We start from the raw sequence: 115,343 nt of genomic DNA, 5'->3' as shown, positions 1-115,343 counted from the left end.
TATAAAGTATCGCGACGTGAATGGCGACAACATCATCGATACCAACGATGAAGTGGCTATCGGCTACAGCACCACTTGCCCGGAAATATACTACAGCCTGCATTTGGGTGCGGAGTGGAAAGGACTCGGATTCTATGCCATGTTCCAGGGGACAGGCAATTACAGTGCCGTTCTCAACACCAAGAGCATGTATTGGCCGTTGATAAACAACACCAATATCTCGCAATATGCTTACGACAATCGTTGGACACCACAGAATCAGAATGCCAAGTTCCCGCGTCTGAGCAGCCAAAGCAATGCCAACAACTACCAGACATCTACTCTGTGGTTGGCCGACCGCTCATTTATCAAGTTGCGCAATCTGGAAGTGTACTACAAGTTGCCCGCTTCTTGGCTGAAAAAGACGAAAATTGTAAACGCCGCTAAATTGTATGTACGTGGCATTGACCTCCTCAGTTTCGACCATATAGATGAGAACGACGCCGAAGCGTATGGAATCAATCCTATGACGAAAAGCGTTGCGTTGGGGCTGAGTGTTACGTTTTAATTTTATGAACGAATTAATACATTAGAATTATGAGCAATAAAATATGGAAATCTGTCTTTGTCGTGTGTGCAGCCGGATGCTTGGCTTCATGTTCTGATCAGATGGACTACAATGAGTACAACATCTTCGACAAGGACTATATAACACAGAACTTCGGTAATGTAGGTGGATTCATGACCGACATCTATAACACCGTGGACTATGACTTCGGTAACTACTCATCGGGCGCCATGCAGGCATCTGCTACAGACGAAAGTGAGTACAGTCTTTTGGGTAATGGTATCGAGCACTTCTACAATGGAGCTTGGAGCCCTACCAATGCAAAGGCGTCAGTCTGGAGTAGCATGTATAAAGGCATCAGTACTTGCAACCACGTGATTTACGAATTGCAGGGCTTGTCATTCGATGAACTGAAGCTGAACAACGACTATGCCGCCCAACTTCACCGTTATGAGAACTACAAGTATGAAAGCCGTTTTATGCGTGCTTACTTCTACTTCTGCTTGGTTCGCCAATATGGTGATGTACCTTTGGTGACCAAACAAATCACGGCAGAAGAAGTCAATTCGTTAGAACGGACTTCGGCAGATAAAATCTTTAAGTTCATCATAGATGAATGTGCGGAAATCCAATCATTGATTATCGAAGATTACAGTAATCTGGGAGAATTTTCTACAGGTACGGAAGAGACCGGTCGCGCGGACCGACTTGCCGTGCTCGCATTGAAAGCCCGTGCTGCCTTGTATTGGGCCAGCCCGCTGTTCAATCCAAGTGGTGACAAGGAACGCTATCATATGGCAGCTTTGTATGCCAAAGAGTTGCTCGATGCTGCCGATAAACGTGGCAAAGGCCTTACTGCCAATTATGCGGATTTGTGGGATGCCGGAAGTTTCAATACGCCCGGCATTATGAAGGAAATCCTCTACGGTCGCCGTTATTATAAAAATTCATCCGGCGATAACTTAGTGGAAACCAACAATTACCCTGTGGGCATTGAAGGTGGTAAGGGAGGAAACTGTCCTACTCAGAATTTAGTCGATGCTTACGATATGCTCAACGGTAAATCGATCGGTGAAGACGGCTCGGGGTATGATGAGAAGAATCCTTATCAGGATCGCGATCCGCGCCTGGAGGCTACGGTAGCTGTAAACGGTGCACAATGGCCTACTTATTCCGGTGCCGCCAAGATTGAAACATTCCAGGGGGGCATCAATGGTGAGCCTTTGACTGGAGCCACACCGACAGGCTATTACCTCAAAAAACTTTGTAACGGTGCCATCTCATTGGCCAGCAATAGCAAGTTTAAGGAGTCTCGTCATACTTGGTTGACTTTCCGTCTGGGCGAAGTTTATTTGAATTATGCAGAAGCTGTATTCAAGTATCTGGGTGGCGCAGATATTACCAGCATGGAATTCCCGATGTCGGCCCGTGCTGCTGCCAGCAAGACACGCCAACGTGCTGGTATGCCGGACTTTGAACAAGGAATGGATGCCAATACATTCTGGACTAAGTTGTGTAACGAACGCTTTGTTGAACTGGCTTTCGAAGGCCATCGTTTCTGGGATGTTCGTCGTTGGAAAGAGGCTGACAAATATTTCAGGAATATTGTGGAAATGAAGCTGATAAAGGAAGCCGATGGAAACATTACTTACATGCGCAAGAATGTATCACGCCAATGGGATGACAAGATGTATTTGTTTCCGATTCCTCAGTCAGAAAGATCGAAAAATCCAAATCTGACACAGAATCCGGGTTGGGAATAAAAGATATATTTTAAACAAAAGTTATGTAAGGTAGAGATTGAATTCAATCAAGAAAGAAGAGCGACTGTGAAGCCGCTCTCTTTTCGTATAAATAATAACATACTAATTATGAGAAAAATACTATTAATTATGCTGTCGCTTCTATCCGTTCTTCAGATGGGAGCGCAGAAGACAATTGATTTATCCGGAGACTGGAATTTTGAAATAGACAGGCAGGATATAGGAGAGAAAGAAAAGTGGTTTAACCAAGCACTGAAAGATATGATTGAGTTGCCCGGTTCAATGCCCGAAAGATTAAAGGGAGATGATGTAACGGTTTGCACCCGGTGGACCGGAAGTCTTTATGACAGTTCCTATTATTACAATCCGTATATGGAGAAGTATCGCAGAGAAGGAAATGTGAAGCTACCCTTCTTCTTAACTCCTGATAAACATTATGTAGGAGTAGCGTGGTACCAAAAAGAAATTAATCTCCCTAAAGATTGGAAGAAAGACCGTATTGTGCTGTTTCTGGAACGTCCGCATATTGAGTCTACTGTTTGGGTGAATGGTCATAAAGTAGGAATGCAGAATAGTTTATGTGTGGCGCATGTATATGATGTTACACAGTTTATGAGCCCTGGTAAATGCAGGATAGCTATCCGGATAGATAATCGTATCAAAGATATAAATGTAGGACCTGATTCACACAGTATCACCGACCAGACGCAGGGAAACTGGAATGGAATAGTTGGGCGTATCTGTTTACAGACTACTCCAAAGGTTTATTTAGAAGATATTCAGGTATATTCGGAACCGGAGCAAAAGGTGGCAAGAGTGAAACTTCTGATAAAATCCTCGGATAAAAGTACTGCAATTGCTCAGGTGAAGTTGTCAGCAAGGAGCTTTAATACGGAACAGCGTCATGTACTTCCGACTGTTACCCACGATGTAAAAGTGATGAATGGCATCGCGGAGCAAGAGATTGTTTTACCTATGGGAGATGATATGTTGCTTTGGGATGAATTTAATCCGGCATTGTATAAACTGACGGCTGAAATCAGTACCGGCAAAGGGAAAGAGGTAAAAGAAATTCAGTTTGGTATGCGCCGTTTTGAGATTAAAGGTAAATGGTTCTATGTGAACGGTCGTAAAACGATGTTACGCGGAACAGTAGAGAATTGCGATTTCCCTTTAACAGGTTATGCACCTATGGATGTGGAAAGTTGGGAAAGGGTTTTTCGCATTTGTCGTAGTTATGGATTGAATCATATGCGGTTTCATTCTTTCTGTCCTCCTGAAGCAGCTTTCATAGCTGCCGACCTTGTGGGATTCTATTTGCAGCCTGAAGGTCCGAGTTGGCCTAACCATGGTCCGAAACTGGGATTAGGTCAACCAATCGATAAATATTTAATGGACGAAACCATAGCACTGACCAAAGCTTATGGTAATTATGCTTCTTATTGTATGTTGGCATGTGGAAATGAGCCGAGCGGACGTTGGGTGGACTGGGTTACCAAATTTGTAGATTATTGGGAGAATACAGATCCGCGTAGAGTATATACAGGAGCATCAGTTGGTGGCGGATGGCAATGGCAACCTCGTAATCAATATCATGTGAAGGCTGGTGCTCGTGGACTTACCTGGAGGCAGAAGCGTCCGCAAACTAACGATGACTATCACATGCAGAGTCGCATTGATACAGTGAGTCAGCCGTATGTATCACATGAGACAGGGCAGTGGTGTGTATTCCCTAACTTTAACGAGATACGGAAATATACCGGAGTGAACAAAGCCAGGAATTTTGAAATATTCCGTGATATTCTGAACGATAACCAGATGGGAGAACAAGCGCATTGTTTTATGATGGCATCGGGTAAATTGCAAACGTTATGTTATAAGTATGAGATAGAAAAGACACTGCGTACTCCTGATTATGCAGGATTCCAATTGCTGGCCTTGAATGATTATTCAGGACAGGGGACGGCACTTGTAGGAGTACTTGATGTTTTCTTTGAAGAGAAAGGATATATTAATGCACAAGAATGGAGGCGGTTCTGTTCACCCACTGTACCATTGATGCGTACGGACAAGTTTGTATATACGAATGATGAGGCATTCGTTGCTGATATTGAAATTGCTCATTTCGGTGAGAAAGCCTTAAAACATGCTCCAGTGACGTATACCATAAAGGATGTGTACGGTAAAGTTTATACTCGCAATACGTTAGGGAATAAGGACATTCCTATCGGTAATCTTCACGTTTTGGGACATATCGAATTTCCTCTTGGGGAGATAAAGAAACCGACGGAATTAAATCTGGAAGTTCGTATTGAGGGTACTGAAGCTGTAAATGATTGGAACTTCTGGGTATACCCCAAAAAGGTGGAATTGGTACAGAATGATGTTTATACTACGGACACGTTAGATACTAAGGCTTTAGATATCTTGCAAAGTGGTGGAAAAGTTTTAATTCTTGCTGCCGGTAAAGTCAGTTATGGGAAAGAGGTGTCTCAGATGTTCACACCTGTTTTTTGGAATACATCTTGGTTTAAAATGCGTCCTCCGCATACTACAGGCATTCTGGTAAATCCCAAGCACCCTTTGTTCCGTGAGTTTCCAACGGAATATCATAGTAATTTGCAGTGGTGGGAACTTTTGAATCGTGCCCAAGTGATGCAGTTCACTGACTTTCCTGCCGATTTTCAACCTACAATCCAGAGCATAGACACTTGGTTTCTGAGCCGGAAGATTGGTATGTTGTTTGAAGCTAAAGTGCTCAATGGTAAATTGATAATGTCTACCATGGACCTTACTACAAATACTGACGAACGTATTGTTGCCAGACAGATGCATAAAGCGATTCTGGATTATATGAATTCTGATCATTTCCGTCCGATGTATACAATAGAGCCGGAACGGATCAGTGATTTATTTAAAAAAGTGGCAGGTGATGTGAAATCATATACAAAAGGATCTCCGGATGAATTGAAGCCGAAAATAAACTAATGAAAATGGTCTCGTGATATAAAAATATCCATCTCACGAGACCATTCTTTTTATCTCATAAGATGGATAGTCCCGAAATTTATTGCAAATTTTTCTTTTTATGTGCCTTTTAATTTTTGTCTGAAATATATTCAAACCAATCATTGAGAGCTTTATTTCTAGATTGTTTCCCATTGCTCGTAGCATATACTCCAACACCGGTACCGTTGAATTTATTGAATTTGTTATCCGATAAAGGTGCTACATTCTGAATACTGCCAATATTTGTCATATGCTGCTGAGTCTCTCCAAAGCTGAACTGTATTTCTGTACTATTAACTGCTACAGATAAAAACACCTCTTGTTTGTTATATGGGATATGTTCGATAATCTCTTTTTTTCCAAGGTGTTTCTTTATTAAAACAATGCCGGACTTATCTTTCAGCAGACTGTAATATCCGTTGGCAGTTCGGTAAAGAATCAATCCAGCCTGTTCATTATCTTTCTTTGTCTGAAAATTCAACAGGGTAGTTGCCTTGAATTGATGATGCTTGGTTTTCTGTATAATCATAGCTGAATTTACTAGGCTGTCTACTATTTCTGGTTGTAATGTCAAAGCCAGTTGACCGTTTGCCAGATTATGGAATGCCTTTTGAGGTATCCTTACGAAGTACCACTCTGAACCAAGAGTGGGAGAATCAAAATTGTCCCGCGTCGGTTTAGCTTTAACAGGTGTTCACGGAAGGTCCGGCCTTTCCTGTTTAGGCAATATCATGCCCATCCCCGGATTGAAAATCGGAGTGGAATCTTCGAACTCTACTTTACACATAAAGGTTTCCCTTGCAAGGGGATTATACTCATTTAGCATTTTTTTCCCAGAAAAGCCGAATACCATTCTCCTTTTTGAGTTTGCACAAGGTCGGCATGGCCCAAAGCTTGCAGAGGGTACTTGCTGCCCAAGTGTCGGTGAGTGAGTACCAGATTGACTTTAGCTGCTACATAAGGTCCCCATAATGATTTGCTATGGTGTGCGGTTATGGCATGATGACAACTTGAACCTCCCTCTGCCATCAATAAGAGATACTTTCCGTCAATTTTATAAATATGGGGCCCTCGGCATACGTTGCATTATTGGCATGTCCGTAAGTTAATATTTTCCGTTCACCGACGAGTTTTCCTTGGGAAAGATCTAATTCCTGCATCCATACAGCACATTGTGCAGGTCATGATTTTTTGAAATCCCAGAAATTACCTGTATAGTAACATCTGCCATCATCATCCCAGAATAAGGAAGGATCAATTCCTGCTGTATCTTTCAGCCATACAGGGGCAGACCATGGTTCTTTGGGATCAGTGGCAGTTATGTAGAAATGTTCTCCGTTTTTATGAGCAGTGGTAATCAGATAGAAAATTCCGTTATGATAACGTATAGTAACTGCCCAGATGCCATCGTTATCATTCAATCCATTCATGTCTATCATGTCGGGACGATCAATAGCATGTCCTATAACTTCCCAATTTACAAGGTCTTTGCTATGATAAATGGGGATTCCGGGGTACCAGATGAAGGAAGAAGTGACCATGTAATAGTCATCATTAACCCTACAAATTGAAGGGTCAGGATTGAATCCCGACAGTACCGGGTTGTCGTAATACTTAGGAATCTCCTGCCCTTTTAGAGCAAAGGGCATGGAAATGAAAAATAGGCCGAAATCCATATTGTTTTCCAGTAAAATAATACGGATATATGTAATATTGTAATTTATTCCGGTTCTTCCCGAGTCTTTTCACCTCCCTTTTGATATACAGAAGGTGATATGCCAAACTGACCTTTAAAGCATTTACTAAAATAGAACGGATCGTTTATGCCGACTTTGTAAGCCACTTCTGCTACCGTAAGGTGCTCTTCCGATAACAATAATTCCGCTGCTTTTTTCATACGCATGATACGTAAATATTCGTTGGGTGAGTATCCGGTTATACCTCGTATCTTTTTATAGAATACCGTACGTCCCAGTTTCATAAGTTGGGCAAACTCTTCTACTGAGAAATCAGAACGCGAAATGTTGGCTTTTAATATGATGTCCAGACGGTCGGTAAATTCTTTATCACGATCGGTGGAATACATGGCTGCATGTATAATACCCGGTTCGTTGGAGAACTTCTCGCGGAGTTTTTCCCGTTGTTCTATAAGGCGGAATGCCCGTGCCAGCAGGAATTTAATGCTGAATGGTTTGGATATATAAGCATCTGCACCGGATTCAATTCCTTCCAATTGTTTTTCCGGAGAACTGAGTGCAGTTAATAAAATGATAGGAATATGACTGGTTGCAAAGTCTGATTTCAATCTTTTAGTAACTTCAAACCCACTCATTCCAGGCATCAGAACATCACAAATGATTAAGTCGGCATCATAAGTACGGGCTTTTTCAAAGCCGGATGTTCCATCTACTGCCACCTCTACTTCAAAGTAAGTGCCAATTTCTTCTTTCAACAGTTCACGAATGTCATTATCATCTTCAATAATCAGCACCTTTCGTTTATTCAGAGGAATTGCTGGTTGAGGAGATTCTAAAGTGGCTGGAGCACGTTCACTCAAAGCGGGTGCTTGTTCATTTATTTCTTTTAATAACACATTGCCGGGAATAAGGAAATCTTTCTCTGTATAAACTGTCTTGTCGGTAGGAAGACAAACTGTGAAAATAGAGCCTCCCCCTTCATTATCATTATATTCGATGGTGCCTTTATGCACTTGTACCAATTCATGCGTAAGATGTAATCCAACTCCGATGCTATCACCTGAGAAACTGCTTTGCATAAAGCGTTTGAATAGCTCATGTTGTTTTTCTTTAGGAATGCCTACTCCTGTATCAGAGACTTGAATGTGTATAGTTTTCTTTGCCTCATCTACCTGTATAGAAAAAATGATGGTACCATTGGCAGGGGTGTATTTGAAAGCATTCGATAATAAATTGTAAGTCACTTTATCCAGGTTTCCTTTATCGATGAACATCTTATAAGATGGCAGGGATGGTTTGAAAAGGAATTTCATATTTTTCTGTTCTGCTACATCACCGAAACTGAGGAATATCTCATAAAGGAAGCCGATAACATCTGTTTCTTCCAGTGACAATGCTAACTTATTATTTTGCATTTTTCGGAATTCCAGTAACTGGTTGATAAGTCTCAGCATACGCTGGGTGTTTTTATTCATTATATGCAATGGAGAGGTCAGCTCATTCGGAATATTGCTAATGCGCTGTATCTTCTCCAATGCGCCTTGAATCAATGTGAGAGGAGTACGGAATTCGTGGGAAATATTAGTGAAGAATACTAACTTGTATTCTGTCAATTGCTCCTCTACATGGATGCGGTTGCGTAATTGATTGAAATTGCTGGCAATGCGATAGGCAAAAAACAAGACTACTATGATTAGAATGACATATCCTAACATGGCCCAGCTACTTTTCCAGAATGGAGGGACAATAACTATCTTTAAAATAGTTTCGTCGTTATTCCAGATACCGGCTCCATTGCAAGATTTCACATGGAGAGTATAAGTGCCGGGATTGAGATATTTGAAAGCCGCAGAACTTGATGAAGAAGGGTCACTCCATCCTTTATCGTAGTTCTCTAACCAATATCGATATTTAGTCTGTCCATTGTCCGAATAATCGAAAGTGGAGAAGTCTAGAATAAAGGAGTTTTGAAAATATTTTAAAGTGATTTTATCGGAATACGCCAAAGATTGTTCTGCCAAGGGAGAATCTTTCATTTCGGGATTCATTTGGATTCCATTGATTTTTAAATTGGTAAAGACAATGGGGGAGAAAGCTTCATTTCCCAGCATCTTCTTCGGGTCGATAACTGTTAAGCCATAATTTGTTCCGAAAAGAAGTTTCCCATCTGCTCCTTTACATGAACAATTATCCGTATAAACATTTCCCAGTGTATAGGAGGAGAAGAAGTAATTCTCAAACGAATGGTTTTCGGGAGTGAATTTGGAAATACCATATTCTGTTGCTATCCATAGTTTTCCCTGGTTGTCTTCTTCGATAGACATTACCACATTATTTACCAGCCCTTCCGGTATTCCGTAGTGTTCATATTCCAGAGAGTTATAGTTATCTGTAGGAGTACATTGATTGATTCCAGCCCCGGAAGTTCCTACCCACATCCTTCCTTTACTATCACGGAACAGACATCTGATTTCATTAGAACAGAATTTACCATTTACGTTATTGAATAAATGATAATTGTCACTATTGGCAATCAGTGAGTCTGGATGGAAAATGCAAAATCCTTCGCTGGTACCCATCCATATCATACCGTTTTCATCTTCTAACAGGTCTCTTACCATTTTTAATCCATACTTTTGCTGGAAAAAATGGCGGAATTTATACTTGCCATCGGCTGTCGGTTCGGCCAGATCCAAGCCTCCTCCAAATGTACCTATCCACATACGGTCCTTTTTATCACGATAAATAGAGAAAATATGATCGTTTGCTAATGATGATGGATCGGAAGGAATATTTTTATACCATGTATCTCCTATTTTTAATCCTTCTCCTCGGGTTCCCATCCAAAGTTTTCCACGATCATCCTCAGTAATAAAATAAACATTGGAATGGAGGTACTGATTATTATATTGAGGTTTTAAATGAATATCATAATTATATAATCCTCCTCTTCGAGTTCCTATCCATATATTTCCATCGTCCGTCCGACTCAACATTCGAATGGTATTCGAACGGTCGAAGAGATCCGGAGACTCCGGATAGATGCGGGTTATCCCTTCATTGGATATTGTGATGCGTGATAATCCGGAATGTTCGGAACTTACCCAAATAGCTCCCGCCTTGTCCTCCATAATGGCCAATAGGAAGTCCGAACCGATGGGAGAATCTTTTGTATTAGAAACGAAGTGTTCTAATTTATCTTCAGATGGCTTGTAGGCGAATAAACCATTGCCGTAAGTTGAAATCCAAATTATTCCTCGGGAGTCATGTACTATATGATAACGTTCATTATCAATATAGCTTAATTTATCTTTGGGTATTAGTTGTAGTTCTTTTGTTTCTCCTGTTTCTGAAAGAATATAGTAGATTTTCCCTGTATGATTGAATACCCAATAGTTATCACGGTTATCACTGAGTACAATACCTTCTTTGATGTTCAGTTTGGGATCAGTTGTCACCTTATGAGAGTTGAAATCATAATTGTATGTACCCGTGGAAGTGAAAATAATCCATTGATTTTTAAATGCAAATTTACAGTTGGAACGTATTTTTCCGGCAGGAAGTTCTGCCGATTTGGATAGTTTTCCAGAGGTGGTATTATACCAATATACATAGCCATCATCCGTTAGGAAGAACATATCCCGTTCGTGTGTGATGGAAGCTATAAAATTGTTCTTCCTGTCTATAATATTAAAATCTCCTTTAGAAATGAATGCAAGCCCGCGCATCGTACCAATCCAAATACGACCGGCTTCATCTTCCTCTATAAATTGGACTCTATTATCCGGCAGATTTCCACGTTCGGTTTTAAATTCTACGGAGGTCATGGTCCGGTCACTTTTAGTTATAATGTGTCGTGCACCATTTGTTCTGTGGTATAACCATATATCTCCGTTAGAGGCAAATAATGAATAGGCATAATTTTGCTCATATTCTCCACTTCCGGTGAAATCCACAAAACGGCTTTTCTGCAAGTCATAACAACTATATAATTCAGGTCCTGTACCTATCCAGAGGAAGCCGTTCTGATCCTCTATTACTTTATTGATTCGGTTATCTATCAACGAAATACGTCCGTTGGCATTAATTTCCGGTTGGAAGTTAAGAAAAGAATTACCATCGTAGCGACTAAGCCCGTTTAGGGTACCTAACCATAGGAATCCTTTACTGTCTTGGTATATATTACGAATAGAGTTACTGGGAAGTCCATCGGTGGTTCTCATTTGCTTGGCCCGAAGCTCTATTTCACCATAGGCGTTGGGAGTAAGAGTAATCAGGGATATGAGGGCTAATAAAATTATGTGTTTCATATAGATTTCAAGATTATTAATAAATGGCAAACAAAAGTAATTAGAATTTTAGAATAAAAAAATGAATTGATTTATATGAATTCACTTTTATTGGGTAGCAAAAGTAGCCAACAAGAAGTAAAGTACCATGAATAACTGTACATATACCTGTAAAATCTGTCATTTATAGCTGTAGAAGAGCATTCAGAAGGGGGGTATCCTGTACAATGAACTATTTCAATAACATCTCTTTTAGCCTGCTCGTTGCCTTCTGCAATTGTGCATCCACCGTTTTTGTACTGATGTCGAGCTTCTCTGCAACCTGTGCGTATGTCTGTTTTTCTTCGCGAATCAGGATAAAAACTTCCCGGCAACGCTCCGGTAATCGGTCGAGGGCTTTTACGTAACGGGCAAACAGCTCTTCGCTGATAAGAGTATCTTCGGGAGATACATCCTGGTCTGCAGGTTCTTGTAAAACTTCAGCTGATAGGGTAGGGCGGCGTTCCTCTTTTTCTATATAGTTGAGAGAAGCATTTTTCACGAGTATGAAACAGTAATCTTCGATATTAGCTATATCTAATAGCTGTTTACGATGTTCCCAAAGTTTCATGAAAACATCGAGTACGATCTCTTGTGACCATTCTTCGTGATGGGTATAGTAGTAAGCAATGCGGAACAGGCGGTCGTACGTCATATCATAAAATTCCCGGAAAGCAGACTGGGAGTCCTGCTCGCTCATTTTCCGTAGATATCTTCTGACTTCCTGTTCTGTCATATTGTCTTTTCATGTAATTGTGGGACAAAGGTAAGGGATTCAATTCAAATATCCATCATTTTCTTGAAATCCTAACTTCACTTCCTTGTAGTATAGTTGAAATCTACACCTCCCATCTTTGCATCCCGAAAGGATCCTTGATTTATTTTATCAATTGAATAGTATGAAAGTAAAAAGATGTTTTTTAGAATGGAGTTTGGTAAGCAAACGTTTTGCCGTTGCCCTCACCTTTGTTTTAGGGGGAGGAATGTTGCTTGCTGCTAATCTTGTTCCACTGAAAGGTGTCGTAAAAGATGTCTCAGGAGAACCGTTGGCCGGCGTTACAGTGAGAATTAAAGACGGAAAGTCGGGAACAATCACTGATGTGAACGGACATTTTGTCTTGGATGTAGAGAAAGGGCAAAAACTGTTGCTGAGTTATATCGGATACTCAGAGACAGAAGTGTTGGTAAAAGATGACCAGCAAATGCAGATCGTGCTTAAGGAAGATGCACAACAGCTGCAGGAAGTGGTGGTTGTAGGTTACGGTACGGCGAAGAAAGTAAATCTGGTGGGTGCTGTGGACCAGATTGATAGCAAACAGATTGCAGAGCGCAGCAACAGTAATATTTCCCGTTCGCTGCAAGGCATGGTGCCGGGACTGAACATTACATTCAGTGATGGTAAACCTTCGCGTACGCCATCCATCAATCTTCGTGGAACAGGAAGTATTGGTGCGGGCGGTAGTGCCCTTGTGTTAATAAACGGGGTGGAAGGCGATCTCAACTCGGTGAATCCTGCGGATGTGGAAAGTGTATCTGTACTGAAGGATGCTTCTTCGGCTGCTATTTATGGTGCGCGTGGTGCTTTCGGGGTGATATTGGTAACTACCAAGAATGCTACTGCCGGAAAGACGAAAATTAATTATAACGGAAGTTTCTCCATGCATCAGCGTACGGTGAAGACAGAAGATGGCATCGTTAGTAATGGTTTGCAGTGGACTGATGGCTGGTATACGGCTTATCTGGAAGGTCAGGAGGCGCCTCCGGGAGGTATCAATAATGTATTTAAGTACTCTACAGACTGGTATAATGAATTGGTAAGACGCGATGCCGATCCTTCACTGGATAAAGTTCGTGTCAATGATAAGGGGGAATATGAATACTTTGGTAATACCAACTGGCTGGATATTATTTATAAAGATCAGAACTATTCCACTGAACATAATGTCAGCATTAGTGGGGGAAATGAGCGTGCCCGGTATTATGTGTCAGGACGTTACTATAATCAGGATGGCATTTACAATGCCGGAGACGAAAAGTATACGCAGTATAATATCCGTTCAAAAGGAGAAATACAAATCAATAAATCTCTTTTGTTGGAGAATAATACGGATGTCATGATTTTCCGTTCCCACCAGCCTATGGTGATGTACGACCGTCAGAATATAACCCGCCAGGCACAACATCAGGGATATCCGGTGACTATGGAGAAGAACCCCGATGGCACTTGGACCGAGGCAGCCGTATATATTGGATGGGCAGGTTTTGTAGAAGGGACTTCCTGGCAAAAGGACAATAAACTGGATGTACGCAATACGACGACCTTAACGTATACACCTATAAAACAGCAATTGATCTTCAAAGGTGACTTTACTTATTACAGCAGCAAGTCTACCCGTTTAAGAGCCGAGAACCAGTACAATTACTATACGGGACCGGAAATAATGGGAACTCGTAACACATTCAGTTCTCTGGAAAATATGGATTATAACAGGGAATATCTCTCAAGCAATATTACCGGTAACTATATTCCTAAATTTTCTAATTCCGATCATTACCTGAATGTACTGTTGGGCTGGAATCTTGAGCACCAAGATTATAAAACGATACAAACTTATCGCCGTGGTCTGATTAGTGCCACTAAACCGAGTTTTGCTCTTATGGATGGTGATTATTATACTACGGGACAAGGAGGAAATGAGTGGGCTTATGTAGGTTTCCTCTATCGTCTGAACTACAATTATAAGAGTCGTTACCTGGCAGAAGTAAGTGGGCGTTATGATGCCTCTTCCAAGTTTCCCGAGAACCAACAGTGGGGGTTCTTTCCTTCCGGATCACTGGGCTGGCGTATTTCTGAGGAAGCTTTTATGAAATTTACCCGCAATTGGCTGGATAACCTGAAAGTCCGTGCTTCCATCGGTAGCCTGGGCAACGGTAATGTAAGCCCTTACCTCTATCTTTCTACAATTCCCATTAAGAAAACATCTGTTATTCTGGGGGATGCATTGCAGACGTATGCCACTACTCCGAATATCGTTCCCAACAGTCTGACTTGGGAAAAATCAACAACTTATGATATTGGGCTGGATGTCGATATGCTATCTAACCGTTTGTCGATAGTGTTCGACTACTATCAACGCTATACAACGGATATGTATACAGTAGGTCCTACTTTACCTGCCGTACTGGGGGCCGCTACACCTAAAGGCAACAATGCGGAGATGGAAACCAAGGGTTGGGAACTTTCGATTATGTGGCGTGACAATTTTACACTGGCTAATAAGCCATTTAATTACAGCGTAAAAGCAATGTTATGGGATAGCCGTACCTGGGTTACTAAATTCAATAATCCTACGAAACTACTCTCCACTTATTATGAGGGACAGGAGATCGGTACTATCTGGGGATATCATATCGAAGGATTATTTAAAGATCAGGCTGAAATTGATGCTCATGCAGACCAGTCCAAACTAAAAGTATCCGCTACGAATATTCTGAAACCGGGTGATCTGAAATTTGCCGATCTCGATAAAAGCGGTACGGTAGATAATGGTCAGAATACATTGGATGATCATGGTGACTTGAAGGTTATCGGAAATACTACGCCTCGCTATCAATTCGGTTTTAATTTGAGTGCCAATTGGAATGGCATTGGCATCAGTGCTTTCTTTCAAGGTGTAGGCAAGCGAAACTGGTATCCGCATCGTGAGTCAGCTTTCTTCTGGGGGCAGTATGACCGGCCTTACAGCTATATGCTGAAGGAGCATACTGGAAATAATGTATGGACAGAAGAAAACCAGAACACTGATGCTTATTGGCCCCGTTACCGTGGCTATCTGGCAAATGGTTCTACAAAGGCGTTGGGTATCCAGGCTAATGATCGCTATTTACAGAATGTAGCTTATGTCCGTCTGAAAAATCTTCAAATAGATTATGCTTTTAATAAGAAATTTTGCGATAAACTGCACTTGCAGGATTTGAAGATTTACCTTGCCGGTGAAAACCTGCTGACATGGACACCACTGGCTAAACATACAAAAATGTATGATCCCGAAGGTATCAGTGCCGGTGATGCAGACTTCCGTTCTACTGCCAATACTGATGGAGACGGATATGGTTATCCTATTTTAAGCAGTTATACAATCGGTATTAATGTAACCTTTTAACACAGAAGATGAGTATGAAAAAATATTGGTTGATAGGTTTGTATGCTTTGGCTCTGACCTCTTGTGATAGTTTTCTGAATTGTGAGCCTGAGAACAATTTTTCTTCCGAAGGCTTTCTGGAGTCGGAGTCGGACTTACGACTTTATACAAATGGTTTTCTGCAAAGTTTCCTACCCAGTGAAGAAACAATAGCCTGGGGGGGAGACCAGTATGCAGACTTTTGTGCAACCCGTTCGTCCACTACTTTTTTGATCGGTGACACGTGGGATGATACCCAACAAGGCGGTTGGGGAACCGGCGACTGGGGAAATCTACGACAGATTAATTACTTTCTCGATAATCTGCCTAATGCTAAAGGCAAAGTAACGGATGCCGTTTATTTACATAATGAAGGTGTAGGACGTTTCTGGCGTGCTTATTTCTATTATGGTATGGTTAGAACGTTCGGTGATGTACCTTGGTATGAAACGACATTGGATGTGGATAATAGAGATGAACTATACAAACCACGCGATAAGCGTGAGGTTGTTATGGATAAGATATTGGAAGATCTCGATTTTGCCTGTACCAATTGTTCCACAGATAAGACCTTGACAGAAAGTAGTACGTTGATAACGAAATGGGTGGCATTAGCACTCAAATCCCGTATCTGTCTGTTCGAAGGTACCTACCGTAAATATCATGCGGAGTTAGGATTGCAAAGCTCGGTTGAAAAATTCTTGCGTGCTTCTATTGCCGCATCCGAAGAACTGATGACGAAAGGTCCTTATAAATTACTGAATACGGGAGAGGTGGAGACACAGTATCGTTCGTTGTTTACTTCGGAAGAACTGAACGCAACGGAGGTAATCTGGGGTATCGCCTTCAAAAAAGATTTGCGTATGCACTCCATTACTTGGAAACTATTCTCAGCCTCATTTGGGGCAAACTGGTCGTTGGTACGGCCTTTTGTAAATATGTATCTGATGCGCGATGGTAGTCGTTTCACCGACCGTACGGATTATGCTACCATGCAGTATATGGATGAGTTTCAGAATCGTGATTGCCGTCTGATGCAAACAGTTATATCACCGTCTTACCAACGAAAAATCAGTGGTACGGTGAAACCAGATGCACCTAATTTCTCTATGACATCCACCGGTTATCAGCTTATCAAATGGGCTATAGATGATGATGTGCATGTAGGAAAGGCTACGGCTAATAATTCTATTCCTATTTTTCGTTATGCGGAAATATTGCTGAATTATGCAGAAGCAAAAGCAGAATTAGGTGAATGCGATGAAACGGTATGGAATGCTACGGTCAAACCATTACGCGAACGTGCTGGAGTAGAAGGGAAGGTTCCTGCAACTTATGACCCGTATGTAGCTGCTTACTTTAAAAATCAAACAACGGATAAATGGGTTCTGGAAGTACGTCGTGAACGTGGTGTAGAGTTGGCTTTTGAAGGAGTTCGCTATGATGATGTTATGCGTTGGAAACAAGGAGACCTGATTGAAAATGTATGGCAAGGTATTTACATTCCCCAGAAAGGTGAAGCGTATGACCTGAACGGCGATGGTGTAAAAGATGTAGCTGTGGTAGATAAAGAACCGGCAGCCGGTGATAAGATTAAGGGTGTACAATATGTGGTAATTGGCAAAACCAATCGTTTGTCCGAAGGTGACCACGGATATATTGAATTTGGCTTTAGCCAGGGACGTAAATGGGATGATAAGAAATACTTGCGTCCGATACCGTTGACGGCTACTCAGATAAATCCGGCTTTATTGCCTCAAAACCCAGGTTGGTGATAGTAACTTTAATGATAAAAATAAATAGATAACATGAAAGTAAATAAAGTATTAGTAAGTACGTTCCTTTTGGCAACCTGCCTGATGAATGTACAGGCGCAACGCCGGAATGAAATTCAAGTTCCCGATTTAGATGGATACACTACTTTGAAGTGCGATTTTCATATGCACACAGTCTTCTCTGACGGTCTGGTTTGGCCTACGGTGCGTGTAGATGAAGCTTATCGCGAAGGATTGGATGCAATTTCTCTGACAGAACACATCGAATATCGTCCTCATAAAAAAGATATTGTGGCAGATCATAACCGTTCGTTTGATCTTTGTCAGAAACAGGCTGAAAAGCTGGGGATACTTTTAATCAGAGGCAGTGAGATTACTCGTCCAATGGCTCCCGGACACTTTAATGCCATTTTTCTGGCTGACTCCAATCCATTGGAACAAAAAGAGTATAAAGACGCTTTCAATGAAGCCAAAAAGCAGGGAGCATTTATCTTCTGGAATCATCCCGGATGGGCTGCCCAACAACCGGATACTACTAAGTGGTGGCCCCAGCACACAGAACTTTATGATGAAGGTTGTATGCATGGCATTGAAGTAGCAAATGGTCCTCTATATATGCCCGAAGCCATTCAATGGTGTTTGGATAAGAATCTGACAATGATCGGTACTTCCGATATCCATCAACCTATTCAGACTGATTATGATTTCTCCAAAGATGAACATCGTACCATGACATTCGTCTTTGCGAAGGAACGTTCTTTGAAGGGTATCCGTGAGGCATTGGACAATCGCCGCACTGCTGCTTATTATCGAGAGTTGGTGATTGGACGTGAAGACTTGCTCCGTCCATTCTTTGAAAAATGTGTAAAAATAGAAGAAATCAGTCGTAATGAGAAAGGAGTGATGCTCTCTGTAACCAATATTACAGATTTAGTTCTGAAACTGAAAAAGACGACACATGATACTTCTCTGGTCTATTTTCGGGATATGACGCTGAAGCCGCATACGCGTTATAGCGTCCGTATCGGATTTGATAATGGTATCAAAGGTGGAGATATGAATTTCGAAGTGACGAATTTTATAGTGGCTCCTGATAAAGGATTGGAGTATACTATTTCTCTGTGAGAAAGATCTTTCTAGTTAAGTTGCCCGGTCTTGAAATATATCAGGATCGGGCATGTTGTATATGTAATTATTCTATTTCCAAGAGATCACTCATGATACCGTCTGAGACGAAAATGCCTTCCTTGGTTAGCTTTAACCGATCGTTATGCAACTTTAATTTCCCATTTTCCAGATAAGGTTTGGCTTGTTCCGAACAATATTCCCAAAGTCGGTCGCCGAACTTACTTTTCAGCTCTTCAGTGGATATTCCCCACATTGTGCGCAGACCTGTGATGATGTATTCATTGTAGCGGGTTCGTGTATCCAGTTGTTCTGTTTCGTGTAGACGTTGCCCCTGTTCTACAGATGAAAGATACTGATTTAGTGAAGCTACATTCCATTCGCGCGAGTCTCCATCAAAGGAATGTGCGGACGGACCGCATCCCAGATAAGGGATACCTTGCCAATAAGAAGTATTGTGTCGGGAATACATTCCAGGTTTGCAGAAGTTAGAAATCTCATAATGCTCGTATCCGGCAGCAGAAAGAGTATCTATCAATGTGGAGAAGAAGTTCAGACTACTGTCCTCGTCCACTTGAGATACAGAGTGTTGTTGCAGCATTTTGTAAAGAGGGGTACCTTCTTCGTAAATCAGATGATAAGCGGAAATATGCTCCACGTTAAGACTGACTGCTTGCTGTAAATCCTGTGCCCAGCGTTGGCCAGTTTCTCCGGGCAAACCATAAATCAGATCAATGCTGATATTTTGAAAACCTGCTTGCCGACAGCGTTGTACTGCTTCTATTGCTTGTGCGGCGTTATGCCGCCTGTTCAATAATCGTAGTGTTGCATCATCAAAAGTTTGTATTCCCATACTGATGCGGTTGAACGGTAGAGTACGTAGCATTTGGGTATATTCTTCCGTAAGGTCATCGGGATTTGCTTCAAGAGTTACTTCTGTTGCTTTCCTCGTTCCGTAAACCTGTTCAATCGTCTTGAAAACCTCTTTAAAGTCTTCCTCCGATAATTGTGACGGCGTACCTCCGCCGAAATAAATGGTTTCAACAGCTTCCCCTTTCAGATATTCCTTGCGTTCCGTCAACTCCCGACAAAGGGCACGGATATATTGCGATTTCAATTCCGAACGTGTGGTGGAATAGAAATCGCAATAAATGCAACGTGTCTTGCAGAAGGGGATATGTATGTAGATGCCTGCCATAACTATATTGTTTCTGTAGAAGAACTTCTGTAGTTCTTACTTTGGCGGCAAAGATAACTATTCCTTCCGAAACTTACATCAGGAGAGAGAAACCGTCTTCACCGTTCCGTCAGAGAAATAAATGGTTATAGTGTCTCCGGTCTGTTTGAAGGACTTTACAGGTGCCAATTCTTTTTTAGTAAATGGCTTGCCACTCTTTTTCCATAATTGTAGTGTGATAAAGACTTTATCACCGGAATGAGTGGTGGCTACATTGATTACGGAACATTTATTACTTACCGGATGTAGTCCTTCAGTCTGTACAAATTCCACTTCCGACCAGCCCTGAAGATTGATAAGCGCTGTCTGATAGGCTCCATTATCCATGCAGTAGGCAGTGTATCCTCCGGCCTTTTGTTCCTTTGTAACAATGGGACTTTCTAATTCCGGTAACGAATAGTGTCCATAATGTAATTCTGTTGTAATCGGGAAAGATACTTTGTCTACACGCAGTATGCCGTTAGGAAGTGGAATATCTGCCAGGCGGAATTTGATTTCCGGGTTTGTTTCAAGTTCTGCATCCCGGTAGTAAATTCCATCTTCAAACTTCTTGAAGGTGTAGAGGCGTAGTACTTCCCATTCTTGTTTGGCATTCAGTACAGCATAGTTCATAGATACCTTGCCATCCGGACTGTCTGCCATCCAGGGAAATGCCGTGTTGTAAGACAGTTTATTATAATTCTCGGTAGAACGGAATTTCTGCCAGTCTTTAGCTACTGCTTCATGACACCATGCACGTATTTCCGAAGTGCCGCTATTGGGATAGTTAGTCACCAAGGTATTAGAGCCTTCCATGAACTTATTGTATACCTTGCCGGGTTGAAACTCTTTTTCCCAAGCTCCGTTATTCTCGACAGCTGTCCAAAACGGATTATCAGCAGGCAATAATAATCCAAGGAACGCTTTTCCCATCCAGTAAACGCTGCCACGGCAACTATAAATCTGTACGGCAGGCTCAAAAGCTCCGTAGAATCCCAGTGTGGGTACCCGGTCTTCCATCAATGCTGGATTCTCAAGGAATTGAAGCAGGGTGGAAGAAGCAATACGGCGCATCCATCCATAGTTGATAGACGGATCATTGAGCCACCCCATCAGTGGGAAAGGTACAGCGGCAGCTATACGGTACGTAATACTGCGTCCATACATATTCATTTTACCATCTTCAGCAAACATATAAGGATAGTTAGGAACCAAATCACGGAAATTGCTAACAAACTGGCGTCCGGCTTCAGGATTAAATTTCTCACCGTAATAATGTGCCCAAATCATGCCATACATCTGGAAAGCCCACATACTATAATAGTCATAGGCCGGGCTATCATTATACCATCCGTATCCACGATATTGTGCCAGTGATTTTTGTAGCAATTCATCTATATAACCATCTTTGACTTCATAACCCTGGTTTTTGAAGAAAGACATGACGAATATATTGAAGAAGCGCCAGTTAGAACCGATTGTAGGTCCGTTGCCATAACTAAGCATCAATGCAGCAAGATCGTCTTTCTCCTTTTGAGTCAATGGTTCCCAGATAATTTCGGGCATCACGGTAAGCGATAGGGCAAGTGCTCCGAATTCTACAAGTGTCTGGCTTGGCCCACCTTTGAGATGTTGAATATATCCGGATTTCGACGGATCACTCATATTGCGCAACTGTTGCCGGTAATAATCTCCGACCTTGATTCCATTCAATACCAAATCCGGATTTTCTTTTAATAGAGGAATTGCTACAAACATAGTGCGGCAAAGTCCTTCCAGATTTTCTGTCTTGTTGAACTTTCCATCCGTTGGATAGCTCTTTCCCGGTTGTTTGGGGAAACGCATCGGATCATCCAATGTGTGGATGTAGCTGAATGCTCCGTCCAATAAATTGGTTGCTGCATCCATCCAATGTTGGCGAGTCATGCCCGTCAGTGGACTCAGCTGATAATCCGGTTTAACTAAATGAAATACGGAATCATTTTTGGCTTGTGATAAGGATGCGTTTGCGTTTAGAGATACTAAAAAAACAAACAGTAATAATCCCTTGGTCATTTTAGAAAAGGCAATTTTCATCATAGCGTGTGTATTATATGGTAAGAATATTCTTATTTATTTCTCTCTGCAAAGAAAATACTTTCCATGCTATTTTAATGACCATTTTGAGGTCAAAAAGGGTGAATTTTAGACCAAACCTATTTCTTTTGTTCCTATCCACTCCTTACTTGAGCCTTATCCGAAGCGTACTTGCTCCGTACATTCTCCACTCAGAAGTACCTCTGGACGAAGAAAGTACGGGGTTGGTGCGGAGCAAGTATATCTTAGGTATGGCTCATTATGGAATGATTGAAATAAAAAATTACCAATGGATAAGATATTTTTATATATATTTACGTATATTTGCCTGCGGTTATTAATTATATTGAAAACTAATGCTAACTATGAAAGATAAAATCTGGAGTTTCATTTTTTGCTTTGGAATATTTTTCCCTTTGATGTGTCAGGCAGTGATAATGCCCCAATATAATTCGTTGGCATTTAGGTCTTCATCTATATTGAATACCTTGTCCAGTAAAGATGTGCAATCGGTCTATCAAGACCGGGACGGCTATATCTGGATATCTACCCGTAACGGACTTTTTCAGTATGATGGTTATTCTATCACTACTTATAAATCGAATCTTTATTGTCCGGATCTGTTGTCCAGTAACAACATATTTTGTGTAGCGGAGGATTCTTGCCATAGATTATGGATTGGAACTTATAGTGGATTGAATGTATTGGATAAACGCACTGGAGAAGTTCGTAAGATAGAAAATGCAGAATTGTCAAGTACAGGTATATCACAAATATTGGTAACGAGTGATCAACGTATTCTGTTTGCCACGGAAATAGGACTTTATGAGTATAAGGAAATTGATAACAGCTTTTTAGCTTATGACACAAGTAATACCGGAGGGGGATTCCCAAGGGCCACTATAAAGTCTTTATTTGAGGATGATAGAGGAGATATTTGGATTGGCACCTGGAATAGTGGTCTGTATCGTTATGAGAAGAAAACCGGTAAATATTGGAAGTATCCGAAGATGAACTCTGGAAATTCCGCTCATGTAGTGTTTCAGGATAGTTACAAGAATATATGGGTCGGTACATGGGGATCGGGTTTGCATTTACTACACAATGCTTATGATCCGGAGAGAACTACTTGGACTACATTTACCCATAATGAAAAGCAGCCTTATACAATTTCAGATAATCTTATCTATGCCATTTCAGAAGATGTGAATACCCATTCTTTATGGGTAGGAACGCGTAGTGGTTTGAGTATTCTTCCTCTACAGAATGGGCCGATTGTTTTTTCGGGATTTGAGAATTGTTATTCCGGTGAATCGGAAAATACGATAACCAGCAGTGAAGTTGCTTCGTTGTTGCGTGACCGACAAGGTATCATGTGGGTTGGCATGATTGGAGGTGGGGTGAATATGGTGAATACCCGTAGAGCAAAATTTAGTCTGGACCGTCTAACTGAAACCAAACGGATGTTGAAAAGCAATTCGGTACGTAGTCTTTTGTTGGATGATGATGGACAGCTTTGGATGGGGATCAGTACTTACGGTTTTGGGGTAAAGGACCGCCAGACTGGAAAATTTATTCACTATAATCAGATGCCTGATTTTATGTCATATGAGGGAATTTCAACGGTAATGTCTATTATGCAATCTCCTACTACCAGTCATATTTGGATTGGTGTGTACAATGGAGGAGCCTACGAACTTGATAAGCAAGCCCCTGTCGGCAAGCGTGTGAAGGCACATAATTCGGGAAATGCTCCGTGGATGTGTAATTCTTGTATTTATGATATTTATGAAGACTCTAAGCAAAACCTTTGGTTTGCTACGAGGGGAGGAGTGTCGATGCGTGCAGCGGATGGTACCCCGGTACGGATTGATTCTTTGAAAGTAGGAGGAGTTGCCATACAGGATATGGTTGCTATGCAACTAACCGAGGGGGGTAATGGTGAAATGTGGATGGCGTCTAATACGCATGGAGTGGTTCGTATTCAGGGTAGTGGACACTCGTTAAATGGATATACGCTTTCGGCTTATTCTGTAGTTAATGGGAAACTGAACAGTAATTATGCAGATTGCATATATAAGGATATTGAGGGGCGTATCTGGGTTGGAACCGGGGGAAGTGGCTTAAGTTTGTATGACGCCGTAGAAGATCGATTCTTACCAGTACATCAGTTGTGGAATCTGCCGGGAGATGCAGTAACCAGTATTCAGAGTGATAAGAAAGGGGATCTTTGGTTGGGAACAAATGCAGGATTATTGAAGCTTACTGTGCCAAAGGATTTGCAGAATGTAACATACCGTCTTTATACCACTTCAGATGGTTTGCAGGATAATCTGTTTAATAGAGGGGCGTCATGTGAAGCTCCGGATGGTGAATTATTTTTTGGCGGACATCGGGGATACAATAGCTTTTATCCGGATGAACAGGATGAACAGGTCTTTTCTTCTCCGGTCGTGATTACTAATATTAAAGTGTTTAATCAGTCGTGGACTTCCTTGTCTGATGAAGAGCGTGCGGAAATCTCTGATTTATCGCCCGGGTTTACAGATGAGATTGTTTTGGATTACAAACAAAATAACTTTAGCTTTGAGTTCTCTGCCATGGAGTATGCCAATCCGGAAAGAAACCAGTATGCCTATAGACTGGACGGATTCGATGTGGGATGGCAGTACACGGATGCTTCCAAACGTTTTGCTTATTATAATAACCTGATGCCCGGTACTTACACTTTCCATGTAAAGTCTTCAAATTCCAATGGTATCTGGGACGAGAATGTACAAACAGTGAAAGTTACCATTCTTCCTCCACCTTGGAAAACCTGGTGGGCTTATACCTTATATATATTAGTATTTATTGGTATTTCCTGTTATATTTTCCGGATTGTTCGCAACCGTATCCGTTTACGTAATGCACTTCATTTGCGTGAGATGGAACAAGCGAAGGCTGAGGAAATCAATCATGCTAAATTACAGTTCTTTACGAATATCACCCATGAGCTTTTGACTCCGTTAACCATTATTTCTGCTTCTGTTGATGAATTGAAGCAAACAGCTCCGGTTTATAAGGAACAGTATACTGTGATGACGCATAATATAAATCGTTTGATACGCTTGCTGCAGCAAATTCTGGAATTCAGGAAAGCGGAGACAGGTAACCTGAAGTTGAAAGTATCTCAGGGAGATCTGGTACAGTTTGTACGCCGGAGCCTTGACAGTTTCCGCCCTTTAATGAAGAAAAAAGACATTCATTTTACGATTCAGAATGATTCGGAACGGTATCTGGCTTTCTTCGATTCGGATAAACTGGATAAGATTCTGTATAATTTGTTTTCTAATGCTTCTAAATACAATAAACCCGGTGGAAAAGTGGCGATTGAATTAAGTCATGATAGTACGAACGGGTTGGCTTGTCTGGTAGTTAAAGATAATGGACCCGGCATTCCGGAAGAGTCACAGAAAAACTTATTCAAGCGTTTTTATGAAGGAGATTACCGGAAATTCAATACAATAGGGACAGGAATAGGTTTGTCGCTGGTACGCGACTTGGTTGCTCTCCATCATGGTACGGTTACTGTAGAAAGTGAAGAAGGTAAAGGGACAGCTTTCAAAGTAGAGTTCCCTATTCAGCGTTCGGCTTATTCTGAAGAAGAAATAGATGAAACGAGTGTTACTGTTTCAACGTTGGATGAAGTTATATCTACTCAGAGAGAAGCTGTAATTTTGGAAACTGCATCAGAAGAAAATATATCAGGCAAGGACAATATGCCGGAGAAAAAGCATACTTTATTATTAGTAGAAGATAATGAAGATCTATTGGCATTGATGGTGAAATTGCTCGGTGCTGAATATGATATCTGTACCGCAACTGATGGCAAAGAAGCTCTTGAAGTGGTAGAATCTGCTGATATTGACTTGATCGTTTCGGATGTAATGATGCCGGTAATGGACGGCATTGAGTTTTGTAAAGCAGTAAAAGGTAATTTTGATACTTCCCATATACCTTTAATTTTACTCACTGCGAAGAGTAAAGAAGAAGATCGTGTAGAAGCCTATGAATCGGGTGCGGACGCATTTATTGCAAAGCCGTTTAACCTGAGCATACTACATGCACGTATTGGTAACTTACTCAAATCTCGTGAGCGTGTGATGAAAGACTTCAAGAAGCAGCTGGTGTTCGAAGCAAAAGAATTGAATTATACCAGCATTGACGAAGATTTCCTGCAACGTGCCATTGACTGTGTGAATCGCCATCTGGATGATCCGAACTTTGATCAGACCCGTTTTTTGGAAGAGATGCATACCACCAAATCCACCTTCTTCCGCAAGTTGAAGTCGCTAACCGGGCTGACTTATGTTTCATTCATCCGTAATATACGTATGAAAGCAGCTTGCCGGATCATGGAAGAAAAGAAACACATCCGTATTTCAGAATTGGCGTATGCAGTGGGATATAATGACCCGCGTTACTTCAGTAGTAGTTTCAAAAAAGAAATCGGTATGCAGCCCTCCGAGTATATGGAACGTTTCACTTCGGGTGGAACTATTGAGGGAGAATAAGATTTATCCTGTTAATGTTTTTTATATCCTACATAATATGTTGAAGAATGTTTCAACTTATGTAGGATTTTGTTTCATGCACCAAAACTAAACATGAATGGAACATTTGTAAGGGCTTTGCTCTGTGAATGTCCATAGATTTGCAATGTGATCCTGGAGCTAAGCATGCAGCTCTATTATCACATAGTGTGTTAAGTTATTTTTTAATCTTAAAATTCATACGATGGAAAAACTAAAGATTTCCTCTGGGGCAAGGTTGAATAAGGTACTCTCTACCTTAATGATCTGTATGGCTCTTATGATGAACGTCTCGTATCTGAGCGCTCAAAATCCTAATGTTACGGTAACTGGTACAGTGGAGGACACAATGGGCCCTGTAATTGGTGCCAGTGTGGTTGAAAAAGGCGTACCTTCCAATGGATGTATTACCGATATTGATGGTAATTTCTCTTTGAAAGTAAAACAGAATGCTACGCTGGTAATAAGTTTTGTGGGCTACAAAACAGTAGAAATTCCTTTGAAGGGACAGAGAACAGTGAAAGTGACGTTGCAAGAGGACACTGAGATGCTGGATGAGGTAGTGGTAGTAGGTTACGGTACGATGCGTAAGAAAGACCTTACAGGATCGGTTGTACAGATCAATCCCAGTAAAATAGCTGACTCGAATCCTGCATCTGTACAAGATGTGTTACGTGGTACTCCTGGTTTGCAGATTGGTTACGATGCTTCTGCAAAAGGTAGCGATGCATCTATTTCATTGCGTGGTAAGAACTCATTGGGTACGGATGCCAAACCGATGATTGTACTGGATGGTATGGCTTTCTATGGTGAACTTTCAGAAATCAATCCGGATGATATCGGTCAGATTGACGTATTGAAAGATGCTTCTTCTGCTGCTATTTATGGTGCCAAAGCTGCTGCCGGTGTTATTATCATTACTACTAAGAAAGGTAAACAAGGCAAGCCGGTCATCAACGTAAGTGCTAACTTGGCTGTTAATAAGAAGTCGGCTTATCGTGATTATTACAGTGCTAGCGGTTACCTGCGTTATCGTCAGGACTGGTATAAGATGGTGAATACTTATGGACAAGGTGAAAACGGACTTTATGGCTACTACAATGTGATGGCAAAAGATGGAAGTGGCAATATGAGTGCTGCTTATCCGCAAGGTTATTATGACAATCCCGCGAATATGACAACTGCAGAGCAAGATGCTTGGGCATCCGCTGCTGGTGTAAGTGGTTTCGGACCTTCTGATGGTGAATCCGCACTTAGTTTATTTGCACGTCGTTTGACGTTGGATGTTTCTCCGCTGGTATTCAATAATTTCTTGTCCGGCAAAACTTTTGACTGGTATGATGCTACTTTCCGTACTGGTATCAATCAAGATTACAACGCCAGTATTTCAGGTGCTACTGATAGGGTTAACTACTATTTGTCTGTTGGTTACATGGATAATGAAGGTGCCGTACAAGGTAATGAATATCATGCATTCCGTTCGAATATGAAGATTAGTGCTAAGATTACTGACTGGTTGGAGATTGGTGCGAATGTGAACTTCCAGGATCGCTCTGACGGTGATATCCAAGTTTCATTGGGTAGTAACTATTGGGATGCTAATATGTTGCGTAACTCTCCTTATGCTTCTATGTATGACGAAAAAGGTGGTTATCAGCAATATCCTATGAGTGGATTGCCCACTAACGGTGGTTACAACTACTACTTCGACCGTCAATACTATGATTTGGAAAAAGGATATACAGTGTTAAACACTATTTTCAATGCCAAGATTACATTGCCTCTGGGTTTCACTTATCAGTTTAACATTGCTCCGCGTTATCAGTGGTTCTACGATCGTTATTTTATGTCGGCCGACCTACCTGATGCTTCGGCATCCAGCCGTGGTGTGAACCGTGAATGGTCCAAAAACTTTGACTGGAACTTGAATAATACTATTACTTGGGACCGTACTTTTGCTGATACCCATCATTTTACAGTGACTTTGGTACAAGAAGCCGAAGAACATCGTACTTGGAATGACAAAATCAATGCCCGTAACATTACACCGAGTGATGCACTGGGTTTCCATTATACTGGTGGTGCTAATAAGGAGCAGAGTTCTTTCTCTACTAATGATACGCACTATACAGCTGCTTCTTATCTGGGTCGTTTGTTCTATAGCTACAATGATCGCTATATGTTTACCGGTACGTTCCGTCGCGATGGTTATGCAGGCTTCGGAGCCAAGAATCCTTGGGGTAACTTTGGTTCGGTAGGTTTAGGTTGGACTGTTTCGAACGAAAAATTTATGAAAGGTACTGAGAAGTGGCTGGATATGCTAAAGTTACGTTTGTCTTGGGGTACCAATGGTAACCGTGATTTTGGTGACGTATACAAAACGTTGGCCAACCTGAATTTGGGAGGTACTGGTATGGTTTATGTTAACAACGGAACTTCAACAGTAATTAATCCTTTGTATATGGACCGTCTGGCTGCTCCTAATCTGCAATGGGAAACGACGAAAGCTTGGAATGCCGGAGTAGATTTCTCTGTACTGGGTGGCCGCTTGACCGGTAGCCTTGACTACTATTTCAAGAAGACTACTGATATGATTATGGGGCAACGTCTGCCGAGTTTCTCCGGTTTCAGTACTATCACCACTAACTTGGGTGAAGTGCAGAACCAGGGTTTTGAAATAGCCTTGAACTCTACTAATATCGAGACTAAAGACTTTACATGGAATACTTCTGCTGGTTTCTCTATTAACAAGAATCGTATCAACCACATCTATTACGACTATGACGAAAACGGTGTGGAACGGGACGATACTTCTAACAATTGGTACATCGGACAGCCTATTGGCACCATCTGGTATTACGAAACTGATGGTGTTTGGCAGAATAATCCTGAGGACATTGCTGCTGCAGCTTTGGTAGGTCAGAAACCGGGTGATCCTAAAGTAGTGAATCGCTATACGGAAGACGATAAGATTCTGGAAGACGGCACACGTGTGCCTGTTTACAACGATAACGACAAAACTTATCTTGGAACCACGACTCCCCCCATTTATTGGAATATACGTAATGAATTCACTTTGTGGAAGGATTTGACTTTCTCATTCTCACTCTATTCTTATATGGGGCATAAGAGTACAAATGGTTACTGGCTGAATCAGGATAACGGTGGATCACAGGTACTTAACGGCTTCAATATGCCAACGAAAGAATATTGGACGCCCGACAACCCTACTAATGATTACTGCCGTCTGAATGCTGTAGGTCCTAATACAGGTTTGGCTTCCGGGGTGGACAAACTTTACAACCGTAACTTTGTTCGTTTGGATGATATTACCGTTGGCTACACGTTGCCTCAGAGATGGACGAAGAAATATATGATTGATAAGGTTCGTGTGACTGCAAGCGTTAAAAATGTGTGTACTATCTCCGGTTGGGAATATGGTGATCCTGAAACAGGTGGCTTGGCTACTCGTACCTTTAATTTTGGTTTGAATATAACACTCTAATAACTGAAAGACAATATGAAAAAGATGAATAAATTAGTAAGGGGATGTATGGTTTTAGCTTCGGCCGCCATGCTGGCAAGCTGTTCGGACAGCTTCCTAGAACAAGATCCCTTATCATTCTATAATCCGGGAAATACGTATACTACAGAATCAGGTCTGCGTTCGGCAATGGCTATGTGCGATTTGGGACTTAAGGAAATGTTGATGGATGGTAACGGAAACGTACTTCCGATTGCTTCACTCTATTTTATGACTGATATAGGTTTGTATGCAAAGACGGATGCAGGCTTTTTTATGGACGATTTCGCCAATAAGATTACACCGACCAGCGGTATGAAAGGTGGTGGTGACGAGAATGCAATGAGCCGTTTTTGGGACCGCGGGTGGACCAGTATTAAATTTGCCAATACTGTGCTTTCATATGTAGACCAAGTGCAGAGCTTGGATGAAAAAGTACGTAACGAATACAAAGGACGTGCTTATTTTCACCGCGCTTATGGCTACTATCATCAGGCATTATTATTCGGTGACATTCCCTTGGTGACGAAGATTATCGAGGTACCTAAGCAAAACTATAAATCTACAAGCAAGGAGGCGATTTTCCAGATGTTGGTACACGATTTGGAGTTTGCCGTTCAAAATGTGCCGGCTCAAAAAGATATGTCTTATATGGGTACGGTGAATCAGGAAGCTTGTATGCAACTACTTATCAAATGTTATCTTGTAACGGGTGAGTATAAGAAGGCGGAAGATATGGCTACTGACTTGATCAATAATCATGGTTTGAAGTTGATGGATGCTCCGTTTGGTTCGCTGGTTACTGGTAATAGTACTACTTGGCCTGTAGAACGTAATGTGGTTTGGGACCTTCATCGTGGTGAAAATGTGTCTATTGCTGAAAACAAGGAGACCATTATGCCTATCTTGAACTTTCATAGTCAGAGCTGGATAAATTATCCGCTAATGCGCGCTATGTGTGTACACTGGTCCAATAGTGTTATCATGGATCCGCATAAGCTAAGTGCCCCTACATACAACTATTCACGTACTGATGGCAAGTATAATGAAGAGTTAGATTGGGTACGTGCATTGGGACGTGGTATCGGTTGTTTCCGTACTTCCCGCCACTACAACCAGACTATTTGGCGCTATGACGGAGAGGAAGATACGCAAGACTTGCGCCACAATCGTGCTGTGGGTAACTGGGTGGAAATGGAAGACCTTAAGTATAATAATCCATCATCAGCATTCTATGGTCAGAACATGACGCTTTATGCGCCGGAAGACTGGACGAGTGAAGATGGTAAAAGTAGTGTGAAAAAAGGAGAGTTACTCTGTCTTGATACGATTCGCAGTTGGTATCCTACTCCTTTGTATAAGGTTTACATTAAAGATGCTGCTGCTGAAGAAAATATGGGTGCCAATCAGTTCAATGGCGCAACAAAAGGTAATGCTTGTTCTAACGGTGATCTCTATTTATTCCGTCTTGCAGAGACTTATCTACTTCGTGCGGAGGCTAAATTCTATCAAGGCAATACAACAGGTGCAGCCGATGATGTAAATGCTGTTCGTCGTCGCGCTAATGCCAAGAAGATGTTTACTACGGTTACCATCGGTGATATTACTGACGAACGTGCTCGTGAACTCTATCTGGAAGAATGGCGTCAACCTGAATTGACCCGTATTTCCTGGTGTTTGGCTCGTAGTGGCCAGCCTGATGAGTGGGGTGAAACTTACGATTTGTCCACTTGGGATAAACAAACTGGTACTGATTTGAGTGGTGGTAGTTATTGGTACAAACGTTGTACGCGTTACAGCCTTTTCAATAATGGTCCGATATTCTCTGGAAAACAGTTTAATTATCAGGTTAGTAAGCATAATATGTTCTGGCCTGTACCTAATTCGGCTATTACAGCTAATATCGGCGCTACACTTCGTCAGAACTATGGATATGACGGTTACGATGATTCTGTTCCAATGTTTACTAATTGGGAGGAAGCTGTTGCTGATGAAGAGAAGACAAATTAATTTATGAAAACATCCTATTTCTACGTTGTTATAGAACTAATTCCTATAACAACGTAGATTAGTAAAGATATTGTTAAATCATTCGTTTACAATAGGTTTTGGGAGAGCCTGCTTTTCAATTGAAGAAGGGTGGGCTTTTTGCTATTAAAAAGGAGGATTGGTTGAGGGATATTATAGGATGATTTAGAGTAAGGATCAAGTTAAATCTAATATCAATAGGTCATGAAAGATGTGAACTATTTTTTTCTGGTATTATGTAGTGTATTATATATAGGCATCTTAAGCGCTTGCGATGATAAAGAAACGCCAGCGATTATGAATATTGAAAGCGTTTGTGGAAATTATGCTGTGGAGCAGGTGAAAATGACTTTCAACGGTGTGGACATGCCTGCTTTAGGAAATATTTCTCTGACACTAGATGCTTCTTATGATGATAATGTAGGTGAGGTTGATGGCAGTAGGAAGATGACATTGGAAATGCCTCCTCTTTGGCCGAACTTACCTGTAGAAGGCATCTATCCGGCATTTGAAAATATTATCGTAAAAGTGGATGCTGTTGCTTCTTCGGAGTTGGTTACTTTTGAAGGAAGCATAAAGAAAGCTGAATACGATTTGATTGTAAAAGGAACTTGCCGGGAGGGTATTATTGTACTGGAATGGACCTATACTGCCTTTTCAAAATTTATAGGAAAGAGGTATCTCTTTGAATTCAATAAGCAATCTCTGAATATGGGCATGCTTAACCCTTCGGTGGAAACAGTGGAATGGGAAGGTAGTCAGGTGCCGGTTGGAGAGTTCGTGACTGATGCTATTGAACCTGTTTTGGAAGCTATAGGAAGACGGTTGGGAGGCTCTTTTTATCTTGAAGTGTTGTCAGATGCTTCAGTTCAGGCAGGTGTGAAGTCTTACGAAACGAATGATTTTGTGCCTATTCCGGGCAAACTGGGTTTCCGTAATTTGAATGGTGGATTCGGCTATCTGGTAGCGGATTATGATGGTGCATTGTGCTTGTCCCAAGTGGTGTTGGGTGATTTCTCTGTCAGTTCTACCATGTTTGCCTCAATTGGCGGTAATCTCCATTTTGTTCCTGTTTTCTTTGTAGATGGAAGGTCGGCAAATGAACTCAGAATAGCCTTTGATACTCCTCTTGGAACTAGTTTTTGCAGATTTTTGTTTCAGTGGCTAGAAAATTTGGGAGAAATAGAACTTTCTGTAGAAGAAATAGAGAAAGCTCATAGGCTTGCTTTATTACTTCAAGATAAGAAAATCAAATATATTCATCTGCTTGGAGCAGTTATTGAGTAAACCACATAAGATTACGTGTATGAGAAAAATGAAATTACTTTTCGTATTGCTTTTTACAGTGGGCAATGCATTCTGTTTTTTCGGACAAAATACGGAATTTGCGCATAATGCAATGGATGTCACTCATGAAGTAAGCACTCATAAGCAGGTGGATAATTCTCCGCAAGTGAAGGCTGTGTGGAATGATACGGATGGAAATTATATTAACGCCCACGGTGGTGGCATTTTGTTTCACAACGGACTATATTACTGGTTCGGTGAACATCGTCCCAAAGAGGGGTTCACTACCGAAGTGGGAGTGAACTGTTATACATCTTCCGATTTGCATAATTGGACTTACAAGGGCGTAGCACTCGCTGTCTCCGAAGAACCCGGCAATGATATTGAACGTGGTTGCATCATGGAGCGCCCCAAAGTGATATATAATGAGAGGACCGGGAAATTTGTAATGTGGTTCCATTTGGAACTGAAAGGTCAAGGCTATGGACCTGCCCGTGCAGCTGTAGCCATCAGTGATAAACCGGAGGGTCCTTATCGTTTTGTTCGTTCCGGACGAGTGAACCCCGACATCTATCCTGAAAATATGCCTGAAGCAGACCGTAAGCTGGCATGGAATATGGAGAAGTATCAAAAATGGTGGACTCCGGAATGGTATGAAGCTGTTAACCGGGGATTATTTGTGAAACGCGATTTAAAAGGAGGGCAAATGTCTCGTGATATGACTTTATTTGTGGATGACGATGGTAAAGCTTATCACATTTATTCTTCGGAAGAGAATTTGACTTTGCATATTGCGGAATTAACTGATGATTATTTGGGGCATTCAGGACGTTATATTCGTATTTTTCCCGGTGGACATAATGAGGCACCGGCCATATTCAAGAAAGGCAATATGTATTGGATGATAACTTCCGGATGTACTGGGTGGATTCCTAATGAAGCTCGTATGTTTTCGGCTTCTTCCATTTGGGGACCATGGGAGCAATATCCTAATCCGTGCCGCGGGCAGAACAGTGAAAAAACTTTTGGTGGACAAAGTACGTTCGTATTGGAGCTACCGGAGAACCGCTTTATATTTATGGCTGATGTTTGGAAACCGAAGAGTCTGATGTATTCCGGACACATTTGGCTACCTATACAGTTTAGTGAAAAAGGAATTCCGTTTATTGAATGGTTGGATAAGTGGTGAATTTCTTATATTCGTATTTCTTATAAGAATCGGTAGTATAAATCTGTAAAATGTGAACTTGAATGAAAATAGTAACAAGAAGTCTGTTCCTGCTATTTTTGCTTATTCCGGTAGGGCTGTCCGGCCAAACGGAGTGGCAATTAGTGTGGAGTGATGAGTTCAACGCAGACGGTCTTCCGGATACGGCTGTGTGGAGTTATGATAATGGTTTTGCACGTAATGAAGAAGCCCAGTGGTATCAGGAAGGCAACGCTTACTGCAAAGATGGAAAGTTGATTATTGAAGCGCGAAAAGAGGAAGGGCGTAGAAATCCCTGGTATGAGGCCGGAAGTAACGATTGGCGGAAGAAGCGGGAGTTTATCGAGTACACTTCCTCGTGCATCACAACGTCCGGTAAAAAAGAATTTCTTTATGGCAGATTCGAGGTTCGCGCCAAGATTCCTGTGAGCGGAGGGGCATGGCCTGCTATCTGGACATTGGGCAGCGGTATGGAATGGCCTTCGTGTGGCGAAATCGACATCATGGAATATTATCGCATCAAAGGCGTACCGCATATTCTGGCAAATGCCGCTTGGGGAACTGACCGACAGTGGAATGCCAAATGGAATAGTAAAGCGATTCCTTTTACTCATTTTACAGATAAAGATCCGGCGTGGGCGGATAAGTTTCACATCTGGCGTATGGATTGGGATGAAACGGCCATTAAAATCTATCTGGATGATGAATTGCTGAATGAAATTCCTTTGAGCGAAACTGTGAATGGCACCATCGGAAAAGGGACGAACCCTTTCCGCAAGCCTCAATATCTTTTGTTGAACTTAGCTCTTGGTGGCATAAACGGTGGAGAGATTGATGATAAAGGAATCCCCATGCGCTATGAAATAGACTATGTACGGGTATATCAGAAGCAGTAGAAAAGATGGAAAAGACCAGATTTTCCTGAAAATTATGCATTTTATAGCGGAAATGACCGATAAATATCCTCTTTTGCAATATTTGTAGTAGTTCGTTTTCTTATGAAACGGATATATTTGCAACAATGAAAAACAACTTATATAGAATATCATGAAAACAAGAAAATATCTTTGGCTACTATTGACCGTAGCATTGCTGATACCTCTTAATGTATCGGCCAAAAAGAAACCTGAAAAAGTAAAGACTGATCGTGAATTATGGACAGGCATTCTCTATCAGATGGCTGCACCTGTACTGAGCAATATGAGCGAAGGTAAATTGCAGGAAAATATGATGGTAGAGTTAAGTCCTACATGGGATGGCCGTGATAAACGAGTGACTTATATGGAATGCTTCGGCAGGTTGATGGCCGGACTGGCTCCGTGGTTGTCATTGCCTGATGATGACACGGCAGAAGGTCAGCAGCGCAAACAATTGCGTGAGTGGGCATTGAAGAGTTATGCCCAATCAGTGGACCCGGAAAGTAAAGATTACCTGTTATGGCGCAAGGAAGGACAACCTCTCGTAGATGCTGCCTATATAGCTGAAAGCTTTTTGCGTGGATATGATGCCTTATGGGTTCCATTGGATGATTTGACAAAACAGCGATATATTGCTGAGTTCCAACAATTGCGCCGGGTAGATCCCCCTTATACGAATTGGTTGTTATTCTCTTCAACCGTTGAATGCTTCCTGAAAAAGGCAGGTGCCCAAACCGATTACTATCGTATAACTTCTGCTTTACGTAAAGTAGACGAGTGGTATGTGGGCGATGGTTGGTACAGTGACGGAGAAGATTTTGCATTTGACTATTATAACAGTTTTGTGCTTCACCCCATGTATGTGGAATGCCTTGACGTGATGACGGATGGAGGAAAAAGAAACATCTGGAATGTGAAAGGCGGAAACTTCCCGAAAGCTTTGAAGCGTATGCAGCGTTTCGGTATGATATTGGAACGCTTTGTTTCTCCTGAAGGTGCTTTCCCCGTATTTGGCCGTTCAATTACTTATCGTACCGGTGTGTTACAGCCTCTTGCCTTGTTGTCATTACGTGGCTGGCTACCGAAAGAATTGCCTGCCGGACAGGTGCGTGCGGCAATGACAGCTGTTATTCAACGCATGTTCGGTGATAACCGCAATTTCAATGCGGAAGGTTATCTGACATTAGGCTTTAATGGTTCTCAACCCAATATTTCAGACTGGTATACCAATAATGGTAGTCTTTATTTGGCTTCGCTTGCTTTCTTGCCATTAGGTTTGGCTGCTGATGATCCTTTCTGGACAGATGCGCCACAGCCCTGGACATCAAAGAAAGCATGGGGAGGAGAAGATTTCCCGAAAGATCACGCATATTACGAATAATAATTATGAATAAACGCATTCTTTTTTTCTTTCTGATTCTCCTGGTATTTTCCACTCTCCGGGCGCAACAGTCCCGTCTTGTGGAAGTGGGGAACGGATATAGCCAAACGTCAGTCAATACGACTGTATTCAGGAACAACTCGCTTGTGACACAAGGAGATGAACAGTATATAAGTTATTATGACGGGGACGGTTATCTGGTGCTCGGCAAACGGAAGTTGAATTCTGACCAATGGACGTTACAACGGACACAATACAAGGGAAATGTAAAGGATGCCCATAATATAATCAGCATGATGCTGGACGGAGATGGTTATTTGCATCTGTCATTTGACCATCACGGACATAAACTGAATTATTGTCGCAGCACTGCTCCATATACTCTGGAACTGGGTGATAAAGAGCCTATGACCGGAGTGGATGAGGGAAATGTGACTTATCCGGAGTTCTATCCGTTGAATGGAGGCGATCTGTTGTTTGTTTATCGTTCCGGTTCTTCCGGCAGGGGAAATCTGGTGATGAACCGCTATTCTGTGAAAGAGAAAAAATGGTATCGCGTACAAGATGTCCTGATAGATGGTGAAGATCAGCGGAATGCCTACTGGCAGCTTTATGTAGATGAGCAGGGAACCATACACCTGTCGTGGGTATGGCGCGAAACATGGCATGTGGAGACTAATCATGATCTTTGTTATGCCCGCTCCTATGATAACGGTGTCACGTGGTATAAGGCGAATGGCAAGAAATATGATTTGCCTATTCGTTACAATAATGCAGAGTATGCCTGCCGTATTCCACAAAACTCAGAACTCATCAACCAGACCAGTATGAGTGCAGATGCAAGTGGTAATCCTTATATTGCCACGTATTGGCGCGATCCTGATAGTGATGTTCCGCAATACCGTATTGTGTGGCACGATGGACAAATGTGGCAGAATCGCCAGGTTTCCGATCGTCATACTCCTTTTTCTCTGAAAGGTGGTGGTACAAAGATGATTCCAATTGCCCGCCCGCGTATCGTGGTGGATGGTGGCGAGATATTCTACATCTTCCGTGATGAAGAACGGGGAAGTAGAGTGTCGATGGCACATGCTCAGGCTGTGGGAACTGGAAAATGGACTATTACAGACCTGACAGACTTTGCGGTAGACGCCTGGGAACCCTCGCATGACACGGAACTATGGAAGCAGAAACGCCGGCTCCATCTTTTTGTGCAGCATACTAAACAAGGTGATGGTGAACGTATGGTTGAATTTGCTCCTCAACCGGTATATGTGCTGGAAGTGAATAATTAATTTTTGTGCATATATAATTTACTATAGTGGCAGGCTCCCTTTAATCCTTACTCAGAATGCCTTCTGGGAGGGGGATAATGAGGTTACGACTGAATAGGGTTAAGTATACGACTGAATGGCATTCAGTATACGACTGAATAGGGTTCACTCCGGGACACAATTTCAAGGAGGTACTCAGTAGATCTGAATTTGTCTTCCTTTATGAATAATAACGAGTGGTATAGTAATTAAGTAAAAAAAGAAAAATATATGAAAACATTTTTGGGAAATGTGATACTTTTAGCTTTTTGTCTGAGTGGGCTGTTGGCTTGTGCGGCTCCAAAAGATGAGGCTAAAGAAGTTGTGGATATTATTTATAAAGTGAATAACTATTGGCAGGAACAGAATCCGAAGCATGGGCGTTCATTCTGGGACAATGCCGCCTATCATACAGGTAATATGGAAGCGTTCTTCCTGACTGGAGATACTGCTTTCATGGATTATTCCAAGGCTTGGGCAGAGCACAATGAATGGAAAGGCGCCAAATCGGACAATAAAGCCGAGTGGAAATACAGCTACGGTGAAAGTAATGAGTATGTGCTTTTCGGTGATTACCAGATTTGCTTCCAGACGTATGCAGATTTATATAACATAGAGCCGGATACTCAGAAAATAGCCCGTGCCCGCGAAGTGATGGAATATCAGATGAGTACGGATAAGAACGATTATTGGTGGTGGGCCGATGGACTCTATATGGTGATGCCCGTTATGACTAAACTATATAAGATAACCGGTAATCCGCTTTATCTGGACAAACTGCATGAATATTGGGTATTTGCCGATAGCTTGATGTATGATCCCGAAGATGCCCTGTATTACCGTGACGGGAAATATATCTATCCCAAACATAAAAGTGCGAACGGTAAGAAAGACTTTTGGGCACGCGGAGACGGCTGGGTGCTTGCGGCACTGGCTAAAGTATTAAAGGATTTACCTGAAACAGATAAATACCGTCAGGAATATATAGATCGTTTTCAGACAATGGCAAAAGCTGTGGCTGCCTGTCAACAACCGGAAGGATACTGGACACGGAGTTTGCTTGATCCGGAACATGCACCCGGACCGGAAACCAGTGGCACTGCTTTCTTTACCTATGGTCTGCTGTGGGGTATGAATAACGGCCTTTTGGATAAGGCTACTTATCAGCCTGTAGTAGAAAAAGCCTGGAAATATCTAACGACTGTTGCTTTACAGCCGGATGGACGTATCGGTTATGTGCAGCCTATCGGAGAAAAGGCAATTCCGGGGCAGGTGGTAGATGCCAATTCAACAGCTAACTTTGGAGTGGGAGCATTCTTATTGGCTGCTTGTGAAATGGTACGTTTCTTGGATTGAACATTCGTTTTTAATTGAAATACGAAATGGAGTTTGTTTTGCCGACAAACTCCATTTTTTTATAGATAAGTGGGTAAATCTTTGTTTTTTAATGAAATGACACAAAATTATTCCCTTTTTGCATGATTCGTAGTAGTATATTTCCTTTTTTATGTGTATTTTTGACACCCAATAACTAACGTGAATTTTATGAGGAATACTATGAGACATTTTGCAGTTGCTATTAGTTTAATGTTGGCAATGACATTGCCTTCTTTTTCCCAACAACATCCTATCGTTGAAAAAGATTATGTGGCTTATTTGTTTACCTACTTTACAGGTAACCACATCAGTGAAGAAGCTGTATGTTATGCCGTAAGTATGGATGGATATACATATTGGGCGCTGAATGACGGTAAGCCCGTTCTTGATTCGAAAGTGATCAGTTCGACCGGTGGTGTGCGCGATCCGCATATTCTGAGAAGTCAGGATGGTCATACCTTTTATATGGTGGTGACAGATATGGTATCTGACAATGGTTGGGATTCAAACCGTGCGATGGTGCTGCTGAAGTCCAATGACCTTGTAAACTGGACGCATTCCATCATCAACATGCAGAAACGCTATAAAGGACAGGAAAAGCTGAAACGTGTTTGGGCACCGCAGACGGTTTTCGACCCTGAAGCCGGAAAATATATGGTGTACTGGTCTATGCAGTATGCCGGTGGAGCCGATATCATCTACTATGCGTATGCCAATGACGACTTTACAGATCTGATTGGTGAACCGAAGCCACTCTTCATTCCGGAGAATAAGAAATCATGTATCGACGGGGATATTGTCTATAAAGACGGTGTTTTCCACCTGTTCTATAAGACAGAAGGACATGGAAACGGCATTAAAGTGGCAACCACCCGTTCACTGACTTCCGGCCAGTGGAAAGAAGAACCGGATTACAAGCAGCAAACAAAGGATGCTGTGGAAGGTGCCGGCACATTTAAACTGATAAATCAGGATAAGTATATATTAATGTATGATGTATACATGAAAGGCAAATATCAGTTTACGGAAACTACCGACCTGAAGAACTTCAAAGTGATAGACAGTGAGGTGAAGATGAACTTCCATCCCCGCCACGGAACGATTATTCCTATCACACGCGATGAATTGATCCGTATCACGGATAAATGGGGCAAGCCTGTCGAATTGGGGGCAATACCGAACAATCCTGTATTGCCCGGATTTCATGCCGACCCTGAAATCTTATACTCAAACAAGACAAAGAAATATTATATCTATTCCACAACAGACGGACAACCCGGTTGGGGTGGATGGTATTTCACTGTTTTTTCTTCAACCGACCTGAAGAACTGGAACTATGAAGGCGTTATGCTGGATTTGAAATCCGAACAGGTACCTTGGGCGAATGGAAATGCCTGGGCACCGTGTATTGAGGAAAAACTCATCAAGGGAGAATACAAGTACTTCTTTTATTATAGCGGCAATCCCGCCAAAGGCGGAGGAAAGCAAATCGGCGTAGCAATGGCCGACTCACCTGTCGGACCGTTTACCGATCTGGGACAGCCCATCATTACAGACTCTCCCGTAGGACACGGACAGCAGATAGACGTGGATGTCTTCACCGATCCTGTATCCGGTAAACCTTATCTGTATTGGGGAAATGGCTACATGGCCGGCGCCGAACTGAACAAAGACATGATTTCCATCAAGAAGAAAACACTTACGGTAATGACTCCCGAAGGAGGAACCTTGCAGGATTATGCATTCCGTGAAGCTCCTTATGTATTTTACCGTAACGGACTTTATTATTTTATGTGGTCGGTAGATGACACTGGCTCACCCAACTACCACGTGGCTTACGGCACATCTAAATCGCCGCTTGGACCTATTGAGGTAGCTAAAGATCCGATTGTACTGATTCAGAATCCGGAGAAACAAATCTACGGTCCTGCACACAATGCAGTGTTACAAATTCCGGGTACGGATGAGTGGTATATCGTTTATCATCGTATTAATAAGAACTTCCTGAAAGATGGTCCGGGTACGCATCGGGAAGTATGCATTGACCGTATGGAATTCAATGAAGACGGAACGATTAAACGGGTAATAACAAACAATTGACAGTTGACAATTGAAATAATTATTTGATCATGAGAAACAAACTGAAGGGATTAGCTTTTTTATGTATGGTGGTAGCCTTACCGCTGACAGCACAAAATGTTACCGTCAACGGACCTGACGGTAAATTGCAACTAACCGTTTCGTGCCCGGAAGGGAAGGAAGCATTGTATTCTCTCGCCTATAACGGGAAACAGATGCTGGAATCATCTCCGTTGGGTCTGGAGACCAATGTGGGAGACTTTGCGAAAGCAATGAAACTGACCGGGCATGAAGAAAGGAAAATTGATACCGTTTACACGCAATCGCGTATCAAAGCTTCCAAGATACATTATCAGGCCAATGAACTGGTATGTGCCTTTGTCAATGCAAAAGGGCAGAAGATGGACGTAATCTTCCGTGTGAGCAATAATGACGTTGCTTTCCGCTATACGTTGCCCCGCCAGGGCGAACGGGGAAGCCTTGTTGTGAACAGCGAAGCAACCGGTTTTCGTTTTCCTGAACAGACTACTACCTTCATGTGTCCGCAAAGTGACGCCATGATAGGCTGGAAGCGGACAAAACCGAGTTATGAAGAAGAATATAAGGCGGATGCCCCGATGGATGTCCGTTCGCAATACGGACACGGATATACTTTCCCCTGCCTGTTCCGCGTAGGAGATAATGGCTGGGTGCTTGTCAGTGAGACAGGAGTAGACAGTCGCTATTGCGGTTCGCGCCTGAGCGATGTAACAGAAGGAAATCTGTATACGGTAGCTTTTCCGATGGCTGAAGAGAATAATGGTAACGGAACAGTTGCCCCCGCTTTCGCTTTACCGGGTTCTACCCCTTGGCGTACGATTACGGTAGGTGAGACATTGAAGTCTATTGTAGAAACCACTGTTATCTGGGATGTAGTGGAACCGCTGTATGAGACGGAACATGATTATCAGATGGGGCGTGGTACCTGGAGCTGGATACTTTGGCAGGACGGTAGTATTAATTATGATGACCAGGTGCGTTATGTTGATCTGGCTGCTGCAATGGGGTATGAATACGTGTTGATTGACAACTGGTGGGATACGAAAATCGGCCATAAGCGTATGGAATCCCTCATCGACTATGCACAAGGCAAGGGAGTAGATGTATTCCTGTGGTACAGTTCAAGCGGTTATTGGAATGATATCGAGCAAGGTCCCGTCAATATGATGGATGATCCGATTATCCGCAAGCGTGAAATGAAATGGCTTCAGGAGCAGGGTGTGAAAGGTATCAAGGTAGATTTCTTCGGTGGAGACAAACAGGAAACCATGCGTTTGTACGAAGGTATTCTGAGTGATGCTGACGATCATGGTCTGATGGTAATCTTCCACGGCTGTACAGTGCCTCGCGGATGGGAGCGGATGTATCCCAACTATGTAGGCAGCGAAGCGGTACTGGCTTCCGAGAATCTGATTTTCAATCAACATTTCTGTGATGAAGAAGCTTTCAATGCCTGCCTGCATCCCTTTATCCGTAATGCGGTAGGCTGCATGGAATTTGGCGGTACTTTCCTGAACAAGCGTTTGAACCGGGGAAACAATGGCGGAACTACCCGTCGCACGACGGATGTATTCCAGTTAGCAACAGCTGTATTGTTCCAGAACCCTATTCAGAATTATGCTTTGGCACCCAACAATCTGACAGATGCCCCGCAAGTTTGCCTGGACTTTATGAAACAGGTGCCTACTACATGGGATGAAACACGCTTTATTGATGGTTATCCTGGAAAATATGCAGTCGTTGCACGTCGTCACGGTAAGCAATGGTATGTAGCGGCTGTTAACGGTACAAAAGAAGTGCTGAAACTGAAACTCGAATTGCCTATGCTGGCAGGACAGACTCTTTCATTCTATAATGATGATAAAGAACTGCAACCTCAGTTGCAAACTCTGAAACTGAAAGCTGACGGCAAATTCCAACTGACCCTCCAACCGCAAGGTGGTGCCGTACTGGTTCAGGATTGGAAAACGAATGAAAAGGAAATGGGAGCCTATCTGTTTACCTATTTCAAAGATGATACACATAGTTTATATTTCGCAGTCAGTGATGACGGATATACATTTACGGATGTAAATAACGGTCAGCCCATTATTGCCGGTGATACGATTGCCGAACAGAAAGGTATCCGTGATCCGCATATCTATCGTGCACCGGATGGTACTTTCTACATTGCCATGACCGACCTGCACATCTTTGCCCAGCAGAAAGGTCTGCGCAACACCGAGTGGGAGCGTGATGGAGCCAAATACGGCTGGGGCAACAACCGTGGTTTTGTCCTGATGAAATCAAAAGACCTTGTAAACTGGACACACCATGTGGTCCGTATTGACAAGACTTTCCCCGGATATGATGAGATCGGTTGTGCTTGGGCACCTGAACTGGTCTACGATGAACATGCAGGCAGAATAATGATCTACTTCACCATGCGCATGGGCAATGCACGGAATATGCTGTACTATGCTTATGTAAACGAAGACTTCGACGGTCTGGAAACAGAACCCCGCTTGTTGTTCCAATATCCCGATGCTACCAAATCAGCTATCGATGCTGATATCACGAAAGTAGGTGATAAGTATCACATGTTCTACGTCGCTCACGACGGAACACCGGGCATCAAACAAGCCGTTTCGAAATATATCAACCGTGGATATACTTACCTGCCGGAATGGGTAGATCCGGAGCCGAAAGCCTGCGAAGCTCCTAACATGTGGAAGCGCATTGGCGAAGACAAATGGGTGGTAATGTATGACATCTATGGTATCAATCCTCATAATTTCGGTTTCAGTGAAACCACTGATTTTGTGAACTTCAAAGATCTGGGACACTTCAATGAAGGTGTGATGAAGGCGACTAACTTCTCGTCACCGAAACATGGAGCAGTAATCCACATCACTAAGAAAGAGGCTGAGAAGCTGAGAAAGTACTGGAAAAACAAATAACCCGATAAATAATACCATGAACAGATTGATTAGATTTTTAAGTGTATGTTTACTTCTGTCTTTTGTCTTCCCTGTGCAGGCAAAGGTGGAGGGCGTGACGAATGAACCGAATCAGGTGTACCTTTTTTCCTATTCGAACCGTGATGGACGCAGCGGCCTGAAGTTTGCTTGGAGTCCCGACGGAGAGAAGTGGTTTAGCGTAGCTAATGGATTTGCCTATGTGAATTCCGACTTTGGTCCGTGGGGACGGGCAAAGACTATGTTCAAGCCCCATTTGATGCAAACCCGTGCTGATGGCAAGTGGCATTGCATCTGGGAAACTACGAATACCGGTAAGGCACTTGCCTATGTAACCTCTCCCGACTTGCAGAAGTGGGAAGCACAGAGTTATTTCTCTCCCGAAGAACGTAGCAAGTATGAACCCAAAGATGTGTATCCCACCACTCAGAAGAAGGTATTGGTGAATGGTTCTGAAGAAGAAGGCTGGGTGCAGGAAGTTCCTTATACTACCGTGCAGCAGATCATCCGCTATGCCGAACATAAGAAATACCGCCAGTCACTGAACGCTGAACGTACCGAGCAAGACCCTGTACGTTTTGCCAACCTCAAGCCTGTAGAGGCTACTATCCAGGTGAATGCAGGTCAGGCGAAAGAGATCAGCAAGCATCTGATTGGTATCTTTTTTGAGGATATCAACTATGGAGCGGACGGCGGCTTGTATGCCGAACTGGTTCAGAACCGCGACTTTGAGTATACCCCGACGGATCGTGGTAACGATCAGAACTGGAATACTACTCACTCCTGGAGTGTTCAGGGCAGTGATGCTACATTGAGCATTGCAACGGAAAATCCTATTCATCCTAATAACTCCCATTATGCTGTTTTCGATGTGAATGCAGCTGAACAAACAGCATTGGTGAATGCTGGTTTCGACGGCATAGCCTTGAAGAAAGGCGAGAAATATGACTTCTCACTCTTTGGTAAAGTACTTGAGGGTAAAGGAGGCAAAGTACTTGTGAACTTGGTTGATAAAGATGGAACAATTATAGCACAAACTGTCGTAAACATAACATCTAAAGATTGGAAACAACAGAAAGCAGTCTTGACAGCCACAAGTGATGCGGCTGCTGCATCTCTGTCTATTGTTCCCCAGGCTGTCAGCAAGTATGCGCTGGATATGATTTCCCTCTTTCCGCAAAAGACCTTCAAAGGCCGTAAAAACGGACTTCGTGCCGATCTGGCACAAACGCTTGCCGACCTGCATCCCCGTTTCGTACGTTTCCCCGGTGGTTGTGTGGCTCATGGCGATGGAATAGATAATATTTATGATTGGAAAGGCTCTATCGGTCCGTTGGAAGCCCGTAAGCCGCTCCGCAATCTTTGGGGATACCATCAGACACGCGGTCTGGGATACCACGAATACTTCTTGTTCTGTGAAGATATGGGTGCGGAGCCCGTACCTGTGCTTGCAGCCGGTGTACCTTGTCAGAACTCCGGTACCTGCGCCCACCATTCCAAGGATGAACTGACTTGCATGGGACAGCAGGGTGGTATTCCGATGGAAGAAATGGATCAGTACATCCAAGATGTTCTCGACCTGATAGAATATGCCAACGGAGATGCCCGCAAAACCGTGTGGGGTAAGAAGCGTGCGGAAGCCGGACATCCGAAACCATTCAACCTGAAGTTCATCGGTATTGGTAATGAGGACATGATTACACCTGTCTTCGTGGAACGCTTTAAGATGATATTTGATGCCGTAAAAGCAAAATATCCTGAAGTTACCGTGATTGGTACTACCGGTCCGTTCTATGAAGGTACGGATTATGAAGTAGGTTGGGATCTTGCTACTGAACTGGGGGTACCGATGGTAGATGAACACTACTATGTAGAACCGGGTTGGATGATCCACAATCAGGAATATTACGATTATTATGACCGTAGCAAAGCGAAAGTTTACTTGGGCGAATACGCCGCTCACCTGCCGGGACGCCCCAATAATGTAGAAACTGCACTTGCCGAAGCTCTCTACCTGACTGCCGTAGAACGTAACGGTGATGTGGTAGAAATGACTTCCTATGCTCCTCTATTGGCTAAAGAAGGCCATAGACAATGGAATCCGGATTTAATCTACTTTAATAATGCGGAAGTAAAACCCACAGTAGGCTACTATACCCAACAGATGTATGGTCAGAATGCCGGTACCGAATACTTGTCTTCTACGGTAAAACTGAATAATGGTTGGGATGCCGTGAAGAAACGTGTCGGAGTATCAGTTGTGAAAGACGCTAATACCGGAGATTATATCGTGAAGTTAGTGAATATGCTTCCGGTAGAAGTTTCTTCCCAGGTGAAGTTGGACGGGGTTACTTTGGTAAATCCTTCGGCTACAAAAACGATATTGACAGGTGATCCGAAAGACAGAGGAGCTAAACCTGCTTCTTCTGATTTCAAGGTAGAAGGAAATGACTTTTCTTACTCTATGCCTGCTTATTCGTTTACAGTGATACGTATCCATCAGAATATTGAAAAGAAAAAATAAGATATAATAATGAGAAAGTTAACTGCCCTTTTTGCTTTGTCTCTTGCTTTGAGCATGCAGGCACAACAACATGTAATGACCGTCGACGTTTCCAAACCGACGGCAAAGATACAACCTGAAATGTATGGCATCTTTTTCGAAGATATCAACTTCGGTGCCGATGGCGGTCTGTATGCCGAACTGGTAAAGAACCGTTCGTTTGAATTCCCACAACCTTTCGTGGGTTGGGTGCCTTTCGGTAATGTAACCGTTCAGGATGCAAATCCTTGTTTTGACCGCAATCCTCACTATGTACGCGTAGTGAACGATGGTCGTCTGCTGCGCGCCGGACTGGATAATGAAGGTTACCGCGGCATCGGTGTGAAGCAAGGTGAAGAATATCGTTTCTCCGTTTATGCCCGCACGCCGGATGCGAAGCCGATGAAGCTCTCCATCGAGCTTGTCAACTCCAATGCACAGAATCTGTTGAAGAAAGAAATCGAAGTCAGCGGCAATAACTGGCAAAAGCTGACGGCGGTGCTGAAATCTCCTTTCACAGATGCTCATGCCCGCCTGCGTATCGTCCTCGAAACACGTGGTACGGTGGATATGGATCATATCTCCCTGTTCCCTGTGAATACTTGGAAAGGACGTGAGAATGGTCTGCGTGCCGACCTCGCACAAGCCCTTTATGACCTTAACCCGGGCGTATTCCGTTTCCCCGGTGGTTGTATCATCGAGGGTAACAGTCTTGAAACCCGTTACCAGTGGAAGAATTCCGTAGGCCCTGTTGAAAACCGCCCTCTGAATGAAAACCGCTGGAACTACACCTTCAAACATAAAGCCTTCCCTGACTATTTCCAGACTTTGGGACTTGGTTACTTCGAATACTTCCTGTTGAGCGAGGACCTCGGTGCAGAACCTCTTCCGGTAATCAGCTGCGGGCTCTCCTGCCAGTACGAAAGCAACGAAGTGGTTCCGATGGATGCACTCGATCCGTACATACAGGATGCACTCGACCTGATTGAATTTGCCAACGGCCCTGTTACTTCCAAGTGGGGAAAAGTGCGTGCCGATATGGGACATCCCGAACCCTTCAATCTGAAGATGATCGGTATCGGTAATGAACAGTGGGACAAGGTTTATGTAGAACGTTTGGAAGCTTTCACAAAAGCTATCCGTGCGAAATATCCTGATGTGAAGGTTGTAGGTAGCTCCGGCCCGAGTGCCAGCGGTGATAAATTCGATTATCTATGGCCCGAAATGAAGCGTATCGGTGTAGACCTGGTGGACGAACACTACTACATGAATCCTGATTGGTTCTTTGGCAATGCGTCACGCTATGACAATTACGACCGTAAAGGTCCGAAGGTTTTCGCCGGGGAATATGCTTCACACGATCATTCCACGAAGAAGGATAACAACTTCCTCGCCGCCCTTTCCGAAGCTGCCTTTATGACGGGACTGGAGCGGAATGCGGATGTTGTTCATCTGGCTACTTATGCGCCGTTGTTTGCTCACGTAGACGCTTGGCAGTGGAATCCGGACCTGATCTGGTTCGATAACCTGCGCATGATGCGCACACCGAACTATTACGTTCAGCAGATGTACGGCATGAATGCCGGTACCGATGTACTCAGCCTGAAGATGGATGGCAAAGCAGTAGTGGGGCAGGACAGCCTCTATGCAACAGCTGCACTGAATGCACCTACCGGAGAAATCATCCTGAAACTGGTGAATGCAAGCAGTAAGCCTGCCGATGTTCAGATCGATTTCAATGGTTTGAAGAAACGTCAGTTGGTTGCCGGTTCCTGCACTTACTTACAGAATGACAATTGGCGCACAGTAAATACGCTGGATCAGGAAGCGATTGTTCCCCGTGTACGTCCGGTACAGGTAGAAGGGCAATCTCTGAAACTGAAACTTGAACCACGTTCGTTCGGAGTGTACCGGATACAGTAGCTCTTTGAACTCTATTCCCCCTTTTTTGAACTATTATTCCCCCTAAAAAAAGTTCATTCACCCTATCTTTGTAGCGGTATGCAGAAAATATTCTTCGTACCGCTACAAACATACTAATTTTATATCCATGAAGAAACATCTTATTACCGGACTCTTTGCAGCCCTGGCTCTGACTGCAAATGCACAGTCCTTTAAAGAGTGGCTTGATCCGGAGATCAATGCCGTGAACCGTGCTCCCATGCACACTAATTACTTTGCCTATGAATCGGCAGATGCCGCCATGCAAGGCAAGAAAGACCAATCTACTAATTACATGACTTTGAACGGTACCTGGAAATTCTCTTGGGTACGCAATGCAGACCAGCGTCCTACCGACTTCTGGAAAGTAGGTTTCAATGACAAAGGCTGGAATAATCTGCAAGTTCCCGCTGTGTGGGAATTGAATGGTTATGGCGATCCTATTTATGTAAACACTGGCTATGCTTGGCGTAATCAGTTCCAGAACAACCCTCCTGAAGTTCCTACAGAGAACAATCATGTAGGTTCTTACCGTCGTGAGATCATTGTTCCCGCCGACTGGAAAGGGAAAGACATTATCGCTCATTTCGGTTCTGTAACCTCCAACATGTATCTCTGGGTAAATGGCCGTTATGTAGGTTATAGCGAAGACAGCAAGCTCGAAGCTGAATTCGATCTGACTCCTTATTTGAAACCCGGACAAACGAATCTTATCGCTTTCCAGGTATTTCGCTGGTGTGATGGAACCTACCTGGAAGACCAGGACTTCTTCCGTTACAGTGGCGTGGGACGTGATTGCTACCTCTATGCCCGCAACAAGAAACGTATTCAGGACATCCGTATTACTCCCGATCTGGACGAGGCATACAAAAATGGTTCTCTGCGTGTGACGCTCGACCTGAAAGGCAGCGGTAACGTAAATCTGGAATTACTGGATGCTACCGGCAAGGCAGTAGCTACGGAAACAGCCAAAGGTAGCGGTACCATTCTGATGAATGTGGAAAATCCTCATAAATGGACAGCCGAAACTCCTTACCTCTATACACTGCGTGCCACTTTGCAAGGCAGCAACGAAGTAATCCCCGTAAAGGTAGGCTTCCGTAAGATTGAATTGAAAGGTGACCAGATATTAGTAAACGGTCAGGCCGTTCTCTTCAAAGGTGCCGACCGTCATGAAATTGATCCGGATGGTGGTTATGTCGTATCTCCCGAACGCATGATCCAGGATATCCAGGTCATGAAGAAATTTAATATCAACGCTGTGCGTACCTGTCACTATCCTGATGACAATCTGTGGTACGACCTTTGCGACCAATACGGTTTGTATGTAGTGGCTGAGGCTAATGTCGAATCACACGGTATGGGTTATCGTGAAAAGACACTGGCTAAACGCACCGACTATGCCAAAGCTCACATGGAACGTAACCAGCGCAACGTACAACGCGGCTTCAATCATCCCAGCATTATTTTCTGGTCATTGGGTAACGAAGCCGGTTTCGGACCTAATTTTGAAGCTTGCTACCGTTGGATCAAGAATGAAGATTCCAGCCGTGCCGTACAATACGAACAGGCGCACGGAAACGAATTTACCGACATCGACTGCCCCATGTATGCCGATTACAAGCACATGGAAAGATATGGCCAGCGTACAGATGCCAAGAAGCCTCTTATCCAGTGTGAATATGCCCACGCTATGGGTAACTCACAGGGCGGTTTCAAAGAATATTGGGATCTGATCCGTAAATATCCTAACCTGCAAGGCGGTTTCATCTGGGACTTCGTAGACCAGTCCGTTCGTTGGAAAGGCAAAGACGGTGTAACTATCTACGCTTATGGCGGTGACTTCAACCGTTACGACGGTTCCGACAAGAACTTCTGCGATAATGGTCTGATCAGTCCCGACCGTGTTCCCAATCCGCACATGTACGAAGTGGGTTACTATTATCAGAACATCTGGACAACTCCTGCTGACCTGAAGAACGGCGAAGTGAATGTGTACAACGAAAACTTCTTCCGTGACCTTTCCGCTTACTATCTGGATTGGCAATTGCTTGCTAACGGTAAAGTAATTCGTACCGGTCGTGTAGAAGACCTCAACGTAGCTCCGCAGCAGACTGCCAAAGTGAAATTGAACATCGGCAAAACCTGCGAATGCAAAGAATGGTTGTTGAATGTAACTTATCGCCTGAAGAACCGCGAAGGTCTGCTTCCCGCCGGATATGCCGTAGCCAAAGACCAGCTTGTACTGAACCCCTACAAGGCTCCTGCTATGGACCTGAAGAATGTGGAAGTTGTGAATACTCCTACCGTTGCTCCTCAAATCCAGGAAAACGACTGGCGTTATCTGATCATCAACGGTGATAACTTCCGTCTGGAATTCAACAAACATACCGGTTACCTGAATCGCTACAACGTAGCAGGCACGGAATTGATGAACGAAGATGCCGAACTGGCACCTAACTTCTGGCGTGCACCTACGGACAATGATTTCGGTGCAGGTTTGCAACAGAAATTCGCTGCCTGGAAGAACCCGGGTCTGAAGCTGACTTCCTTCAAATGGGAGACAGTAGACAATCAGACAGTGGTACGTGCAGAATACGAAATGAAGAATGTTTCTGCCAAACTGGATCTTACTTATGTAATCAACAACAAGGGTGCTGTAAAGGTGACTCAGAAGATGACTGCCGATCCGCAGGCTAAAGTTTCTCATATGTTCCGTTTCGGTATGCAGATGCAGATGCCTAAGACTTTTGAAACTGTAGAATACTATGGCCGTGGCCCGGTAGAGAACTACAGTGACCGTAATCATTGTACAGATCTGGGATTGTATCGCCAAAGTGTAGATGAACAATTCTATTCTTATATCCGTCCGCAGGAAACAGGTACGAAGACCGATATCCGCTGGTGGAAGCAACTGAACGATGCCGGACGCGGTTTGCAGATTGTAGCTGACGCTCCGTTCTCCGCATCAGCCCTGCACTATACTATCGAGTCTTTAGACGATGGTTGGGATAAAGGTCAGAGCCACTCTCCCGAAGTGAAAGAGGCTAACCTGACAAATCTCTGCATCGACAAGGCTCAGATGGGCTTAGGATGTGTGAACAGTTGGGGTGCATGGCCGTTGCCACAATATCAGTTGCCTTATGGTGACTATGAATTTACATTCATTCTTACTCCGGTACAACACGGTATAGAAATTGAATAAGTTATAGATACGCGGACGACGCGGATGAAGCGGACAAACGCGGATTTATGATTATTCCGCGTTGATCCGCCTTATCCGCGTCGTCTGCGTATCTGTCCTCATTATATTAAAAGAACTAATATGAGAAAAGAATTATTGGTGTTTATATTTACCTTGTGTTCTGTCCTAGCATCTGCCCAGCAGAAGGTCCCAAACCGCTTCCGTTCCAACATCCCTCTCGATTCTATCCACCTGAGTGACCCCTGCATACTGGCTGATAAGAAAACTTCTACTTATTATATGACCGGTACCGGCGGCCTCCTTTGGAAAAGCAAAGACCTTGCCCGTTGGGAAGGTCCTTATCGTGTAGCAGAAACTGATCCTGACTCCTGGATGGGCTCTAAACCCGAAATTTGGGCAGCCGAACTGCACGAATACAACGGAAAATATTACTATTTCGCCACTTTTACGAACAACGCCATCAAGATTGATACTGTAAAAGGAAACGTCATCCCCCGTCGTGCCAGCCACATCCTGGTCAGTGATAAACCGGATGGCCCTTATAAACCTATGAAAGACCCCACTTACCTACCCGAGAATATGCCTACCCTTGATGGGACATTCTGGGTGGACAGTGACGGCAAACCTTATATGATCTATTGCCACGAATGGCTGCAAAACTGGAACGGTACGATGGAAAAGATCGAATTAAAGCCCGATTTAAGCGGTTCCATCGGCAAAGGAAAGATTCTTTTCCGTGCCAGTGATTCTCCTTGGAGCCGAGAGAAGATAGGGGACAAGGTATTGCCCAACCGTGTAACCGACGGACCATGGCTTTTCCGCACAGGTACGGGCCGGTTAGGCATGATATGGACAAGCTGGGTATTCCAGGATTATACACAGGGCGTTGCCTATTCCGAAAGCGGAACTCTGGATGGACCCTGGATACAAGAGAAAGAACCGATCACTCCGCCTAACTTCGGACATGGAATGTTGTTCTGTACTTTGGATGGTGAGTGGATGATGTCTGTTCATAGTCATAAAGATGTGAACGGGCGGTATATTCGTATTCCGCACCTGTTTAAAGTCGATTTATCGGGGGATAAACTGAAAATTGACTGATTTATCACCTTTTATGAAACAATTGTGCTACTACTGAATAAAAATTTCACTCTATCTTTGCAACATCAACAATAGGTTATAGATTAACATAAGATTGGTATTAATAAACAAAGGGTAGTTTTTAAGTTCACAGTTTTCAGTAGGTAGTTGTTATAAGAGGCGGACATTCTTTCAGGTAGAAAAGATGTCCGCTTTATTTTTTTATTGCTTCGCTTTTTCTTTTAAAAGGATTCATGAAATCGTGGAAATAGCAGATTTATTCTTAATTTTGCCATGAAGAATCTAAGTGACCTGAAAATATGAAGATACATAAAAGAGGAGAAACGCAAATCGCAGAATTTATAGTTTTTGTGATACTTTTGGTATGTCATGTTTTTCCTTTACAGGCAAATGTAGCAGTTGTGCGGAATCTGGATAATGGAAGTGGGTTGCAGGACCCGCAAGTAAATTGTATTACGAAGGATTCAAAAGGATTTATCTGGTTTGGTACTCTAAATACAATTCAACGTTTTGATGGTGTGCGATTTAAATGTTTTAACTTTCCGGAATGGGTAGAAAAAGTCTTTGTAATAAAAGAAATAGAAAATAATGATTTTTGGGTAGGAACGAATAAAGGACTATGGAAGTACGAAGTTAGATCAGGAACTTTTCTTCGCATATATGCTGAAATTAATTTTCCGGTTCGTTCTTTGTGTTATATAAATGGTAAGGTTTATGTGGGAACTTCCAACGGCATATACATTATTGATACAAAACAAAAGATGGAACATCTTCGGGTTACCGATGAAGTTTCGGCGTATAATCAAATTATAGGTGCGTATGCTACTGCTAAAGATATTTGGTTTCTTTCCCCTGAGGGAGTTATTGCTTACACATTATCTACTGGAAGTATTCGTGTTTATGGCAAGGAAGCTAAGCTCACATCAAAATTCTCATGTATAGTTGGCGACGATAAACAGCTTTATATAGGTACCACTACTCACGGAGTAGTAGCGTTTGATATGCTTTCGGGAAAATATTCATCTTTTCTCCCTATGGTAGGGAATAATCGTATTTCAGCTCTTTCTTTGCATGATGGAATATTATGCTGCGGAACTTTAGGCAGTGGCGTTTCTTTTATTTCTCTTCCCGAACAGGAAATTGTTCATTCTATATCTACCATGCCTAATGATAATGATGAATATCTGACTTCAGATATGGTATCTTGCCTGTTGTTGGATGATTTGAATGTATTGTGGATAGGAGGTACTCGCTATACGGGAATAGATTATCTGCAATTTCGTAATAAAGCTTTTCATTCTTATAGGATTAGAAACCAGGAACTACGTAATATAACATTTGATTGCCTGTATTTGGTTGATGATGTAAAACTTTTAGGAACTCCCAATGGCTTCTATTATATTTGCAATTCAAAGTCGCAGATTGAGTACTTCCCTTCTTCTCCGGAAAGATTTAGTTTCGGAGCGATTTCGACTTTCATTAAGTTTAATGATGATATTTTGATTGGAACAAAAGGAGGAGGAGCTTATAAACTGAATAGACAAACCTTGCAGATTTCAAGGTTCACTGATATTAATCTGACTGTGAATTCTTTTACAATAGACAATCAAGGACGTTTATGGATGACGACATTAGATGGACTTCATTGTTATAATGAACAGTTGAAGGTTGAAAAAGTATACACAAGCCTGAATTCAACGCTGGTCGATGATAAAGTTAATTACTTGTATATAGATGCTAAGAAGAGATATTGGGTAGCTACTGATAAGGGATTGCAATTTCTAAATATTAAAGATGACTCTTTTTCAAGCGAGAGCTTGCCAGCCGGACTTCGTGAATTGCCACCGGTGACTTATATGACGGAAAATCGTCAAGGTAACTTCTTATTCTGCTTTAATAAAAACAAGGCGTTTATCTGTGATAGTATTTTTAGTCATCTACGCTATGTGTGTACTCCCGAAGATGCTGGTTATCTGGGATATTCCATACGAAAGGTTTTACAAGATAAGAATGATAACTATTGGTTTGTCGGGTCGCGTGGTGTTGTAAGGGGAGATAGCTCTCTCAGTCACTTCACTCTATTTTCTTCTACTGAAGGGTTACCGGAACCCTATTCTAATGATGGTCAATTATGTGGAGATACAATTTGGCTGGCTACTGCCAAAGGTATTGTATTTGCTGATATCCACTCTATTCCCCAGTCTGCTCCTACTGTTATTTCTGACTTTTTGGTAAATGGTGTGTCTATGCTGGGTAAATATGAGGAACTGATAGAAGAAAGAGGTATTATAGTCTTGCCTGAAGATCAAAATACTTTAGACATCACTTTTGCTACACTTACTTATGATGCTCCGGAGCTGATGATATACGAATATCAATTAGAAGGATATGATAAAGAGTGGAAAATACTGAGAGGTATAAACTCAATCAAATTCTCTAATTTACCTTCCGGAGAGTATACCTTTAAAGTGCGTAAGCAAATGGATGAGAACTGTATGCAGAGTTTCCGGATAAGAATCCGTTCTTCTTTATCTGCATGGTTGTGGCTGGGAGTTCTTCTCAGTGTGGTTATGGCAACTGGTGTCATTTATGTTATTTGGAAAAAGCATTCCGGGAAAAGTACTGTTCAGATGAAACCGCTCCATAATGAGGAAGAAAAATACCGTTTTAATAAAAAGATAAGTGAAGAAGAAGCTCAAGCCTTAATTAGTAAGTTGAAAAATTATATGGAACAAGAACGGGCTTTCCTGAATCCGGAACTAAAACTAGCCCATGTAGCGGAAGCAGTAGGCACTTCTGCTCAAACACTTTCGCAAATTTTCAATGTAAATCTTAAGATACGCTATTATGATTTTATCAATGAGTATCGTATTGATGAGTTTAAGCGATTAGTCAATTCTAATGAAAAAGATCGTTATACTCTGAAAGCATTGGCGGGACTGTGTGGTTTTAGTTCGTATACTACTTTTTTCCGCGCATTTAAAGATACTACCGGTATTACTCCCAATGAATATATGCAGCAGGTTGAACCTGCTGGAAAATAATTGTGATGTATTCTCTTTTGGGGCTTTGCAATATCGTATTTGTATTGCATACGATTATTTGCAATCGTAGGAATTAATTGCCAATTCATTGTAATATAGAACTTTAAATTTAATTGTGTTTCATACGAATGAAAGGAATATAAGAACCCGTATTTTATATGGTTCTAAGTCTTTTCATGCTTAATTTTGTTGTCGGTAGTTGATATAAGCCGGCATATCAGCTCCTCTTTTTTAGGTACAATTTAAATTAATATTTATGAAACGACACAGTCAAATGTTATGTTTACTCAGAAGGCTTTGGGTAGCTTGTATGATGTTATGTATTGCCACTCTCTGCGCACATGCCCAGCATGTTGTCACAGGTACGGTAAAGGATGTAGCGGGTGAACCGGTTATAGGTGCCAATATATTGGTGAAAGGCACCACTAATAATGGTACGATTACTGATATAGATGGCAATTTTTCTTTGGAAGCACCGGCCGGAGGAGTTTTGGAGGTTTCTTTTATCGGTTATGTAAAACAAGAAGTTTCAATAGGTGGGAACAAACATATAAATATTATATTAGTAGAAGATGCCACAACGCTTGATGATGTGGTGGTGATAGGTTATGGTACGACAAAGAAAAGTGACCTGACAGCTTCCGTAGCTTCTGTAAAAGGAGATGTAATTGCTGCTTCGGCATCTACCAGCATTACCGATGCTTTGCAAGGTAAGGTGCCGGGCATGGATATTCAGGCATCACGTTATGAAGGTGATGATCGCGGTATCCGCATTCGTGGTTCACGTTCATTGAATGCCAGCAACACTCCATTGATAATAGTGGACGGAGTACCAGCCTCACTGGATGTGGTGAACATGAATGAGGTTGCATCTATCGAAGTCTTGAAGGATGCATCAAGTGCGGCAATTTACGGTTCCCGTGGTGCCAACGGTGTGATTATAATTACAACTAAACGTGGAAAGACGGGTAAAACAACCGTTAGCTATGACGCTTTCTATGGAATCAGCAAACCGCATTTTATGGATATGATGCAAGGAGAGAAGTTCGTGCAAATGCGCAGGGATTCGTATAAAATTGCTAATGACTTATGGGGGCAGGAAGTGAGCGATGAAAAAATCTTTTCGAACGAGGAACTTCAGATGATTCGTAATGGAGAATATTATGATTGGCAGGATTTGGTATTCCGTGATGGTTCCACACAAAAGCATAACCTGTCTGTATCTTCAGGTAACGAGAAAACGAAATTCAGTTTGAGTTTTGCGTACGAAAAGGATAAAGGTTACAATCAGAACAGCGAAGCAAAGAAGTTCTATTTCACATCTACTGTTGATCATAAACTTACTTCTTGGCTTGATTTGGGAGCAACGATGCGTTTGCGGAAACGTAACAGCAGCGGATTTGCTACCTATGGGCAGGCACTGTTTTATGGAACACCTTTATCAAAGCCCTATGATGAGAATGGAGATCTGAACATGTATCCTAATCCGCAGGAGTCCAGCGTAAATATCCTTGCAGACTATGTGGATGGGCAGTATGCCAATGATACGGAGAATACAAGTGTGAATATGGTTTTCTCTGCAAATGTACATCCGTTGCGTAACTTGTCTTTACATAGTAATTTCGGCTATACATATAGTGATACGAAAAAAGGGTTCTTTTATGGAAGTGAGTCTTTTCAGGCAAACGGCGGGTTAAATCGTTCAGGTAAGAGCGGCCAGAATTCATATATGATGACCTGGAATAACACGTTGACCTATGATAATACTTTTAATGAGCATCATATCATGTTGGATGCTATCACTGAAATACAGAATTACCAGTATGACGATATGTCGGCCGAAGGCAAGAATCTGGATGTAGAGCAGTTACTTTATCATAATCTGGGTACTAATACTGAGAATCAGAAAATAGGAAGCGGTTACAGCAACTGGGCATTAGCTTCATTTATGGGACGTGTGCGCTACGACTATCAGGGAAAGTATCTGGCCAATATCTCGGTACGTTCGGACGGTTCATCTCGTTTGGCCAAAGGTAACCAGTGGGCTACGTTCTTCTCAGGAGGTTTGGCATGGAGAATTTCAGAAGAACCGTTCATGAAAGATATAAGGTGGATTTCTAATCTGAAGTTGCGTTATGCCTATGGAACAGTAGGTAATCAGGCTATCGATCCGTATTCTACCTTGGCAGGTTTGGGAAGTTATGGTTATCAGTTTGGAGAAGGTGGAAAAGGTATTTATGCTTACCGACCCGATAAATTGGTAAACAAAAAGTTGAGTTGGGAAATAACCCACACCAATAATATTGGTTTGGACTTTGGATTGTTCAATAACCGTCTTTCCGGTTATATTGAATTCTATGATACCCGAACAAAAGACCTTCTGATGCAGCGTAGTATACCTTTAACTACCGGTTTTTCGCGTATTTGGCAAAATATTGGTAAAACACAGAACAGGGGTATTGAGCTTTCTTTAAACGGTATATTAGTAGATACAAAAGATATACAGTGGGATATGAACCTGAATATGTCTGTCAATGAAAATAAAATCATAAGCCTGACAAATGATCAGGATGATATCTCAAATAAATGGTTCATTGGCAAGCCCATTAATGTGATTTATGATTATGAGAAAGCCGGTATCTGGCAGATCAATGAAGTAGAAGAAGCAGCTAAATATGGTTGCAAACCGGGAGATGTGAAAATCAGAGACTTGAAACCGGATGGACAGATTACGGCTGATGATAAAAAGATCCTTGGCTCTACTGATCCGAAGTATATTGTTTCATTAGGTAGCTCATTCAAGTGGAAGAATTTGGATTTCTCCTTTAATATTTCAAGTAGATGGGATTATGTCTTCTATGATGATGCTTACGGCTGGCACGTGATTCTGACCGGTACCCGATGGGTGCCCGATGTAAATTACTGGACACCGGATAATCCTTCAAACGATTATCCGAGAGCGGATGCAACCTGGGCCGATCATCGTGAGTTGTGCGGATATATGAAAGGCGATTATATCAAAATGCAGGATATGACATTGGGATATGATTTTCATTCATTACTTAAACGATATATTCCGGTGAGCAAAGCACGTTTTTATGTTCAGTTGCGCAATGCCTTCTATTTGTATAGGGCAGCTAAAGAAGATGTGATTCCCGAATCTCCTTCTATAGAACTGACAGTACCGAAGAGTATTAATTTTGGTGTAAATCTAACTTTTTAAAATAGAACGATATGAAACTCAATTATAAATTATATTCAGTTTGTCTGTCCTTATTGATGACATTCTGTGGTTGTGACAGTTTTCTGGAAGAAACTCCGAAAGGGTCTATTAATGATACGTATGCACAGACGGAAAAAGGTGCTGAAGCTGAGTTGCTGTCATTGTATCAGATCAATACCGAACTTCTGGAACAGTGGTTTATGGTAGGGGAATTAGGAAATGACCTGATGGCTTATGGAGGTAATGTACGTGACTACTGGAAAGGACTGATTACCTATACCGATACATACATGATTGATAATAGCAGCAACGAAGGCCTCTGGAAATGGTTGTATGTAGCACTTTCCACTATCAATACAAGTATCAACTCGATTAATGCCGCAGATTTTCATTCGGAAAGCAAGCGTAGTGAACTTCTTTCGGAAGCTCACGCTTTGCGTGCCTTTTATTTACATCAGATTATTGAAATCTATGGACCTGCCGCATATTATGCTGAGATGCCTATTACCAGTCCGGAAGAGATAGGAGGAACCCAACCGGGGATTGCTGTTTTTTATAAGCGTATTCTTGCAGACCTGGAGATTGCAGACCAAAGCCTGAAAAAACCTTCCGAAGTACGTTCATCAAGTTTCGGACGTATGGATCAGGGTATTGCCAAGGCCATTCGGATGCGTGTCTTAATGTCTCTGGCAGCTTATGATGAAACATTGATCGGTGAGGTTGGGATGCAGAACAAAAAGCACTGTTATGAAGAAGCGGTGAGAGTGGCTACCGAATTAAAGAATGACTATGGATATAAATTAGAAAGTGATTTCAGTCGCATCTTTTCACCGGATAATACTGAAAATAGTGAGATTATCTGGTCCATACAATATGGCAACACAACATTTGATGCTCAGAATAATTTCATTCATCGTTATTGGGTTTCACAGGTAAACCGTTCGGTGCGTTCTTATTCTAAGACAATTAATGGTCTGCAAGCGCATAGTGTCTTCTATGGCCGTGAATATCGTGCTGTGATGCCTACTTATTATTTTATTCATGTATTTAACAAGTATGATAAACGTCGTGATGCAACTTTTATATCAGGTTACTGCCGTACTGACGATTGGAATGAACTACCTGATTTTTCGGACACTTTATTGATCCGTGCACTCGATGTTCTGCCTCAAGAAGTTAAGTCGGCTTATGAGAATAGAGGTATTATCTGTGATGATGTAGCTGATATTTACGATATAGAAACGGGAGCAGTCCTTAATAATTCCAATGTTCGCAGTTGTGCCAATAATGTGACTAAATGGCTGGATAGCAGTCGATCAACTGCAAAACAGGAATATGCCTATAAGGATGCAATCTTGATTCGGTTGGGAGAAGTCTATGTGACGTTGGCAGAAGCGTATACCCGTCTGGGTAGGAAAGATGAGGCGGCACAAGTGATAACGGAACTTCGCCAACGGGCTTTGATACCAGGGCACGAAGAAGCATTGACTGTAAATCCGGAAGATATTGATATTTCATTTATTCTGGATGAAGGAGCCCGTGAACTGGGTGGGGAACTCTTCAGATGGCAAATGCTGAAACGTGCGTTAGACAAAGATGCATTCTGCCAATGGATTAAAGAGAAAAATCCCGATACGAATCCGGAAAATGGTGTAAATGGAATAGGTATTAAACCCTACCACATTAATCGTCCGGTGCCCTTGTCTACTATTAATAGTTACAAGGTGCTGAATATAGAGTTTAAGCAAAACGAAGGTTATGCACAATAATTAGAAAACAAAACAATATGAAGAAGCTTTTATTACTTACAATTTCAATTCTGATATGTGTGTCCATGAGTGCCCAAAATTCACCGATTACTCCGGCGTGGGCTTTTGAACATGTAGCGTGGGAAGATAGTATTAATACGGCGGATGGGGCAAAAGCACTCGTCGACGGGTATTTAGAGCGTAATATTCCGGTAGGTGCTGTTATCATTGATAGTCCTTGGAGTACGACCTATAATGACTTTAACTGGGACACGCAACGCTATTCGGACCCGAAGGATATGATTAATTATTTTAAGAGTAAAGATGTGAAGGTGCTTCTATGGCTTACAGGAGCAGTCAATATAAGGTGCAAGGATACCCGTTTTCAAAAAAGCGATACGTATGATGAAGTTGTTTCTAAAGGGTATGGCATAAATCAGAGTAAGCCGCATGCCTGGTGGAAAGGAGAAGGGGTACATATCGACTTTACAAATAAAGAAGCAGTAGCCTGGTGGTATAAGCAACTGGATAAAGTCTTTATCGATGGTGTCTATGGTTGGAAGGTCGATCAGGGAGAATTCTGGTTTGGAGATATTTTAGATACGTCTATTGGTCAGATGAGTAATGAGCAATTCCGCCCTTATTACTACGATGCTATGTACGATTATACGGTAAAAAAGAATCCGCAAGGCATTATTATCGCTCGTCCCTATTCACATCAGGGAGGTTATGCAGCCAGTGTGGAAAAGATGAACATGGGATGGTGTGGAGACTTTTCCGGTGACTGGAAGGGCTTGAAACTGCAAATTCAGAATATTTATCAGTCGGCAAAACGTGGCTATGGTTCACCGGGATGCGAAGTTGCTGGTTTTTTCATGAAGCGTTCCAATAAAGAGCAGTTTGTGCGCTATGCACAATTTGGCTGTATGACCGCCTGTATGATTAATGGCGGTGAGAATGGCGCTTTCAGTAATCATCTGCCTTGGTGGCATGGCACAGATGTAGAGGAAATTTATCGTTATTGTGTTGTTTTGCACGATGAATTGATTCCCTATTTATTCTCAACAGTTGTGGATGCACATTTGCATGGTGGGTCTTTAATAAAAAATGCATCTTATGAGGAAGAAAGTCACCAGGTGGGAGATTATTTATTTACCAAAGCTATCACGTCGGCTGATAACCGTGTATCGTTTCATCTTCCTTCCGAAGGAGAATGGATTAATTTCTATGATGGGACAAAGTATGCTCCAGGCAGTTTGATAGAGGAAGTGTATACGTTAGAGCGTTTCCCCTTATTTGTAAAGGCGGGAGCCATTCTACCGTTGAATGTGTCCAGTGAAGTAACCGGACTGGGGGATGCTTCAATGGCAGGAGGCAAAACTATCTTGATTTATCCTAATGGAACTGCTACCCGTCTGCTACATCTCCCGTGTGGAGATGGCATTGAGTATGAAGATTGCTTGGTGACTTATGATGAGAAGACGGGTAAACTGAAGGTTAGCAGTGGTACATCGCAGAAATATACTTTTATATTAAAAAATATGCCATCTGTGAAGAAGGTGAAGAATGCTGCTTCTTGGAAGTATAATGCTGAAAAACAAGAACTCCGTATTGATGCCGAAGGTAATGCTTTGAACATAGAAATACGTTGATAGATGTAGGAGGGTGGACGTGCTCTATGCTTAAGAAACGCTTACTGAATATCCTGCATTAATCTCCATTTAGCTTTTCCAAATGATAAAGCGTTCCCTTCATGGATTTCCGGCAAGGTATATTCAATTTCTGTAGTGCACGTCCAAACTGCGCCACCTTATTGATGGCCAGTTTGTTTCTCGTCTTTGTTTGCAGATAATTCAGTATCTGCATGGCAGTGAGCCATTCTCCTTCTTCTTCCGCATCTGCCGGACGAAAATAACAATGAAACAATTGCTCCAAGGGGCTGGCTTGCTCGAACTCACGATTCGTTTGCTTCAGGATGGCCTCGTCCTCATCGTTCAGCCAGTAGCGTTCGCCCTTATAGATGGCGTGTATGGCCTGTGCATAGAGTTGCTTATAGTTGATGGTGACATTCGTTTCGATGGGAGCCGTCACTTCGATGCAAATGAAACGGCGGCTACCGCTGGGGTCGGTGAGCAAATCTTTCTGGTTGCTGGTACCTATGAAAGAGGCGTAACGGCGTATCTCCTGGATGGTGTTTCCGTAAGGTTTCCGCAGGTTGGCAACAGGTTTCTGCAACAAATGTTTCAGGAAACCTTGTTGGTTGACATTGATCTGGTCAAATTCGTCAATGTTAATCAGGAAGAAACGCCCCAAGTAACGCTCTGCCTCCTGTTTGCTCTTGAAGTCGATGCTGTCCGTATAGCCGAAACGAAGTTCGGGTGCCAGCAAAATGCGACAAAAGGTTGATTTGCGGAACCCTTGGGCACCTACCAGCAAGGGCGAAGTGCTGTTTCCATGCTGTTTGTCAAGCCCCATCCAATGAGCCACCATGCTGAGGAACCAACGGTAGAACAGTTCCTTCCAGTGCGGATTGCTGCACGGCACCAGTGCGGCGAGTGCCCGGATACGGTCTTTCCCGTCCCACTGACCTGTGTCGTAAAGGTATTCTTCGACGGGATTGTAGAACGGAATATATTCCGAAGTCAGGAAACGGTCCACGTCACGGTCCCATGCACGGATACCCTCTTTCAGGGCGCTGATGGAGATGCTGTTGCGCACGCGCTTGTCCACAGGTTTGAAATAGAAGTGGATAGAGTCTCGCTGGCGGTATTCCAGAGCATCGAGCACGGTGTTGTAACGGAATTCATAACGTCGTTCCATGAATTCTTCCAACAAGAAAGCGGTCTCTTGCTCCTTGTTGAGACTGTTTCTTGTACCGAATCCTTTACATTCCTGATAGAGGTTGTGCAAAGTCAGCCGTATCTGTTGTTCGTCCGCCTCGCGGTAATAGTGAATGAGCGTTTGCCGCACGGCTTCTTCTTCGGGGATACCCGCCTTGTAGCAATGTTCGGCCAGATGGATGAGCAGCGGTTGCAGGTCGTCGCCTCGCTTCCAGTTGCTTATTTCTTGAAAGGCGCGATTCAGGGCTGCTTCGTAAATTATCGTGAAGGTTCCGGCTGTTTCATGTCCCGGTTGCAGCCGTGCCAGCGGATTCTTTTCCTGCTGCTTCCGTTGCCGGAAAGTCTCTTCGCCGGGCATGGAGAGCGGCTGTTCCAGGCAGAAAGCTACGGCATCGGGGTTGTAATAGGGACGCTTGTCCAATGTCATGCGGCAATTCTGTGTCAGTGAGGGTTCTTTCAGGGCGATGTCGAACGGAAAGATGGGCTGGTAGCACTTCACAGCCAGACGGTAGGCATGGGCATGAAACAGGGCGGCTTCTTTTTCTTTCGCGGGCAATCTGCCGCCGTCGGGCAATACGAAGCGCACCCATATCTTTACGCTCCGGCCACTGGAACCGCAAAAGGCGGCGAAAGTCTGGGGTAGGAGTGCTGCCTGTTGCTTCACGTACTCCACTTCCGCCATTCCTGCCAACTTGTTCACTTCCAGTTGCACCAGTCCGTTGTACTGTTTCATCCGCCGTTCACCTTCTTTGGTGCGGGTGTATTCTACGGCCGGATAAATGCGGGGCAATTTATCAATGTGCTCGTACTGTGAATGTGTACCTTCCAGTGCCGGCAGAATGTTTCGTAGGGCTGTGATATGTCCGGATTTCGTTTCTGTCTTTATTTTTTCGAATAATGCGCCTGTCTCGCAGGTGCTGAGAGCTTCTTTGCCGTGCTCTTTATCGGTTCTTATCAGGGTGACTTTCATGTTTTAATTTGATGCTTTACTCTTGCAAAGGTAGAGAATTTAATCAGGATAAAGAAGGTAATGCCTGTGTTTCTTCTGATTATTGTCCTTACTTTGTTTGCTTTTCCCTATGAATTGTTTATCTTTGTCCTTAACATTATGAAAGGCTCACATCTGTGGATAAATTTATTCATGGCTATAAATAAATTTGTTCATAACTGTGAACTAATTTGTCTACAGATGTGAGCCTATGAAGAATGTGAAGCCTAAATATAAGAAACATTAGGCATTTACCCATATTATGTGGGGCATAAATAGAACAGAAACAGTTACTTTGAAACATAGAACAATGGCGATATTATTTGATTGGTATGAAGTTCCGAAGCCTTCGGACAAACAAGAGGGAGAGAAAACATTGCATCCGCGCATCAAGTTGAATGGCTCTACGGGTACCGACGTGTTGCGTCGCCGCATTCAGAGTCGCTGCTCGCTAACGGAGACTGACGTCTCGGCTGTGCTCGATGCCCTGTCGCACGTCATGGGTGAGGAACTTGCCGAAGGTCGGCAGGTGCATCTGGATGGCATCGGCTACTTCTATCCCTGCCTCACTTGCACGGAGCCGGTGACGGTGGACACTAAACGAAAGTCAACCAAGGTAAAGCTGAAAAGCATCAAGTTTCGTGCCGACCAGGCATTGAAGACTGAATTCGGTGTCCTCAAAGTGCAGTGCTTGAAGGGGGATTTGAGTTTTAAGAAAATCACCAACGAAGAGATTGACCGTCGATTGGAGAATTACTTCCGCACGCACCAATTCCTGAGAAGAACCGATTTCCAGAGTTTGTGCGGAATGGTGAGAAGTACTGCAATGCGCCATATCCGCCGCCTGCGCGATGAAGGAAAGCTGGAAAATATGGGTGGACTGATGCAACCGATTTATGTGCCGGGAAAAGGATATTACGGTAATAATTAATATATTAAGGAGAAAATATTGCGGGATGACTATGAGAGTGAACGGTTGCTCTCATACCACTCTCTTGGTTTGCTCTCATGGCTATATATCCGATGAATAAAGGGATATGGATGGTTTATGAGAGTATGGGAGTAAAATCGGATTATAACTTCTGTTGTTTGATATACTCTGACGGAACCATTCCATATTCCTCCTTGAAGCATGTCCGAAAATAACCTAAGTCATTGAAGCCGCTTGCGTAAGCCGCTTCGGAAACATTGAGGCTTTCTTCCATCAATAGGCGTAAACTGTTTTTCAGTCTTATTTTCCGAATGAATTCATTGCAGGATATGCCCGTTAATCCTTTTATTTTCCGGTAAAGGGTGGAGTGGCTCATGTTCATTTTGTCCATCATGAAAGACATGTCGAGCTTGTCCATGTCGATATTCTCTTCTACTATTGCAGTAAATCTATTAAGAAACTCCTCATCCAGTCTGCTCAATTTTATGGCTTCCTGAGATTGTTCCGCTTTCAACCCTTTGGTGCGGTTGGTTATCAGCGAGGCTAATTTTTTGCGTGATTCTAATAAATTATGAACACGGCTATGCAGTAACTTGGCACTGAATGGTTTTGTCAGATAAGAATCGGCACCGCTTTCATAACCTTCTTCCTTGTCTTGGATGGAATCTTTGGCTGTCAGCAAAATTACAGGTATGTGGCTGGTGCGAACATCTTCTTTTATCAGTTTACATAATTCGATGCCGTCCATTACGGGCATCATAATGTCGCTGATAATAATATCAGGTATATACTTTAGCGCTTGTTCTATTCCTTCTTTTCCATTCGTTGCAGTCATGATGTGGTAGTTGTTGCTGAAAGAAGTAGCGATGTATTCGCGAATATCATCGTTATCTTCCACAATCAATATCACCGGAAGAATATCATTATCTTCTTCTTTCAAATTCTCTGGTCTTTCTGGAATGCTTTCTGCTTTTTCTTCTTTATGTAAGGCATCGGGATAGGTGTTTTCAGTGAAAATCCGGAAGGTAAAAGTAGTTCCTTTACCCGTTTCACTTTCTACACGCAGACTGCCCTCGTGCAGGTCGGCCAATGATTTGACCAATGCAAGCCCGATACCTGTGCCTGATGCCTGATGTTTTCCTTTCACCTGATAATAGCGGTCGAAGATATGAGGGAGAGCCTCGGCATCTATTCCGTATCCGGTGTCGCTTACTACTATCTCTGTATATTTGTTTTCTTCTTCAACGATTGGACGCATTATGAGTCTGATTTCTCCTTCAGGTGTATACTTTATTGCATTGCTGAGTAGATTATTCAATATTGTAGAGATGATGTCAGTATCAAAATAAAGCTTGTGATTTAAGGGTTGGACGTGAATATGGAATTTTACTTTCTCATTCCGGTTCAATTCTTTGTAACGCAAACCTATTTCTGTAATCAGATTACTTAAATCACCTTTCACTACTGTCAGTTTTCGGTTTTGAGTTTCCGTTTTACGAAATTCCAGTATTTGGTTGATAAGATTCAATAGTCGGATAGCACTGCTGTGAATCATCTTTATCTTATTATTATAAAAAACAGGCATGTTAGCATCATTGACTAAATCCTCCAGAGGACCGAGTATCAACGTTAGTGGTGTGCGCAGTTCGTGTGTAATGTTGGTGTAGAAGCGCAGACGTTCGTTATTAAGTTCCAGTTCGTTCTGGCTTCTCTTTTTTTCCAGTTCAAGGGAGTTTTCCAGCATAAGTTTACGTTTATAAAAACGGAACCAGATAAATAGACCAAGTAATGCCAGCAGAATATACAAGACTTTTGCATACCACGTCAACCATAGAGGTGGATGGATATGTACTTGCAATGTAGCTATATGACTATCGTCCCACTCCTGGTTTCTCAATCTTGCTTTTACTTTGAATGTATATTCTCCCGGAGAAATGTTTCGGAAAGTAATCAGGTTTTCTCCTAAAGTATTGGTCCATGTATTTTCTAATCCTTCAATCATGTATGCGTATTCCACTTGTCCGCTTTGGGAATAGTCGGGTACGGTGAATGAGATGCGGAAGGAATTCTGGTTATAGGGCAGGTTGATGCTTCCCGCAAAGGTTGGAATGATAGTTCCTTCACTGCGGCTCTCTATTAGGTTATCAAGACTTTTGCATTCTATAATTTGTATCGGTGCTACTTGCTGCTGCATCATGATATTCTTAGGGTTGAAGTAACAGGCTCCACTTAAGGTACCGAAATATAGAGTGTTATCTTTGGTACAACAAACCGAACCTTCAATAAAATTTCCCGTTGGGATGCCATCACGATAATCATAGTTTTTAAACTTTTGTTTTTCTTTGTTCCATAAAGAAATTCCGTTATTGGTGCTGAGCCAGATGTTGCCGGATTCGTCTTCTTGGATGGCGCGTATAAAGGTGTCTTCCAAGCCGTGTTCATAATTATAGGATTCAAACTTTTCGGGATGCTTGGTATCTTTGATGTATCCTACGCCGTTGCGTGTAGCAATCCAAATACCACCAGCTGTATCTTTGCATATTTGGGTGATTGAGTTGGAACAAAATCCAGACTCCATATTCAGTGTGGCAGTGGCTTTCTTGTTCTTGTCGAAGACAATTACTCCTGCGCCACTGCTTCCTATCCATAATTTGCCTTGATTGTCTTGTACTATGCTGTAAATGCTTTTATCGGGCAATTGGCGATATAATTCTTCCTCCTTACAGACTTTTTCGTTTTGATAGCTGTATATTCCATATTCTGCACCAATCCATATTTTTCCGTCTGTATCTTTAGATAGAGTAAGTATGTCCATGCTGGGTATATCTAACTGAATACGTTCAATGTTTCCGCTCCGTGTGTTATACTTCAGTAGACCGTCATCATAGATACCAAGTAATAAATTATCGCGTCCGTCACTAATTATAGAAAGAACTTGGCCGTAAGGTCTTGTTAGATATTGGGAAATATCAACGACCTTCAATAGTTTATTGTCTCGGAATAGAACGATTTCATTTTTTCCACCTATCCAGACTTGTTCTTTTTCGTCTTTGCAGACTCCACTGACGGGCTTGTATATAAAGCGATTCCCTTTTTCAATCGTATATGGAAGTGTGCGAAATGTAGGTGGTAAATGACTGATGAAATCAATTCCGCTACTATAATTTCCTATCCATATATTACCGAAAGAATCTTGCAACAGATCGCGTATATTACCTGAAGATATTCCGTTCTCACTGTTATCAGCTTTGATATTATAGAATTTGATTTTCTCGGGAGACTGAAAGGCTATACTGTGAAGATCCAATATGCTGATGCCACCGATATCGCTGGCTATCCAGAGTGTATGGTCGTTCATCTCTTTTATGCAATAGATATGGTCGGCAATGAGTGAATTCGGATTAGTATTGTCGTGGCGGAATACGTTGAATTGCTTTGTTTTGGGATTAAATAAGCCAAGTCCGTTATTGGTTCCCACCCAGATGTTTTCTAAATGATCTTTATAAATGGAGTACACACTATTTCCGGGCAGACTATGCTCATCTCCGGTTATAGGGGTGAAGTGGCATATCGTATTTTCTTTTAAGTTTACGATACTCATGCCTCCTTGTGCATGCCCTATATAGAGATTCCCTTCTCCATCATCGAAAATGCACCATACTTTGTGTTGAATATGGATGCCTCTATCTTCGAGTGAGGTGAAAATATGCGTCTTTGTATCGTAATGCAATATGTTTTTATGATATGCAGCAATCCATATTCCACCATCCGAAGCATGTGTAAGATGCACAACGTGATTAATATTTATACCTTCTTCTGTCCCATAACTCTTGAATTGGTAGGTAGAACAGTCTAATGTATATATACCCTTGAAATAACCTCCTATCCATAGCTTGTTAGCCGTTTTATCATATAATAATGTATTTATTGTATTGTTGCTCAATCCTGAATTGTTACTTTTATAAGTGGTGAACTTGCATCCATCGAATCTGTTTAAACCGGCTTCTGTAGCTATCCATACAAATCCTTGCTCATCTTGTACTATGTCGCGTACATAGTTATTGGATAAGCCGTCTTCAACACCGAGGTGTTGCAATGTATAGGATTGGGCATTACTGTACGTGGCAGCCATTAGTGTACTGCATAATAGGAACAGGAGGAGTGTATGTTTTGGCATAATCTATTTTTGCTATGAATTTGTCTTGAAAACAAATATACGATAATTTTCTATTGTGTAATCGTAGGCATTCGTTTTTGCCTGATTTGCCCTTGTTGTTTGGCAGATTTGCCTATGTATATATGCTACTAATAGAGTCATGCTTGGTTTCATGAATGAAAGAGAGACAAAACGGGCAATATGAAGGGTACATTGTGCATGACTAATATGTCTGTGGTGTTTAGTCTACTTGTCCTCTGTTACCGAATAGTTCGGGTTGTATATTTGCATCGTTATTCGGAAACGGATACAAATGAATGTTATTAACCAAATTCTAATTAAAAGAAAAACAATGAAATCAGATTTATCAAGAAACAAATGGAAGGCATATGCAGCCTTATTGTTATGTGCTGGTCTTATTGCCGGACATCCTCTTGTAATGAGAGCCGAAAGCAATGGACAAAGTGTGCAAACTGTTCAGCAACAGCAGATCAGGGTAAAAGGTACGGTTAATGATACAATGGGACCCATTATCGGTGCTAGTGTTGTGGAGAAAGGAAATATTTCTAATGGTACCATTACTGACATTGATGGCAACTTTGTACTATCGGTAAAACCTGATGCGATACTTGTAATTTCTTATATCGGATATCAGTCGCAAGAGATACAGGCTGTGCCCGGAAAAGTTATTAGTATTGTTTTAAAGGAAGATAGTGAGATGTTGGATGAAGTGGTGGTGGTAGGCTATGGTACAGCAAAAAAGAGTGATTTAACGGGGTCTGTAGTCCGGGCGGATATCAAAGCATTGGAAAATTCTCCAAGCGTGAATATTTTTCAAGGATTGAAGGGGGTTGTACCGGGATTGAACATTGGAACATCGACTACTGCTGGTGGAAATCCTGAAATATCTATTCGTGGTAGAAATTCAATCTCTGGTACAACTGGGCCGTTGATTGTTCTTGATGGAATCATTTATAGAGGAGAGATAACTGATATAAACCCGAGTGACATTGAATCTATCGATGTGCTGAAAGATGCAAGTAGTGCTGCCATCTACGGTTCTCAGGCTGCCAATGGGGTGCTGATGATTACAACGAAGAATGCGAAAGGCATGTCAAAGCCTATCATCGAGTATTCTGGTTCTTTCTCTTTTCAAAGTTTGATTAATCATGATTTAAAGAGGCTGGATAAAGATGGGTTTCTTAACCAGCTTGCTGATTTAAAGATAGGTGAAAGTAGGATGGGAGATGATTTGCTTCAAAGAAATCCAAATTTTGATCCGACATTGAGCTTCCGCGATGAAAATATAGCCGGTGGATATCTGAATGGAACGAATGTGGACTGGGAGGGGCTCTTGACAGAATCTGTTCCATATATTCAGAATCATAGTTTAAGTGTTCGTGGCAAAGGTGACCTTTCCAGTTATTTCCTTTCCTTCGGATTTACCGATCAGAAGAATTTGGTGGTGAATGACACTTATAAGCGCTATAACATACGTGTCAATTTGGATACTGAAATCACAAAATGGCTTAAAGTTGGAACTCAATCTTTTTTCACTCTTAGTGACTTTTCAGGTGTTGCGCCCAGTTTTTCAAACGTAATAGGAATGCCGGTATTTGTTAGCCCCTACAAAGAAGACGGCAAGACATTGAAGGAACAGAATTATATGGGAAATGTGAATCCTCTTTTGGCTATTCAAAATCCGAATACAGACAAACGTTATTTGTTGAATGGGACCTTTTATGCAGATGTAAAACTACCGGTTAAGGGATTAAGCTATCGGGTAAATTATTCGAATGCCATGACCTTTTATAGGAATTACAAATTTGAACCTTATGCCAATAGTCAGTTGGGACAAGGGTACAAGAAGAATTCTCACCAAAGCGAATGGACTCTTGACCATATCCTTACCTATAAAAATGATTTTGGTAAACATTCGGTGAATGCCACATTTGTGTATGGAGTGGAAAAACGATCTTATGAAACAACTACTGCCACAGGGTATAATTTTACAAACAAGTCGTTGGGGTATGATTATATGGAAGCAGCACAAAGTGATTTAAACAAAATCACTTCTGAGGCTTGGGAAGAAGCAAGCCTTTACAATATGCTTAGGCTGGGATATACATTTGATGGAAAATATATGTTTACTGGTACAATACGTCGTGATGGTTTCTCCGGCTTTGGAAAAAATAATAAGTTTGGATATTTTCCTACTGCAGCTATAGCATGGCGAATCAATGAAGAATCGTTTCTAAAGGATAAGCAAAACTGGATCGATAACCTTAAACTCCGTTTGTCTTATGGTATGAGTGGCAATCGCACTACAGGACGCTATTCTACTATGGCACACATGTCCACCAAATTGCCTTTTTCTACATCTGGCAGTGAAAGCCCTGGAGGTTATGTGTTTGGTGATGGCGCTACTGGGCAGTTAACTCAGGTGGTCAGTAAAATGTCTAATCTGGATTTAAGTTGGGAGACAACAACAGCCTTTAATGTAGGGGTTGACTTCAGTGTGTTGAATGCTCGTCTATTTGGAAACTTTGAATTTTATGTGTCAAATACAAAGGATTTACTATATGATATTAATATCCCTAATATGAATGGTATGTTTTCAAGTACAGTTCCTACCAATATAGGAAAACTGAAGAATGTAGGGTATGAATTCAGCATAACAGGTGTGCCTGTAAGAACTAAAGATTTTGAATGGTCGGTTACAGGAAACTTTTCTTTAAATAAGAATAAAGTGGTCAGTATCTTGGGAATTGATGCCGATGGAGATGGACGTGAAGATGATTTGGTATCAAGCAAAATTTTTATGAATAAGCCCTACGGAGTAGTCTATGATTATAATATTATTGGCATGTGGCAAGTGGAAGATTATAATAAGGGGATTATTCCAAGTGGATTTACTTATGGAACCTATAAAATTGAAGATATCGACAAAGATGGTAAATATACGGCAGATATGGATAGAAAAATCTTAGGTTATACAGACCCCTTATACCGGTTTAGTATTCAGAATGATTTTAAGTATAAGAATTTCAATCTAAAAGTATTCATTAATGCTGTTCAGGGAGGCTCTGACCATTATTTGGGGCAACCAGCAAGCGGTATACCTACTCCGGATAATTTAAGTACGTGGAGTTTTTATAAGTTCGATTATTGGACTCCTGAAAATCCAGATGCTAAATATCGTCAGCTTGGTACCTATACAGAAGCATTGGGGGCTGGTTTCTCGCCGTATGTGTCTCGTAGCTTCATACGTTTACAGGAACTGTCACTTTCTTACAATTTGCCACAAGATTGGTTGAAAAAGATATTTATAAGCCGGGCAAAAGTATATATCAGCGCAACCAATCTATTTACCATAACTTCTTGGGATGGATGGGACCCGGAGATTGGTATGGGACTTACTTATAATACAAATTATCCAACGCAAAAGAATTATACTATTGGTGTTAATTTTGAATTTTGATACTTATATATTATGAAAAAGTTAAGAATTTACATTATAGCTTCGGCTTTGTTGGCCGTACTTATTTCTTGTAATGAAAACAATTGGTTGGAAGAGACTCCCAAGTCTTTTTACACTCCTGATAACTCGTATGAGACTTCAACGCAATTCAGGCAGTCTCTTAATTACCAATACGATTTGCTGCGGTCGTTCCAGTGGACATTAGGTGGTTTGAAGGGTGGAAGTGCCGAAGGAGTAATTGCATTAGCTCTTGGAGATATAGCTTTTGGTGGTACTGATTATCCGGATGGAAAGTATAATAATTTTAAGGCTTACTTTACGCCTACGAGTGCTCCTACATTACTTTTCTGGCAAGTGGCTTATAATGCTATTGCGAATGCAAATATTGTGATAAACAGATTGGAACTGAATGACAAAATAGGTATTGAGGATAAAAAGGGGTTTAAGGGCGAAGCTTTATTTTTCAGGGCATACTGGTACAACTTTCTGGCCAATCTTTATGGTGGAGTACCACTAGTATTGGAAGAATCGAGTTCTCCGCGCAGGGATTATGTTCGTGCAACCCGTAATGAAACTTATGATCAGGCACGCTTAGACTTGGAAGAAGCTATTACCCTACTAAAGGATATAGATGGTGTGGAAGATGGTATGATAAGCAAACAGGCTGCCTTGCATGTTATTACTGAAGTCTATATCTCGCTTGGCAGATATCAGGATGCTATTAATGCGGCCTCAGCTGTTATCGATAACCCCAATATGGGTTTGATGACTGAACGTTTTGGATCGAGAGCCAGTGAATCGGGTGGCGACCCTTACTGGGACTTGTTTCAACTGAATAACCAAAATAGATCGAGTGGTAATAGAGAAAGTATTTTGGTACTTCAATATGAATATCAGAATTCAGGTTCAAGTTATGGAAACTTTTATTCACGCTGCACTTTACCACAATATTTTAATGCTAAGGTGGAAGGTAAGGATGGGAAATCCGTATTAGCTTTTACTGGATTTACTGCAGAAAAAGGCGGACGTGGAATTGGAGTTATTCATCCGACGGATTATTTCTTTAATGATGTATGGGGAGAGGATTTTGATACTGATTTGAGAAATTCGTCAAATATGATTGTCCGTGATTTCAAGATAGACAATCCTGAAGCAAAAGGTTTTGGAGAATGGATGGTCAAAGACGGTTGGGTACAAGAAGGGGATTTGCTTAGAAACTGGTATCCTTTTGTCATGAAATTCAGCCGGCGTGGTGGATTCCCTGATGAACTCTATGAAAAGAATACTGATGGCACTATTAAGACAACTGCGCTTGGAGAACATATTTTGGCTTATACTTCTTGGACAGGATCTCCTGCAAATATCTCATATAAAGATGAATATTTGTTTCGGTTAGCGGGTACATATCTATTACGTGCTGAAGCCTATTTGAAGAATAACCAGTCTGATAAGGCTGCTGATGACATTAATGAACTCAGAAAAAGAGCACATGCAAGTGAAGTTAAAGCTTCGAATATGAATATAGATTTGATTCTTGATGAACAAATGCGTGAACTTTATTTTGAGGATTTCAGAGTGGTTACTTTAATGCGGTTAGGGAAATTGGTAGAAAGGACTCAGGAACATAATCCTAGAGGAGAAAATGTAGGTAACAATCAGAATCTTTTGCCTATTCCATATCCGGAAATAGAACGAAATATTTTTGGAAAGATTGAACAAAATCCGGAATATTGATGGAAATGTAAACTTTAGATATAATGAAAATGAGATTGATTGTGACGTTTTTGGTATTCTATATAATTGTTTTCTCTGTTCTTAATGTACATGCTCAAAATGAGTTTCTGATTAAGAAGGATGCGGAAAAAAGTTATTATATGAATCCTATTCTAGGTGGTGATTATCCGGATCCCACCATTGTAAGGGATGGAAATGATTATTATATGACTCATTCTGCCTTTAATTATCTGCCGGGATTAACTATTTTTCATTCTAAAGACTTGGTTAGGTGGGAGCCTATAAGTGTTGCTCTTGTCCGATATTTGGGTTCTGTATGGGCTCCAGATATCTGCAAGTACAAGGATAAATATTATATTTACTTTACTGTTTCTCAGGGTAAGGATGATTTCAGTAACCACGTTGTTTATGCTGATTCTCCTGAAGGACCTTGGAGTGAGCCTGTTAATTTGAATATAGATAGATGGATAGATCCATGCCATGTGGTGGATGAGAGTACGGGGCAACGTTGGCTGTTTCTTAGTGGTGGACACCGTGTAAAGTTGTCTGAAAATGGGTTGTCTGCTAATGGTAAATTGGAAAAAGTATATGATGGGTGGGAGATCCCAAAGGACTGGACTGTAGAAGGTATGGCATTGGAGGGACCTAAAATAAGAAGAATAGGTGAGTATTACTATCTTTTGAATGCTCAGGGTGGAACTGCGGGTCCACCCACCACCCACATGGCAGTGGTTGCCCGTTCTAAATCTATTAATGGTCCTTGGGATAATAGTCCCCTAAATCCTTTAATTCATACTTATAGTGGAACAGAACGATGGTGGTCTAAAGGACATGCTTCGCTTATTGATACTCCGGATGGACGGTGGTGGATTGTATATCATGCTTACGAGAAGGATTTCCTGAATTTAGGAAGGCAAACTCTTTTGGAGCCTGTGCAAATAACTGAAGATGGCTGGTTAGAGGCTCCGTTAGGAAGGAAAGCAGAAGAGAAGATTGCCTGTCCAATTCCTTTGGCTAGTGAATGGAAAAATTGCGACAGACTAAAGGAGTTTCGTATTGGCTTAGATTGGAAGTTCTATAAGCAGTATGAGCCCGGACGCTTTAGCATAAAGGACAGCATGTTAATGTTGAAAGCACAAGGTTCTAATCCGGCAGAGTCATCTCCCATAATGTTTGTTACCGGTGCGCATGGCTATGAAATGAGCGTGAAGATTGAATGTGACAGCAGTGCTGTAGCAGGCCTTATACTTTATTATAATGATAACTTTTATGTAGGTACCGGATGTGATACTCAGTATAGATACAGGTGGCGTAGAGGAGAACTGAAAGGAAAGAACAAATATAGGGAATTTGGCGCTATATGGTTGAGACTTCGTAATGAAAATAATATTGTTACGGGATATTATAGCTATGATGGTAAAGAATGGATAAAGGAAGCGTGGGGAATGGAAATTTCCGGTTATAACCACAATACACTTTCTGATTTCCAAAGTATCCTTCCCGGTTTATTTGTATATGGTAAAGGGAAGGCCTGCTTTAAAGAATTTCAATATAGATGTTTGGACTCTTTTAGATGAACGATACAAAAGTAAATGGAGAAAAAGCTAAATTAGTACCTCGTGATGAACAATAATGCAGGTGATTGCACATTACTCCATGTCCTGTTTTTATGTTCTTCCCTATTTTTGCTGAAATTTATATAATATCATGAGAAACTTGAAGTTGAAACTACTATTTGCACTTTGTGCACTTCTTCTTTTTTCTGCTTTTACTACCGGAAAGAAGGATGTAATCACCATTTTTATGATAGGTGATTCTACCATGGCTAATAAAAGTCTGAGGAATGGAAATCTTGAACGTGGCTGGGGACAGATGCTTCCGGGCTTCCTGACCGATGATGTACGGGTGGATAATCATGCCATGAATGGTCGGAGTTCACTGAGTTTTATCAATGAAGGTCGTTGGGATACTGTACTCTCTAAACTGAAAAGTGGGGACTACGTGTTCATCCAGTTCGGACATAATGATGAGAAGCCTGCTGAAAAACTGCATACAGTTCCCGGAAGCACTTTCGATGGGAACTTACGCCGGTTTGTAAGGGAGACGCGTGAAAAGGGTGCTCATCCGGTACTGTTCAATTCCATTGTACGCCGGAACTTTCCTCCGGAAGGAGCTACCGAAAATAAGGGCAGTTATGAGGTAGAAGGAAACACGTTGGTAGACACTCATGGAGAGTATCTGGAGTCACCGCGAAGAGTGGCAAAAGAAATGAATGTCCCTTTTGTGGATTTGAATAAACTGACACATGATTTAGTAGTCGGCATGGGAGTGGAGAAGTCAAAAAGCCTTTTCATGTGGGTACCCGCCGGGAAATATGATTTCTGTCCGCAGGGGAAGATTGATAACACCCATTTGAACATTTATGGTGGAAAGGTGGTAGCCGGGATTGCGATGGAAGCAGTTGCCAAAGTTGTGTCGGAACTGGCGCCTTATGTACGTCATCATGATCCGGAAGTATATGTAGCCTCCGACTCGGGAAAAGTAGTTTATAACGGCATACCTTGGTTCGACGAACAGGGGAATATTGTCAATGCACATGGTGCATGCATTGTGGAAGATGGTGGGCGGTATTACTTGTTCGGAGAGTATAAATCGGATAAGAGTAATGCCTTCCCGGGATTCAGTTGCTACTCTTCCGATGATCTGGTTAACTGGAAATTTGAAAGAGTGGTGTTGCCGGTGCAGCCCGATGGTATATTGGGACCTGACCGTGTAGGCGAGCGGGTGAAAGTGATGAAATGCCCTTCTACCGGGGAATATGTTATGTATATGCATGCCGATGATTTGGGATATAAAGACCCTTATATCGGTTACGCTACTTGCAAAACAATTAATGGGGAATACAAATTGCAAGGACCTCTGCTCTATGATGGTAAACCCGTCAAACGTTGGGATATGGGAACTTTTCAGGATACGGATGGCAAAGGCTATCTGCTTATTCATCACGGGCCTATTTACAGATTGAGTGAAGACTACCGCTCGATAGAGGCTGAAGTTGCTCATGTCAAAGGGGCGGGCGAATCGCCTGCCATGTTCAAGAAGAATGGCATGTACTATATGCTGTTCTCCAATCTGACGAGTTGGGAAAAGAATGATAACTTCTATTTTACGGCTCCGGCTATTGAAGGCCCTTGGACAAAGCAGGGGATATTCTGTCCCGAAGGAACCCTGACGTATAACTCACAAAGCACTTTTGTTTTTCCTTTAAAAAAAGGTAACGACACGATTCCTATGTTTATGGGTGACCGTTGGTCGTTTCCTCACCAGGCTTCTGCCGCTACTTATGTGTGGATGCCCTTGCAAGTGGAAGGAACCAGAATTACCATTCCCGAATATTGGCAATGCTGGGATATCAATCGTGTGAAACCTGTTGACGTATTGCGCAATGGAAAAATGATTCCTACCAAGAAGATGATGCCGGATGCCGCTTGGAAAGAAGAAAACGGACGGTTGCTTTCAAATATGAAAGGGAGTGTGTTGGCTGTTCCGTTCCAAGGAACCCATGCGGCGGTGACCGGTGAATCTGATTGCCATAGCGGATATGCCAGGATAAGTGTGCTGAATGCCGGGAAAGACACCGTCTATTCTTCATTAGTCGACTTTTATAGTAAATATCCTGAGAAAGCAATCCGAATAATGACTCCGAAGCTGCCTAAAGGGGATTATACATTATTAATTGAAGTCACAGGCATAAAGCCGGTGTGGACGGATAAGTCTAAAACCATTTACGGAAGCGACAATACTTTTGTGACAATAGATAAGATTTATTATTTTTGAACTATAAATAACTGACCATGAAAAAAGGGATTTTAAGTTTATTCTTGTTTTTAATAACTCAACTTTGTTGGGCACAATTCAACCTACCTTCGGGGAAGCCAGTCAAAATATCCTGTGATAATGCGGAAGAAAAGGTGGTACATACCGCTTTAGATTTATTATCCCGTGATTGCAAAGCAGTACTTTCCGCATCGCTGTTGGTAGATAATGAACAAGGTGATATCATTATTGGTACTGTTGGTAAAAGCCCGTTGATAGCTAAGACCGGAGCGGATCTTTCTTGTCTGAAAGATAAAAAACAAGCCTTTCTTCTGATTGTTTTACCGGATGGAAAACTACTGGTAGCCGGAAGCGATGCACATGGTACAGCTTATGGTATCATGGAGCTTTCCCGCCTGATAGGAGTATCGCCGTGGGAATGGTGGGCGGATGTGGTGCCGGAAAAAAAGACATCTTTCACTTTACCCGCAGATTACCAAACGACACAGTCTCCTTCCGTAGAATACCGTGGTATCTTCATCAATGATGAAGACTGGGGATTGATGCCTTGGAGCAGTAAGAATTACGAGCCTGCCGATCAGCAACAAATCGGTCCTAAGACGAACCGTCGCATCTTTGAGTTATTGCTCCGCCTGCGGGCTAATACTTATTGGCCTGCCATGCACGAGTGTACCTTGCCCTTTTTCCTGACAAAAGGTAATCGGGAAGTAGCTGCCGAATTCGGTATTTTTATCGGTTCTTCTCATTGTGAACCGATGGTGTGTAGTGCTGCCGGCGAATGGAGAAGAAGGGGAAAGGGCGATTATGACTATGTGAATAACAGTGCCTCCGTTTACAAGTTCTGGGAAGACCGTGTGAAAGAAGTGGCGGGACAAGAAAATATCTATACTTTGGGTATGCGTGGTGTGCACGACGGGCAAATGCAGGGAGCCAAGACTGTTGCAGAACAGAAAGCTGTGTTGGAACGCGTGCTTAAAGACCAGCGTGGTTTGCTGGAAAAGTATGTCAATAAAGATGTCGCCGCCATTCCGCAGGCTTTCATACCTTACAAGGAAGTACTCGACATTTATAATGCCGGATTACAGGTGCCTGATGATGTAACGCTGATCTGGTGTGATGATAATTATGGCTATATCCGTCACTTCCCTACGCCGGAAGAACAAGCCCGCAAAGGTGGAAACGGCATCTATTATCACGTATCCTATTGGGGACGTCCGCACGATTATCTCTGGCTGGGTACTTTTAGCCCGTATCTGCTCTATCAGCAGATGAAACTGGCCTATGACCGTGGCATCCAGAAAATGTGGGTACTGAATGTGGGTGATATTAAACCTGCCGAATATCAGATTGAGCTATTCCTCGATATGGCGTGGAATATAGAACAGGTGGCTGAAGAAGGTGTTACCACCCATTTGAAGAACTGGTTGGGCAGAGAGTTTGGTACGGAATACGCAAAGACTCTGCTTCCGGTGATGAAAGAACATTACCGCTTGGCCTATATCCGCAAGCCCGAGTTTATGGGGAATACGCGTGAAGAAGAACGTGACCCTATTTATAAGAAAGTAAAAGACCTGCCTTGGAGTGAACAGACCATTCGTGAACGCTTGAAAGATTATGCCGCTTTGTCTTCCGTAGTCGAAGAAGTTGAGGCCAAACTTCCTGTCCACCGGAAAGATGCCTATATGCAATTGGTAAAATATCCCGTACAAGCTGCCGACCAAATGAACCGGAAGCTCCTGAATGCGCAACTTGCCCGTCACGGAAAGGTCGATTGGGAACAAAGTGATGCAGCTTTCGATAGCATTGCTTCACTGACGCGTCGGTATAACGCTTTGCAAAACGGAAAGTGGATTCACATGATGGATTTTCAACCCCGCAAACTCCCTGTCTTTAAACGTGTGGCACATGAAACAGCCGTTACGTCTATGGTAAATGAGAAAACTCCTGCCTATAAATGGAATGCTATGGATTGTACAGCCGGAAATCCTTTACAGTGCGAAGGGTTGGGATATGAGGGTAAAGCAGCAGGTATCGGCAAAAACACTTCTCTTACTTTTGCTTTTGATGATTGGAAGACCGATTCTGTGGAAGTTGAAATACGCTTGTTACCCAATCATCCTATGGATGAAAAACAACTGCGTTTCACACTGTCAGTTGATAAGTCGGCTCCGCAAACCGTTTCTTATGAAACCAAAGGGCGTAGTGAAGAATGGAAAGAAAATGTGTTGCGCAATCAAGCCATACGAAAAGTGAAACTACCCGTCAGCAAACGAAAATCGCATAAACTGGTGATTAAGGCATTGGACGAGGGTGTCGTTTTGGATCAGATCATGCTTTATTGATAATTCCAATTGTTACAAAATAGTTTAAGTGGAATCTCCCTTAAGAAGTGGACTTAGGGGAGATTCTTGTTTACTTCAACTGTTTTATATACTCTGATGGAGACATTCCGTATTCCTCTTTGAAACATTCTCTGAAATAAGATACGGAATTCAGCCCAACCTGATGGGCTATTTCTGAAATATTATACTTTCCTGAGAGCAATAGTTGCTCTGCTTTCCTGAGCCTCAGTTTACGGATAAATTCTCCTGTTGACATCCCGGTCAGGGCTTTTATTTTTCTATAAAGAGAGGAGTAGCTCATTGATAACTCCTGGGCTATTGTGGGCACATCTATTTTTTCATCCATCAAGTTTTCTTCTATGATCCTTGTTATTCTCTCAATGAATTCATTATCTATTTTGTTTAATGATTCTTTGATGATAGATTGTTTAAGATGCGTGCTTGAAGATATTAAGGAAGCTATTTTTTTCCTTCCTTCTAATAGATTGGCCACTCTGCTTTTAAGTAAAGATGCGCTGAAAGGTTTGGTGACGTAGGAGTCGGCACCGGCATCATACCCTTCTGTTTTATCTTGTAATGTGTCTTTTGCTGTCAGTAGTATTACAGGAATATGGCTGGTTGCAATGTTGCTTTTAATTTCCTTGCATAACTCGATTCCATCTTTTACGGGCATCATTATATCGCTGATAATTATATCGGGAATACTTGTGAAGGCGGCCTGGCATCCTTGTTCTCCATTCTCTGCAACAAGAACATCGTAAGACCCCATCAGTGCTTCAGCAATATAATCACGGATATCGCCCTCGTCTTCCACCACTAAAACGATGGGTTTGCTTGATTTCTCTTCATCTATGGATTCTTTGAGATTAGTATTGATATGTATGGCATCGGGATAGGAATTATTGGTTATTAACCGGACACGGAAGGATGAACCTACATTAGGTTCACTATCCACCAGGATAGTTCCTTCATGCAAATCTACCAGGTTTTTCACTAAAGCGAGCCCTATACCGAATCCGGGTATGTTTTTTCTTATATTAGTTTGATAATACCGTTCGAATATACGTGAGATATCCTCTTGGGAGATTCCGATCCCTGTATCAGCTATTTCAATTTCGGTGTATTCTATATCATTGGCTATTACTGACCGCAAAGCAAGCGTGATGGTTCCCTTATAGGTATATTTGAATGCATTGGATAAAAGGTTATCAACAATCATCGAAATTACTTCTTGGTCAAAATATATCTGTATTTTGTCTGCATCAGTAATAATATCAAATGTGATATCAGCATTTCTGTTCAGTTCTTTATATTTGAAACCGATTTCCTGAATCTTTTCGACAATGTTTCCTTCAATTACACATAACTTCTTGTTTTGAGTTTCTGTTTTACGGAATTCCAATATTTGAGTGACCAGGTTTAACAGGCGGATTGTGCTTTTATGAATAAGAGAAATCTTCTTCAGGTGTTCCTCTTGAATTCTTGAATCGCACTGCAGGTCCTCAAGTGGTCCGAGTATTAACGTCAATGGAGTTTTCAGTTCGTGAGTGATATTGGTATAAAATCTTAATCGCTCTTCATTCAATTCCTGCTGTTTCTGGGCTTTTTCTTTCTCAAGTGATAGTGAGCTACGTAACTGCAAGCGTTTTTTATAAGATTTGATTATGAAGAATATGATGGTGGCTATACCTGCTACATATATCAATTTAGCCCACCAACTGAGCCAAAACGGAGGATTGATGCTTATGAACAGCGTTGAATAATTATTTTGCCACTCCTGGTTTTTATAACGGGCTTTAATATGCAATTTATAGTTGCGATAAGGAATATTGCGAAATGCAACTTGATTTTCTCCTCCTATATTGATCCAGTTTTCTTCCAACCCTTCCAGTTTATAGGCATATTCAACTTTACCTTGCAGGGATTTGTTCATGACGTTGAACGTTATGCTGAATATATTCTGATTATGATTGAGTGTGACTTTTCCGTCTGTCATAGGTATGGATATGTCAATTGCATCTTCGTGAGGATTTCTACCATAGACTTTGAATTCGGTAAATATTACCGGAGGAAGAATAATATTGGAAGGCCTGTCATTAGGATTAAAGTAGCACACGCCATTGATGCTGCCGAAATAAATAGTTCCGTCTTGAGTCTTACCGACAGAGTTGTTCATATATGTACCAAATAGGGTACCGTCTTTATGGTCATAATTAAGAAATCTTTTTTCTGGCTCAAAGAAACAACTGATACCTGAATGGGTACTCAGCCAGATATTACCTTCTGAATCCTCTTCAATAGAACAGACTAAATTACAGGCTAGTCCGTTTTGGGTGTTAAACAATTGGTAAGCATCTGAATGCTCATCAGGGAATAAGACTAATCCTTCTGTTGTTGCAATCCAAATTCTGTTTTTAGAATCTCTGAATATTTGGTTGATTGCGCAATTCTCAAATATGGTGTGTTCATTTATATGTTTCATTGTCTTGCTCTCCGGATTATATATACTAATCCCTCTATTGAGAGTACCGATCCATATGTTCCCGTTTTTATCTTGTGAGACAGCTCTGATTTCATTAGTCAATAGTTGGCTGTTTTCTTTATTAAGAAAATCTTTTTTCTTAGTTATCAGGTTGTAAATTTCCAACCCGTTGCTGCTGCCAATCCACACATTTCTCTGGTTATCTTCAAAGAGGCAATAGATTATTGAATTGTTTCCCTGGGGAGTGTAATGGGTAAATCTATTTTCTTTGCTTAGAAAAATATCAATACCTATTTCATTATACATATTTCCGAACCATAAATCTCCATTAGAATCTTTTAGCGAAGAATGATAAGCATTTGACGATATCTCTCCTGTATTGTGAGAATAGATTGTGCCGTTCTTTCCATCTTTGTTGACATTGATACCTCCCCCATCGGTTCCCATCCATACATTTCCATTGTCGGCAACACATATTGTCAATACTTCTTTGTCATTGAGTCCATTAGTGACTCCCGGTATTTTATTAATTTTCCAACTATGAAAGAAAGATGAAGTGCTGCTGATGAAACTGGCTCCTCCGCCATTTGAGCCTATCCAAACATTTTTGAAAGAGTCTTCAAAGACGCTATGAACGGTTGGATTTGATATTCCCCAATAGATATCCTGGATAAACATATGATTGACATCCTTTTTCCCGGATAAAATCAGATCTGTGTCTTTGGAATCGAAATAACAAAGGTCGGACACTGTACCCACCCATATTCGTCCATCACTAGTCTTATAGACATTATAAACTGCTCCTTGCATCGTGTAGTGAATCCCGCTGACATCTTTGAAATTGCGGAATGTTTCTCTGAAAGGATCAAAAAGTGACACTCCGTTGTTGGTCGCAATCCAGATTTTAGAATTAGCGTCAACAAATATGGAATGTACAGTATTGTTGGGGAGCGAATTTTTGTTTAGAGGTGAATGAGTGAAATTTTTAAAGCTTCTGTTATCCGGAGAGAAGATGGTGAATCCGCCATGAGTATGTCCGATGTATAAATCGCCATTACTGCCTTCTGCCAATGTCATAATGCCATTTGAGGGGAAGTTGGGAACGGTTGACGTATTATAATGTATGAACTGTGAATTCTCGGGATTATATAAATCTAATCCTTGCGTTGTTGCAATCCATACATTTCCGTTGGAAGTGACCAGAATATCTTTAATTTCATTGGATATCAGTGTTTCCGGGCGATTTTTATCATGCAAAAAAGATGAGAATTGCTGTGTTGCACAATCAAATACATTTATGCCCATCCATCTGTTGGCAATCCATACTTTATTATTAATGGTATCTGTTGCAATCTTATTAATATCATTACTATTAAGTAATGCTTTATCGGGTTCCTTTAGATAGACAGTAAATTTATCTCCGTCAAATCTATTAAGACCATATTTGGTTGCAATCCATGTGAAGCCATACTTATCCTGAGCGATATCCGTTACATAGTTGCTGGATAATCCATCTTTCATGACCAGATTAATAGTCGGAATCTGCTGGCAGAAACCTCCTATGGAGTAAACTACTAACGAGAGTAATAAGATTAACTTGAATAGGCCGCTCTGTTTCATTTTCATACTATTTTTATCTTCAAAATTACTACTTAATCTCAAACAAATACAAAAATCAGCATTAATAAGCACAATGATGGTCGTAATCCTTCCAAAAGTCGCCCACAATTCTGTCATTGAAAAAATAACGGCGGTATTCTGAATGATACAGATGCCTGAAGTCCTGGCTTGAATTTACCTTTGTCCGGTGAAATCTTTTGGAGAGCTAATTCTCCATGCTATGTGAAACCTTAAAATGATTGCCTATGAGAAGCACATAAGAGTTACAGTTCTTTTTTATTTCATTAGCTGAAAAACATAATGAATTAGTTTAAGTAGTTAATTTTAAATCACTATTATTTTATGAAACATTTTCTTATTTGGATTTTCTTGTTTTTTTTCGCTATGTCCGGTCTTGCGCAAAATTTGAATATCAAAGGGCAAATCACGGATACATCCGGTGAATCGATTATTGGTGTGAATGTAAAGGTGAAAGGTAAGGATACCGGGACTATAACAGATATAGACGGCAACTATCATCTTCAGGCTACTCCGAATGATATTTTGGTCGTTTCTTATATAGGTTTTATTACTCAGGAAGTGCCTGTAAAAAATAGAACGGTTGTTGATATACGTTTAATAGAAGATGTGAAAGCATTGGATGAAGTGGTAGTAGTGGGATATGGAACACAACGTAAGGCTGACTTGACGGGTGCTGTTATACGTGCAGATATTAAAACGTTGAAAAGGTCTCCCAATTCAAATGTGTTGCAATCTTTGCAGGGGAATGTTCCGGGACTTAATATTGGGCAGGTGACCAATTCGGGAGGTACTCCGTCCATGTCTATCCGTGGTACGAATACTTTGGGAGGAAACAAAGATGTTCTGGTCATTCTGGACGGTATCATTTATACAAGCTCGTTATCTTCTATAAATCCTGATGACATTGAATCTGTTGATATCCTGAAAGATGCAAGTTCTACTGCTGTGTATGGTGCACAGGCTGCCAATGGAGTAGTTATGATTACTACTAAAAAAGGTATGGAAGGGAAACCGAAAATCACTTTCTCCAGTAGTTATACGTTTTCCAACCCAACTCACAATTATCGTCCGATGAATCGTGAAGAGTATTTGGATAATGTCAGAGACTTCTATTATACGGAGGCTTTCCTGGGTCCTGATTATACTACCCCTAATCCGGATTTTGATCTCGCGTCTAAATTGCCGGATGCTCCGTTGAGAGATGAAAATGGAAATGTCAGTCCTTATAATTATAACTGGTGGGACGAAGGTACACAAAGCGGACATCTGTTTGAAAACCGTTTTAATATATCCGGTGGCAGTAAATCCATCAATTATATGCTTTCGTATTCCAATACGGATCAACGTGGATTTATCGTGAATGATGATTTTAAGAGAAACAGCGTTCGTATGAATCTGAATGCGGAAATAGCTCCCTGGTGGAAAATAGGAATTCAGACTTTTGGTGCATTTGTGAATCAGGATGGTGCGGAGCCGGGTTTGTGGAATCTGATAACCCAATCTCCATTGATTGAACCTTATGACGAAAATGGCAAAATAAAGCCATATCCTTTTAATACATTGGATACCAATCCTTTTATGGGATCGGATATTGATGATTACGAACGTCATAATTACTTTTTCGGTAATATATCATCCGAAATAAAATTGCCTCTTAAAGGGTTAGTGTATCGGTTGAATTTTGGTAATAACTATAGGATAGATAATCATTTTCAGGCCAGCCAGTATGGATACAATCTGCAAGGAGAGGCTTATAAAGAGCATACCGGTTACTATGATTATACTATAGATAATATTCTGGCTTACAATGCCACATTTGGTGAACATCATATTGATGCCACATTATTATATGGAGCTTCAGAGCGTAAGTACGATTATACAAAGGCTTTGGGACAAGGATTTACACGCATGACATTGGGCTATAATAGTCTGGAACAGGCAACCACCCGCTATGTATATTCGGATGCCTGGAGAGAAGCCCTTTGTTATCAGATGGCCAGAGTCAGCTATCGTTTGATGGACCGGTATTTGATAACGGGTACAGTGCGTAGAGATGGTTTTTCGGGATTTGCGGCTAATAATAAATATGCCACTTTTCCTTCCATAGCTTTAGGGTGGATTATCTCAGAAGAGTCTTTCTTTAAAATACCCTGGATTGATTATCTGAAACTGCGTGGGGGATATGGTATTAGCGGAAATCAAACCAGCAGATACAAATCTTTGTCCACAGTTGCTTCTGAGATCAGGTATGTTTTTGGTGATGGTGGAAAGCCTGTAATCGGACAGGAAATCTCAGCTTTGGGAAATAATAATCTGAAATGGGAAAAAACAGCAGGGATAAACTTGGGGCTTGATTTCACAATTCTGGGTCAGAGACTCACCGGTTCCGTTGAATATTATTCGACAACTACGAAAGACTTGTTGTATGATGTGGCTTTGCCCGATATTACGGGATTTTCAAAGATTGCTTCTAATCTTGGAAAAATCAAAAACAAGGGTTTCGAATTTATTCTCACTTCGAAGAATATACAGACTTCTGATTTTAAATGGACTACTTCACTCAATTTCTCGACAAACTCCAATAAGATCGTAACTTTGACAGGAGAAGATAATGACGGAGATGGCATAGAGGATGATAACATATCCAGTAATCTGTTTATAGGCCAGCCCATTTCTGCGGTATATGGGTATGTGGTAGATGGTATTTATCAGTTGGGTGATGATATACCTGCCGGTTTCCATCCGGGCAATTATCGTATTGTAGATATGACCGGAGAGGGAGAAATAACCCCTGAAGACCGTGTCATTTTAGGGAAAGGAGATCCGGCTTACCGATTTGGTATTATGAATACGTTGGAGTATAAGAACTTCACACTTAGTTTCTTTATCAATTCTGTTCAAGGAGGAAAGGATGGGTATCTGGCGGCAAACTCTTCTTCGTTAGTCAGAGATCAGAATAATCTGCGCTGGAATCGTATAAGTGCATGGGATTACTGGTCACCGCGTAATCCGGATGCAGTCTATGCACGCTCCATTAGTACCCCGAAAATAACTCCTACGGTATATGAAGACCGCAGCTTTGTACGTTTGCAGGATGTTTCATTGTCTTATGCCTTTCCAAAGTCTGTTACGAACAAGGTTGGTTTGAGTGAAATTGATCTGTTTTTCAGTGGGAAAAACCTGCTGACTTTTACAAAATGGCATGGTTGGGACCCGGAAGCCGGAAGTACTTATTCGGGCAGACCGGTAATGAGAAGTTTTTCTTTTGGTGTTAGTCTTACTTATTAATCTGATTTATTATGAAAATAAAAATATATACTATTACCTTGTTGCTTTCAGCAGTGCTGGGTTCGTGCAGCAGTTCTTTTTTGGATGAGAAGCCTTTGGATTTCATGAGTGCAACCAATTCTTTTCTTACCCAAGAAGATATTGATTGTTCAATAAACAATCTCTATTACCTGATAAGAAGAGAATTTTATAGTAGGGATGAAAACCGTCCGATGGATTACCTTTACGGTACGGATATTGTTTATGATGGCGAACCGAATGGTACGGAGCGACATTCCAATATGATTTCAGCTTATCATTCAACCGGTAATATTGCATCGGTACACTGGTCATTACTTTATCATACCATATCAACTGCTAATACTATTATCGATCGTCTGCCTGTTTCTGAAGTATCGGAGGAGCAAAAGACGATTGCCGAAGCCAAAGCCCGTTTCTTTAGAGGATTTGCATACAGGACCTTGACCTATCTGTACGGTGGGGTACCTCTTTTATTGACGGAAGTCATCGAGCCTAAGTTTGATTATGTCAGGGCATCCAAAGAAGAGGTGTTGAGGCAGGCACTTACGGATGTAGAGTTTGCGGCTGCTCATTTACCCAGTTTGTCCAGTGTGCAGGATGGAGAAGTTTCTAATGCGGCTGCATATCATTTGCTTTCAGAACTTTATCTGGCAACAGCTCAATATCAGAAAGCGGTGGATGCTGCTACAACAGTCATCGATGATCCGGCTACCGGATTAATGTACACTCGCTTTGGTTCCAGAGCTAATGAACTTCCGGGAGATGTATATTGGGATTTATTCCGAAAAAATAATCAGAACAGAAGTTCCGGAAACACAGAAGGAATCTGGGTTATTCAGATTGAAACTGACACTCCCGGTGGAAGTGGTTCCTTGACAGCCAAAGACCAGACATACACTTTGGAAAGGCATCATGCTCCGATGGTTCGTGACGTGAAAGCACATGGCATGAATCCTTTTAGCTGGCCGATTGGTGATTATACCGGAGGCCGTGGCATTGGTTGGGCCATTTCGACCCGATATTTCAGTGATGAGATATGGAAAGATGATTTCTATGGAGACATGAGAAACGCAAATCATAATTTTGTGAGAAAGTTTGCAGTTCATAATAAAGAGTATGCCAAACTTTACGGGGACACCATTGACACTCAGAATCCGCCGGTAGGGGTTACGGTTCCATCCCGTCCGCTCTATGCTTATCAATCCAAGTGTACTACTCCGTATAATCATCCGGATGGTTTGTATTCCAATTCCAAAACTTTTGCGCTTAACAGTGGAGCCGGTGCTACATATACGGATCAATATATGTTCAGGCTTGCCGAGACTTACTTGTTGCGTGCTGAGGCTTATCTGGCTTTAAATGATAAGGATAAGGCAACGGCTGATATCAATGTGATTCGCGATAGAGTTCATGCTAAGCCTGTATCGGCATCTCAGGTAACATTGGATTATATATTGGATGAGAGAATGAGAGAGTTAGGCGTAGAAGAAAGACGTAGAATCACGTTGATGAGAATGGGAAAGCTTTACGACCGCGTGATGAAATGCAATCCTTATTATGCCAAGGAGATGGAAAAACATTATGAATTATGGCCAATACCTTATAAGGAAATTGAAGCTAACAGAGGAGCTGTGTTAGAACAGAACCCCGGATATGAATAAAGATGATAAGTAGTAATTAAAATATAGTTTATGTTATGATGAGATTTTGGTTTGTATTCATGTCTATGTTTCTTCCGGTAATATGCTGGGGACAGATTATTGTTAAAGAAACCGGGGGCATGGCAGCCTTTCCGTTAGTGTCTTCCCATAAGACAGTGATTTATTATGATGCCGGGGATTATGGTGTAGTAGAAAAAACGGCTTGTCTTTTGGCTGAAGATATAAAGCGGGTGACTAATAAGAAAGTACCTGTTTCTTCGAAAAAGGTTTCGTCGGAGTATGCCGTTGTTGTGGGAACAGTGGGACATAATGCTTTTATTGACCGATTGGTGGCAGAGGGACAATTAGATGTGTCTGCTATTCGTGGTGGTTGGGAACAGTTTGTTGTTAAAACGATAGATGATCCTGCCAAAGGAGTGAAAAAAGTGCTTGTCATTGCCGGATGCGACAGGCGTGGCACAGCCTATGGCGTATTCACACTGTCAGAGGCTATAGGAGTGTCTCCTTTGTACTGGTGGGCCGATGTGCCAACAAAAAGAAAGTCTCAATTATATATTGAGAACATAAACTATGTTTCTCAGGCCCCGTCTGTTCAGTACAGGGGTATCTTTATTAATGATGAAGGTTGGGGAATAACTCCGTGGGCCGGAAAAACGTTTGATAAAGAACTGGGCGACATCGGACCGAAAACTTATGCTAAGGTGTGTGAACTGATTCTCCGGATGAAAGGTAATATGCTGGCACCTGCGATGCATCCTTCTTCGGGTGCTTTCAATAAATATCCTGAAAACAAATTAGTTGCTGATAGTTATGGAATTATAATGAGTTCTTCTCATTGCGAACCGTTACTCTTTAATAATGTAACGGAGTGGGATAAAAAAACAATGGGAGAATGGAATTATATAACTAACAAAGGAGGAATCAATAAGATACTCGACCAACGGGTTTCCGAGAATGCCCCGTATGAGAACATTTATACGATTGCTATGCGTGGTATTCATGACGCCGGACTCGTAGGTGTTCCCAAAGATAAAGAAGTCAGCTTGGTAGAGGAGGTCATTGCTGACCAAAGAGGCATTTTGAAGCAACATGTAGATTCTCCTCTTGACTCTATCCCTCAGATTTTTGTTCCCTATAAAGAAGTGCTTGATATCTATGAAAGAGGGTTGAGGCTTCCGGAAGACATTATGTTGGTTTGGCCGGATGATAATTTCGGTTATATCAAACGATTGAATAATAAGGAGGAAAGAAACCGTAAAGGTGGATCGGGCGTATATTATCATATTTCATATTTAGGCGAGCCGCATGACTATTTGTGGTTGAATACAACTCCTCCGGCATTGATGTTCGAAGAAATGCGCAAGGCTTATGATACCGGAGCAAAACGCTATTGGTTATTGAATGTGGGAGACATCAAACCGGGTGAATTGGGTATGAAAACATTTCTGGATATGGCCTGGGACATTGATAAATTCAATTTTGATAATATAAACAATCATCAGGTGGACTTTTTGGTTTCCGTATTTGGTGAAAAGTATAGAGAAGATATTGACGATATAATGAACAGTTATTATCATTTAGGTTTCCAGCACAAACCGGAGGCAATGGGATGGGGATATGAATGGAATAACGAACATGCTCAGGAAAGAATGACGGATACAGACTTTTCTTTTGCAAATTATAATGAAGCAGAAGGCAGAATGCAAGAGTACGACCGTATTTCTGATAAGAGCGAAAAGATATGGAACACGTTGCCGGAATCTTATAAGGCTGCTTTTTATGAGCTGGTTTTCTATCCTGTGAAGGGAGCAGCGCTTATGAATAAGAAAATGCTGACTGCGCAGCAAAACAGATGGTACGCGCGTCAAGGACGTGCAGCAACCAACTATTTGGCTGATAGAACAAAGGCTTATCATGATAGTATCGATTATTATACCGGTAAGTATAACTCCCTGCTTAATGGTAAATGGAACCATATGATGGCTCTGGCACCCGGATGGACTGCTACTTATCAGAAGATGCCGCCGGTAACGACCATCGATGTACCGCAGAAAGCAGAAATGCGTGTTTTTCTTCCGGGACAGGACTCTCCTTTGGGAAAGATTACATTGAATGTACTTCCTTGCGTAAATCCTTATACCCGGAAAGAATCTTTTATTGAATTGTATAATATGGGAGAACAAGCATTTACGTGGAATGCTAAAGTTTCGGATTCGTGGATCAAACTCAGCAGGCAGAGCGGAACCACTCTTCTGCAAGAACGGATTATTGTATCTGTTGACTGGTCGAAAGTTCCGGTAGGAGAAAGGGTAACGGGTGAAATTGATATTATATCCGGCAGCAATCAGGAAAAGATTTACTTGCCTGTTTTCAATCCTGCTTATCCTACAGTCGGCGAGTTGAAAGGATGGTATGTGGAGGATAATGGTTGTGTATCTATCAATCCGGGAAAATTTCATAGAAAAGTGGAGAATGAAGATATAAAAATGAAAGTAATAGAGGGATTGGGATATGAGAACCAGTGTATACAATTAGGAGAGGCTACAAAACCTGTTCAAAATCCACGTCGTTCCAGACAGGCTGCCAAAGTGGAATATGATTTTTATACTTTTAATGCCGGTTCAGTAATGGTTTATACATATGCATTACCTGTTTTTCCGGTGAATTCGGAACGTGGTACTTGCTTCGGCATAATGATAGATGATGGCTTATTGAAATATGCTTCGAATAATGCAAAAGAATATTCAGGCGAATGGAGGGAAAATGTATACCGCAACAGTACGATAAATGCTGTAACCCTAAACATTGATAAGCCGGGCAAGCATACTTTGAAATTGATATGCTCTGACCCGGGTATGATTATTCAAAAGGTGGTGATAGATATGGGAGGAATGAAGCGCTCTTATCTTGGCCCTGAAACTACAATCGTACGATAATGAGTCAGACTTCTATATAAAGAAGAGCGGCTGTCATTTCATAACGACAGCCGCTTTTTATTGCCTGTATAAATCAGATTAGTATTTGAAGTTTTCCCCCTTCACATAAATCTTGAAATCCTTAATGCTTCCCGGTACTTCGCTTTCCATTCGGGGTAAGCATTGGAAACCAGTCACGGCATGACTGGCGCCCAGATCGATTACAATCGTATGCGGATAAGGACTACCTTTCTCTGTGCTCCAATAGGTGGATTCCTGAAGGTCGAAAGTCTTGTCGGCAGAGCGGTTGACGTGAGCCACGTCTTCGCTGTCGGCATACTTCACAATCCAAGGCTCGCGGGACAAACGGCTACCATCCTTGTCCAAGAAATACATTTCGGCAATACAAGCCAGGTCTTTTCCATCCTGTGAGTTTAATGCTTCAATGCAAACATAGCGTCCGGTGACCGGTTTGTTGAATTTAACTTCCTGCCAGCCGTTACCCGGTTTGAAGCTTCCCGTGAATACAGGCTTTTCACCTGACAAGTTCAGGTTTTCGCCTTCATTGCGGTGTGTCAAGGGTTTCTGTACAAGCAGCTGGTCAAGGAGCGGTTCACTTAAACCTTCGGACTTAGCTTCTTTAGGACCTACGATATCGAAAACTACGATTTCATTCTCACCTTTCTTCAACCAGCATCCCGGTACATAAAGAGTTTGCTGAGGACCGATCTCCCAGATACGGCCTAATGCATAACCGTTCACATAAACCAGTCCTTTGCCCCATGTTTCGAAGTTCAGGAAAGTATCGCTCGGTTTCTTCACCTGAAATTTAGCACGGTAAACACCCGGAATACGTTGTCCGAGGCGGTCTGTCAATGACTCTATCGGCTGGAACTTCATGCCCTGATAGAATTCATAGGTATCTTCAATGTTGAAAACTTCCCAGTTCTTCAGGTCGCAAACGAAAGGATATCCGTTGATGTCCATAGAGAGTTCTACGTTTTTCGTGATTCCTTTGAAGTCTTTGATGGCACGTCCGAAGTTGATGCGGCCCATGGCTTCTACCAGAATATCAAGTCTGGAGCCTTTGACGCAGGCGGGGAGTACCAATTGCTTTTCACCGTTTCTTCTGTCGAGCTTGCCGATGTATTTCCCGTCTACGAATACCTGTGCATAGTCGTGCGCATCGTTTACTGTGAGGGTAGCGGGTGATTTCAATTCAGGCAGGGTAGTGCGGTAGAGGATGCTTCCGAAGCCTTGGTTATATTCTTCCATGGTGCGGATGTTTTCATCCTTCTTTGCTGCGGGCAGGTTCTCGAACAGTGGTGCCATTTCTGTGAATCTGAAAGCAGGGATGCTGATAGGTTTGATCAGTGCAGGTACTTTCGCCTGTTTCTCACCATCCATGTATTTGGCCATGGCTTCTCTCAACGCCCAATACTTAGGAGTTGTCTGACCGGATTCACTGATAGGCGCATCGTAATCGTAAGACGTCACATCGGGTGCAAAGCCGGGAGAGTTGGCGCCTGCCCAGTGTCCCCAGTTCGTACCTCCATGTGTCATATACAGGCTGAATGAAATGCCTCTTGATAACATATCGTCGATACCTTTGATCATATCTGCGGCAGGACGCGTTTCGTGGTTGGCACCCCATTTGTCGAACCAACCGCTCCAAAATTCAGAACACATCAGAGGGCTGTTGGGACGAAGCTGTTTCAGTTTGGCAAATTGCTGGTCGACGTTGGCGCCTGTACCGAAGTTCATGGTCCAGATCAGGTCATCGAGTCCGTTCAGGGTGAAGTTAGAAGCCCAGTCGCATTGGAACAGAGCGATGTCATTTCCGAAGTTGGCACGTACGATGTCTCTGATTTGGGATACATACCCCTTATCTTCTCCGTAAGATCCATATTCGTTTTCTACCTGTACCATGATGATGGGGCCGCCATTGGCAATCGTCAGGTCTTTCACTTGCTTGGCAACGGCTTCTTCGAACAGAGCTACACGTTCAATGAAGTAAGGATCGGATTCGCGCAGACGCACATCCTTTTTCTTAAGCAGCCACCACGGCAGACCACCCATTTCCCACTCGGCACAAACATACGGTCCGGGGCGGAGGATGACATACATATCATTTTGCTGGCACAGACGGCAGAATTCAGCCAGGTCGTTTTGCTCCGTAAAGTCATATACGCCGGGTTGCGGTTCGTGAGAGTTCCAGAATACATAGAGGCAGACAGTGTTCATACCCAGTGCTTTGCACAACTTAATGCGTTGGTCCCAATAAGGTTTCGGGATGCGCGGGTAGTGCAGTTCGGCGGCTTTAACTACAAATGGTTTGCCGTTTAGCAGGAAAGTTCCTTTGCCGGCTTCAAAACGGCCTTGATTTTCGAAATTGTCGAAGCTCCATTTGTCACGCCAGGGAATGGTGATTTTATCACCTTCGAAGGAGAAAGGAAGCCATACATAACGTGAGTTTTCCAGGTCTTTCTTATTCCAGCGGTCGAACATGGCAATGTACATGTCTTTCTTGCCCATAACTTTCTGCACGTAAGTGCTTTGAGCATAGAAAGTCTTGTCGGCATCTGTTCCGGTACAAGGGTTGCCTATTGTTTTCCATTCACCCATAATGGAATCAGCTACAGCCAGTTCTGCCTGGTTCGGATCCCATCCGGTACAGCCGGAAGAGAGCATGTAGTATTTTCCGTTACGTTTGAAGACGGCGGGGGCTTCACGGCTTTCCTTGACGAAGTTACGGGTATAGCGTCCGCTCGGTCTCTGATAGTCGTCCGTCAACTCGCTGATGTACAGGGTGGCATTGTTTTCGGAAGAGTAGAAATGATAAGCGCGGCCGTCGTCATCCACGAATACGGTTTGGTCGCGGCTCATGGCATTGTTAGGACGGAAGCTGCCCAGATAGGTGAATTCTCCGGTAGGGGAGTCACTGACGGCTACTCCGGCGCAGGCTTTGCTGTAGTCGGCACTTTCCACGTGTGCCCACATCACGAATTTCTTGGTTTTTGGGTTATAAATCACCTTCGGACGTTCCAGTACCTTGCTGGTGTGCAGGTCGTGGCCTTGGTCGTCCTTTACTGCGGGAAGCACAATGCCTTCGAACTTCCAGTTCAGCAGGTCTTTGGATGAATAGCAGCTCACGCCGGTTACATCCGTGCGGTAACACTCCCATGTGGCCCATTCGGGCAGGATGGTTTTACCTTTTTTGTACTCACCGTACCAGTAGTACGTTCCTTCATGGTAGAGGATACCGCCACCATGTGCATTGATGGGGTTACCGTCGGTGTCGTTCCATACTTCACCCGGTACGATGGCATTGTTGGCGGTTACTTGTTTTTGGGCTTGCGCTGTAGCAGCTCCAAATAAACAGGCAACAACTAATGTCATACTCCAGAAAATGTTTCTCATGATTTGAATGGTTTATTGTTAGTTTACGAATTAATTTCTGTTGCAAAGATAAGAATGACTTATCATTTAATGTTCCACAAATAATTCAATATAGGTAGACAGATGTTTCAATTTAATACGATTTATAATTTATATCTTTGTAGTCAGTAAACGAAATTATAGAAAACATTAACATGAAACACTTACAATGGTTATTGGCAACTGCTTGTATGCTTGCGGTTTGTCTGTCTGTCTCTGCTCAAAGTGGCAAGAAAGTAAAAAGTATCTCGCCTGAAAAATGGGTAAAATCGAAAGTCTGGAGTGAAGGTTTGAAGGCGAAGCCCCATTCTTCTACGAATTTAGCGGAATTCAAAGCGCAGTACGAAGCGAATCCGGAACAATGGAAGGCGGCTTTTCGCTGGTTGGCGTCGCACGACCTGACTACTATCGAGAAGGGAAAACATCCGATAGAAGGAACGTCACTTGTGGTTTCTGTTGAAGATAGTAAGAATGAACCGTTAGAGAAGCGGACATCCGAATCACACCGGAAACATATAGATTTGCAGTATGTGGTGAAAGGAACAGAACGTTTTGCATTGCTGGATCATGAGTCTTCAAAGGCTAATTGCGAATATAGTGAGAAAAAAGATGTTATTCACTATGATTTTGATCCGGAAAAAACTACCTTTATCGACTCTGTTCCCAGTGAGTTTTTCTTGTTCTTCCCGTCCGACTGGCATATTGCAAAGATAGCTACGGATAAGGAAGATCAGGATATAAGGGTGATCGTGATTAAGTTGGATTATATATGATATACGCGCGTACCTATATATATGGTATATAAGAAATCACTAAAGAATTACCGGAGTATGACCTGCTCCCTACCAACTCCCTGTCAAGTCCGTACCAACTCCGTACCAAGTCCAAGCGTATAGATACGGAGTTGGTACGGACTTGGCAGGGAGTTGAATATGTCCGGTAATGGATAAGACTATTATTTGCTTTGCCGGAATGCAATTGCTTGATCAACCAGAAAATAGAAGAATCTGGCAGATATGCTATCACCAGCTACCGTTAATGCTTCCGGGTGGAATTGCACTCCCCAGATAGGTTTTCCTTCAATGTTTTCAATGGCTTCGGGAATACTGTCCGTAGCCCATGCCGTAATCCGGAAACCGGGTGCCACTTGCTTGACGGCCTGATGATGGTGGGTGTTGGTAAATAGTTGTGTCTCTCCTGTTATCCGTGCCATTTCAGAATCGGGAAGCAAGTTGACTGCATGAGTGGGTACACTACTCGGCTCTTCCTGATTATGTCGCACGGTAGTATCCGGATGTTGGGCTGGAATATCCTGATAGAGTGTGCCACCGAATGCCACATTGATTAATTGTTCGCCCCGGCAGATTCCCAACATGGGTACACCACGTTGCGCTGCAAGGCGGATAAGGGAAATATCATAAACATCACGCAGTGAATCTACCTCTCCCAGTTGCTCGATAGGTTCTTCATTATAATAAGAAGGATGTATATCCGCCCCTCCGATTAAAATAATCCCGTCCAGTCGACTGATGATGTCTACCAGAACTATACTGTCTGTTGTGACTGGTATAAGCATTGGAGTGCCTCCGGTTTGTATGACTGATTCGGTATAAGTCGTTCGTGCAGACGAATAGTCGCTGGGATGTGAACAAGATAGGCCGATAAGTGGTCGTTGCTTGTGAGATGAACTTCCGGATTGACATCCGGTAAATGACAGGAGAATGAGCAGTACAATAGATAATAGTAGTTCTTTCATTGTAAGTTTGGGGGTTAATGATTTTGCTGTAAAGTTAAGAAAATCTTTCTGTTAGTAGTGATGTGTTACATAACATAGTTTAGTAACACTATCGATTTATTGCTTTTCTTTTGATAAATTCATAATTTGCGCCTCACTAAAAGTTAAGGGTATGCGAAGGCATACTGAGTTATTCATTTTAAATCTTATATATCATGAAAGTATATCAGACGAATGAAATTAAGAACATTGCCCTGCTTGGCAATGATGGCTCGGGTAAAACCACTCTCACAGAAGCGCTGCTCTTTGAGAGTGGTATTATAAAACGTCGCGGCAGAATTACTGCCAAGAATACAGTCAGCGATTACTTCCCGGTGGAGCAAGAATATGGCTATTCTGTGTTTTCCACCGTTTTCCATGTGGAGTGGAACGGTAAAAAACTTAATATTATAGATTGTCCGGGAAGTGATGACTTCGTTGGAGCTGCCATGACAGCACTCAATGTTACCGATACTGCAATATTGCTTCTGAATGGCCAATATGGTCCTGAAGTAGGTACCCAAAATCATTTCCGATATACAGAAAAGTTAGGTAAACCGGTGATTTTCCTGGTGAACCAGCTTGACCATGAGAAGTGTGATTATGATATGGTACTTGAGCAGTTGAGGTCTGCTTATGGTTCGAAGGTAGTTCCCGTACAATATCCGTTGGCTACCGGACCGAACTTCAATTCGTTGATTGATGTACTTTTGATGAAAAAATATTCGTGGGGTCCCGAAGGTGGTGCACCTACCATTGAAGATGTTCCTGCAGAGGAAATGGAAAAAGCAACCGAATTGCATAAAGCATTGGTGGAAGCAGCTGCAGAACACGATGAAAGCCTGATGGAGAAATTCTTTGAACAAGAGTCTCTGACGGAAGATGAAATGCGTGAAGGTATCCGTAAGGGACTGGCTTCACGTGGTATGTTCCCTGTATTCTGTGTTTGTGCAGGTAAAGATATGGGTGTGCGCCGTTTGATGGAATTCTTGGGTAATGTGGTTCCGTTTGTAGACGAAATGCCTCCTGTACATAATACACGCGGTGAAGTTGTGAAACCAGATCCGAATGGACCTACGTCCCTTTATTTCTTTAAGACCGCTGTTGAACCTCATATCGGTGATGTTCAGTATTTCAAGGTTATGAGCGGTAAAGTGCACGAAGGAGAAGACTTTACGAATGCTGACCGTGGTTCAAAAGAACGTATCGCCCAGATTTACGCTTGTGCAGGTGCCAACCGTATTAAGGTGGAAGAAATGGTGGCTGGTGATATCGGTTGTACTGTGAAATTGAAGGACGTGCATACCGGAAATACACTAAATGGTAAAGGTGCTGAGAACCGCTTTAATTTTATCAAGTATCCGAATTCTAAATATTCTCGTGCTATCAAACCTCTGAATGAATCCGATACGGAGAAAATGATGGTTATCCTTAACCGTATGCGTGAGGAAGATCCGACTTGGGTGATAGAGCAGTCCAAAGAGTTACGTCAGACTATTGTTCACGGACAGGGTGAATTCCACTTGCGTACGCTGAAATGGCGTTTGGAAAATAACGAAAAATTGCAAATCAAATATGAGGAACCGAGAATCCCGTATCGTGAAACTATTACGAAGGCGGCTCGTGCAGACTATCGTCATAAAAAACAATCGGGTGGTGCAGGCCAGTTTGGTGAGGTGCATTTGATTGTAGAGCCTTATTATGAAGGCATGCCGATACCCGATACTTATAGATTCGGCGGACAGGAATTCAAGATCAATGTGAAAGGTACTGAAGAAGTTCCATTGGAATGGGGCGGTAAACTGGTATTTGTTAATAGTATCGTGGGCGGTTCTATTGATGCACGCTTCTTGCCGGCTATTTTGAAAGGTATTATGGCTCGTATGGAACAAGGTCCATTGACGGGTTCATATGCTCGTGATGTGCGTGTAATCGTGTATGATGGTAAGATGCACCCGGTAGATTCCAATGAAATTTCCTTCATGCTGGCTGGTCGTAATGCATTTAGTGAAGCATTCAAGAACGCAGGTCCTAAGATTCTTGAACCTATCTATGATGTGGAAGTATTTGTTCCGTCAGATAGGATGGGTGATGTGATGGGTGACTTGCAAGGACGTCGTGCTATGATTATGGGTATGAGTAGCGAAGCTGGTTATGAAAAGCTGAGTGCTAAAGTTCCTTTGAAAGAGATGTCGTCTTACTCTACAGCCTTGAGTTCTTTGACAGGAGGACGTGCTTCATTTATCATGAAATTTGCCAGTTACGAACTTGTTCCAAGTGATGTACAAGATAAGCTGGTTAAGGAGTTTGAAGCTAAACAAGCCGAAGAATAAAAGAATTCACTTCGTCTGTTTTTATAATTTGTTAAAGCCGTTACTCCCTCAGAACGAGGGGTAATGGCTTTTTTATTAACACTGATTAAGAACATGTGCAAATGTGAATGCGAATAATTAATTTTTTATTAAATTTGCAAACCAAAGAGACTCCTATTTGTTATAATGCTCGTAATGCAACTTAAAAAAACTCTTTTCGGTTAATTTACGAGAACTTGCGGTTAAATCAGGTTAATGTGTTAGGAGTGTTAATTAGGGAGTGTTAATTTTGTGACTATGAAGAAGTCAACAATATGGATATTAGGCGTCGTTATGGGGTTATCTTTCCTCAGTCTCTTGTACCTGCAAATCAGTTATATAGAGAAGATGGTAAAGATGCGTAACGAGCAATTTGATGAATCGGTGAAGCGTGGTCTGATGGCAGCTTCCAAAGAAGTGGAGTCCGCGGAGGTTGACCGTTGGTTAAGGGAGGATATCTCCGAGGCAGAAAAGAGAGCGTGGGAATTGACTGCGCAGGGTAAAGCAGTGGTGCAGACACAGCGGTTTACGGCTACATCGCCAGATGGTTCTCAGTATTCAGCTATAGAACTGCAGACGATAACAAATAATCCGTCAGAGCTGCCGCGAGCCATGATTTCGCGTAAGCATGGTGCCAAAACGATACCCAAAACAGCTCGTTCGCATGTCGATTTCGTGAAGAATCGTTATGTATACCAGCGTAACTTGTTGGATGAAGTGGCTTGGCAGATGGTATATACAGCAAGTGACAAACCAATAGAGGAGCGCATCAACTTTAAGAATCTGGATCAGTACTTAAAGTCGGGTTTGGTAGATAACGGAATTGATCTGGCCTATCACTTTAAAGTGATTGACCGGGATGGACGGGAAGTATATCGCTGTTCGGACTATGTAGATGAAGGTAATGAGTATTCTTATTCCCAACCTTTGTTCCTGAACGATCCACCTGCCCGTATGAGTATTGTAAAGATACATTTCCCGGGTAAAAGGGATTATATTTTCGACTCAGTCAACTTTATGATACCGTCGATGATATTCACCTTTGTACTGCTGATAACATTCATCTTCACGATTTATATCGTGTTCCGCCAAAAGAAACTGACGGAGATGAAGAATGACTTTATCAACAATATGACGCATGAATTCAAAACACCGATATCGACGATATCACTGGCAGCGCAGATGTTGAAAGACCCCGCAGTGGGGAAATCGCCTGCTATGTTCCAGCATATATCGACGGTCATCAATGATGAGACGAAACGGTTGAGGTTCCAGGTAGAAAAGGTTCTTCAGATGTCGATGTTCGACAAACAGAAGGCTACCTTGAAAATGAAGGAACTAGATGCCAATGAGTTGATTACAGGTGTTATCAATACATTCACCTTAAAGGTGGAGCGTTATAACGGTAATATAGAGTCGGAACTGAACGCAACAGACCCGGATATATTTGCAGATGAAATGCATCTTACGAATGTGATTTTCAATCTGATGGATAATGCGGTGAAGTATAAGAGACCGGATGCGGATCTGGAATTGAAAGTGAAGACTTGGAATGAACCGGGTAAGCTGATGATTTCTATCCAGGATAACGGTATAGGTATTAAAAAAGAGAATTTGAAAAAGATATTTGAAAAGTTCTACCGCGTGCATACAGGTAATCTGCACGATGTGAAGGGCTTCGGATTAGGGCTTTCTTATGTGAAGAAGATCATAACAGATCACAAGGGAACCATCCGGGCAGAGAGTGAACTAAACGTTGGAACTAAATTTATTATTGCATTACCTTTACTTAAAAATTAATGATATGGACGAGAAACTGCGTATTTTATTGTGCGAAGATGATGAAAATCTTGGCATGCTTTTAAGAGAATATTTACAGGCGAAAGGTTATTCTGCCGAGTTATATCCCGACGGCGAAGCTGGATACAAAGCTTTTCTGAAGAATAAATATGACTTGTGTGTGTTTGACGTAATGATGCCAAAGAAAGATGGTTTCACACTGGCTCAGGAAGTACGTGCTGCAAATGCCGAAATTCCTATCATCTTCCTGACTGCAAAGACACTGAAAGAAGATATTCTAGAAGGCTTTAAGATCGGTGCGGATGATTATATCACCAAGCCATTCAGTATGGAAGAGTTGACATTCAGAATTGAAGCTATCCTGAGACGTGTACGTGGAAAGAAGAACAAAGAGAGTAATATCTACAAGATTGGTATGTTCACTTTCGATACACAGAAGCAGATTTTGTCGACACCTGAAAAGCAAACGAAGCTGACTACTAAAGAGTCTGAACTCTTGGGCTTGCTTTGCGCTCATGCTAATGAAATCCTGCAGCGTGACTTTGCTTTGAAGACGATCTGGATTGATGACAACTATTTCAATGCCCGTAGTATGGACGTGTACATCACGAAGTTGCGTAAACATCTGAAAGAAGATCCTTCTATTGAAATCATCAATATCCACGGAAAAGGATACAAACTGATTACACCGGAGCCGGAAGCTTAATAAACTTCTGCTCTTCACGAAACAAAAAAGGCGGTTACTTTAAAAAAGTAACCGCCTTTTTTATTCTTTTCCGATGATTAGTCTGCCAATTTCTTATTGATAATAATGTATGAAATCAAACCCAGTACCATCAAAACTGCTGAAGTACCTAAAAGGGTATTGTTGTTAACATTACCGGTAAAAGAGCATGAAACTAAAATTACAGCTCCTACCAAGACTAATATCAAGCCCAGATTTTTTAATAAACCTTTCATGTGTGTGTATTTTAATAGATTATTATATTCTTGTCACAAAGAAAAGCATAATTCTTTAACAAGCGAAATTATTTTTGCAAAAAAACTATTATTGAGGGTAAATAGTTGGTTTTGCAGGCTTTCCATAAGCCGTTTATACTAATTCTTTCGCTGTATTTTGCACTAATCTTTCGTATTAAAAAATATTTTTCTTAATACTTCCTGACTTACGCGCAGTTCTTCCACAGTGATACTATGCAATGCCTCTTTCAGAGTTTGGTTGGCAATCACTCGTGCTTGTTCTTCCAGTTCCTTTCCATCTTTGGTGAGGTGGATCAGATTGGTGCGGCGATCTTTCTTGTCAGAGATACGAACCACTAAATGTTGGCGTTCCATATTATCTATCAGGCGCGTCATACTGGGTTTGTCCTTAAAAGTTGCATTACACAACTCTTGTTGCGTCACTCCATCTTTTTCCCACAAAAAGATAAGGACGGTCCACTGCTCCGGAGTAATCTCCAAACCGTTCTGGCGGAAGTTACGGGACAGTTTTCGGTTGATTGCGGCGGAAACTTTACCATTCAGTATGGCAAAGATAAGCCGGATGTCAAAGTTAAATTGCTCGATCATGAAATTATTGTTTAAACAACTTTGCAAAGGTAAGTCACTTCCATGATAAATCCTATCCTCGCGGCACAAAAAAACATTAAATGTTTGTAGATCAAAATAAAATCCCTACCTTTGCACCGCAAATTTTTAAACGAATTATTAATTCATTAATTAAACAAGTATGAATCAATACGAAACCGTTTTCATTTTAACTCCCGTTTTGTCTGATGTTCAGATGAAGGAAGCGGTAGAAAAATTCAAAGGCATCCTTACTGCTGAAGGTGCTGAGATCGTAAATGAGGAAAACTGGGGACTGAAAAAACTGGCATATCCTATCCAGAAGAAGTCAACTGGTTTCTATCAGCTGATTGAGTTCAATGCAGACCCTACTGTAATTGACAAGTTAGAGCTTAACTTCCGTCGTGATGAGCGCGTTATCCGTTTCTTGACTTTCAAGCAAGACAAGTACGCTGCTGAATACGCTGCGAAGAGAAGAAGTGTTAAATCAACTAAAAAGGAGGATTAATCATGGCACAAGTTCAATCAGAAATCAGATATTTAACTCCGCCGTCAGTGGACGTTAAGAAGAAAAAATACTGCCGTTTCAAAAAGAGTGGTATTAAGTATATCGACTATAAGGATCCTGAATTCTTGAAGAAATTCTTGAATGAGCAAGGTAAGATCCTTCCGCGTCGCATCACCGGTACTTCTTTGAAGTTCCAACGTCGTGTAGCTCAAGCTGTAAAGAGAGCCCGTCACTTGGCTTTGTTGCCTTATGTAACTGACATGATGAAATAATAGGAGGAGGAAAGTATGGAAATTATATTGAAAGAAGACATTGTAAACTTGGGTTATAAGAACGATATCGTAACTGTTAAGTCTGGTTATGGTCGTAACTACCTCATCCCGACAGGTAAAGCTGTGATTGCTTCTCCTGCTGCAAAGAAAATGTTGGCTGAAGATTTGAAGCAACGTGCTCACAAATTGGAAAAAATCAAGAAGGATGCTGAAGCATTGGCAGCTAAATTGGAAGGCGTATCTTTGAAGATCGCTACTAAAGTTAGCTCAACCGGTACTATCTTCGGTTCTGTTGGTAACATCCAGATTGCAGAAGAATTGGCTAAGTTAGGTCATGAAATTGACCGTAAGATCATCGTTGTAAAAGACGCTGTGAAAGAAGTTGGCCAATATAAAGCTATCGTTAAGCTGCACAAGGAAGTTTCTGTAGAGATTCCTTTTGAAGTTGTTGCTGAAGAAGCATAATTTAAAAACTTCCTATATAAAAGAAGCCTGGTTTCCGGAAGGAGGCCGGGCTTTTTTATTACTGCATGTTAGTTCTAATTGTATTCTTTATCAATAAAGGTAATTGTTTTATCAATTAGTTCCATGTAGTGGCTGTATGTGAGATGCGGGTCATCATGTACAAAAGAGATTTGCCGCATGGCAGCAAAACCTTCTGGGATGCGGAAGGCAAACTCCCAGGTTTCTCTTAATGACTTATTTTCATTAGAAATTTTTCTAAATTCTTGCTGACTGGTATACTTTTCTATCGCCATGTCTTTTGCTTTGGAGAACCCTTCATAAAAAAGATGTGCGTTTTTTATTACGGCATAGGCTTGGATGATTTCGACAGCAAGCTCTTTGTTTTTAATATTTTGCATGACAGAAGAAGCTCTGAGCATTTCCATAGCATCAGTGACCGGAGGAAAATTTTGTGATTGGAATGGGAAATAGCCGTAGTAATTCAGAGAGTCGGAGGACGCTTCATTCATTTTGTCTTTGTATTGAAGCAGGTAGCATGCACCTTCTTTGTTGAATATTTCTATTTTCATCATCTCTTCTATTGTTTCCCGGTTGATAAGTAATTCACTTTTGACCAACTGTAGGGCCTGTGTCACCTCTTTTTTTTTATTGTGCTCCTGAATCATATCACTTCCCACGAATGTGATTGCAATACCCAGTACGACTGCGATGAAATTGCAGGTGAAATCACCTAATCTTCCTTTGATAGCTGATCGCTTAATTTTTTCTATCAGTTTCTTTTTCATAATATTAGTATAATATGGAGATTAGCAAAGATAAGGATTTTCTGAAATAATCAAATAGGAAAAGTGATGAATCACTGAGTATCTTCAGGATGGTGCAGATGGGTATAAAAAAAGTCTGTTCGTGCTTTCGCACGTCAGACTTTCAATTCTCTCAGTGTGTTGTTCTGAAATTATTCAGCTACAACTGCTGCACTATCTACTGCTACAGTGTCTGCTGCTGCGGCTGCTGCTGCCTCAGCTGCTGCTGCAGCTGCTTCTTCTACTGCTGCGATTGAGTCAGCAATACGGATAGAATCTGCTGTTGCTTTTTCAGCGTCAGCTTGTTTGTTACCACAAGATGCGAAAGATACTGCTACAATAGCTACAGCCATCAAAACTAATTTTTTCATTTTCTTTGCTTTTTTAAAAACGTAATACAATCAATTGCTTTATTAAAACGCTGCAAAGGTATGTACTTTTTTGATAGGTTGTTCTCCAAATCCCAACTTTTTTTATGTTTTTTTTGGAGGTTAGCCCCTTTTGACGACTTTTTGTATGTTTAATAACATACTAATCTACTGCAATACTGTTATATAAGTAGCGCTTGATACTCCTTTTGGGGGTTTTCTCAAATTCGTTAGGGTAGAGCTGTATCTGGCTTACTTTTTCGTAACTGGCCACACTGTTATTCAGGTTTTTCAGATTCTCATCCATAATGGTTTTGATATTTTCCGTTTGGTTCAGACCAAGGGAATCCAGTGCTTCATAATCTGCATAAACCAAAGCGACCAGCTTCTTATTACGCTCGATGATCAGACTTTCCAGAACGAATGGCAGATTGTTGAGACGTGCTTCTATTTCCTCGGGGAAAATATTCTGTCCGCTGGAACTGAGAATCATGGTCTTGCTACGGCCACGGATATAGAGATTGTTATTTTCGTCCAGTTTTCCCAAGTCACCGGTACGCAACCAGCCGTCTTCGGTGAAAACCTCCTTCGTAGCTTCCGGATTTTTATAGTACCCAGCCATTACATTTTCGCCTCGCACTTGTATCTCACCAATTTCAGCTTCCGGATTTTCTTTATAAATCCGGGCTTCCATGATGTCGAGTACACGACCGGAAGAAGTCGGGACGAATTCGTTCCAGGGAGCGTAGCTGATTAATGGTGCACATTCTGTCATACCGTAACCGATAGTGAACGGAAACTTGATGCGGTGGAAGAACTCTTCCACTTCCGGGTTCATGGCAGCCCCGCCGATAATGATTTCTTTGAAACGTCCGCCTAGGGCATCTACCAGTTTTTTACGGATTTGCCCGTAGATTTGTCCGTCGAGCAAAGGAATGCTGAGCGCCCACCTCATAGTTCTCTTATTGATGGCGGGTTGGATAACATTTTTGTAGATTTTCTCGATAACAAGCGGTACGGTAATGATAAGATTGGGTTTTACCTCCTCGAAAGCTTTCATCAGGATCTTGGGGGAGGGGACTTTTCCCAGAAGTGTGACATGGGTTCCCACGGCGGTGGCCGTGAGGAAGTCGAAGGCACAACCGTAGGCATGGGCTAAAGGCAAGAAAGATAATACTTTATCTCCTTTCTTTAATAGCTCGGTACGTATACCGAAGGTGACATTTCCTGCCAGATTGTTTCCTGTCAGCATAACACCTTTGCTGAAACCGGTGGTGCCCGAAGTATAGTTCAGCAGCATCACCTTATCATTAGAGAGGGTTGTATATTGTACGTCTTCCCGGCGGAAACCTTTCGGATAAGTTTCATGCATTTCATCGTCCAGATGTTTGAGGAAACGGTTGATTGTTTCACCGTCACGCTGGTGGAGGCAGCGGAAATCAGAAAGGGAGAACACGGCACGCAGTCCGGTCAGGCGTTCTTCTTCCAGATGATCCCAAATGGAATCGCTGGTAAAGAGAAAAACAGATTCGGAGTGGGTGACGATATGATGTACATCGTTCGGATTAAAATCTTGAAGGATGGGCACAACGATGGCTCCATAAGTGATGGTTGCCATATAAGCAATGCACCAACGGGAATTGTTTTTGCCGATAACAGCTATTTTATCGCCCCGGCGCAGGCTGCAATGTTTGAATAGCAAGTGCAATTTAGCTATTTCTTGTGCTACTTGTCCATAGGAATAACTCTCGTCTTCACCATAATCGGTGTAGCAAGGAAGGTCCCAGTTCTCACGGAAACTCTGCTCGTAGAGTTTGATAAAGTTCTCTTGTATCATTGCACGAAAATTGATGATTTGTGCAAAAGTAGGAAAATTCTAAGAATTATATGTAACTTTGTGGCAGAAATGTGTTTAGAATAGATATGATTGATACCAATATATTTCAAAATAAGACAGCGGTTTACTATACGTTAGGGTGTAAGTTGAACTTTTCGGAAACCTCTACTATCGGTAAGATTTTGCGGGAAGCAGGCGTGCGTACGGCACGTAAGGGAGAGAAAGCAGACATCTGTGTAGTGAACACTTGCTCGGTGACGGAGGTGGCAGATAAGAAATGCCGCCAGGCTATTCATCGCCTGGTGAAGCAACATCCGGGCGCTTTCGTGGTTGTGACCGGATGTTATGCCCAGTTGAAGCCCGAAACCGTTGCAAAGATTGAGGGGGTGGACGTGGTACTTGGTGCCGAACAGAAAAAGGACTTACTTCAATATCTCGGTAATTTACAGAAAAATGAGTCGGGAGAGGCGTATGCTTCAGCGTTGAAAGATATCCATTCATTTGCGCCGTCCTGCTCACGGGGAGATCGTACTCGCTATTTTCTGAAAGTACAGGATGGTTGCGATTATTATTGTTCCTATTGCACCATTCCTTTTGCTCGCGGACGGAGCCGCAACGGAACGGTTGCCTCTATGGTAGAACAGGCGCGTCAGGCTGCAGCCGAAGGGGGAAAGGAGATTGTGTTGACCGGTGTTAACATTGGCGATTTCGGCAAGAGCACCGGAGAGACTTTCTTCGACTTGGTGAAGGCGTTGGACGAGGTAGAAGGTATTGAACGTTATCGTATCTCTTCCATAGAACCTAATTTGCTGACTGATGAGATAATAGAGTTCGTTTCGCATTCCCGCAGCTTTATGCCTCATTTCCATATTCCATTGCAGTCCGGTAGTGACGACGTTTTAAAACTGATGCGCCGTCGGTATGATACGGAACTCTTCGCTTCCAAAGTGCAGAGAGTGAAAGAAATGATGCCCGACGCTTTTATCGGTGTGGATGTCATAGTGGGTACGCGGGGTGAAACGGATGAATACTTTGAGCAGGCTTATGAATTTATTAAGAGTCTGGATGTGACCCAACTTCACGTGTTCAGCTATTCCGAACGGCCGGGTACACAGGCTTTGAAGATAGACCATGTAGTAACTCCGGAGGAAAAGCACCGTCGCAGTCAGCGCCTTTTGGAACTTTCGGATGAAAAGACACATGCATTCTATGCCCGCTATATCGGACAAACTATGCCGGTATTGCTGGAACGCTCCAAACCGGGTGCCCCGATGCATGGCTTTACAGCTAACTATATCCGGGTAGAGGTTCCCCATAATGATACACTGGACAATCAAGTGGTATCTGTACGCTTGGGCAATTTCAATGAAGACGGGACGGCGTTGCATGGAACTTTACTATTATAATAAGGTATAAGAAAAGTATGAAATCGAAACTTATCTACTGGCTGACTTACGCAGGTATGTGGCTGCTGGCTTTGCTTCCTTTCCGGGCACTCTATATATTGTCTGACGGACTCTATCTCTTGATGCGCCATGTGGTGCATTACCGTCGCGGAGTGGTCCGTAAAAACCTAAAGAATTCTTTTCCGGAAAAGTCTCAGGCCGAACTTCGTGAAATTGAGCGTGAGTTTTATCACTACATCTGCGATTATATGCTGGAAGAAATCAAGATGATGCGTATGTCATTCGAAGACCTTTCCCGGCGTATGGAGTATGGTAACACAGAAGAATATCTTGCCATGCTCGAAAAACATGGAGGCATTGTTGTGCTCATTCCCCATTATGCCAACTTTGAGTGGTTGACAGCAATGGGAGCTTTCATGAAGCCGGAAGATGTGCCGCTACAGGTGTATAAACCCTTGCGAAATAAGTATGTGGACGAAATGTTTAAGCTTATCCGTGCCCGGCATGGTGGTTATAATGTGCCGAAGCACTCTACTGCCCGCGAAGTGATCCGGTTGCGCCGTGAAGGGAAGCATGTAGTGGTTGGTTTGATTACCGATCAATCGCCCAATCGTAACGAAGCTCACCACTGGACTACTTTCCTGAACCAGGAAACCGTATTTATGGATGGAGGTGAACGTATTGCCAGGATGATGAATTACCCTGTGTTTTATTGTGAATTGGAGAGACAGGGCAGAGGACATTGCAAAGCCTACTTCGATTTGTTGACCGAGACCCCTAAACAGACAGCTGAAGGGGAGATAACCGAACTTTTCGTACGCCGTCTGGAACAAACGATTCGTCGTGCTCCTGCCTATTGGTTCTGGTCTCATAAGCGTTGGAAACTGAAACGTGAAGAACTGGAGAAACAAAATGGATAAGATAGCAGTTGTAATATTAAACTGGAACGGGTGCGAAATGCTCCGCTCATTTCTTCCCTCCGTAGTACGCTTTTCCGAAGCAGACGGTGCTGTGGTGTATGTTGCTGATAATGGTTCAACGGATGCATCTGTTGAGATGCTTTGTCGGGAGTTTCCTACCGTCCGATTGATACTGTTGGAAGAAAACCAGGGTTTTGCCGATGGTTATAACATGGCTTTACAGGAAGTGGATGCTGAGTATGTGGTACTTCTCAATTCGGATGTGGAAGTGACGGAGCATTGGCTTCAGCCATTGGCTGATTATATGGGGGCACATCCTGAGGCAGCAGCTTGCCAGCCGAAGATACGGAGTTGGCGGCAGAAGGAGAAGTTTGAGTATGCAGGTGCGGCAGGCGGCTTTCTCGATCATTACGGCTATCCGTTCTGTCGTGGGCGGATTATGGGCGTGGTAGAGGAGGACAAAGGGCAATACGATACCATTATTCCTGTATTTTGGGCTACGGGTGCAGCCTTGTTTATCCGCCTGAAAGATTATCGTGAGGCCGGAGGGCTGGACGGACGATTCTTTGCCCACATGGAAGAGATTGACTTGTGCTGGAGGCTTCGTGCACGTGGCAGGCAGATTGTATGTGTGCCGCAAAGTGTGGTTTATCATGTAGGCGGTGCTACTTTAAAGAAAGAAAATCCCCGAAAAACTTACCTTAATTTTCGTAATAATCTTGTCATGCTTTACAAGAACCTGCCTTCGGAAGAATTGTCTTCGGTGATGCGTATCCGTGCTGTCCTCGACTATGTGGCTGCATTGAACTTTGCTCTTAAACTTCAGTTCCCCAATGCATTGGCTGTACTTCGTGCACGCCGTGAATATCGTTGGTTACGTCCTTCTTTCACTGCTGCACGCGAAGAAAACCTGAAAAAAACTTCCCTTTCCGTGATACCGGAATGGACAAAAAGCAGTATCTTGGCGCAGTATTATTTACGTGGAAAGAAATTTTTCTCGCAATTATAGCTTTTTCTTTTTACCGATTGTTTATTATTTAAACGGTATTGGCTTATGACAAAATTAGTTAGAAAGATTGGATTAGTGGCGCACGACGCCATGAAGAAAGACCTCATTGAGTGGGTCCTCTGGAACTCAGAATTGCTTATGGGGCACAAGTTTTACTGTACAGGTACTACAGGAACTCTTATCCTTGAGGCTCTTAAGGAAAAGCATCCCGATGTTGAGTGGGACTTTACCATTCTGAAATCCGGTCCTTTGGGCGGTGACCAGCAAATGGGTTCCCGCATTGTGGACGGTGAGATTGATTACCTTTTCTTCTTCACTGACCCGATGACGTTGCAGCCGCACGATACGGATGTAAAGGCATTGACTCGTCTGGCCGGTGTGGAGAATATCGTTTTCTGTTGTAACCGTAGTACGGCAGATCATATTATTTCAAGTCCGTTGTTTGTAGATCCTATGTACGAACGTACGGTTCCGGATTACACCGGCTATACCAAACGATTTGAAAATAAACCGGTGGTTGCCGAGGCGGTGGAGTCTGCCAAAAAGCGGAAGAAAAAGAGAGGATAAAGGAGAAAATAAGGACGACTTTTTGCTGTTATGCTGCATTTATAAGTCCCTTTCTTAGCCCTTCTCCAATGTAATAACCGGTGGTAGGTAATAATTATAATAGAAACTCTTCCACATTATCTCGCGTGATAACATTGAATGTAGCGTTCGGGTAACTGTTGGTAAATGTTTTTGGTACTTTGGCGATTCTCTTTGGATTCCATTTAAACTCATAAGCTGCCAGTTGCCCGTTGCCTTCTTCAATGAAGTCGATTTCTTGCATGGCAGTGGTGCGCCAGAACCATGTGTTATACCATAGATGGTGGTAATGTAAAAACTTTATTCGTTCCGATACTATAAAGTTTTCGAATAACGCTCCAATATCAGGGCGGGTTTCGGCTAATGCAAAGTTGGCGATAACCGCGTTGCGGATGCCGTTGTCATAGAAATATATTTTTCGGCTACTCTTTAGTTCATTTCGTAAATTACGGCTGAAAGATCCTAAGCGGAAGATGATATATGATTGTTCCAATAAAATGACATAACGTTCCACTGTCTTTGGATCTAAATCACACAGTTGCCCTAATTCATTATATGAAACTTCGGAACCTACTTGAAAAGCAAGAGCTTGTAATAGTTTTACTATTTTGTTGGCTTTCTTTATATGTTCCCAATCCAGGATATCCTTATATAAATAACTGTCGGAAAGTTGTTTCAGAATTTCAACCTCTGAGCCGGGATGGTTCACTACGTCCGGATAATAGCCATATACCAGTCGGTGGGGAAGTAGTCTTTTCTCATCCATAAGTCCATGATGATTTACCATCTCTTCAAAGGAGAGGGGATACATTTTATATTCCCATTTCCTTCCGGTCAGTGGCTCATTGATTTTGTTGGCAAGGTCGAAAGAAGAACTTCCGGTTGCTATCAGTTGAATGTCCGGCAGTTGGTCTGTGATGAGTTTAAGTCTTATCCCAATGTCTTCAATTCGTTGTGCTTCATCTATGATAACAGTTTTATTATTGCCGAAGATATACTTCAAACGCGTTGCCGAGATGTTTTCAAAAAGTGCACGAGTATCCTGTTCGTCTCCATTGAGCCACAATATACCTTCTTTTTCTTTGAACAGATGTTTCAATAAGGTAGTCTTACCTACTTGGCGTGCCCCCATGATGACAATGGCTTTATCTTGTCCCAGTTTATTTCGTATACTTTCTTCTAATACTCTTGTTATCATACTCTTATTGCTTTTTTCCTGAAAGCAAAGATAACAGATAATAAGTGTAAATCCAAAAATATCGTGTTTTTTGCGGATTTCATTCCGTAAAAAACATGATATTTTTGGAAATGTAATTATTGTATAACCCGAAGATGGTGTTTCTCAATTGCTCTTTGCAACTATAGGATTTAGAATATATATCCTACAGAAAGCTGATAGCCATAATCTCTTATACTACACTGATACTGTATTCGCTTAATGGCCTCATAGTATTGGAATGATAGTGTATAATGCCTGCCGATAACAGCTTTCAGTCCTGCAATTCCTCCATAAGTCCAGTGGCGAAGAGGATTGAGATTAATGCGGTATAATTCATAGGGCAAGTCAGAGATATAAAATGCATCGGTATATCCTTTCATCGGATTCCATTTCTCATGTATCTTCTTGCCGTCAGCCGGAGATTTGATGTCCAATGGGCAGTCACCGGCACTAAAGTTATATGAAGCATACATTCCGACTGAAGGAATCAAACTCAACGTCTTGCTAATTTTGAATTTGTATCCTACCTTTAGCGGGATAACGATATGGTTTAGTTTTATCTTAGCATCCGGGAAACGGGGAAGCATGCCATATTCCATTTCCATCCTGCTTTGGGTTTGCATGAACGAGACTCCCGACATCAACATCCAATGTTTTTTGAATTCATAATCCAGGGTTCCTCCAATTTGGAATCCAGTTCCCATGCCACCTATCTTTTGTACATAGTTATCACTGCTTTTAAAGTGTGTCAGGTTCATTCCTGCATCTACGCCGATTCTTATTTGTGCAAAGGCTTGTAGTGATAGGTATAGTGCCAATAGTAGAAATAATGTAATTCTTTTCATTTAATATTATAATATCAATTGTTTATAAATATGTCATCTTAGTCACTTTATGCTTTTGGGGCATTGTCATGCTAAGTGCAGTCGAAGCATTTTCTCTTTCTGAGCACGACAGGAAAACATCCTTTATTGGGGATGTTTGACACGATACCAAAGGCCTGTTCCCATCATACTGCAGTACGCATGCTCCGATATTATTGTAAAACGGGCTTCTAATCTATTGTTGCTGGTGAAACGCCCCTCAAAGGACCTGACGAAAGTTTCTGTTGCTTCGATAGAGGGAAAAGAAGGTTCATGTGGACTTAATATCTGTATTTTCCCATTGTCAAATAAATACTTGGATTTTCCTACCGGATGTTTCATTCTCTCTTCTGGATAGAGGATGTGGATACTGACACTGTCTTCGCTTTCAAATGTTATAGATGTTTCCGAGCCTTCGAAGGTCTCTCCGATAGGGGGAGTAGTCATGATGAATTCTTTTTCTTCGTCCTCATCATTATTGCAGGCCGTTAGTAATAATGCGGCTATTAATAGAAGGTAGTATGTTAGTTTCATAATTTAGTATTATAATATTAATTACCTATAAGTAGCAAACCGGATAATGCATCGTAATCCGGAAGCTACTTATAGGTAAATTCTTTTTTTACTTAGATGAATCGA

The 115,343-nt window shown here is 42.1% G+C and carries 66 protein-coding genes and 1 pseudogene (2 of these 67 running past the window's edge); 46 read left to right on the top strand and 21 right to left on the bottom strand.

The window, feature by feature from the left end:
• The 3 genes from BACINT_RS01680 to BACINT_RS01670 form a co-directional block, all read left to right on the top strand.
• Window positions 1-547: the final stretch of a SusC/RagA family TonB-linked outer membrane protein gene (locus tag BACINT_RS01680; protein WP_007660117.1), read on the top strand. The gene continues 2,270 nt to the left of window position 1, outside the view; 547 of the gene's 2,817 nt are visible here — the last part of the coding sequence; its start codon lies beyond the left edge, outside the window; the stop codon is at window positions 545-547.
• Between the two features lie 29 nt (window positions 548-576).
• Entirely contained in the window at window positions 577-2,310 is a 1,734-nt protein-coding gene (locus BACINT_RS01675; protein ID WP_007660116.1) for a RagB/SusD family nutrient uptake outer membrane protein, read from the top strand.
• A gap of 129 nt (window positions 2,311-2,439) precedes the next feature.
• Entirely contained in the window at window positions 2,440-5,298 is a 2,859-nt protein-coding gene (locus tag BACINT_RS01670) for an exo-beta-1,4-galactosidase (protein WP_394330154.1), read from the top strand.
• Window positions 5,299-5,407: 109 nt separating this feature from the next.
• Here BACINT_RS01670 and BACINT_RS24755 read toward each other — a convergent pair whose 3' ends face one another.
• The 5 genes from BACINT_RS24755 to BACINT_RS01655 all read right to left on the bottom strand — a co-directional run bounded on the left by BACINT_RS24755 (window position 5,408) and on the right by BACINT_RS01655 (window position 12,080).
• Entirely contained in the window at window positions 5,408-5,938 is a 531-nt protein-coding gene (locus tag BACINT_RS24755; RefSeq protein WP_310590959.1) for a beta-xylosidase family glycoside hydrolase, read from the bottom strand.
• 200 nt (window positions 5,939-6,138) lie between these two features.
• On the bottom strand, window positions 6,139-6,348 hold the full coding sequence (locus tag BACINT_RS24750; RefSeq protein WP_007660112.1) for a family 43 glycosylhydrolase: 210 nt from the start codon (window positions 6,346-6,348) through the stop codon (window positions 6,139-6,141).
• A gap of 152 nt (window positions 6,349-6,500) precedes the next feature.
• A complete protein-coding gene (locus BACINT_RS24745; RefSeq protein WP_007660108.1) occupies window positions 6,501-6,995 on the bottom strand; it encodes a family 43 glycosylhydrolase in 495 nt (164 codons plus the stop codon).
• A 44-nt stretch (window positions 6,996-7,039) separates the two neighbouring features.
• Window positions 7,040-11,326: a hybrid sensor histidine kinase/response regulator transcription factor gene (locus BACINT_RS01660; RefSeq protein WP_007660106.1), complete on the bottom strand. Its 4,287-nt coding sequence runs from the start codon at window positions 11,324-11,326 to the stop codon at window positions 7,040-7,042.
• Between the two features lie 211 nt (window positions 11,327-11,537).
• Window positions 11,538-12,080: an RNA polymerase sigma-70 factor gene (locus tag BACINT_RS01655; RefSeq protein WP_007660103.1), complete on the bottom strand. Its 543-nt coding sequence runs from the start codon at window positions 12,078-12,080 to the stop codon at window positions 11,538-11,540.
• A 163-nt stretch (window positions 12,081-12,243) separates the two neighbouring features.
• On the opposite strand from BACINT_RS01655, the gene BACINT_RS01650 reads away from it, so the two are divergent.
• Genes BACINT_RS01650 through BACINT_RS01640 form a run of 3 tightly spaced genes read left to right on the top strand, consistent with a single transcriptional unit; the run spans window position 12,244 to window position 18,425 of the window.
• Window positions 12,244-15,507 carry a SusC/RagA family TonB-linked outer membrane protein gene (locus BACINT_RS01650; RefSeq protein WP_007660102.1) on the top strand — a complete coding sequence of 1,088 codons (3,264 nt, stop codon included), beginning with the start codon at window positions 12,244-12,246 and terminating at the stop codon, window positions 15,505-15,507.
• A 14-nt stretch (window positions 15,508-15,521) separates the two neighbouring features.
• Window positions 15,522-17,300 carry a RagB/SusD family nutrient uptake outer membrane protein gene (locus BACINT_RS01645; protein ID WP_021967457.1) on the top strand — a complete coding sequence of 593 codons (1,779 nt, stop codon included), beginning with the start codon at window positions 15,522-15,524 and terminating at the stop codon, window positions 17,298-17,300.
• Between the two features lie 33 nt (window positions 17,301-17,333).
• On the top strand, window positions 17,334-18,425 hold the full coding sequence (locus tag BACINT_RS01640; RefSeq protein WP_007660098.1) for an Sb-PDE family phosphodiesterase: 1,092 nt from the start codon (window positions 17,334-17,336) through the stop codon (window positions 18,423-18,425).
• 67 nt (window positions 18,426-18,492) lie between these two features.
• On the opposite strand, the gene hemW is transcribed toward BACINT_RS01640, so the two are convergent.
• Both hemW and BACINT_RS01630 read right to left on the bottom strand, forming a co-directional pair.
• Window positions 18,493-19,623, bottom strand: coding sequence for a radical SAM family heme chaperone HemW (hemW, locus tag BACINT_RS01635; protein WP_044154600.1), 1,131 nt, complete (start codon window positions 19,621-19,623; stop codon window positions 18,493-18,495).
• A 78-nt stretch (window positions 19,624-19,701) separates the two neighbouring features.
• Window positions 19,702-21,720, bottom strand: a complete 2,019-nt coding sequence (locus tag BACINT_RS01630) for a DUF2264 domain-containing protein (RefSeq protein WP_007660094.1) — start codon at window positions 21,718-21,720, stop codon at window positions 19,702-19,704.
• A 353-nt stretch (window positions 21,721-22,073) separates the two neighbouring features.
• Here BACINT_RS01630 and BACINT_RS01625 point away from each other — a divergent pair, with 353 nt between their 5' ends.
• From BACINT_RS01625 to BACINT_RS01535, 19 genes are all read left to right on the top strand, one after another.
• Complete coding sequence (locus BACINT_RS01625) at window positions 22,074-26,273, top strand: hybrid sensor histidine kinase/response regulator transcription factor (RefSeq protein ID WP_007660092.1); 4,200 nt, start codon at window positions 22,074-22,076, stop codon at window positions 26,271-26,273.
• Window positions 26,274-26,496: 223 nt separating this feature from the next.
• Entirely contained in the window at window positions 26,497-29,796 is a 3,300-nt protein-coding gene (locus tag BACINT_RS01620) for a SusC/RagA family TonB-linked outer membrane protein (RefSeq protein ID WP_007660090.1), read from the top strand.
• A gap of 15 nt (window positions 29,797-29,811) precedes the next feature.
• On the top strand, window positions 29,812-31,824 hold the full coding sequence (locus BACINT_RS01615) for a RagB/SusD family nutrient uptake outer membrane protein (protein WP_007660088.1): 2,013 nt from the start codon (window positions 29,812-29,814) through the stop codon (window positions 31,822-31,824).
• Between the two features lie 315 nt (window positions 31,825-32,139).
• A complete protein-coding gene (locus tag BACINT_RS01610; RefSeq protein WP_143851001.1) occupies window positions 32,140-33,129 on the top strand; it encodes a hypothetical protein in 990 nt (329 codons plus the stop codon).
• A 19-nt stretch (window positions 33,130-33,148) separates the two neighbouring features.
• Window positions 33,149-34,318, top strand: a complete 1,170-nt coding sequence (locus tag BACINT_RS01605) for a glycoside hydrolase family 43 protein (protein WP_007660084.1) — start codon at window positions 33,149-33,151, stop codon at window positions 34,316-34,318.
• 62 nt (window positions 34,319-34,380) lie between these two features.
• Complete coding sequence (locus BACINT_RS01600; protein ID WP_007660082.1) at window positions 34,381-35,232, top strand: glycoside hydrolase family 16 protein; 852 nt, start codon at window positions 34,381-34,383, stop codon at window positions 35,230-35,232.
• Between the two features lie 151 nt (window positions 35,233-35,383).
• Entirely contained in the window at window positions 35,384-36,634 is a 1,251-nt protein-coding gene (locus BACINT_RS01595; RefSeq protein ID WP_007660079.1) for a DUF2264 domain-containing protein, read from the top strand.
• Window positions 36,635-36,639: 5 nt separating this feature from the next.
• Window positions 36,640-37,929: an alpha-l-rhamnosidase gene (locus tag BACINT_RS01590; RefSeq protein WP_007660078.1), complete on the top strand. Its 1,290-nt coding sequence runs from the start codon at window positions 36,640-36,642 to the stop codon at window positions 37,927-37,929.
• 249 nt (window positions 37,930-38,178) lie between these two features.
• A complete protein-coding gene (locus BACINT_RS01585; RefSeq protein WP_007660077.1) occupies window positions 38,179-39,303 on the top strand; it encodes a glycoside hydrolase family 88/105 protein in 1,125 nt (374 codons plus the stop codon).
• A gap of 231 nt (window positions 39,304-39,534) precedes the next feature.
• On the top strand, window positions 39,535-41,424 hold the full coding sequence (locus tag BACINT_RS01580; RefSeq protein ID WP_085929997.1) for a family 43 glycosylhydrolase: 1,890 nt from the start codon (window positions 39,535-39,537) through the stop codon (window positions 41,422-41,424).
• Between the two features lie 29 nt (window positions 41,425-41,453).
• Window positions 41,454-44,381, top strand: a complete 2,928-nt coding sequence (locus tag BACINT_RS01575; RefSeq protein ID WP_007660075.1) for a glycoside hydrolase family 97 protein — start codon at window positions 41,454-41,456, stop codon at window positions 44,379-44,381.
• Between the two features lie 16 nt (window positions 44,382-44,397).
• A complete protein-coding gene (locus BACINT_RS01570; protein ID WP_007660074.1) occupies window positions 44,398-46,923 on the top strand; it encodes an alpha-L-arabinofuranosidase C-terminal domain-containing protein in 2,526 nt (841 codons plus the stop codon).
• Window positions 46,924-46,932: 9 nt separating this feature from the next.
• Window positions 46,933-48,864 carry an alpha-L-arabinofuranosidase C-terminal domain-containing protein gene (locus BACINT_RS01565; RefSeq protein WP_007660073.1) on the top strand — a complete coding sequence of 644 codons (1,932 nt, stop codon included), beginning with the start codon at window positions 46,933-46,935 and terminating at the stop codon, window positions 48,862-48,864.
• A gap of 127 nt (window positions 48,865-48,991) precedes the next feature.
• Window positions 48,992-52,087, top strand: a complete 3,096-nt coding sequence (locus BACINT_RS01560; RefSeq protein WP_007660072.1) for a glycoside hydrolase family 2 TIM barrel-domain containing protein — start codon at window positions 48,992-48,994, stop codon at window positions 52,085-52,087.
• A gap of 120 nt (window positions 52,088-52,207) precedes the next feature.
• Complete coding sequence (locus BACINT_RS01555; RefSeq protein ID WP_007660071.1) at window positions 52,208-53,188, top strand: glycoside hydrolase family 43 protein; 981 nt, start codon at window positions 52,208-52,210, stop codon at window positions 53,186-53,188.
• A gap of 299 nt (window positions 53,189-53,487) precedes the next feature.
• A complete protein-coding gene (locus BACINT_RS01550) occupies window positions 53,488-56,232 on the top strand; it encodes a two-component regulator propeller domain-containing protein (RefSeq protein ID WP_007660069.1) in 2,745 nt (914 codons plus the stop codon).
• 256 nt (window positions 56,233-56,488) lie between these two features.
• Window positions 56,489-59,455, top strand: coding sequence for a SusC/RagA family TonB-linked outer membrane protein (locus BACINT_RS01545; RefSeq protein WP_157448641.1), 2,967 nt, complete (start codon window positions 56,489-56,491; stop codon window positions 59,453-59,455).
• Between the two features lie 11 nt (window positions 59,456-59,466).
• On the top strand, window positions 59,467-61,224 hold the full coding sequence (locus tag BACINT_RS01540) for a RagB/SusD family nutrient uptake outer membrane protein (protein ID WP_044154598.1): 1,758 nt from the start codon (window positions 59,467-59,469) through the stop codon (window positions 61,222-61,224).
• A gap of 17 nt (window positions 61,225-61,241) precedes the next feature.
• The gene (locus BACINT_RS01535) at window positions 61,242-62,855 is read left to right on the top strand and encodes a TIM-barrel domain-containing protein (protein ID WP_007660063.1); all 1,614 of its coding nucleotides are present in this window, start codon (window positions 61,242-61,244) and stop codon (window positions 62,853-62,855) included.
• A 58-nt stretch (window positions 62,856-62,913) separates the two neighbouring features.
• Here the strand turns inward: BACINT_RS01535 and BACINT_RS01530 are convergent, their stop codons facing one another.
• Complete coding sequence (locus tag BACINT_RS01530; RefSeq protein ID WP_007660061.1) at window positions 62,914-65,013, bottom strand: BT4734/BF3469 family protein; 2,100 nt, start codon at window positions 65,011-65,013, stop codon at window positions 62,914-62,916.
• 328 nt (window positions 65,014-65,341) lie between these two features.
• Here BACINT_RS01530 and BACINT_RS01525 point away from each other — a divergent pair, with 328 nt between their 5' ends.
• Window positions 65,342-65,962 (top strand): HU family DNA-binding protein, encoded by a 621-nt coding sequence (locus tag BACINT_RS01525; RefSeq protein WP_044154597.1) that lies wholly within the window; start codon window positions 65,342-65,344, stop codon window positions 65,960-65,962.
• Between the two features lie 142 nt (window positions 65,963-66,104).
• Here the strand turns inward: BACINT_RS01525 and BACINT_RS01520 are convergent, their stop codons facing one another.
• Window positions 66,105-70,139 carry a hybrid sensor histidine kinase/response regulator transcription factor gene (locus tag BACINT_RS01520; protein ID WP_044154596.1) on the bottom strand — a complete coding sequence of 1,345 codons (4,035 nt, stop codon included), beginning with the start codon at window positions 70,137-70,139 and terminating at the stop codon, window positions 66,105-66,107.
• Window positions 70,140-70,470: 331 nt separating this feature from the next.
• Between BACINT_RS01520 and BACINT_RS01515 the strand changes: the two genes are divergently transcribed.
• From BACINT_RS01515 to BACINT_RS01495, 6 genes and pseudogenes are all read left to right on the top strand, one after another.
• Window positions 70,471-73,599 carry a SusC/RagA family TonB-linked outer membrane protein gene (locus BACINT_RS01515; protein WP_232288736.1) on the top strand — a complete coding sequence of 1,043 codons (3,129 nt, stop codon included), beginning with the start codon at window positions 70,471-70,473 and terminating at the stop codon, window positions 73,597-73,599.
• A gap of 12 nt (window positions 73,600-73,611) precedes the next feature.
• Window positions 73,612-75,333 (top strand): RagB/SusD family nutrient uptake outer membrane protein, encoded by a 1,722-nt coding sequence (locus tag BACINT_RS01510; RefSeq protein WP_007660054.1) that lies wholly within the window; start codon window positions 73,612-73,614, stop codon window positions 75,331-75,333.
• Window positions 75,334-75,473: 140 nt separating this feature from the next.
• Entirely contained in the window at window positions 75,474-76,910 is a 1,437-nt protein-coding gene (locus tag BACINT_RS01505; protein WP_232288735.1) for a family 43 glycosylhydrolase, read from the top strand.
• Between the two features lie 130 nt (window positions 76,911-77,040).
• Window positions 77,041-77,763, top strand: a pseudogene (locus tag BACINT_RS24440) (rhamnogalacturonan acetylesterase); the annotation flags it as partial.
• Between the two features lie 51 nt (window positions 77,764-77,814).
• Window positions 77,815-79,170, top strand: a complete 1,356-nt coding sequence (locus tag BACINT_RS23980) for a family 43 glycosylhydrolase (protein WP_044154619.1) — start codon at window positions 77,815-77,817, stop codon at window positions 79,168-79,170.
• A gap of 17 nt (window positions 79,171-79,187) precedes the next feature.
• Entirely contained in the window at window positions 79,188-81,512 is a 2,325-nt protein-coding gene (locus BACINT_RS01495; protein WP_007660051.1) for a glycosyl hydrolase 115 family protein, read from the top strand.
• A gap of 70 nt (window positions 81,513-81,582) precedes the next feature.
• Here the strand turns inward: BACINT_RS01495 and BACINT_RS01490 are convergent, their stop codons facing one another.
• Window positions 81,583-85,620, bottom strand: a complete 4,038-nt coding sequence (locus BACINT_RS01490) for a hybrid sensor histidine kinase/response regulator transcription factor (protein WP_232288734.1) — start codon at window positions 85,618-85,620, stop codon at window positions 81,583-81,585.
• 336 nt (window positions 85,621-85,956) lie between these two features.
• On the opposite strand from BACINT_RS01490, the gene BACINT_RS01485 reads away from it, so the two are divergent.
• From BACINT_RS01485 to BACINT_RS01475, 3 genes are read left to right on the top strand one after another with little or no spacing between them, the layout of a single operon-like run.
• The gene (locus BACINT_RS01485; RefSeq protein ID WP_007660049.1) at window positions 85,957-88,923 is read left to right on the top strand and encodes a SusC/RagA family TonB-linked outer membrane protein; all 2,967 of its coding nucleotides are present in this window, start codon (window positions 85,957-85,959) and stop codon (window positions 88,921-88,923) included.
• An 11-nt stretch (window positions 88,924-88,934) separates the two neighbouring features.
• Entirely contained in the window at window positions 88,935-90,605 is a 1,671-nt protein-coding gene (locus BACINT_RS01480; RefSeq protein WP_007660048.1) for a RagB/SusD family nutrient uptake outer membrane protein, read from the top strand.
• 35 nt (window positions 90,606-90,640) lie between these two features.
• A complete protein-coding gene (locus tag BACINT_RS01475) occupies window positions 90,641-93,541 on the top strand; it encodes a glycosyl hydrolase 115 family protein (protein WP_007660046.1) in 2,901 nt (966 codons plus the stop codon).
• A 78-nt stretch (window positions 93,542-93,619) separates the two neighbouring features.
• Here BACINT_RS01475 and BACINT_RS01470 read toward each other — a convergent pair whose 3' ends face one another.
• Complete coding sequence (locus BACINT_RS01470; protein ID WP_007660045.1) at window positions 93,620-96,940, bottom strand: beta-galactosidase; 3,321 nt, start codon at window positions 96,938-96,940, stop codon at window positions 93,620-93,622.
• Window positions 96,941-97,113: 173 nt separating this feature from the next.
• Between BACINT_RS01470 and BACINT_RS01465 the strand changes: the two genes are divergently transcribed.
• On the top strand, window positions 97,114-97,731 hold the full coding sequence (locus BACINT_RS01465; protein WP_007660043.1) for a YhcH/YjgK/YiaL family protein: 618 nt from the start codon (window positions 97,114-97,116) through the stop codon (window positions 97,729-97,731).
• A gap of 182 nt (window positions 97,732-97,913) precedes the next feature.
• Here BACINT_RS01465 and BACINT_RS01460 read toward each other — a convergent pair whose 3' ends face one another.
• Complete coding sequence (locus BACINT_RS01460; RefSeq protein ID WP_044154594.1) at window positions 97,914-98,714, bottom strand: gamma-glutamyl-gamma-aminobutyrate hydrolase family protein; 801 nt, start codon at window positions 98,712-98,714, stop codon at window positions 97,914-97,916.
• Window positions 98,715-98,908: 194 nt separating this feature from the next.
• Here BACINT_RS01460 and BACINT_RS01455 point away from each other — a divergent pair, with 194 nt between their 5' ends.
• The 3 genes from BACINT_RS01455 to rprY all read left to right on the top strand — a co-directional run bounded on the left by BACINT_RS01455 (window position 98,909) and on the right by rprY (window position 103,589).
• Window positions 98,909-101,065 (top strand): elongation factor G, encoded by a 2,157-nt coding sequence (locus BACINT_RS01455; RefSeq protein ID WP_007660041.1) that lies wholly within the window; start codon window positions 98,909-98,911, stop codon window positions 101,063-101,065.
• A 276-nt stretch (window positions 101,066-101,341) separates the two neighbouring features.
• Window positions 101,342-102,883 (top strand): sensor histidine kinase, encoded by a 1,542-nt coding sequence (locus tag BACINT_RS01450; RefSeq protein ID WP_007660040.1) that lies wholly within the window; start codon window positions 101,342-101,344, stop codon window positions 102,881-102,883.
• Between the two features lie 4 nt (window positions 102,884-102,887).
• The gene (rprY, locus tag BACINT_RS01445) at window positions 102,888-103,589 is read left to right on the top strand and encodes a response regulator transcription factor RprY (protein WP_007660039.1); all 702 of its coding nucleotides are present in this window, start codon (window positions 102,888-102,890) and stop codon (window positions 103,587-103,589) included.
• A 77-nt stretch (window positions 103,590-103,666) separates the two neighbouring features.
• On the opposite strand, the gene BACINT_RS24305 is transcribed toward rprY, so the two are convergent.
• Window positions 103,667-103,843: a hypothetical protein gene (locus tag BACINT_RS24305; RefSeq protein WP_007660038.1), complete on the bottom strand. Its 177-nt coding sequence runs from the start codon at window positions 103,841-103,843 to the stop codon at window positions 103,667-103,669.
• 162 nt (window positions 103,844-104,005) lie between these two features.
• On the bottom strand, window positions 104,006-104,452 hold the full coding sequence (locus tag BACINT_RS01440; RefSeq protein WP_007660037.1) for a MarR family winged helix-turn-helix transcriptional regulator: 447 nt from the start codon (window positions 104,450-104,452) through the stop codon (window positions 104,006-104,008).
• A gap of 160 nt (window positions 104,453-104,612) precedes the next feature.
• On the opposite strand from BACINT_RS01440, the gene rpsF reads away from it, so the two are divergent.
• Genes rpsF through rplI form a run of 3 tightly spaced genes read left to right on the top strand, consistent with a single transcriptional unit; the run spans window position 104,613 to window position 105,694 of the window.
• Complete coding sequence (rpsF, locus tag BACINT_RS01435) at window positions 104,613-104,957, top strand: 30S ribosomal protein S6 (protein WP_007210277.1); 345 nt, start codon at window positions 104,613-104,615, stop codon at window positions 104,955-104,957.
• 2 nt (window positions 104,958-104,959) lie between these two features.
• Window positions 104,960-105,229, top strand: a complete 270-nt coding sequence (rpsR, locus tag BACINT_RS01430; protein WP_007210278.1) for a 30S ribosomal protein S18 — start codon at window positions 104,960-104,962, stop codon at window positions 105,227-105,229.
• Window positions 105,230-105,244: 15 nt separating this feature from the next.
• Complete coding sequence (gene rplI / locus BACINT_RS01425; protein WP_007210279.1) at window positions 105,245-105,694, top strand: 50S ribosomal protein L9; 450 nt, start codon at window positions 105,245-105,247, stop codon at window positions 105,692-105,694.
• A gap of 74 nt (window positions 105,695-105,768) precedes the next feature.
• Here rplI and BACINT_RS01420 read toward each other — a convergent pair whose 3' ends face one another.
• The 3 genes from BACINT_RS01420 to BACINT_RS01410 all read right to left on the bottom strand — a co-directional run bounded on the left by BACINT_RS01420 (window position 105,769) and on the right by BACINT_RS01410 (window position 108,702).
• Window positions 105,769-106,479, bottom strand: a complete 711-nt coding sequence (locus BACINT_RS01420) for a hypothetical protein (protein ID WP_007660034.1) — start codon at window positions 106,477-106,479, stop codon at window positions 105,769-105,771.
• Window positions 106,480-106,649: 170 nt separating this feature from the next.
• A complete protein-coding gene (locus tag BACINT_RS01415; RefSeq protein ID WP_044154593.1) occupies window positions 106,650-106,868 on the bottom strand; it encodes a PG1828 family lipoprotein in 219 nt (72 codons plus the stop codon).
• A gap of 160 nt (window positions 106,869-107,028) precedes the next feature.
• Entirely contained in the window at window positions 107,029-108,702 is a 1,674-nt protein-coding gene (locus BACINT_RS01410) for a long-chain fatty acid--CoA ligase (RefSeq protein ID WP_044154592.1), read from the bottom strand.
• Window positions 108,703-108,788: 86 nt separating this feature from the next.
• Between BACINT_RS01410 and mtaB the strand changes: the two genes are divergently transcribed.
• The 4 genes from mtaB to BACINT_RS01390 are packed head-to-tail and all read left to right on the top strand — an operon-like array spanning window position 108,789 to window position 112,604.
• Window positions 108,789-110,108, top strand: a complete 1,320-nt coding sequence (gene mtaB / locus BACINT_RS01405) for a tRNA (N(6)-L-threonylcarbamoyladenosine(37)-C(2))-methylthiotransferase MtaB (RefSeq protein ID WP_007660026.1) — start codon at window positions 108,789-108,791, stop codon at window positions 110,106-110,108.
• Between the two features lie 17 nt (window positions 110,109-110,125).
• Window positions 110,126-111,028: a lysophospholipid acyltransferase family protein gene (locus tag BACINT_RS01400; RefSeq protein WP_007660024.1), complete on the top strand. Its 903-nt coding sequence runs from the start codon at window positions 110,126-110,128 to the stop codon at window positions 111,026-111,028.
• Window positions 111,021-112,037, top strand: a complete 1,017-nt coding sequence (locus BACINT_RS01395) for a glycosyltransferase family 2 protein (protein WP_007660022.1) — start codon at window positions 111,021-111,023, stop codon at window positions 112,035-112,037. Before BACINT_RS01400 ends, BACINT_RS01395 begins: the two co-directional genes overlap by 8 nt.
• A 45-nt stretch (window positions 112,038-112,082) precedes the next feature.
• Window positions 112,083-112,604: a methylglyoxal synthase gene (locus BACINT_RS01390; RefSeq protein WP_007660014.1), complete on the top strand. Its 522-nt coding sequence runs from the start codon at window positions 112,083-112,085 to the stop codon at window positions 112,602-112,604.
• Window positions 112,605-112,698: 94 nt separating this feature from the next.
• Here the strand turns inward: BACINT_RS01390 and BACINT_RS01385 are convergent, their stop codons facing one another.
• From BACINT_RS01385 to BACINT_RS01370, 4 genes are all read right to left on the bottom strand, one after another.
• The gene (locus BACINT_RS01385; protein ID WP_007660013.1) at window positions 112,699-113,820 is read right to left on the bottom strand and encodes an ATP-binding protein; all 1,122 of its coding nucleotides are present in this window, start codon (window positions 113,818-113,820) and stop codon (window positions 112,699-112,701) included.
• A gap of 170 nt (window positions 113,821-113,990) precedes the next feature.
• Window positions 113,991-114,686: a porin family protein gene (locus BACINT_RS01380; RefSeq protein ID WP_007660012.1), complete on the bottom strand. Its 696-nt coding sequence runs from the start codon at window positions 114,684-114,686 to the stop codon at window positions 113,991-113,993.
• A 123-nt stretch (window positions 114,687-114,809) separates the two neighbouring features.
• On the bottom strand, window positions 114,810-115,238 hold the full coding sequence (locus BACINT_RS01375) for a hypothetical protein (RefSeq protein ID WP_007660011.1): 429 nt from the start codon (window positions 115,236-115,238) through the stop codon (window positions 114,810-114,812).
• Between the two features lie 88 nt (window positions 115,239-115,326).
• Window positions 115,327-115,343, bottom strand: partial view of a hypothetical protein gene (locus tag BACINT_RS01370; protein ID WP_021968048.1) — the final stretch only. Its footprint extends 1,597 nt past the window's final position; the window shows 17 of its 1,614 coding nt (coding positions 1,598-1,614); the start codon falls outside the window, past its right edge; the stop codon is at window positions 115,327-115,329.

Origin of the sequence: Bacteroides intestinalis DSM 17393, from assembly GCF_000172175.1 — a bacterium.
Taxonomy (GTDB): Bacteria; Bacteroidota; Bacteroidia; order Bacteroidales; family Bacteroidaceae; genus Bacteroides; species Bacteroides intestinalis.
The sequence above is the reverse complement of the archived record's forward strand: the minus strand, read 5'-3'. Positions and strand labels throughout refer to the sequence as shown.

Bases quoted from the DNA above. Each gene is read 5' to 3' on its own strand.
- BACINT_RS01675 (WP_007660116.1), top strand. From the start codon at position 577: ATGAGCAATAAAATATGGAAATCTGTCTTTGTCGTGTGTGCAGCCGGA.
- BACINT_RS01670 (WP_394330154.1), top strand. From the start codon at position 2,440: ATGCTGTCGCTTCTATCCGTTCTTCAGATGGGAGCGCAGAAGACAATT.
- BACINT_RS24750 (WP_007660112.1), bottom strand. From the start codon at position 6,348: ATGGCAGAGGGAGGTTCAAGTTGTCATCATGCCATAACCGCACACCAT.
- BACINT_RS24745 (WP_007660108.1), bottom strand. From the start codon at position 6,995: ATGGATTTCGGCCTATTTTTCATTTCCATGCCCTTTGCTCTAAAAGGG.
- BACINT_RS01660 (WP_007660106.1), bottom strand. From the start codon at position 11,326: ATGAAACACATAATTTTATTAGCCCTCATATCCCTGATTACTCTTACT.
- BACINT_RS01655 (WP_007660103.1), bottom strand. From the start codon at position 12,080: ATGACAGAACAGGAAGTCAGAAGATATCTACGGAAAATGAGCGAGCAG.
- BACINT_RS01650 (WP_007660102.1), top strand. From the start codon at position 12,244: ATGAAAGTAAAAAGATGTTTTTTAGAATGGAGTTTGGTAAGCAAACGT.
- BACINT_RS01645 (WP_021967457.1), top strand. From the start codon at position 15,522: ATGAAAAAATATTGGTTGATAGGTTTGTATGCTTTGGCTCTGACCTCT.
- BACINT_RS01640 (WP_007660098.1), top strand. From the start codon at position 17,334: ATGAAAGTAAATAAAGTATTAGTAAGTACGTTCCTTTTGGCAACCTGC.
- hemW (WP_044154600.1), bottom strand. From the start codon at position 19,623: ATGGCAGGCATCTACATACATATCCCCTTCTGCAAGACACGTTGCATT.
- BACINT_RS01630 (WP_007660094.1), bottom strand. From the start codon at position 21,720: ATGATGAAAATTGCCTTTTCTAAAATGACCAAGGGATTATTACTGTTT.
- BACINT_RS01625 (WP_007660092.1), top strand. From the start codon at position 22,074: ATGCTAACTATGAAAGATAAAATCTGGAGTTTCATTTTTTGCTTTGGA.
- BACINT_RS01620 (WP_007660090.1), top strand. From the start codon at position 26,497: ATGGAAAAACTAAAGATTTCCTCTGGGGCAAGGTTGAATAAGGTACTC.
- BACINT_RS01615 (WP_007660088.1), top strand. From the start codon at position 29,812: ATGAAAAAGATGAATAAATTAGTAAGGGGATGTATGGTTTTAGCTTCG.
- BACINT_RS01610 (WP_143851001.1), top strand. From the start codon at position 32,140: ATGAATATTGAAAGCGTTTGTGGAAATTATGCTGTGGAGCAGGTGAAA.
- BACINT_RS01605 (WP_007660084.1), top strand. From the start codon at position 33,149: ATGAGAAAAATGAAATTACTTTTCGTATTGCTTTTTACAGTGGGCAAT.
- BACINT_RS01600 (WP_007660082.1), top strand. From the start codon at position 34,381: ATGAAAATAGTAACAAGAAGTCTGTTCCTGCTATTTTTGCTTATTCCG.
- BACINT_RS01595 (WP_007660079.1), top strand. From the start codon at position 35,384: ATGAAAACAAGAAAATATCTTTGGCTACTATTGACCGTAGCATTGCTG.
- BACINT_RS01590 (WP_007660078.1), top strand. From the start codon at position 36,640: ATGAATAAACGCATTCTTTTTTTCTTTCTGATTCTCCTGGTATTTTCC.
- BACINT_RS01585 (WP_007660077.1), top strand. From the start codon at position 38,179: ATGAAAACATTTTTGGGAAATGTGATACTTTTAGCTTTTTGTCTGAGT.
- BACINT_RS01580 (WP_085929997.1), top strand. From the start codon at position 39,535: ATGTTGGCAATGACATTGCCTTCTTTTTCCCAACAACATCCTATCGTT.
- BACINT_RS01575 (WP_007660075.1), top strand. From the start codon at position 41,454: ATGAGAAACAAACTGAAGGGATTAGCTTTTTTATGTATGGTGGTAGCC.
- BACINT_RS01570 (WP_007660074.1), top strand. From the start codon at position 44,398: ATGAACAGATTGATTAGATTTTTAAGTGTATGTTTACTTCTGTCTTTT.
- BACINT_RS01565 (WP_007660073.1), top strand. From the start codon at position 46,933: ATGAGAAAGTTAACTGCCCTTTTTGCTTTGTCTCTTGCTTTGAGCATG.
- BACINT_RS01560 (WP_007660072.1), top strand. From the start codon at position 48,992: ATGAAGAAACATCTTATTACCGGACTCTTTGCAGCCCTGGCTCTGACT.
- BACINT_RS01555 (WP_007660071.1), top strand. From the start codon at position 52,208: ATGAGAAAAGAATTATTGGTGTTTATATTTACCTTGTGTTCTGTCCTA.
- BACINT_RS01550 (WP_007660069.1), top strand. From the start codon at position 53,488: ATGAAGATACATAAAAGAGGAGAAACGCAAATCGCAGAATTTATAGTT.
- BACINT_RS01545 (WP_157448641.1), top strand. From the start codon at position 56,489: ATGAAACGACACAGTCAAATGTTATGTTTACTCAGAAGGCTTTGGGTA.
- BACINT_RS01540 (WP_044154598.1), top strand. From the start codon at position 59,467: ATGAAACTCAATTATAAATTATATTCAGTTTGTCTGTCCTTATTGATG.
- BACINT_RS01535 (WP_007660063.1), top strand. From the start codon at position 61,242: ATGAAGAAGCTTTTATTACTTACAATTTCAATTCTGATATGTGTGTCC.
- BACINT_RS01530 (WP_007660061.1), bottom strand. From the start codon at position 65,013: ATGAAAGTCACCCTGATAAGAACCGATAAAGAGCACGGCAAAGAAGCT.
- BACINT_RS01525 (WP_044154597.1), top strand. From the start codon at position 65,342: ATGGCGATATTATTTGATTGGTATGAAGTTCCGAAGCCTTCGGACAAA.
- BACINT_RS01520 (WP_044154596.1), bottom strand. From the start codon at position 70,139: ATGCCAAAACATACACTCCTCCTGTTCCTATTATGCAGTACACTAATG.
- BACINT_RS01515 (WP_232288736.1), top strand. From the start codon at position 70,471: ATGAAATCAGATTTATCAAGAAACAAATGGAAGGCATATGCAGCCTTA.
- BACINT_RS01510 (WP_007660054.1), top strand. From the start codon at position 73,612: ATGAAAAAGTTAAGAATTTACATTATAGCTTCGGCTTTGTTGGCCGTA.
- BACINT_RS01505 (WP_232288735.1), top strand. From the start codon at position 75,474: ATGAATCCTATTCTAGGTGGTGATTATCCGGATCCCACCATTGTAAGG.
- BACINT_RS01495 (WP_007660051.1), top strand. From the start codon at position 79,188: ATGAAAAAAGGGATTTTAAGTTTATTCTTGTTTTTAATAACTCAACTT.
- BACINT_RS01490 (WP_232288734.1), bottom strand. From the start codon at position 85,620: ATGAAAATGAAACAGAGCGGCCTATTCAAGTTAATCTTATTACTCTCG.
- BACINT_RS01485 (WP_007660049.1), top strand. From the start codon at position 85,957: ATGAAACATTTTCTTATTTGGATTTTCTTGTTTTTTTTCGCTATGTCC.
- BACINT_RS01480 (WP_007660048.1), top strand. From the start codon at position 88,935: ATGAAAATAAAAATATATACTATTACCTTGTTGCTTTCAGCAGTGCTG.
- BACINT_RS01475 (WP_007660046.1), top strand. From the start codon at position 90,641: ATGATGAGATTTTGGTTTGTATTCATGTCTATGTTTCTTCCGGTAATA.
- BACINT_RS01470 (WP_007660045.1), bottom strand. From the start codon at position 96,940: ATGAGAAACATTTTCTGGAGTATGACATTAGTTGTTGCCTGTTTATTT.
- BACINT_RS01465 (WP_007660043.1), top strand. From the start codon at position 97,114: ATGAAACACTTACAATGGTTATTGGCAACTGCTTGTATGCTTGCGGTT.
- BACINT_RS01460 (WP_044154594.1), bottom strand. From the start codon at position 98,714: ATGAAAGAACTACTATTATCTATTGTACTGCTCATTCTCCTGTCATTT.
- BACINT_RS01455 (WP_007660041.1), top strand. From the start codon at position 98,909: ATGAAAGTATATCAGACGAATGAAATTAAGAACATTGCCCTGCTTGGC.
- BACINT_RS01450 (WP_007660040.1), top strand. From the start codon at position 101,342: ATGAAGAAGTCAACAATATGGATATTAGGCGTCGTTATGGGGTTATCT.
- rprY (WP_007660039.1), top strand. From the start codon at position 102,888: ATGGACGAGAAACTGCGTATTTTATTGTGCGAAGATGATGAAAATCTT.
- BACINT_RS24305 (WP_007660038.1), bottom strand. From the start codon at position 103,843: ATGAAAGGTTTATTAAAAAATCTGGGCTTGATATTAGTCTTGGTAGGA.
- BACINT_RS01440 (WP_007660037.1), bottom strand. From the start codon at position 104,452: ATGATCGAGCAATTTAACTTTGACATCCGGCTTATCTTTGCCATACTG.
- rpsF (WP_007210277.1), top strand. From the start codon at position 104,613: ATGAATCAATACGAAACCGTTTTCATTTTAACTCCCGTTTTGTCTGAT.
- rpsR (WP_007210278.1), top strand. From the start codon at position 104,960: ATGGCACAAGTTCAATCAGAAATCAGATATTTAACTCCGCCGTCAGTG.
- rplI (WP_007210279.1), top strand. From the start codon at position 105,245: ATGGAAATTATATTGAAAGAAGACATTGTAAACTTGGGTTATAAGAAC.
- BACINT_RS01420 (WP_007660034.1), bottom strand. From the start codon at position 106,479: ATGAAAAAGAAACTGATAGAAAAAATTAAGCGATCAGCTATCAAAGGA.
- BACINT_RS01415 (WP_044154593.1), bottom strand. From the start codon at position 106,868: ATGAAAAAATTAGTTTTGATGGCTGTAGCTATTGTAGCAGTATCTTTC.
- BACINT_RS01410 (WP_044154592.1), bottom strand. From the start codon at position 108,702: ATGATACAAGAGAACTTTATCAAACTCTACGAGCAGAGTTTCCGTGAG.
- mtaB (WP_007660026.1), top strand. From the start codon at position 108,789: ATGATTGATACCAATATATTTCAAAATAAGACAGCGGTTTACTATACG.
- BACINT_RS01400 (WP_007660024.1), top strand. From the start codon at position 110,126: ATGAAATCGAAACTTATCTACTGGCTGACTTACGCAGGTATGTGGCTG.
- BACINT_RS01395 (WP_007660022.1), top strand. From the start codon at position 111,021: ATGGATAAGATAGCAGTTGTAATATTAAACTGGAACGGGTGCGAAATG.
- BACINT_RS01390 (WP_007660014.1), top strand. From the start codon at position 112,083: ATGACAAAATTAGTTAGAAAGATTGGATTAGTGGCGCACGACGCCATG.
- BACINT_RS01385 (WP_007660013.1), bottom strand. From the start codon at position 113,820: ATGATAACAAGAGTATTAGAAGAAAGTATACGAAATAAACTGGGACAA.
- BACINT_RS01380 (WP_007660012.1), bottom strand. From the start codon at position 114,686: ATGAAAAGAATTACATTATTTCTACTATTGGCACTATACCTATCACTA.
- BACINT_RS01375 (WP_007660011.1), bottom strand. From the start codon at position 115,238: ATGAAACTAACATACTACCTTCTATTAATAGCCGCATTATTACTAACG.